This window comes from Agromyces aerolatus, from assembly GCF_031432255.1.
Taxonomy (GTDB): Bacteria; Actinomycetota; Actinomycetes; order Actinomycetales; family Microbacteriaceae; genus Agromyces.
Genome location: NZ_JAVKGQ010000006.1, coordinates 1 through 113068 on the forward strand (window position 1 = coordinate 1; position 113068 = coordinate 113068).

General features: G+C 71.1%; 108 protein-coding genes, 1 tRNA gene and 1 pseudogene. 59 read left to right on the forward strand and 51 right to left on the reverse strand.

From position 1 onward, the window contains the following. Window positions 1-614 precede the first annotated feature (614 nt). Entirely contained in the window at window positions 615-1160 is a 546-nt protein-coding gene (msrA, locus tag RH864_RS09310) for a peptide-methionine (S)-S-oxide reductase MsrA (protein ID WP_310517268.1), read from the reverse strand. Further along, complete coding sequence (msrB, locus tag RH864_RS09315) at window positions 1157-1687, reverse strand: peptide-methionine (R)-S-oxide reductase MsrB (protein ID WP_310517269.1); 531 nt, start codon at window positions 1685-1687, stop codon at window positions 1157-1159. Before msrB ends, msrA begins: the two co-directional genes overlap by 4 nt. A gap of 236 nt (window positions 1688-1923) precedes the next feature. Here msrB and RH864_RS09320 point away from each other — a divergent pair, with 236 nt between their 5' ends. The 4 genes from RH864_RS09320 to RH864_RS09335 all read left to right on the forward strand — a co-directional run bounded on the left by RH864_RS09320 (window position 1924) and on the right by RH864_RS09335 (window position 6647). Then, window positions 1924-3684 (forward strand): cation:proton antiporter, encoded by a 1761-nt coding sequence (locus RH864_RS09320; protein WP_310517270.1) that lies wholly within the window; start codon window positions 1924-1926, stop codon window positions 3682-3684. A 268-nt stretch (window positions 3685-3952) separates the two neighbouring features. Continuing rightward, a complete protein-coding gene (locus RH864_RS09325; RefSeq protein WP_310517271.1) occupies window positions 3953-4909 on the forward strand; it encodes an aggregation-promoting factor C-terminal-like domain-containing protein in 957 nt (318 codons plus the stop codon). 125 nt (window positions 4910-5034) lie between these two features. Then, window positions 5035-6117, forward strand: a complete 1083-nt coding sequence (locus tag RH864_RS09330; RefSeq protein WP_310517272.1) for a YihY/virulence factor BrkB family protein — start codon at window positions 5035-5037, stop codon at window positions 6115-6117. Further along, window positions 6114-6647, forward strand: coding sequence for a nitroreductase family deazaflavin-dependent oxidoreductase (locus RH864_RS09335; RefSeq protein ID WP_310517273.1), 534 nt, complete (start codon window positions 6114-6116; stop codon window positions 6645-6647). The genes RH864_RS09330 and RH864_RS09335 overlap by 4 nt, the downstream gene beginning before the upstream one ends. Before the next feature lie 54 nt (window positions 6648-6701). Here RH864_RS09335 and RH864_RS09340 read toward each other — a convergent pair whose 3' ends face one another. Both RH864_RS09340 and RH864_RS09345 read right to left on the reverse strand, forming a co-directional pair. Continuing rightward, on the reverse strand, window positions 6702-6881 hold the full coding sequence (locus RH864_RS09340) for a hypothetical protein (protein WP_310517274.1): 180 nt from the start codon (window positions 6879-6881) through the stop codon (window positions 6702-6704). An 86-nt stretch (window positions 6882-6967) separates the two neighbouring features. Continuing rightward, window positions 6968-7867, reverse strand: a complete 900-nt coding sequence (locus RH864_RS09345) for a LysR family transcriptional regulator (protein ID WP_310517275.1) — start codon at window positions 7865-7867, stop codon at window positions 6968-6970. Window positions 7868-7939: 72 nt separating this feature from the next. On the opposite strand from RH864_RS09345, the gene RH864_RS09350 reads away from it, so the two are divergent. The 3 genes from RH864_RS09350 to ligD all read left to right on the forward strand — a co-directional run bounded on the left by RH864_RS09350 (window position 7940) and on the right by ligD (window position 10373). Further along, entirely contained in the window at window positions 7940-8962 is a 1023-nt protein-coding gene (locus tag RH864_RS09350; protein ID WP_310517276.1) for an EamA family transporter, read from the forward strand. Then, window positions 8910-9230, forward strand: coding sequence for a DUF2277 domain-containing protein (locus tag RH864_RS09355; RefSeq protein WP_310517277.1), 321 nt, complete (start codon window positions 8910-8912; stop codon window positions 9228-9230). The genes RH864_RS09350 and RH864_RS09355 overlap by 53 nt, the downstream gene beginning before the upstream one ends. Before the next feature lie 120 nt (window positions 9231-9350). Then, window positions 9351-10373: a non-homologous end-joining DNA ligase gene (ligD, locus tag RH864_RS09360; protein ID WP_310517278.1), complete on the forward strand. Its 1023-nt coding sequence runs from the start codon at window positions 9351-9353 to the stop codon at window positions 10371-10373. A gap of 7 nt (window positions 10374-10380) precedes the next feature. Here the strand turns inward: ligD and RH864_RS09365 are convergent, their stop codons facing one another. Continuing rightward, entirely contained in the window at window positions 10381-11079 is a 699-nt protein-coding gene (locus RH864_RS09365) for a GTP pyrophosphokinase (protein WP_310517476.1), read from the reverse strand. A 150-nt stretch (window positions 11080-11229) separates the two neighbouring features. Between RH864_RS09365 and RH864_RS09370 the strand changes: the two genes are divergently transcribed. Beyond that, window positions 11230-11703 carry a VOC family protein gene (locus tag RH864_RS09370; RefSeq protein WP_310517279.1) on the forward strand — a complete coding sequence of 158 codons (474 nt, stop codon included), beginning with the start codon at window positions 11230-11232 and terminating at the stop codon, window positions 11701-11703. 6 nt (window positions 11704-11709) lie between these two features. Here RH864_RS09370 and RH864_RS09375 read toward each other — a convergent pair whose 3' ends face one another. Continuing rightward, a complete protein-coding gene (locus RH864_RS09375) occupies window positions 11710-12087 on the reverse strand; it encodes a YchJ family protein (protein WP_310517280.1) in 378 nt (125 codons plus the stop codon). Between the two features lie 336 nt (window positions 12088-12423). On the opposite strand from RH864_RS09375, the gene RH864_RS09380 reads away from it, so the two are divergent. Together RH864_RS09380 and RH864_RS09385 are read left to right on the forward strand one after the other, a co-directional pair. Next, on the forward strand, window positions 12424-13155 hold the full coding sequence (locus tag RH864_RS09380; protein WP_310517281.1) for an aggregation-promoting factor C-terminal-like domain-containing protein: 732 nt from the start codon (window positions 12424-12426) through the stop codon (window positions 13153-13155). A 118-nt stretch (window positions 13156-13273) separates the two neighbouring features. Further along, the gene (locus tag RH864_RS09385; protein WP_310517282.1) at window positions 13274-13807 is read left to right on the forward strand and encodes a hypothetical protein; all 534 of its coding nucleotides are present in this window, start codon (window positions 13274-13276) and stop codon (window positions 13805-13807) included. 25 nt (window positions 13808-13832) lie between these two features. Here the strand turns inward: RH864_RS09385 and RH864_RS09390 are convergent, their stop codons facing one another. From RH864_RS09390 to RH864_RS09415, 6 genes are all read right to left on the reverse strand, one after another. Next, window positions 13833-15293, reverse strand: a complete 1461-nt coding sequence (locus RH864_RS09390; protein ID WP_310517283.1) for a dihydrolipoamide acetyltransferase family protein — start codon at window positions 15291-15293, stop codon at window positions 13833-13835. Continuing rightward, window positions 15290-16405, reverse strand: a complete 1116-nt coding sequence (locus RH864_RS09395; protein ID WP_396129957.1) for an alpha-ketoacid dehydrogenase subunit beta — start codon at window positions 16403-16405, stop codon at window positions 15290-15292. The genes RH864_RS09390 and RH864_RS09395 overlap by 4 nt, the downstream gene beginning before the upstream one ends. 4 nt (window positions 16406-16409) lie before the next feature. Beyond that, window positions 16410-17546 (reverse strand): thiamine pyrophosphate-dependent enzyme, encoded by a 1137-nt coding sequence (locus tag RH864_RS09400; RefSeq protein WP_310517284.1) that lies wholly within the window; start codon window positions 17544-17546, stop codon window positions 16410-16412. A gap of 108 nt (window positions 17547-17654) precedes the next feature. Then, complete coding sequence (locus RH864_RS09405) at window positions 17655-18146, reverse strand: Lrp/AsnC family transcriptional regulator (RefSeq protein WP_310517285.1); 492 nt, start codon at window positions 18144-18146, stop codon at window positions 17655-17657. A 95-nt stretch (window positions 18147-18241) separates the two neighbouring features. After that, window positions 18242-19057: an oxygenase MpaB family protein gene (locus tag RH864_RS09410; protein ID WP_310517286.1), complete on the reverse strand. Its 816-nt coding sequence runs from the start codon at window positions 19055-19057 to the stop codon at window positions 18242-18244. Window positions 19058-19107: 50 nt separating this feature from the next. After that, window positions 19108-20298 (reverse strand): aggregation-promoting factor C-terminal-like domain-containing protein, encoded by a 1191-nt coding sequence (locus RH864_RS09415; RefSeq protein ID WP_310517287.1) that lies wholly within the window; start codon window positions 20296-20298, stop codon window positions 19108-19110. An 83-nt stretch (window positions 20299-20381) separates the two neighbouring features. Between RH864_RS09415 and RH864_RS09420 the strand changes: the two genes are divergently transcribed. From RH864_RS09420 to RH864_RS09440, 5 genes are all read left to right on the forward strand, one after another. Then, entirely contained in the window at window positions 20382-21563 is a 1182-nt protein-coding gene (locus RH864_RS09420; protein WP_310517288.1) for a glycoside hydrolase family 3 N-terminal domain-containing protein, read from the forward strand. A 134-nt stretch (window positions 21564-21697) separates the two neighbouring features. After that, a complete protein-coding gene (locus RH864_RS09425) occupies window positions 21698-22261 on the forward strand; it encodes a YceI family protein (RefSeq protein WP_310517289.1) in 564 nt (187 codons plus the stop codon). Between the two features lie 118 nt (window positions 22262-22379). Next, complete coding sequence (locus RH864_RS09430; protein WP_310517290.1) at window positions 22380-22781, forward strand: hypothetical protein; 402 nt, start codon at window positions 22380-22382, stop codon at window positions 22779-22781. Between the two features lie 16 nt (window positions 22782-22797). Next, on the forward strand, window positions 22798-23289 hold the full coding sequence (locus RH864_RS09435) for a hypothetical protein (RefSeq protein WP_310517291.1): 492 nt from the start codon (window positions 22798-22800) through the stop codon (window positions 23287-23289). A gap of 111 nt (window positions 23290-23400) precedes the next feature. Then, on the forward strand, window positions 23401-24999 hold the full coding sequence (locus tag RH864_RS09440; protein ID WP_310517292.1) for an ABC-F family ATP-binding cassette domain-containing protein: 1599 nt from the start codon (window positions 23401-23403) through the stop codon (window positions 24997-24999). Between the two features lie 479 nt (window positions 25000-25478). Here the strand turns inward: RH864_RS09440 and RH864_RS09445 are convergent, their stop codons facing one another. From RH864_RS09445 to RH864_RS09455, 3 genes are read right to left on the reverse strand one after another with little or no spacing between them, the layout of a single operon-like run. Then, window positions 25479-26330: an SURF1 family cytochrome oxidase biogenesis protein gene (locus RH864_RS09445; protein WP_310517293.1), complete on the reverse strand. Its 852-nt coding sequence runs from the start codon at window positions 26328-26330 to the stop codon at window positions 25479-25481. Further along, entirely contained in the window at window positions 26327-26560 is a 234-nt protein-coding gene (locus tag RH864_RS09450) for a hypothetical protein (RefSeq protein ID WP_310517294.1), read from the reverse strand. Before RH864_RS09450 ends, RH864_RS09445 begins: the two co-directional genes overlap by 4 nt. Then, window positions 26557-27063: a DUF3099 domain-containing protein gene (locus RH864_RS09455; protein ID WP_310517295.1), complete on the reverse strand. Its 507-nt coding sequence runs from the start codon at window positions 27061-27063 to the stop codon at window positions 26557-26559. Before RH864_RS09455 ends, RH864_RS09450 begins: the two co-directional genes overlap by 4 nt. Window positions 27064-27183: 120 nt before the next feature. Here RH864_RS09455 and fabG point away from each other — a divergent pair, with 120 nt between their 5' ends. From fabG to RH864_RS09470, 3 genes are all read left to right on the forward strand, one after another. Beyond that, the gene (fabG, locus tag RH864_RS09460) at window positions 27184-27894 is read left to right on the forward strand and encodes a 3-oxoacyl-ACP reductase FabG (RefSeq protein ID WP_310517296.1); all 711 of its coding nucleotides are present in this window, start codon (window positions 27184-27186) and stop codon (window positions 27892-27894) included. 234 nt (window positions 27895-28128) lie between these two features. After that, window positions 28129-28965 (forward strand): Ig domain-containing protein, encoded by an 837-nt coding sequence (locus RH864_RS09465; RefSeq protein ID WP_310517297.1) that lies wholly within the window; start codon window positions 28129-28131, stop codon window positions 28963-28965. A 63-nt stretch (window positions 28966-29028) separates the two neighbouring features. Continuing rightward, on the forward strand, window positions 29029-30405 hold the full coding sequence (locus tag RH864_RS09470) for an MFS transporter (protein ID WP_310517298.1): 1377 nt from the start codon (window positions 29029-29031) through the stop codon (window positions 30403-30405). Here the strand turns inward: RH864_RS09470 and serB are convergent. Both serB and glgC read right to left on the reverse strand, forming a co-directional pair. Beyond that, window positions 30402-31064, reverse strand: a complete 663-nt coding sequence (gene serB, locus RH864_RS09475) for a phosphoserine phosphatase SerB (protein WP_310517299.1) — start codon at window positions 31062-31064, stop codon at window positions 30402-30404. The two genes, RH864_RS09470 and serB, sit on opposite strands and share 4 nt — an antisense overlap. Further along, window positions 31061-32308 (reverse strand): glucose-1-phosphate adenylyltransferase, encoded by a 1248-nt coding sequence (glgC, locus tag RH864_RS09480; RefSeq protein ID WP_310517300.1) that lies wholly within the window; start codon window positions 32306-32308, stop codon window positions 31061-31063. Before glgC ends, serB begins: the two co-directional genes overlap by 4 nt. Before the next feature lie 118 nt (window positions 32309-32426). Between glgC and glgA the strand changes: the two genes are divergently transcribed. From glgA to RH864_RS09495, 3 genes are all read left to right on the forward strand, one after another. Then, window positions 32427-33614 (forward strand): glycogen synthase, encoded by a 1188-nt coding sequence (gene glgA / locus RH864_RS09485; protein ID WP_310517301.1) that lies wholly within the window; start codon window positions 32427-32429, stop codon window positions 33612-33614. A 75-nt stretch (window positions 33615-33689) separates the two neighbouring features. Next, a complete protein-coding gene (locus RH864_RS09490) occupies window positions 33690-34478 on the forward strand; it encodes an ABC transporter ATP-binding protein (RefSeq protein WP_310517302.1) in 789 nt (262 codons plus the stop codon). 121 nt (window positions 34479-34599) lie between these two features. Next, window positions 34600-34848, forward strand: a complete 249-nt coding sequence (locus tag RH864_RS09495; RefSeq protein WP_310517303.1) for a type B 50S ribosomal protein L31 — start codon at window positions 34600-34602, stop codon at window positions 34846-34848. A 119-nt stretch (window positions 34849-34967) separates the two neighbouring features. Here RH864_RS09495 and RH864_RS09500 read toward each other — a convergent pair whose 3' ends face one another. After that, on the reverse strand, window positions 34968-35846 hold the full coding sequence (locus RH864_RS09500) for an exonuclease domain-containing protein (RefSeq protein ID WP_310517304.1): 879 nt from the start codon (window positions 35844-35846) through the stop codon (window positions 34968-34970). A gap of 80 nt (window positions 35847-35926) precedes the next feature. Here RH864_RS09500 and RH864_RS09505 point away from each other — a divergent pair, with 80 nt between their 5' ends. Together RH864_RS09505 and RH864_RS09510 are read left to right on the forward strand one after the other, a co-directional pair. Then, window positions 35927-36847, forward strand: a complete 921-nt coding sequence (locus RH864_RS09505) for an alpha/beta fold hydrolase (RefSeq protein WP_310517305.1) — start codon at window positions 35927-35929, stop codon at window positions 36845-36847. Further along, the gene (locus RH864_RS09510) at window positions 36844-37932 is read left to right on the forward strand and encodes a glycosyltransferase family 4 protein (protein ID WP_310517306.1); all 1089 of its coding nucleotides are present in this window, start codon (window positions 36844-36846) and stop codon (window positions 37930-37932) included. Before RH864_RS09505 ends, RH864_RS09510 begins: the two co-directional genes overlap by 4 nt. A gap of 23 nt (window positions 37933-37955) precedes the next feature. Here the strand turns inward: RH864_RS09510 and RH864_RS09515 are convergent, their stop codons facing one another. Next, entirely contained in the window at window positions 37956-38795 is an 840-nt protein-coding gene (locus tag RH864_RS09515; protein WP_310517307.1) for an NAD-dependent protein deacetylase, read from the reverse strand. Between the two features lie 110 nt (window positions 38796-38905). Between RH864_RS09515 and RH864_RS09520 the strand changes: the two genes are divergently transcribed. Together RH864_RS09520 and RH864_RS09525 are read left to right on the forward strand one after the other, a co-directional pair. Next, window positions 38906-39715 (forward strand): TrmH family RNA methyltransferase, encoded by an 810-nt coding sequence (locus tag RH864_RS09520; protein ID WP_310517308.1) that lies wholly within the window; start codon window positions 38906-38908, stop codon window positions 39713-39715. 11 nt (window positions 39716-39726) lie between these two features. Beyond that, window positions 39727-41106, forward strand: coding sequence for a D-alanyl-D-alanine carboxypeptidase family protein (locus RH864_RS09525; RefSeq protein WP_310517309.1), 1380 nt, complete (start codon window positions 39727-39729; stop codon window positions 41104-41106). Here the strand turns inward: RH864_RS09525 and RH864_RS09530 are convergent. Continuing rightward, entirely contained in the window at window positions 41037-41873 is an 837-nt protein-coding gene (locus RH864_RS09530) for an SGNH/GDSL hydrolase family protein (protein WP_310517310.1), read from the reverse strand. The genes RH864_RS09525 and RH864_RS09530 overlap by 70 nt on opposite strands. A 21-nt stretch (window positions 41874-41894) precedes the next feature. Between RH864_RS09530 and RH864_RS09535 the strand changes: the two genes are divergently transcribed. The 4 genes from RH864_RS09535 to RH864_RS09550 all read left to right on the forward strand — a co-directional run bounded on the left by RH864_RS09535 (window position 41895) and on the right by RH864_RS09550 (window position 47378). Then, complete coding sequence (locus RH864_RS09535; protein ID WP_396129958.1) at window positions 41895-43739, forward strand: DEAD/DEAH box helicase; 1845 nt, start codon at window positions 41895-41897, stop codon at window positions 43737-43739. A gap of 142 nt (window positions 43740-43881) precedes the next feature. Further along, window positions 43882-45222, forward strand: coding sequence for a putative Ig domain-containing protein (locus tag RH864_RS09540; protein WP_310517312.1), 1341 nt, complete (start codon window positions 43882-43884; stop codon window positions 45220-45222). 139 nt (window positions 45223-45361) lie between these two features. Further along, window positions 45362-45838 (forward strand): Lrp/AsnC family transcriptional regulator, encoded by a 477-nt coding sequence (locus tag RH864_RS09545; protein ID WP_310517313.1) that lies wholly within the window; start codon window positions 45362-45364, stop codon window positions 45836-45838. Window positions 45839-46277: 439 nt separating this feature from the next. Continuing rightward, window positions 46278-47378 carry a VIT1/CCC1 transporter family protein gene (locus RH864_RS09550; protein WP_310517314.1) on the forward strand — a complete coding sequence of 367 codons (1101 nt, stop codon included), beginning with the start codon at window positions 46278-46280 and terminating at the stop codon, window positions 47376-47378. Between the two features lie 19 nt (window positions 47379-47397). Here the strand turns inward: RH864_RS09550 and RH864_RS09555 are convergent, their stop codons facing one another. The 5 genes from RH864_RS09555 to RH864_RS09575 all read right to left on the reverse strand — a co-directional run bounded on the left by RH864_RS09555 (window position 47398) and on the right by RH864_RS09575 (window position 54434). Next, complete coding sequence (locus RH864_RS09555; protein WP_310517315.1) at window positions 47398-48282, reverse strand: DUF3097 domain-containing protein; 885 nt, start codon at window positions 48280-48282, stop codon at window positions 47398-47400. Window positions 48283-48291: 9 nt separating this feature from the next. Further along, window positions 48292-51786, reverse strand: coding sequence for an error-prone DNA polymerase (locus RH864_RS09560; protein WP_310517316.1), 3495 nt, complete (start codon window positions 51784-51786; stop codon window positions 48292-48294). Between the two features lie 16 nt (window positions 51787-51802). Beyond that, window positions 51803-53368, reverse strand: coding sequence for a DNA polymerase Y family protein (locus RH864_RS09565; protein WP_310517317.1), 1566 nt, complete (start codon window positions 53366-53368; stop codon window positions 51803-51805). A 2-nt stretch (window positions 53369-53370) separates the two neighbouring features. Continuing rightward, entirely contained in the window at window positions 53371-54162 is a 792-nt protein-coding gene (locus RH864_RS09570; RefSeq protein ID WP_310517318.1) for a hypothetical protein, read from the reverse strand. A 188-nt stretch (window positions 54163-54350) separates the two neighbouring features. After that, window positions 54351-54434 (reverse strand) — tRNA-Leu (locus tag RH864_RS09575). A 121-nt stretch (window positions 54435-54555) separates the two neighbouring features. Between RH864_RS09575 and RH864_RS09580 the strand changes: the two genes are divergently transcribed. Continuing rightward, a complete protein-coding gene (locus RH864_RS09580; RefSeq protein ID WP_310517319.1) occupies window positions 54556-55881 on the forward strand; it encodes a M20/M25/M40 family metallo-hydrolase in 1326 nt (441 codons plus the stop codon). 76 nt (window positions 55882-55957) lie between these two features. Beyond that, window positions 55958-56776 (forward strand): undecaprenyl-diphosphate phosphatase, encoded by an 819-nt coding sequence (locus RH864_RS09585; protein ID WP_310517478.1) that lies wholly within the window; start codon window positions 55958-55960, stop codon window positions 56774-56776. A 41-nt stretch (window positions 56777-56817) separates the two neighbouring features. Here the strand turns inward: RH864_RS09585 and RH864_RS09590 are convergent, their stop codons facing one another. After that, a complete protein-coding gene (locus RH864_RS09590; RefSeq protein ID WP_310517320.1) occupies window positions 56818-57747 on the reverse strand; it encodes a proteasome assembly chaperone family protein in 930 nt (309 codons plus the stop codon). Window positions 57748-57826: 79 nt separating this feature from the next. Between RH864_RS09590 and RH864_RS09595 the strand changes: the two genes are divergently transcribed. The 9 genes from RH864_RS09595 (at window position 57827) to lnt (ending at window position 67991) form a co-directional block, all read left to right on the forward strand. Continuing rightward, window positions 57827-58546, forward strand: a complete 720-nt coding sequence (locus RH864_RS09595) for an HAD family hydrolase (protein ID WP_310517321.1) — start codon at window positions 57827-57829, stop codon at window positions 58544-58546. Then, window positions 58543-59640, forward strand: coding sequence for a tRNA (adenine-N1)-methyltransferase (locus RH864_RS09600; RefSeq protein ID WP_310517322.1), 1098 nt, complete (start codon window positions 58543-58545; stop codon window positions 59638-59640). The genes RH864_RS09595 and RH864_RS09600 overlap by 4 nt, the downstream gene beginning before the upstream one ends. Window positions 59641-59715: 75 nt before the next feature. After that, window positions 59716-60657, forward strand: a complete 942-nt coding sequence (locus RH864_RS09605; RefSeq protein ID WP_310517323.1) for an FKBP-type peptidyl-prolyl cis-trans isomerase — start codon at window positions 59716-59718, stop codon at window positions 60655-60657. A gap of 50 nt (window positions 60658-60707) precedes the next feature. After that, on the forward strand, window positions 60708-61742 hold the full coding sequence (locus tag RH864_RS09610) for a helix-turn-helix transcriptional regulator (RefSeq protein ID WP_310517324.1): 1035 nt from the start codon (window positions 60708-60710) through the stop codon (window positions 61740-61742). After that, a complete protein-coding gene (locus RH864_RS09615) occupies window positions 61742-62722 on the forward strand; it encodes a helix-turn-helix transcriptional regulator (RefSeq protein ID WP_310517325.1) in 981 nt (326 codons plus the stop codon). Before RH864_RS09610 ends, RH864_RS09615 begins: the two co-directional genes overlap by 1 nt. Window positions 62723-62788: 66 nt before the next feature. Continuing rightward, entirely contained in the window at window positions 62789-63055 is a 267-nt protein-coding gene (tatA, locus tag RH864_RS09620) for a twin-arginine translocase TatA/TatE family subunit (RefSeq protein ID WP_310517326.1), read from the forward strand. 50 nt (window positions 63056-63105) lie between these two features. Then, on the forward strand, window positions 63106-63873 hold the full coding sequence (gene tatC / locus RH864_RS09625) for a twin-arginine translocase subunit TatC (RefSeq protein WP_310517327.1): 768 nt from the start codon (window positions 63106-63108) through the stop codon (window positions 63871-63873). A gap of 43 nt (window positions 63874-63916) precedes the next feature. Beyond that, window positions 63917-66343 carry a DEAD/DEAH box helicase gene (locus RH864_RS09630; RefSeq protein ID WP_310517328.1) on the forward strand — a complete coding sequence of 809 codons (2427 nt, stop codon included), beginning with the start codon at window positions 63917-63919 and terminating at the stop codon, window positions 66341-66343. Window positions 66344-66401: 58 nt separating this feature from the next. Further along, the gene (gene lnt / locus RH864_RS09635) at window positions 66402-67991 is read left to right on the forward strand and encodes an apolipoprotein N-acyltransferase (protein ID WP_310517329.1); all 1590 of its coding nucleotides are present in this window, start codon (window positions 66402-66404) and stop codon (window positions 67989-67991) included. A gap of 50 nt (window positions 67992-68041) precedes the next feature. Here lnt and RH864_RS09640 read toward each other — a convergent pair whose 3' ends face one another. The 4 genes from RH864_RS09640 to RH864_RS09655 form a co-directional block, all read right to left on the reverse strand. Then, entirely contained in the window at window positions 68042-68404 is a 363-nt protein-coding gene (locus RH864_RS09640) for an RNA polymerase-binding protein RbpA (RefSeq protein WP_310517330.1), read from the reverse strand. Window positions 68405-68487: 83 nt separating this feature from the next. Continuing rightward, window positions 68488-69243 (reverse strand): glycerophosphodiester phosphodiesterase family protein, encoded by a 756-nt coding sequence (locus tag RH864_RS09645; RefSeq protein WP_310517331.1) that lies wholly within the window; start codon window positions 69241-69243, stop codon window positions 68488-68490. A gap of 7 nt (window positions 69244-69250) precedes the next feature. Beyond that, complete coding sequence (locus RH864_RS09650; RefSeq protein ID WP_310517332.1) at window positions 69251-70216, reverse strand: SPFH domain-containing protein; 966 nt, start codon at window positions 70214-70216, stop codon at window positions 69251-69253. Beyond that, window positions 70213-70686, reverse strand: coding sequence for an NfeD family protein (locus RH864_RS09655; RefSeq protein ID WP_310517333.1), 474 nt, complete (start codon window positions 70684-70686; stop codon window positions 70213-70215). The genes RH864_RS09650 and RH864_RS09655 overlap by 4 nt, the downstream gene beginning before the upstream one ends. Window positions 70687-70820: 134 nt before the next feature. On the opposite strand from RH864_RS09655, the gene RH864_RS09660 reads away from it, so the two are divergent. Then, window positions 70821-71594 carry an SDR family oxidoreductase gene (locus RH864_RS09660; RefSeq protein ID WP_310517334.1) on the forward strand — a complete coding sequence of 258 codons (774 nt, stop codon included), beginning with the start codon at window positions 70821-70823 and terminating at the stop codon, window positions 71592-71594. Between the two features lie 75 nt (window positions 71595-71669). Here the strand turns inward: RH864_RS09660 and RH864_RS09665 are convergent, their stop codons facing one another. Next, window positions 71670-72275, reverse strand: coding sequence for an HdeD family acid-resistance protein (locus RH864_RS09665; protein WP_310517335.1), 606 nt, complete (start codon window positions 72273-72275; stop codon window positions 71670-71672). Window positions 72276-72449: 174 nt separating this feature from the next. Between RH864_RS09665 and RH864_RS09670 the strand changes: the two genes are divergently transcribed. Next, on the forward strand, window positions 72450-72989 hold the full coding sequence (locus tag RH864_RS09670) for a hypothetical protein (RefSeq protein WP_310517336.1): 540 nt from the start codon (window positions 72450-72452) through the stop codon (window positions 72987-72989). 812 nt (window positions 72990-73801) lie between these two features. On the opposite strand, the gene RH864_RS09675 is transcribed toward RH864_RS09670, so the two are convergent. Beyond that, window positions 73802-74458, reverse strand: a complete 657-nt coding sequence (locus RH864_RS09675) for a GntR family transcriptional regulator (protein ID WP_310517337.1) — start codon at window positions 74456-74458, stop codon at window positions 73802-73804. 198 nt (window positions 74459-74656) lie between these two features. On the opposite strand from RH864_RS09675, the gene RH864_RS09680 reads away from it, so the two are divergent. Further along, complete coding sequence (locus RH864_RS09680) at window positions 74657-75196, forward strand: hypothetical protein (RefSeq protein ID WP_310517338.1); 540 nt, start codon at window positions 74657-74659, stop codon at window positions 75194-75196. Here RH864_RS09680 and RH864_RS09685 read toward each other — a convergent pair. Beyond that, window positions 75193-75867 carry a GntR family transcriptional regulator gene (locus tag RH864_RS09685; protein ID WP_310517339.1) on the reverse strand — a complete coding sequence of 225 codons (675 nt, stop codon included), beginning with the start codon at window positions 75865-75867 and terminating at the stop codon, window positions 75193-75195. The two genes, RH864_RS09680 and RH864_RS09685, sit on opposite strands and share 4 nt — an antisense overlap. Before the next feature lie 84 nt (window positions 75868-75951). Then, entirely contained in the window at window positions 75952-76905 is a 954-nt protein-coding gene (locus tag RH864_RS09690; RefSeq protein ID WP_310517340.1) for a hypothetical protein, read from the reverse strand. Window positions 76906-77153: 248 nt separating this feature from the next. Between RH864_RS09690 and RH864_RS09695 the strand changes: the two genes are divergently transcribed. Both RH864_RS09695 and RH864_RS09700 read left to right on the forward strand, forming a co-directional pair. Then, complete coding sequence (locus RH864_RS09695; RefSeq protein ID WP_310517341.1) at window positions 77154-78545, forward strand: MFS transporter; 1392 nt, start codon at window positions 77154-77156, stop codon at window positions 78543-78545. 234 nt (window positions 78546-78779) lie between these two features. Beyond that, entirely contained in the window at window positions 78780-79103 is a 324-nt protein-coding gene (locus tag RH864_RS09700) for a helix-turn-helix domain-containing protein (RefSeq protein WP_310517342.1), read from the forward strand. A 45-nt stretch (window positions 79104-79148) separates the two neighbouring features. Here the strand turns inward: RH864_RS09700 and RH864_RS09705 are convergent, their stop codons facing one another. Next, window positions 79149-79877, reverse strand: coding sequence for a formylglycine-generating enzyme family protein (locus tag RH864_RS09705; protein ID WP_396129961.1), 729 nt, complete (start codon window positions 79875-79877; stop codon window positions 79149-79151). A 138-nt stretch (window positions 79878-80015) separates the two neighbouring features. After that, window positions 80016-82007: a S1 family peptidase gene (locus RH864_RS09710; RefSeq protein WP_310517344.1), complete on the reverse strand. Its 1992-nt coding sequence runs from the start codon at window positions 82005-82007 to the stop codon at window positions 80016-80018. A gap of 206 nt (window positions 82008-82213) precedes the next feature. On the opposite strand from RH864_RS09710, the gene RH864_RS09715 reads away from it, so the two are divergent. Then, window positions 82214-82630: an META domain-containing protein gene (locus RH864_RS09715; RefSeq protein ID WP_310517345.1), complete on the forward strand. Its 417-nt coding sequence runs from the start codon at window positions 82214-82216 to the stop codon at window positions 82628-82630. Window positions 82631-82699: 69 nt separating this feature from the next. Here the strand turns inward: RH864_RS09715 and RH864_RS09720 are convergent, their stop codons facing one another. Continuing rightward, entirely contained in the window at window positions 82700-83041 is a 342-nt protein-coding gene (locus RH864_RS09720; protein ID WP_310517346.1) for a hypothetical protein, read from the reverse strand. Window positions 83042-83169: 128 nt separating this feature from the next. Between RH864_RS09720 and RH864_RS09725 the strand changes: the two genes are divergently transcribed. Then, window positions 83170-83943 carry an SDR family NAD(P)-dependent oxidoreductase gene (locus RH864_RS09725; RefSeq protein ID WP_310517347.1) on the forward strand — a complete coding sequence of 258 codons (774 nt, stop codon included), beginning with the start codon at window positions 83170-83172 and terminating at the stop codon, window positions 83941-83943. Window positions 83944-83965: 22 nt separating this feature from the next. On the opposite strand, the gene dhaM is transcribed toward RH864_RS09725, so the two are convergent. From dhaM to dhaK, 3 genes are read right to left on the reverse strand one after another with little or no spacing between them, the layout of a single operon-like run. Beyond that, window positions 83966-84679, reverse strand: a complete 714-nt coding sequence (dhaM, locus tag RH864_RS09730; RefSeq protein ID WP_310517348.1) for a dihydroxyacetone kinase phosphoryl donor subunit DhaM — start codon at window positions 84677-84679, stop codon at window positions 83966-83968. After that, complete coding sequence (gene dhaL / locus RH864_RS09735; protein ID WP_310517349.1) at window positions 84672-85328, reverse strand: dihydroxyacetone kinase subunit DhaL; 657 nt, start codon at window positions 85326-85328, stop codon at window positions 84672-84674. The genes dhaM and dhaL overlap by 8 nt, the downstream gene beginning before the upstream one ends. After that, window positions 85328-86329: a dihydroxyacetone kinase subunit DhaK gene (gene dhaK, locus RH864_RS09740; RefSeq protein ID WP_310517350.1), complete on the reverse strand. Its 1002-nt coding sequence runs from the start codon at window positions 86327-86329 to the stop codon at window positions 85328-85330. The genes dhaL and dhaK overlap by 1 nt, the downstream gene beginning before the upstream one ends. Before the next feature lie 267 nt (window positions 86330-86596). Here dhaK and RH864_RS09745 point away from each other — a divergent pair, with 267 nt between their 5' ends. Both RH864_RS09745 and glpK read left to right on the forward strand, forming a co-directional pair. Continuing rightward, window positions 86597-87355, forward strand: a complete 759-nt coding sequence (locus RH864_RS09745) for an MIP/aquaporin family protein (protein WP_310517479.1) — start codon at window positions 86597-86599, stop codon at window positions 87353-87355. 126 nt (window positions 87356-87481) lie between these two features. Continuing rightward, window positions 87482-88996 (forward strand): glycerol kinase GlpK, encoded by a 1515-nt coding sequence (gene glpK / locus RH864_RS09750; RefSeq protein WP_310517351.1) that lies wholly within the window; start codon window positions 87482-87484, stop codon window positions 88994-88996. Window positions 88997-89144: 148 nt separating this feature from the next. Here the strand turns inward: glpK and trpD are convergent, their stop codons facing one another. Further along, entirely contained in the window at window positions 89145-90197 is a 1053-nt protein-coding gene (trpD, locus tag RH864_RS09755) for an anthranilate phosphoribosyltransferase (RefSeq protein ID WP_310517352.1), read from the reverse strand. 141 nt (window positions 90198-90338) lie between these two features. Here trpD and ctaE point away from each other — a divergent pair, with 141 nt between their 5' ends. The 6 genes and pseudogenes from ctaE to RH864_RS09780 all read left to right on the forward strand — a co-directional run bounded on the left by ctaE (window position 90339) and on the right by RH864_RS09780 (window position 95698). Beyond that, window positions 90339-90974, forward strand: a complete 636-nt coding sequence (gene ctaE / locus RH864_RS09760) for an aa3-type cytochrome oxidase subunit III (RefSeq protein ID WP_310517353.1) — start codon at window positions 90339-90341, stop codon at window positions 90972-90974. A gap of 48 nt (window positions 90975-91022) precedes the next feature. Further along, window positions 91023-91814, forward strand: coding sequence for a cytochrome bc1 complex diheme cytochrome c subunit (gene qcrC, locus RH864_RS09765; RefSeq protein ID WP_310517354.1), 792 nt, complete (start codon window positions 91023-91025; stop codon window positions 91812-91814). 37 nt (window positions 91815-91851) lie between these two features. Next, window positions 91852-92925 carry a cytochrome bc1 complex Rieske iron-sulfur subunit gene (gene qcrA, locus RH864_RS09770; RefSeq protein ID WP_310517355.1) on the forward strand — a complete coding sequence of 358 codons (1074 nt, stop codon included), beginning with the start codon at window positions 91852-91854 and terminating at the stop codon, window positions 92923-92925. Further along, window positions 92922-94553, forward strand: coding sequence for a cytochrome bc1 complex cytochrome b subunit (qcrB, locus tag RH864_RS09775; protein ID WP_310517356.1), 1632 nt, complete (start codon window positions 92922-92924; stop codon window positions 94551-94553). Before qcrA ends, qcrB begins: the two co-directional genes overlap by 4 nt. A 53-nt stretch (window positions 94554-94606) precedes the next feature. After that, window positions 94607-94705: pseudogene (locus tag RH864_RS19210) on the forward strand (putative RNA methyltransferase); the annotation flags it as partial. A gap of 258 nt (window positions 94706-94963) precedes the next feature. After that, window positions 94964-95698: a class I SAM-dependent methyltransferase gene (locus tag RH864_RS09780; RefSeq protein ID WP_310517357.1), complete on the forward strand. Its 735-nt coding sequence runs from the start codon at window positions 94964-94966 to the stop codon at window positions 95696-95698. Window positions 95699-95940: 242 nt separating this feature from the next. Here the strand turns inward: RH864_RS09780 and RH864_RS09785 are convergent, their stop codons facing one another. The 5 genes from RH864_RS09785 to RH864_RS09805 form a co-directional block, all read right to left on the reverse strand. Further along, a complete protein-coding gene (locus RH864_RS09785; protein WP_310517358.1) occupies window positions 95941-96366 on the reverse strand; it encodes a cytochrome c oxidase subunit 4 in 426 nt (141 codons plus the stop codon). Continuing rightward, the gene (ctaD, locus tag RH864_RS09790) at window positions 96367-98103 is read right to left on the reverse strand and encodes an aa3-type cytochrome oxidase subunit I (protein ID WP_310517359.1); all 1737 of its coding nucleotides are present in this window, start codon (window positions 98101-98103) and stop codon (window positions 96367-96369) included. After that, a complete protein-coding gene (ctaC, locus tag RH864_RS09795; RefSeq protein WP_310517360.1) occupies window positions 98100-99002 on the reverse strand; it encodes an aa3-type cytochrome oxidase subunit II in 903 nt (300 codons plus the stop codon). The genes ctaD and ctaC overlap by 4 nt, the downstream gene beginning before the upstream one ends. Before the next feature lie 201 nt (window positions 99003-99203). Continuing rightward, window positions 99204-99554 (reverse strand): HesB/IscA family protein, encoded by a 351-nt coding sequence (locus tag RH864_RS09800; RefSeq protein ID WP_310517361.1) that lies wholly within the window; start codon window positions 99552-99554, stop codon window positions 99204-99206. Window positions 99555-99656: 102 nt separating this feature from the next. Next, window positions 99657-101081, reverse strand: a complete 1425-nt coding sequence (locus tag RH864_RS09805; RefSeq protein ID WP_310517362.1) for a dipeptidase — start codon at window positions 101079-101081, stop codon at window positions 99657-99659. Window positions 101082-101118: 37 nt separating this feature from the next. Here RH864_RS09805 and RH864_RS09810 point away from each other — a divergent pair, with 37 nt between their 5' ends. Continuing rightward, window positions 101119-101718 carry a DUF3043 domain-containing protein gene (locus tag RH864_RS09810; RefSeq protein ID WP_310517363.1) on the forward strand — a complete coding sequence of 200 codons (600 nt, stop codon included), beginning with the start codon at window positions 101119-101121 and terminating at the stop codon, window positions 101716-101718. Between the two features lie 31 nt (window positions 101719-101749). Here the strand turns inward: RH864_RS09810 and RH864_RS09815 are convergent, their stop codons facing one another. Next, window positions 101750-102895, reverse strand: a complete 1146-nt coding sequence (locus tag RH864_RS09815) for an alkaline phosphatase family protein (RefSeq protein ID WP_310517364.1) — start codon at window positions 102893-102895, stop codon at window positions 101750-101752. 67 nt (window positions 102896-102962) lie between these two features. On the opposite strand from RH864_RS09815, the gene RH864_RS09820 reads away from it, so the two are divergent. After that, complete coding sequence (locus tag RH864_RS09820) at window positions 102963-105437, forward strand: DNA gyrase/topoisomerase IV subunit A (protein ID WP_310517365.1); 2475 nt, start codon at window positions 102963-102965, stop codon at window positions 105435-105437. A gap of 239 nt (window positions 105438-105676) precedes the next feature. Further along, window positions 105677-107011: an FAD-binding oxidoreductase gene (locus RH864_RS09825; RefSeq protein WP_310517366.1), complete on the forward strand. Its 1335-nt coding sequence runs from the start codon at window positions 105677-105679 to the stop codon at window positions 107009-107011. Between the two features lie 9 nt (window positions 107012-107020). Here RH864_RS09825 and RH864_RS09830 read toward each other — a convergent pair whose 3' ends face one another. Beyond that, window positions 107021-109099, reverse strand: a complete 2079-nt coding sequence (locus RH864_RS09830) for a DNA gyrase/topoisomerase IV subunit B (RefSeq protein WP_310517367.1) — start codon at window positions 109097-109099, stop codon at window positions 107021-107023. Window positions 109100-109248: 149 nt separating this feature from the next. Between RH864_RS09830 and RH864_RS09835 the strand changes: the two genes are divergently transcribed. Further along, entirely contained in the window at window positions 109249-109482 is a 234-nt protein-coding gene (locus RH864_RS09835; RefSeq protein WP_310517368.1) for a DUF7455 domain-containing protein, read from the forward strand. Window positions 109483-109552: 70 nt separating this feature from the next. Here RH864_RS09835 and RH864_RS09840 read toward each other — a convergent pair whose 3' ends face one another. The 3 genes from RH864_RS09840 to RH864_RS09850 are packed head-to-tail and all read right to left on the reverse strand — an operon-like array spanning window position 109553 to window position 112867. Further along, window positions 109553-110302, reverse strand: coding sequence for a type 1 glutamine amidotransferase (locus RH864_RS09840; RefSeq protein WP_310517369.1), 750 nt, complete (start codon window positions 110300-110302; stop codon window positions 109553-109555). Next, window positions 110299-111558 carry a MurT ligase domain-containing protein gene (locus RH864_RS09845; RefSeq protein ID WP_310517370.1) on the reverse strand — a complete coding sequence of 420 codons (1260 nt, stop codon included), beginning with the start codon at window positions 111556-111558 and terminating at the stop codon, window positions 110299-110301. The genes RH864_RS09840 and RH864_RS09845 overlap by 4 nt, the downstream gene beginning before the upstream one ends. A gap of 7 nt (window positions 111559-111565) precedes the next feature. After that, the gene (locus RH864_RS09850) at window positions 111566-112867 is read right to left on the reverse strand and encodes an RNA polymerase sigma factor (protein WP_396129959.1); all 1302 of its coding nucleotides are present in this window, start codon (window positions 112865-112867) and stop codon (window positions 111566-111568) included. Between the last annotated feature and the right edge of the window lie 201 nt (window positions 112868-113068).

Here is a 113068-nt window from a genome sequence, read left to right on the forward strand (position 1 = left end):
CACACCAACGGCCCACACACCTGGTTCACCCCACCCCCACACATCGACCCCACCCAAACCCCACGCCTCGGCGGCCGAACCCGATTCGACCCCACCCCACCACCCAGAACCACACACACCCCACACCCACCACACGCCGAACCCGCGGTACCGGCCGCATGAGCACAGCACGCCCACGGAATGCACACGCAAGAAACCACGCATGGACGCACTCGCCCATGGCGAGCATGGGAGTGCGCGGCGACGGTACACCCCGCGCTACGCCAGCGCCGGGACGACGGCCAGGATCGACGCGGGCGCCCAGGGGCATGCGCGGCAACGGCGCACCGCGCGAGGCCTGTGCCGACGTCAGGGCCCGCGCCTGACGAATGTGCGAGTGCGCGTTGACGGTGCACCGCGCGCAGAGCCGGTGCCGGCGTCAGGACCCACGCAGGCGCGCGGGGGGCATGCGCGGCGACGTCGCGCCGCGCGCGAGACACGTGCCGGCATCAGGATCCGGCACAGCGAGAGATCGGCGCGCGGAGGGGTTCGCGCCGTACGCGAAGGCCGTCGCCGGCACGATGATGCCGACGACGGCCGGTGGGTGCGCGAGCGTGCTCGCGACGTCGGGTGGGCTACCGGGTCACGGGCTGGTCGCGCTTCGGCAGCGTCCAGCCCGGGCGCACGAAGTGGCACGTGTAGCCCCACGGCATGCGCTCGAGGTAGTCCTGGTGCTCGGGCTCGGCCTCCCAGAACGGGCCGGCGGGCTCGATCGTCGTGACCACGTCGCCCGGCCAGATGCCGGACGCCTCGACGTCGGCGATCGTGTCGCGCGCGACCGCCTCCTGCTCGGGCGTCGTCGGGAAGATCGCCGACCGGTAGCTGGTGCCGACGTCATTGCCCTGACGGTTCAGCGTGGTCGGGTCGTGGATCTGGAAGAAGAACTCGAGCAGCTCCCGGTAGCTCGTCTTCGCGGGGTCGTAGACGATCTCGATCGCCTCCGCGTGGCCCGGGTGGTTGCGGTAGGTCGCATACTCGTTCTGCCCGCCCGTGTAGCCGACACGGGTGTCGACGACCCCGGTCCGCTTCCGGATGAGATCCTCCATGCCCCAGAAACATCCGCCCGCGAGAACCGCGGTCTCGGTACCCGGAATGCTGGTGACGGCGCCTGGTGCGGTCATGATGCGTGCTCCTCGTCGGTGGAGGCGGTGGGGTGGTCGATGCTGGCACTGGTGCTGGCGCCGGCGGTGTCGCCGGCGGGAGTGCGCCCGAATCGCGCGAGGTACTCGCCGTACCCCTCCGCCTCGAGGCGGTCGACGGGCACGAAGCGCAACGCCGCGGAGTTGATGCAGTACCGCAGCCCGCCCTCATCGGTGGGGCCGTCATCGAAGACATGTCCCAGGTGGCTGTCGGCGCCGGTCGAGCGGACCTCGACGCGCTTCATGAAGAACGTCCGGTCGACGTGCTCGCTCACGGTCGCGTCGTCGATCGGCTTGGTGAAGCTCGGCCACCCCGAGCGGCTGTCGTACTTCTCCGTCGAGCTGAACAGCGGCTGTCCGGAGACGACGTCGACGTAGATGCCGGGCTCTTTGTTGTCCCAGTACTGGTTGCGGAAGGCGGGCTCGGTCGCGTCATCCTGCGTGACCTTGCGCTGCAGGGGCGTGAGACGCGCGAGCGACTCGGGAGTCTTTCGGTACTCGTGTGACACGGTTCCTCCATCTCGACGCCGCCGGCTGCGGCGTCATAGGAAAGAACAGGTGGGGCGGGCGAACTGTTCCGCGAACCGTCGGGTGAAGCTGTCGATTCGCTGTGAGCGCGTCGTGTGCGGCACGAACCCCTCGTGCGACAGACTTGAGCGGGCCCGACACACGGGCACGTCGACACGACGCACCGGGGTGCTCACGCACCGAGATGCGATGCCACCGAACATGACAGGGGAGACGCGTGGAGCTGCTCATCGTCGGCGTGCTGGGTCTGCTGGGCATCGCCGCCGCGACGGCGATCGGGCCCAGGCTCCGGGTCGCCGCCCCCCTCCTGCTCGTGGTCGTCGGCGTGCTCGTGAGCTTCCTGCCGTTCGTGCCCGACGTCCAGATCGATCCCGAATGGATCCTCGCCGGGGTCCTCCCGCCGTTGCTCTACTCGGCGTCGGTGGCCATGCCGTCCATGGAGTTCCGCCGCGAGTTCAGCGCGATCGGCGGGTTCTCCGTCGTGCTGGTCGTACTCAGCGCCGTCGTCCTCGGCGTCGTCTTCGCCGCCCTCATCCCCGGGCTCGGTCTCGCGGGCGGGATCGCGCTCGGCGCGATCGTGAGCCCGACCGACGCGGTCGCCACCTCGATCGTGAAACGCCTCGGCGTGTCCCCACGCATCGTCACGGTCCTCGAGGGCGAGAGCCTGCTGAACGACGCCACCGCGCTCGTGCTGCTCAGATCCGCGATCGCCGCATCCGCCGCGTCGGTGACGTTCTGGGACGTCGCGGGCGACTTCCTCTTCGCGGTCGCCGTGGCGCTCGTGTTCGGCTACGTGGTCGGCAAGGTCAACCTCTGGGTCCGGTCGAAGGTGACCGACGCGACGGTGAACACCGTCATCTCGATCGCGGTGCCGTTCGTCGCGAGCGTGCCGGCCGACGCACTCGGCGCGTCCGGCCTCGTGGCCGCGGTGGTCGCCGGGCTGGTCACCGGGCGCGGTGCGATCAGGAACCTCACCCCGCAGCACCGGCAATCCGACGTGCAGACCTGGCGGACCATCGAGCTCATCCTCGAGGGTGGGGTGTTCCTGCTCATGGGACTCGAGATGTCCGCACTCCTGCACGAGCTCACCAACGAGCAGCTGGGCATCCACCACGGCATCGGCCTCGCACTCGTCGCGCTGCCGGCCATCCTGCTCGTCCGCGCGGCGTACGTGTTCCCGACGCTCGCGATCTTCGCCGCCCGCACCCGCCGCGCGGCCGCGCTCAGACCGAAGCTCACGGCCGCGCAGCAGCGCCTCGACGATCACGACCTCGCCGAGCTCGCCGAGGACGTGGCCGATCGCGAGGCCGAACGCCATCAGCGCTCCCGCCGGCACGTGCCGAGCGACGCCCGCATCGCTCGGCTGCGCACCCGGCTCCGCCGGAAGGTCGCCGATCTCGACTACTTCCTCGCCGTCCCCCTCGGCTGGCGCGAGGGGACCGTCATCGTGTGGGCCGGCATGCGCGGTGCCGTCACGCTCGCCGCGGCACAGACCCTGCCCGAGGACACGCCCGTGCGCTCGCTGCTCGTCATCACGGCCTTCTTCGTCGCGGCCTTCTCTCTGATCGGTCAGGGCGGTACCCTGCCCTGGCTCGTCCGCGTGGTGAAGCCGGCCGGCGTCGACCACCAGGCGATGGCCGGCGAACGTGCGGAGATCCGGCAGCTCCTGCGCACCGTGGCGGAGGACGTCCTGCGCCGACGTCGCGGCGCGGCCGATCCGGCATCGCCTGCCGAGAGCGCCCCCGTCTCCGACCTCGTCGCGCGCGTCGAGCGCGAGGCATCCGCACCGGCCCGCCGGCCGTCCGAGGAGGAGTTCCGGCAGCTCAGGCTCGAGATCATCGCGGCGCAGCGCGACGCCCTGCTCGAGGCGCGCGACGACGGGATCTTCAGCTCGGAGGTGCTCGGCCGCATGCTCGAGACGCTCGATGCCGATCAGATCAGCATGGAGCTGAGGAACGACGGCGGCGGCGCGTCGTGAGCGCCGTGCACTCCCCGACAGTTGCCACAGAATGTATGCGAGCACATCAATTTTGATGAGATTCCCAGGTCCCGCGGAGGACTCGTGGAGCAGACGGCGGCAGACTGGCGGCTTCGTGTCGCCATCGGCAGCATGATCGCAAGGCGCCCCCGCCGAGCGTGACCCTGATTTCAGGCTCTGTACCCCGGAGCCTGTCGATCCCTGAAGACGAACGTCGAGACCCCGCCCGCTGCCCGGCACCTCGCCGGGCACGGGCCATGTGAACCGTATGCAGAACCAGACTCCTTCCTCTGACACCAACTCCACATCACTCATCACCGTCGACTCGGCCACGGCCGACCTCGAGACGCGATCCGGTCGCCGGGCCGCACGGCGCGCCGAACGCAACGCGCAGCCGAGACGCAGGACGCCCTTCCTGGTCGCGGGCGCCGTCATCGCCGTCGGCGCCCTGACGGGCACCGGCTTCGCCGTGCAGTCGGCGGTGGGCGCGCAGAACGAGCGCATCGCTCACACCAGCGCCCTCGTCGCCGCGGCGAACCCGGACGTCGAGCAGGCTGCGAGCCACAGCACGGTCCTCGATGCGCGGGCCGCCAAGGTCGCCGAGGACACCCTCTCGGTCGCCAATGACACGATCGCCGCGGCCAGCGGCAAGACCGACGCCGCCGTGCTGTCGTCGTCGGTCGCGTCGCTCGGCGAGTACAAGCGACTCGACGCCGGACAGGTGTTCACGCTCGCCAAGGAGACCTCGGCGCACCCGGAGGCCGTAAGGGCCCAGATCGCCGTGTTCGCCCGCGTCCCCGCGGAGCAGCCCGCCGCCGCCGAGGCGGCGGCGCGCGCTGCCGCCGAGGCCGAGGCCGCCGCGAAGGCGGCTGCCGAGCGCGCCGCGGCGACCCCGTCGACGCCGTCGGCGCCGGCCAACCCGAGCGGCGCGCAGGCGATCGCGCGGGACCTGATGGCGGCCCAGTACGGCTGGGGCGAGGACCAGTTCGGATGCCTCGTCTCGCTGTGGAACAAGGAATCCGGCTGGAACCACACCGCCCAGAACTCCAGCAGCGGTGCGTACGGCATCCCGCAGGCCCTGCCCGGCAGCAAGATGTCCAGCGCGGGCGCCGACTGGCAGACCAACCCGGCGACCCAGATCACCTGGGGTCTCGGCTACATCGCGGGCCGCTACGGCACGCCGTGCGGTGCCTGGAGCACGTCGCAGAGCCAGGGCTGGTACTGACCGGCCGAACGGCCTGACCGAACGGCCTGACCGAACGGCCTGACCGAATGGGCCGGAGCATGCGCGGAGCGCGCGGGGTGTGTCAAGCACCCGTGCGCTCCGCGCTCGGTCGTTAACCTGGTGCGATGGCAGAGGATGCGCCGAATCTCGAGACGAGCCGCCCGTCGACCTCGGCGTCGACGTCGACGACCCGACCGGCCAAGCCGGGCCTGATGGATCGCGTGAAGCGCATCGTCGCGTGGGTGCTCAGCACCAAGCCGGCTCGCGCGTTCCTGCTGTACCAGGAGCGCCACGGCGCCATGCTCGCCGACAGCGTCACGTATCGAACGCTGTTCTCGGTGTTCGCCGGCGTCTTCCTCGGCTTCGCGGTCGCCGGGCTCTGGCTCGCGGGCAACCGCGACGCGATGGACGCCCTGGTCCAGACGGTCGACACGGCGATCCCCGGCCTGATCGGCGAGGACGCGCTGATCGACCCGGCAGATCTGGTGCAGCCGCTCACGTTCAGCATCGCGGGCATCATCGCGATCGTCGGTCTCGTGGGCACCGCGATCGGCGCCGTCGCCTCGCTGAGCACGGCGTACCGCGAGCTCGCGGGGCTTCCGAACCCCGACACGTTCTTCCTCTGGGTGCTGCTGCGCAATCTCGCGATCGCCATCGGGTTCGGCCTGCTGCTCGGGGCGGCGGCGGCCGTGACCTTCGCCGGGACGAGCGCGCTCGGCGCGGTGTTCGACTGGCTCGGGATCGGACAGCGAAGCCCGCTCGCGGACATCGGCACCCGGGCCGTCGCGATCCTCGTCACGTTCGCGATCGACACGATCGCCGTCGCCGGCCTGTTCCGGCTGCTCTCGGGGCTGAAGCCGTCGGCGCGTGCACTCTGGGTCGGCGCCGTGCTCGGCGGCATCGGGCTCACGGTGCTGCAGGTGCTCTCGGGGCTCTTCATCGGCGGCGCCTCGAGCAACCCGCTGCTGGCGTCGGTCGGGTCGATCGTGGCGCTCCTGATCTGGTTCAACTTCTCGGCGCAGGTCATCCTCATCGCGGGCGCCTACACGATCACGAGCGTCGACGAGGCGCAGGACCGGGTCGCTGAGCGCTACGGCGCGCGGTCGATGGCGCTCCGCCGGCTGAAGCGCGCCGAACGCCGGGCACAGGATGCCGCGCAGGAGGTCCAGGCGGCGAAGGCCGCCGTCGACGCGGAGGCGGGCCGGTGAACGTGGCGGTCGACACCGTCCGGCGCGTCATCGCACCGCTCACCCGGACGCGCGTCTTCCGCCGGCTCGGTCCGGTGCTCCTTCCGCCGGTCGAACGCGCGCTCGCCCGGCTCTCGCACGGCCGGGTCCAGCTCAGCGCGCTCCTCGTGCCCTCGCTCGTGCTGCACACCGTGGGGGCCCGCTCGGGCGAGCCGCGGGACACCGCCCTGATGTACACGCCGGACGGCGAGGGCCGGGCCATCGTCGCCGGGACGAGCTTCGCCCAGGCGAGGCATCCGGCCTGGACCTACAACCTGATCGCCCACCCGGACGCCGCGATCACGGTCCGCGGCCGCCGGCTCGCGGTGCACGCGACGCGCATCCCCGACGACGCGCGCGACGCCGCGTGGGCGCGGATCGAACGTCAATGGCCCGGATACCGGGGCTACGAGCGCGACTCCGGGCGGACGGTCCGGCTCTTCCTCCTGCAGCCGGTGCGTCGCACGACGGACACCCGCGGCTCCCTCCCGGGTTCCGACACGCGGCGCTGACTCGGCGGCGCGTCTCGGCCCGGGGGAGAGCCGCGGGTGCGGCCGATGCTCACGTCAGTTGGGGACCGAACCCCCGGGTTCCTCCTCGCCGAGATCCACGACCTCGACGATCTCGACGTCGTCGCCCTCTTCGAGCGCCTCCTCGACGTCTTCGTACTCCTCGGTCGGCAGCTCCGCGTCGAGCGGCAGTTCGGAGTCGGTGTACTCGCCCTCAGGGCGCAGCGGGTCGCTCATGAGTCCTCCCATCGGTGCGGACCGGCGTCCGACGGTCCTGCGCGCGACGCTACTCGCCCGCGGGCGCCGCTCCAAGGGGTTGACGCTCATCCGCCGTACGCGGCACCGACGGCCTCGAGCGCGTCGACGACCGTGCGCACGGTCGCGCTCTCGGCCATCGTGTGCCGGAAGGCCACGCGCACCTCGCGGACCTGGCTGTGGTCCGCGAGCGGACGCGCGACGGCGCCCTCCGGCAGCGGGGGTCGACCGAGTCGCGGGACGAGTGCGATCGCGGCGCCCACCGCCGCGAGCTCGACGAGCGACGAGAAGTCGGGGTCCTCGGCGACGATGCGCGGCAGCGCTCCGAGGTCGGCGAAGATCCGCAGCAGCGCCTCATGACAGATCGCCCCGCGCGGCGTGCTCGCCCACGCCTCGTCGACCAGGGCGGCGCGCGCGATCGTCTCATGGGCGGCGAGCGGATGCGTCGCCGGGAGCACGATGTCGGCCTCGTCCCAGCAGAGGTGGCGGGTCACGACGTGGGACGGCGCGACGAGCGGGACCGAGTTCCAGTTGTGCACGACGGCCAGATCGACCCGGCCGTCCGCGACGAGGTCCATGGCCTCGAACGGGTCGACGCTCGTGATCGTGAGCGGCACGCCGAGCCGGCCGTCGCCGTCGCCGATGAGTGGGGCCAGGAGCCCTCTGGTCGCGGTCGAGAACGAGGCGATCCGCAACGGCGCGACCGCGCGCGACGCGGTCGCCATCGTCGTCAGACGTTCGAATCCGTCGAGCAGGGCCTCGCCATCGGCGACGAGCATGCGCCCCCGCTCGGTGAGCAGCACGCCTCGCCCGCGGCGCTCGAGCAGCGGCGCGCCGAGGTCGCGCTCGAGCTTCTTGACCTGCTGCGAGACGGCCGAGGCCGTGTACCCGAGCCGTTCGGCCGCCGCGACCACCGAACCGCCACGCTCGACGGCCACGAGCGCGCGGAGGCCCTGCAGGTCGATCATGAAGGAATCGTACGTGGTCATCGGAATGAATCGGTGCTGGTGCTGCACGTTCTGACGGTCCAAGCTGATCGCATGGCCCCGAAACACGTCGTCCTCGCGGTGTTCGTCGCGGTGATCTGGGGCGTGAACTTCCTCGCGATCGATCTCGGTCTCCGCGACACGCCGCCGCTCGTGCTCGTCGCGCTGCGGTTCGCGCTCGTCGCGGTGCCGCTGATCTTCTTCGTCCGGAAGCCGACGGCGCCGTGGCGCACTATCGTCGGCGTCGGCCTGTTCGTGAGCGCGGGCCAGTTCGGGCTGCTGTTCACGGCGATGCACCTCGGACTGCCCGCCGGGCTGGCTGCGGTCGTGCTGCAGTGCCAGATGATCTTCACGATCGTCGTCGCGGCGATCGCGCTGCGCGAACGGCCCACCGGGCGCCAGCTCGCCGGCGCGGCGGTCGGCTTCGCCGGACTCGGCGTCGTCGCGCTCGGACGACTCGAGGGCGCCGCGGGCGGGGCGGGCACCGCGGCCCTGCTTCCGCTGCTCATCTGCGTGGCGGCGGGGCTCAGCTGGGGCATCGGCAACGTCGTCGCGCGCTCGGCCGGGCCGGCCAACGGCTTCGGCATGGTGGTCTGGTCCGCGGCCGTCGTGCCCGTGCCGATGCTCGCGCTCAGCCTGCTGCTCGACGGTCCGGCGGTGGTCGGCGAGGCGCTCACGACCATCGGCTGGCCGACCGTGCTGAGTCTCGCGTACACGGTCGTGCTCGCGTCGCTGGTCGGCTACACCATCTGGTACTCGCTGCTCGGCCGGTACCCCGCGGGTCTCGTCGCACCGTTCGCGCTGCTCGCGCCGCCCGTCGGCCTCGTCTCGGCGGCGATCGTGCTCGGCGAGCGGCCGAACCCGCTCGAGCTCGCGGGCAGCGTGCTGCTCGTGGGCGGCGTTGCGCTCGGGCAGCTGACGCGCCGGGCACGAGCCACCCGTCCGGCGCGAGACACCCGTCCGGCCCGAGGCATCCGTCCTGGGAGCGTGGCCGACTCGCCCGGCGAGACGTTATCCTCGCCGCATGTGCCGGAACATCCACGTCCTCCACAACTTCGAGCCGGCGGCGACCGATGACGAGGTGCACGCCGCCGCGCTGCAGTTCGTCCGCAAGGTGAGCGGCTCGACGAAACCCTCGAAGGCGAACGCCGAGGCCTTCGATCGCGCGGTCGCCGAGATCGCGCACATCACGAGGCACCTGCTCGACGACCTCGTGACCACCGCCCCGCCGAGGGATCGCGAGGCCGAGGCCACGAAGGCGCGCGCCCGGTCGGCCAAGCGCTACGAGGCGCAGCGGCTCGGCGAGGCGCAGCTCGCGGCGCGCGAGGCGGCCGTCAGCGCCTGAACAGCGGGAAACCTCGCCGCGTGAGCAACGGGGGAGCGCGCCGCCCGGGCGACGCGCAACCGCGCCGGCGGGCATCGACGACCCGCCTGCGTGTCGCCGGGCTGCGGTAACGTCGCGGACATGCCAGCATCGGCCACCACCCTCACCGTCCCGGGCCCGCACGGCGACCGCAGCGTCCGCATCTCGAGTCCGTCGCGCGAGATCTGGCCCGAGCCGGGGATCACGAAGCTCGAGCTCGCCGAGTACCTGGTGGCCGTCGGCGAGGCCTTCGTCGCCGCGAACGGCGACCGGCCGGTGTCGCTGCAGCGGTTCCCCGAGGGTATCGAGGGCGAGCAGTTCTACTCGAAGAACCCGCCGAAGGGCGCGCCCGACTGGGTACGCGCCGTCCCGGTGACGTATCCGAGCGGGCGCTCGCACCCCCAGCTGGTGATCGACGAGCCGGCGGCCGCCGTCTGGGCTGCGCAGATGAACACCGTGGTCTTCCACCCGTGGGCGTCGCGGGCCGAGACCTCCGACTTCCCCGACCAGCTGCGCATCGATCTCGACCCGCAGCCGGGCACGGGGTTCGCCGAGGCCGTCGAGCCCGCGCTCGCGCTGCGCGAGATCCTCGCGGAGGCCGGGCTCACGGCGTTCGTGAAGACCTCGGGCAACCGGGGCATCCACGTGTTCGCGCCCATCGAGCCGGGGCACGAGTTCCTCGACGTGCGGCACGCGGTCATCGCCGCGGCGCGCGAGCTCGAGCGGCGCATGCCCGAGCGCGTGACAACCGCCTGGTGGAAGGAGGAGCGCGGCGAGCGGCTCTTTGTCGACTACAACCAGGCGAACCGCGACCGCACGATGGCCGGGGCGTACAGCCCCCGCGCGCTCCCGTGGGCGTCGGTGTCGTGCCCGCTGGAGTGGTCTGAGCTCGAGTCCGCCGACCCGCGCGAGCTCACGATCCGCACGGTGCCCGCGCGGCTCGCGGAGCGCGGCGATCCGTGGGCCGGCATGCACGACGATCCGGGGCGCATCGACGTGCTGCTCGAGTGGTGGCAGCGCGACCTCGCGGACGGGCTCGGTGAGGTGCCGTTCCCGCCCGACTTCCCGAAGATGCCCGGCGAGCCGATGCGGGTGCAGCCGAGCCGCGCGAAGCGCCGCGACTGACGCCCGGTCAGGCGAGCCGGGTCGCCGGGTACGGCTTGGGCATGCCGTGCACCTCGCGGTGCAGCGACTCCATGCGGCCGTCGAGCTCGGCGGCCGTGCGCGCCGCATCGGTGAGCCCGTCGAGCAGCTCTTGCGGCACCTGACGGTCGTACTTGTAGTAGATCTTGTGCTCGAGGCTCGCCCAGAAGTCCATCGCGATCGTGCGGATCTGCACCTCGACCGTGACCGGGTGCGCCCCGGTCGACAGGAACACCGGCACCTCGACGATGGCGTGCAGGCTCTGGTAGCCGTTGGGCTTGGGGTGGGCGATGTAGTCCTTCACGGTCAGCACCCTGAGGTCGGGCTGCGCCGTCAGCAGCTCGAAGATGCGGTACGCGTCGGAGACGAAGCTGCAGGTCACGCGGACCCCGGCGATGTCGGTGATGGTCTCGCTGATCGCGTCGAAGCTCGGCGCCACGCCCTTGCGCTCCATCTTCGCGATGACGCTCTCGAGGCTCTTCAGCCGGCTCGAGATGTGCTCGATGGGGTTGTAGTCGTGTGCCTGGTTGAACTCCTCGCGCAGGATCGTCAGCTTCGTGATGATCTCGTCCATGCCGAACTTGTAGCGCATCATGAACCGCTCGGTGTCGTCGCGCAGCGCCCGCATCTCGCTGAGCGCCTCCTCGTCGAGCGTGTCGAGGGTCTGCTGAGCCCGAGCGGTCAGCATCGGCGCCGACACGCTACGCCGTGCCGGGGCGGGGGTGTCATCGAGGGGGGTCACGTCTCTCACGCTAGGACGCCAACCTCCGGATCCGCTCTGATGCCTCGGTCGCGCGCCTCGGTCGCGCGCGGCCCGCAGGCATGGCATCATCCGACCATGACGGATGCCTCTCCCACCCCCGTGCTCCAGCTCCGCGTCGTCGTCGAGACCGACGACTTCGATGCCGCGGTCGCGTTCTATCGCGACGCCCTCGGCATGCCCGAGCTCCTCGCGTTCGCCGACGGCGACGACGACGACCGGGTCGCGATCCTCGACGCGGGTCGCGCGACGCTCGAGCTCGCGAGTCCGGGGCACAAGCGTGCGATCGACGCGATCGAGGCCGGCGGGCGCGAGAGCCCCAGGATCCGGCTGGCCTTCGAGGTCACCGACGCGACCGGGGCGACCCGACGGCTCGAGGGCGTCGGCGCACGCGTCGTCGCGGAGCCGGTTGAGACGCCGTGGCGTTCGCTGAACTCGCGACTGGACGCGCCGGGCGACCTGCAGATCACGCTGTTCGAGGAGCTGCTCGACAGTCACGAGCGCGCCGCGCTCGACGGCTTCGAGACGGATGCCACGCGCCGTGACGCGTAGCGGGTCTCACATGGCTTCGAGATAGCGCCACTCGCCGCGGTCGCGGCGGAACCGGCTGCGCTCGGCGAGGAGCCCGGGACCGTCGGCGTCGCGATAGCGCGCGACGAACTCGACGACGCCCTCGTCGTCGGCTTCGCCGCCGGCCACGGTGTCCGCGATGTGCAGCGAGCGCCAGTGCGTCTCCGGATCGAGGGCCAGCGATCCGGGCCGGGTCGACGGATGCCACGTCGCGAGCAGATACCCGGCTTCGCCCAGAGCGAACGCCGTGTAGCGCGATCGCATCAGGCGTACCGCGGTCGGTGCGCTCGTGCGTCCGCCCACGAGCGGTCCGCAGCAGGCGTCGAAGGCCGTTCCGCTGCGGCAGGGGCACGGCGCTTCGGTCATCCCACGAGTATGGCCCGAGACGGGCGCGGCTCAGTCCGCGTATGCATGCGCAGTCATGGATTGCCCAGGAAAGGCGGAGGTCCCGCCCAGGGCCGCCGTGCAGACTACCGGCTTTGTGTGCGCGTGTTCGGCGCGCGCCTCCCCGAGACCCCTACCCCCGACTCACGAAACCCAATGCGCAACGAGACCTCCACGCACGAAACCGCACCCGTTCCGTCCTCTACCTCCACCACCACCGCACGCACCCCGGCTTCCGTCGGCGCCGAGCCCGCCCAGTCGGCGCTCCCGACGCGCCGGAGCCTCCGGAAGCGCCGGTCCCGGCGCGCGGGGCTCGTCGTGGGCGGCGCCATCGCCGCGGCCGGCCTCCTCGCCGGTACGGGGTTCACGCTGACCTCGGCGCTCGACAGCCAGCAGCGCGTCGACGCGACCGCCGCCGTGACCGAGGCGACCGGCTTGCACCGAGACCAGCTCGCCGCCTACTCGGTGGTCGCGCAGGCGAAGGCGATCAGCGCCGCCCAGGACACCATCGCGACGGCTGAGGCGACCCTCGCGGCCGCCGACGGCAAGGTCGACGCCTCCGGGCTGCACGCCTCGGTCGCGTCGCTCGGCGACTACGAGACGTTGCCGCTCGACACGGTCGTCTCGCTCACCCGGGAGACCAAGACCCAGGTGCAGCAGACCGCTGCGGCGGCGGCCGAGTTCGACCGGGCCCAGGAGGAGCGGGCGCGCGCCGACGCCGAGGCGCTCGCCCAGGCCAACACGCCCGCGGGCGCCAAGGCCTTCGCGCGAGACCTCGCCGCCTCGCAGTACGGCTGGGGCGAGTCCCAGTACAGCTGCCTCGTGAACCTCTGGCAGAAGGAGTCGGGCTGGAACTACCAGGCGATGAACAGCTCGAGCGGTGCCACCGGGATCCCGCAGTCGCTGCCCGGCTCGAAGATGGCCACCGCCGGGGCCGACTGGCAGACGAGCGCAGCGACGCAGATCCGCTGGGGACTCGACTACATCTCCCGCGGGTACGGCACGCCCTGCGCGGCCTGGGGTCACTCGCAGTCCGTCAACTGGTACTGAGCCGGCGCGGCCGGGTCCGCTCGGCGGCAGTCCGGGGCGCGCCGACGGGTCGCCTTGACCACCCCCCGAACGCGGCACACAATGGGGTGTCCGAGCCACGGAACCAGGGAGGGTGACCATGTCAGACCCACAGGTCCGGTCGAACGCCGCGAACGACGACGCCACGGTGGTGTTCGAGACGCTTTCGGAGCAGCCGGCCGCCGACGCGCCGGCCGACGCCGCCCCGCCCATCGCGCACGCGGCCGCGCCCCGGCGTTCCGGCTCACGGGTCGAGTGGAGCCGTGATCTGCGGTTCATGCTCGTCGTGCTCGCGGCGATCGTCGTGCTCTTCCTCGCCTTCGCGCTCCTCATAGCCTTCAGCCCGACCGGCGCCGCGATCAGTGCGCTCGCGGTGATCGCGGCTCCCATCGCGACCATGGTCGCCGCGTACTACGGCATCAGCCTCGCGCTGCGCCAGGTGCGCGACGCGCACCAGGCCGCCGAGTCCGCCGATGCGCGGGCACGCGCGGCCGAGGCGTCGTCGCGCGAGTCCGATGCGTGGGCGGCTCAGATGGAGTCCGGCCTCCGCGTGGCGGTCTCCAAGCTCAGAGGGCTCGGTCAGGACACGCGCGACGTCGAACGCGCCGCGGGCACGCCTGACGAGTTCTTCTGACCCGACCGGTGCTCGCCGCCGCACCTCACAGATCCGCGAGCAGTGAGACGGGCCGTTCGATGCACGCGGCCACGAACGTCAGGAACGCCGCGGCCTCGGCCCCGTCGCACACGCGATGGTCGAACGAGAGCGTGAGCTCGGTCACCGTGCGCACCGCGAGCGCACCGTCGACGACCCACGGCCGCTCGATCAGCCGGCCGATGCCGAGCATCGCGGCCTCGGGGTGGTTCAGGATCGCCGCCGAGCCGTCGACGCCGAGCGCGCCGTAGTTGTTCAGCGTGAACGTGCCCCCGCGCAACGCATCTGGCGGGAATGCGCCCGTCGACGCCTGCTCAGCCCGCGCCGCGATCGCATCGCGCAGTTCGCGCAGCGTCGCGACGTGCACGCCGTGCACGACCGGCACCAGAAGGCCGCGCGCGGTCTGCGTCGCGATCCCGAGGTTCACGTGGTCGTGCAGCACGAGCTCGCGGTGCTCGGCGTCATAGCTCCCGTTGAGGCGCGGGTGGCGGGCGAGGCCGGCCAGCGCGAACCGCGCGACGAGCGCGGTCACGCCGAAACGCTCACCCGTCGCCCGCTCGAGCTCTCGACGCGCCGCGAGCAGGCCCGTCGCGTCGACGTCGAGCCAGACGGTCGCGTCCGGGATCTCGCGACGTGATCGTTCGAACTGTGCGGCTGCGGCGAGCGCGTGCCGGTCGAGCGGCACGCGGTGCACGCCGTGCGCATCGGGTGCGGGGCTGGCCTCATCACGTGCGGGTCCGTCCGGGACGCGGGGGCTCGCACCTCCCGCGTCGGGCGAGACGCCCGCCCCCACGCCCTCCCGCGCGCCTTCGCGCTCGGCGATCGCGTGCTCGACGTCGCGCCGCATCACGAGGTGGTCCGGACCGCTGCCCAGCAGCCGGCTCGCGTCGAACCCGTGCTCGCGCGCGAGCCGCCGGACGATGGGCGAGAGTACGGGGGAGCGGCGCGCCGCATCGAGCAGCACGGCGGGCCTCTCTGGGTCGGACGCCGGGTCGCTCGATCCGGCCGGTGCGCCGCCGCGCCGCCCGAATCGCCCCGACGCGGGAGCCCGACGCGCGGCCACGGCCGCCGGGCGCGTGCCGTAGCCGATGAGCACGGCCCCCGACTCCTCGTCGGAACCGGTCGGCCCCGAGGCATCCGCCCCGCCCGGGACATGCGCCCTGCCCGGGGCATCCGCCCTGCCCGGGACATCCGGAATCGTCGCCTCGCCCGGCGCGCCGGGCGACCGGGCCGGCTCGGCGAGCGTGAGCAGCACGTCGCCCGTGTGCAGCACCTGCCCGACCTCACCGCCGATCGCCTCGACGACACCCGCGAACGGCGACGGCAGCTGCACGACCGATTTCGCCGATTCGAGCTCGACCACGGGCTGATCGATCGCGACCCGGTCACCCGGCGCGACGAGCCAGCTCACGACCTCCGCCTCGGTGAGGCCCTCGCCGAGATCCGGCATGGTGAACGACCGGCTCATCGTTCATCCCACTCCCCGGCCTCGTCCCACTCCCAGGTCGCGAGTGCGGCGAGCACCCGGTCCGCGGTCGGCAGGAAGTGCTCCTCGAGCATGGGCGGCGGGTAGGGCAGGTCGAATCCGGTCACCCGGAGCACGGGCGCCGCGAGCCAGTGGAAGTTGCGTTCGGTCACGCGCGCGGCGACCTCGGCACCGTAGCCCCCGAACTGGGCGGCCTCATGGATCACGGCGGCGCGCGACGTCTTCCTGACCGAGGTCGCGACCGTCTCGTCGTCGAAGGGCGACAGGCTGCGCAGGTCGAGCACCTCGATCGACAGCCCCTCCGCCCGGCCGGCGTCGGCCGCCTCGAGCGCGGTGCGCACGGTGGGTCCGTAGGCGAGGAGCGTGACGTCGGCGCCCTCGCGCACGACGGCCGCGCGGCGCATGGGCGCGGTGCGGACCGGAAGCGACAGGTCGGCCTTCGCCCAGTACCGGCTCTTGGGCTCCATGAAGATCACGGGGTCGTCGCACTCGATCGACTCGCGCAGCATCGAGTACGCGTCGGCCGGGTTCGACGGCATGACGACGGTCAGGCCGGGTGTGGCCGCCCAGTACGCCTCGGAGGAGTCCGAGTGGTGTTCGACGCCGCCGATCGCGCCCGCGCACGGGATGCGGATGACCAGGGGCAGGCCCACCCGGCCCTGCGTGCGATTGCGCATCTTCGCCACGTGCGAGACGACCTGCTCGAACGCCGGGTACGCGAACGCGTCGAACTGCATCTCGACGACCGGCCGCAGGCCGTTCATGGCCATGCCGACCGCGGTCCCGACGATGCCGGCCTCGGCGAGCGGGGCGTCCCACACGCGCGTCGGCCCGAACTCGGACTCCAGCCCGTCGGTCACCCGGAACACGCCGCCCAGCGCGCCGACGTCCTCGCCGTAGACGACCACGCGGTCGTCCTCGGCCAGGGCGTCGTGCAGCGCCCGGTTCAGCGCGCCCGCCATCGTGAGCGAGGCGACGGATGTCTCGCCGGCGGCCGAGGTACCGGCCGCGGGAGGTGTGTGGTCAGCGGGAGGTGTCTCTTCAGCGGGAGGTGTCTCGTCAGCGGTGGGCTGGCCGGGCGTCTCGGTGCGCATGCGATCACCTCGCCTCGCGCGTCTCGGGTGCCGTCTGGTGCGCGGCGGCGAGCTCGGCCGCCAGCGCGGCCCGCTGCGCGACGAGTGCGGGGCGCGGCTCGGCGTAGACGTGGTCGAAGAGCGTGAGCGGATCGAGCCGGGGCGCCTCGGCGAGCGCGTCGCGCGTCGTCTCGGCGAGCGCCTCGGCGGCGTCGGCGATCTCGGCCGCGAGCGACTCGGTGAGGACCGCCTCGGAGAGCAGATACTTCTCGAGCCGCTCGATCGGGTCGCGCCTGGCCCAATGCTCGACCTCGCGCGCCGCACGATACCTCGTCGGGTCGTCGGAGTTCGTGTGCGGCTCGATGCGGTACGTCAGCCCCTCGATCAGGGTCGGACCGCCCCCGCCGCGCGCAAGCTCGACCGCGGCCTCGGTGACCGCGTACATCGCGGCGACGTCGTTGCCGTCGACGTGATGCCCCGGCATGCCGTAGCCGACCGCCTTGTCGGCGAGCGTCGCGGCGTGGCTCTGCTTCGCCACGGGCGTGCTGATCGCGAACTGGTTATTCTGCACGACGAAGACGGTCGGCGTCTGCCAGACGGCCGCGAAGTTGAAGGCCTCGTGCGCGTCGCCCTCGCTCGTCGCGCCCTCGCCGAGGAACACGAGCGACACGATCGGCTCGCCCTTCAGCCGGGCCGCGTGCGCGAACCCGACGGCGTGCAGGGCCTGCGTCGCGAGCGGCGTCGCCTGGATGGACGTGCGATACCGGTACTGGTCGAACCCGTTGTGCCAGTCGCCGCGGAACGAGGTGAGCAGCGCCCCGGGTTCGATGCCGCGCATGAGCACCGCGATGCTGTCGCGATAGGTCGGGAAGAGCCAGTCCACGTCGGTGAGCGCTGACACCGCGCCGATCTCGCACGCCTCCTGGCCGTGCGCCGACGGATACGTCGCGAGCCGTCCCTGCTTCGTGAGCGCGGTCACCTGGGCGTCGAACCGGCGCGCGAGCACCATGCGCCGGTAGAGCTCGAGCAGCGTGTCGTGACCGGGAAGGCCGAACCCGCCGGTGTCACGCGCGGCGGCCGCGTGACCGGCGTGGTCGAGCAGCCGGATCGGGGTCCTCGTCGGAAGGGTCCGGCGATCATGGCGCTCGACATCGAGGCTCATGCACTCATGGTGGAACACCGGCGGGCTGCGGGGGAGCGTCAGTGCGGAAGCGTGAACGAACGGCTCGCGCGCGTGCCGGCGCGGGCCGGGCGTCCGGCGCGCAGGGGCTCAGCTGCGCCAGATGTCCAGGGTCTGGGCGGGCGGATGGCCGGGCAGCTCCGAGAGGATGAGGTGCGACCGGGTCGACACGACGCCGGGCAGATCGTGGATGTCCCGGAGGATCGCCTGCCCGAGCTGCTCGTGGTCCGGCGCGCTCACCGTGAGGATGAGGTCGATGTCGCCCGACACCGCCTGCACCTTCTCGACGAACGGCAGCGTCGCGAGGCGCTGCGCGATCTCCTCCCAGGGCACGTCCCCGATGCGCACGACCACGAGCGCCGAGATCGTGAGGCCGATCGCCTTCCGGTCGATCTGCGCGCCGAAGCCCGTGATCACGCCGCGCTGCTGCAGGTGCAACAGGCGGTTGTGCGCGGCCGTGCGGGAGATGTGCACGCGCTCGGCCAGCGTCCGCACCGAGAGCCGGCCGTCGCGGCTCAGCTCGGCCACGATCCGGCGGTCGATCGGATCCAGCGGTTCCCCCCGGTGCGGATGGTCGGTCATCGTCGTCCTCGCATTCCGGTCCCAGCGTAGCGGCTCGCCTCCTGGGACGCGCCCGCTTGACGCGCGGGCGGGGGCCGCGCATCACGCGGTGCGGCTCACCCGATCTGGTCGAGACGCCGCGACATGCGGCTGAGCGACCGCCGCATCGGAACAGCCCGGATCGGCGCGGGCACGACCACGCGCGCGGCGGCGAGCGCGTCGAGCCAGGCGTTCGCGATGCGCTCGGTCCGCGCGGTCCAACGGAACCCGTACGCCGAGCGCAGCGAATCGGGCAGCAACGCCGCGGTCACGAGCCTGAGCACGGGCTGCCCGGCGCGCAGCCAGAGCGGCACGGAACGGCTCGTGAGCAGCGCACGTGCGACGTCGCGCGCGTCGCCGCCGACGGCGAGCGTCGCGACCCGGTCGTGCCACCAGGCATCGAAGCCCGCCCGCGACTCGGGCCAGCCTGCGGCGCCGCCCTGCAGCGCGGAGGCCAGGCGGCCGTACCTGGCCACGAACCCGTCGGCCAGGACCGGGTCGAGCGGTCCGCCGAGGCGTTCCTCGAGGCGAAGGCCGACCGCGGTCAAGGTCGAGGCGACGTATCGCTGCAGGTCCCGGTCGAACGCGCTGTACGCGGGTCCGGATGCCTCGGCGGGACCACGTACCGGCCGGTGCCGCCCGTTCACGTCGGCCACGGTCGCCGCGAGCAGGCGTTCGTCGCCCGAGGCCACCGCGTAGACGTAGTCGAGCGTGCCGAACAGCCGTCGCATGGGGTCCTCGCGGAAGGCGCTGTGCCGTGCGACCCCGCGCGCGATGCGCGGGTCGGCCAGCTGCAGCAGGATCGCCGCGCCGCCGCCCGCGAGGATGAGCGCGTCCGCGGCATGGCGGGTGAACGCCGCGTCGATGAGCGCGTCCGCGTCGAGGGTGGGCATCACACCGTTCTACCCGATGACACGCCGAGCTCCCCGGTGACCGGCTGGGCTCAGTACCAGTTGACGCGTTCCGAGTGCGCCCACGCCCCGCACGGTGCGCCGTAGCGGCCGGAGATGTACGACAGTCCCCACTCGATCTGCGTCGCCGCGTTCGTGCGCCAGTCGGTGCCGGCCGCGGCCATCTTGCTCCCGGGGAGCGACTGCGGGATCCCGTAGGCGCCGCTCGACCGGTTGTAGGCGTCGGCGCGCCAGTTCGACTCGCGTTCCCAGAGCCACACGAGGCACTGGTACTCGCCCTCGCCCCACCCGTACCGGGCGACCGCGGATCGGGCGTACGCCTTCGCGCCCACAGGATCGACGATCACGCCCGCGGGCGGGGGAGCGGTGCCGGTGTCGCCGCCGGGGGTGCCGGCCGCTTCGCGGGCCACGCGCTCGCGTTCGGCCGCTTCCGCGGCCGCCTGCTCGGCACCGCGCACCTGCCGCTCGAGGTCGACCGAGCGATCGCGCAGGCTCGCGAGCTGCGCGTAGAGCGTGTCCAGCGAGGACTGCTGCGCCGTGAGCTCGCGCTCGGCGGCCTCGTGCGCGGCCCTCGCGGCCCCGGCCTTCGCCTCGGCCTCGCCGGCGAGCCGGTCGCGCTCCGAGGCGGCGAGGTCCGCCTGCTCACGAAGCGACTGCGCGTCGGCACGTGCGACCTCGGCGCGCTGCGCCTCGGCCGTGTAGAGATCGGTGAGCCGCGAGACCCGGCTGAGGTTCGTGAGCAGGTCGTCGCCGCCGGGCTGACCTTGCGCGAAGAACAGCTGCAGCGTGGTGTCGGCGCCGCCCGTACGCGCGAGCAACGCCGCCGAGTAGCCGAAGCGCTGGGCCGAGACCTGCGCGTGTGCGGCCGCGGTGTCCGCGTCGGTGCCCAGCCGGCCGGCGCGTTCGGCCGCCGTGGCGCTCGCGGCCTCGGCCGTGGCCGCGTCCGACGCCGCGCTGACCGCCGCGTCACCGAGACGGCCGGTCTCGACCTCGAGGCCGCCGATGAGCGTGTCGATGCGTGCGGCCTCGGCCTCGCGCGACGCGACGTCCTGTTTGGCGGCGTTGACGTCGTCCCAGGTGGGCAGGTCGTTGGCCGACGCCGGTGCGGCGGGTCCGAGCACCGCGATCGGCAGCAGCGTGGCCGCCGCGAGCGCACCGATCACCGGGGCGGCGGGACGCGACGAAACCCAGCGGGCACGGCGCATCCGTCGTCGTACGACCACCGGCGATCTCCTTCCCGAGCGCCGCGAGTCTACCCAGGGAGCACCCGGCTGCCGGGCGGACACGCAGCGTACACTCGACCCTCGTGCGACTGCGGCGGATCATCGGAGCCGTGGCGGTGGTGGCGGCGCTCACGTTCTCGGGCTGCGCCGGTTCGCCCCGCGACGGCGGTGCGGCGAACCCGCGACCGGCCGAGCCCTCGCCCACGGCGAGTGCGACGCCGACTCCCACGCCGCCCGCCGACCCGGTCGCCGACTGGGTCGCCGAGCGCATGGCCGGACTGAGTCTCGAGCAGAAGGCCGCGGCCCTCTTGATGCTGCACGCGCCGGGTGTCGATCCGGCGCCGCTCCGGAGCCTCGCCGAGCAGGGCATCTCGGGGCTCATCCTGATGGGCGACAACATCCCGGGCACGCCGGCCGAGCTGCGCGCGCTCACCGACGCCGTCCAGCCGGACCCCGAGGCACGAGTGCTGATCGGCATCGACGAGGAGGGCGGCGACGTGCAGCGGCTGCCCTGGGACGATGCCGCGGGGGCGTACGCGCTGCAGCAGCAGCCGCCCGAGGCGACGCGCGCCGCATTCGCGCGACGCGGCGAGCTGCTCGCCCAGGCCGGCGTCGACGTGAACTTCGGGATCGTCGCGGATGTCACGGCCGATCCCGGGTCGTTCATCAGCGGCCGCGTGCTCGGCACCGATCCGGTCGGCGCGGCCGAGCGCGTCGCCGCCGCGGTCGCGGGGGAGGGCGACCAGGCACGCTCGACGCTCAAGCACTTCCCCGGGCACGGTGCCGCGCCGGGCGACTCCCACACGTCGGTGCCGTCGGCCCCGCTGACCCTCGACGAATGGCGCGCGGGCGCCGCACTGCCGTTCGCCGCGGGCGTCGACGCCGGTGCCGACCTCGTCATGACGGGGCATCTCGTCTATCCGGCGGTCGATCCGGCGCCCGCGTCGCTGTCGCCTGCGTGGCATCGGATTCTCCGCGACGAGCTCGGCTTCGAGGGCGTGACGGTCTCCGACGACCTGCTCATGCTGCAGCACAACGGGCTGCCCGAGTACGCCGACCCGAACGAGAACGCGATCCGGGCGATCGCGGCGGGCACCGATCTTCTGCTCTACGTGCTGCCGGCCGATCCGTCCGAGTTCGGGATCTCGGTCGCGGGGCTGACCGGTGCGATCGCCGAGGCGGTGCGCGCGGGCCGCATCCCCGAGGCGCGGCTCGATGACGCCGTCGAACGTGTGCTCACGCTCCGCCGGCTCGAGACGGTCTGACGCGCGTTCGTCTCGACCCGTGGTTTCGTCGTCGAAACATTTCGCCATGCGAGGGAATACCTCCGCGCGTTACATGCGTTTGCATCTTCGTGGCCGTCCGGCCGCGAGATCCAAGCAACTGGAGAGACCAGAGCATGACCACCACCGCCTCGACCATCGACATCCCCGGCTACCGCGTCGGCACCTGGACCATCGACGCCGCGCACAGCGAGGTCGGGTTCCAGATCCGCCACCTCATGATCAGCAAGGTCAAGGGCAAGTTCGAGCGCTTCGACGCCACGTTCGTCACCGCGGAGAACCCGCTCGACTCGACCGTCACGGCCTCGGCCGAGGTCGCCTCGATCAACACCAACGAGCCCAACCGTGACGGCCACCTGCGCACCGGCGACTTCTTCGAGGCCGAGACGTACCCGACGATCGACTTCGTCTCGACCGGCATCCGGGTCGAGGACGGCGACTTCAAGGTCGACGGCGACCTCACGATCCGCGGCATCACGAAGCCCGTCACGTTCGACTTCGAGTTCGGCGGCTTCGGCGGCGACCCCTATGGCAACTACAAGGGCGGCGCGACCGCGAAGACCGTCATCAACCGCGAGGACTTCGGCCTCAACTACAACGCCGCCCTCGAGACCGGCGGCGTGCTCCTCGGCGACAAGGTCACCATCACGCTCGAACTGCAGGCCGCGCTCCAGCAGTAACGCACGCGTCCGGCATCGAACGGATGCCTCGGGCGGGGCGGTCGCGCATGGCGCGGCCGCCCCGTCGGCTTTCGTGGAAGCCCTGTGCGGATCGTGAGCGTATTGATATATTTGCTCCATGATTCACGCAGCAGTGGCGACGGCACTGACCGCCGCATTCCTCTCGGCCGGCCCGGTGCCCACGCCGGACGGCGCGACCGAGCCGCAGGTGCACGAGGCCGCCGTCGTGCAGGTCAACTCCGAGGTGAAATCGCTCCCGCACTTCTGGTCGTCGACCTCGTTCCCGGAGCTGCGGTGCCCGGCGGACCGGCCCTATCTCGAGGATCGCATCTACTACCACCGGGTGACGATCCCGAAGGGCATGGAGGTCCGCGCGTTCGGCGGCCCCGAGGTCGACGTCGCGACGCTCACCGTGTTCGATCGCGCGAGCGCGCGCCCCGTCGGCGTCGTGGCCACGACGGCGACGAGCTACGCCTGGGCGCCCCGCTCGGTGCAGATCGTCCTGCATTGCACGGCGTGAGCACGAGGTGGCCATCATGATCGATCTCGTCCTCGCCGCCGCCCTGACCGCGACCGCGTTCGCTCCGGGCCTCGCGTCCGGCGATGCGCCCGCGGAACGCGTGCAGACGACGGAAGTGGCCGTCGAGCCCGAGGTGGCGGTGCCGACGCCGGTGCCGGTCCGAGCGGCCGCCGAGGAGCCCGGCATCGAATCGACGGAGGTCCTCGTCGTCTCGCCGGTGCTCTCCCTGCCCCATTTCTGGGCTTCCGCGAGCATTCCCGACCTCGATTGCCCGAGCGGCATGCAACTGCGCCTCACGGGCTACCACGACGGCAGCGGGCTCCGCGTCCCATGGGGCGTGGAGGTCCGTTTCATCGGCGGCTGGGGGCCCGACGTCGCCACGCTCACCAAGGGCGAGAACCTTCCCAGCGGCTTCCGCCCGACCGGGATCAGGGCCGGGACCACGACGAACTGGGCGAGCGGGCCGCGCTGGATCCAGGTCGTGCTGCACTGCATGCCGTACAGCTGAGCGCTGCGGTCCGTCGTCGCGAAGTCTGCGCGGTAGACTGGTGGGCTGTGCCCTCGGACCGTTCCGTAGGGCACGGCACCCCACCAGCCTGAGTCCTCCGGAGGATCCACCGTGCTCGCCGTCCACGACCTCGAGATCCGTGTGGGCGCGCGCCTCCTCATGGAGCATGTGAACTTCCGCGTCTCACCCGGCGACAAGATCGGCCTCGTGGGCCGCAATGGCGCGGGCAAGACCACGCTCACCAAAACGCTCGCCGGGGAGACGCTGCCCACCGGCGGTCGCATCGACCGCTCGGGCGAGATCGGGTACCTGCCGCAGGACCCGCGCTCGGGCGACCCCGAGATGCTCGCGCGCACCCGCATCCTCGACGCGCGCGGGCTCGGCTCGCTCGTGCTCGGCATGCACGAGGCGTCGCAGCTCATGGGCTCCGACGAGGCATCCGTCGCCGAGAAGGCGATGAAGCGCTACGGCAACCTGACCGACCGCTTCACCGCGCTGGGCGGCTACGCCGCCGAGGCCGAGGCGGCCTCGATCGCGTCGAACCTGAACCTGCCCGACCGCATCCTCGACCAGCCGCTCAAGACGCTGTCGGGCGGTCAGCGCCGCCGCATCGAGCTCGCGCGCATCCTCTTCTCCGATGCCGAGACGATGATCCTCGACGAGCCGACGAACCACCTCGACGCTGACTCGGTGGTCTGGCTGCGCGAGTTCCTCAAGGCGTACAAGGGCGGCGTCATCGTGATCAGCCACGACGTCGAGCTCGTGGGCGAGGTCGTGAACCGCGTGTTCTACCTCGACGCGAACCGTTCGATCATCGACATCTACAACATGGGCTGGAAGCACTACCAGCGTCAGCGCGCCGCCGACGAGGAGCGCCGCAAGAAGGAGCGAGCGAACGCCGAGAAGAAGGCCGGCGCACTCCAGCTGCAGGCCGCGAGGTTCGGCGCCAAGGCGTCGAAGGCCGCCGCCGCGCATCAGATGGTCGCGCGTGCCGAGAAGCTCCTCGCCGGACTCGAAGAGGTGCGCGCGGTCGACCGCGTGGCGAAGCTCCGCTTCCCGACGCCCGCGCCCTGCGGGCGCACCCCGATCACCGCGAGCGATCTGTCGAAGAGCTACGGCTCGCTCGAGATCTTCACGGCCGTCGACCTCGCGATCGACCGCGGCTCGAAGGTCGTCATCATCGGCCTGAACGGTGCTGGAAAGACCACGCTGCTGCGCATCCTCGCGGGCGTCGACGCACCCGACACGGGCGTCGTCGACGCCGGGCACGGGCTGCGCGTCGGCTACTACGCGCAGGAGCACGAGACCATCGACGTGGCCCGGTCGGTGCTCGAGAACATGGTGAGCTCGTCGCCGAACCTGACCGAGACCGAGGCGCGCAAGGTGCTCGGCTCGTTCCTGTTCACGGGCGACGACGTGCACAAGCCCGCGGGCGTGCTGTCCGGCGGCGAGAAGACGCGGCTCGCACTGGCCATGATCGTGGTGTCCGGTGCGAACGTGCTGCTGCTCGACGAGCCGACGAACAACCTCGACCCCGCGAGCCGCGCCGAGATCCTCGACGCGCTCGCGCACTACGAGGGCTCGGTCGTGCTCGTGAGCCACGACCCGGGCGCCGTCGAGGCGCTGAACCCCGAGCGCGTGCTCATCATGCCCGACGGCACCGAAGACCACTGGAGCGCCGAGTACCAGGAGCTCATCGAGCTCGCCTAGCCGCCGCGCCACCTCGCGCCCGCCGCGCCACTTCGCGCCCGCCGCGCCACTTCGCGCCCGCCGCGCCACCTCGTGCGCGCCGCGCCGCCGGCGACCGTTCGCGCCTCGCTCGACCGTCCTGCCTGGCGCAGTAAGTCGGGAGTGGCGCGGCAGCGATCCTCAGCGGCGGAGGAGTTGCCGTCCCGCGCCATTTCGTGCGCGCCGCGCCACTTCGTGCGTGCCGTGGCACTTCGTGCGCGCCGCGCCGCCGGCGACCGTTCGCGCCATGCTCGACCGTCGTGCCTGGCGCGGTACGTCGGAAGTGGCGCGGCAGCGGCCGTCAGCGGCGATCGACGCGACGTGCCGCGCCACTTCGTGCGCGCCGCGCCACTTCGTGCGTGCCGTGGCACTTCGTGCGCTCCGCGCCGCCGGCGACCGTTCGCGCCACGGTCGACCGTCGTGCCTGGCGCAGGAGGGCGGGCGTGGCGCGGCAGCGACCGTCAGCGGCGGTCGAGTTGGCGTTCGTCGAGGATGGCATCCTCGATGTCGGCGTCGGTGCGCTCCTTCGGCACGCGCTTGGGCTTGGCTGCGCGGGCGCGCTCCTCGGGCGAGGCGGATGCCTCGGCCAGCGCCTTGCGCTCCTGGTTCGCCGCCCAGGCGAGACCGATGAACGCCATCAACGCGAACACGTACCACTGCAGCGCATACGACAGATGCGGACCCTCATCGCGCACGGGTCGCGCCGCGGCCATGGGCGGCTCGCGTGCGTCGGTCGCGTCCTGCACCTGCACCCCGTACGCGCCCGTGTGGCTCGGCTCGCCGACCCGCTCGGCGAGCTCGTCGAGGTCGATGGTCGCCAGCTCACGCCCTGACGCGGTACGGCCGGCGATCGTGCCCTCGCCGGCCTTCAGCCGCGCGGTGACCTCGACCTGGCCGGACGGCGGCGCGGCGTACTCGCTCGGCCGCCCATCCGGGGCCTGTGCGATCCAGCCCCGGTCCACGAAGAAGACCGTGCCGTCGTCGAGCCGGAACGGCGTCACGACCTCGAAGCCCGAGGTGCCCTGGAACGGCCGGTTCCGGATCACGACCTCGTCGTCCGCGAGAAACTCGCCCGTCAGGGCGACGACCCGCCAGCGCGCGTCGGGATCGAAGGCCGCGGGATCGGGCAGCGCCTCGGCGACCGGAATCGGGTCGGCGTCGTAGTTCGCGTCGATGCGCGCGACCTCGGTGAGCGCCTCAGCGCGCCGGTTCAACTGCCAGCTGCCGAGCGCGCTGCAGGCGATCGCGAACACGATGACGAGCGCGAGATAGCCCGCCCATCTGCGGGAGCGGAGGAATGACCACCGGCTCATGCGCCGACCTCACCTTCGACGCGGAACGGCTGGACGGTGAGCGGAAAGGACCGCGACTCGAGGAACCCGCGGAGGAACCCGACGTGCTCATCGCACGCGAGCCAGGTCTTGCGGCGATGCTCGTCATGGATGCGCGGGTTCCGCCAGTCGATGCGCCACGTCGCGGGCTCGCGGCACGCGGCGCGCGAGCAGGTGTCCGCCTCGGGGGCGGTTCCGGGCAATGCGATCATCGCTCACCCTCGCGAGTGTCGCCGGGCGCCCGGTCGGCATCGCCGCCGTCGGCGTCGCTGCCGTCGGCATCGCTGCTCTCGGCCTCGGTGCCGGCCTGATCGGACGAGGCATCCGCTCGCCCTGTGCTGCCGGCCGCAGCATCCGTGGCCCCGTCCACGGGTGCGTCCGCAGGAGCGCCCGCACCCGTGTCGGCCGCGGGGCCGACCGAGTCGGGCCGCGCGACCGGGACGATCGAGCCGGGGCGTTCGACGACGCCCTGCTCGCCGCCGCCGACGTTCGCGAGCACGACCGCGATGTACGGCAGGAAGATCGCGCCGGCCGCGCACACCGCCAGCCACCAGCCCTGCACGAACAGCATGAGCACGATGCAGAGCACGCGGATCGACATCGCGATCGTGTACTTGATCATGCGCGCCCGTCGATCCGCATCAGGTGACGGCGGCAGCGTCGTGATGGTGTGCTGCTTCATCGTGGTCGCCGCGGACTGAACGGCGCTCCTCACCCTCAAGCCTACGCTCGCAGCGCGGGATCGGCGCCGTGGATGGCTGCGACTACACTGGGACGGGCTTCACGGCAGCGCGGGGCCCACGCCCGACGATCCCGAGAGAGTGGAGCCCGCCCGATGACGACGAGCCGGACCGTCTTGGTCACCGGAGGCAACCGGGGCATCGGCGCCGCGATCGCACAGGAGTTCCTGGCTCAGGGTCACCGGGTCGCGGTGACCGCACGCTCCGGCGAAGGGCCCGAGGGCTCGTTCACGGTCCGTGCCGACGTGACCGACTCCGGATCGGTCGACCGGGCGTTCTCCGAGATCGAGGCCGAGCTGGGCCCGGTCGAGGTGGTCGTCGCCAACGCCGGCATCACGCGGGACACGCTCCTGCTGCGCATGAGCGAGGACGAGTTCACCTCGGTCGTCGACACGAACCTCACCGGTGCGTTCCGTGTCGTCAAGCGCGCGTCGAAGGGCATGCTCAAGGCGCGGTTCGGGCGCGTGGTGCTCATCTCGAGCGTCGTGGGCCTGTACGGCGCCGCGGGTCAGGTCAACTACTCGGCCTCGAAGGCCGGGCTCGTCGGCATGGCGCGCTCGCTCACGCGCGAGCTCGGGGCCCGGGGGATCACCGCCAACGTGGTCGCGCCAGGCTTCATCCGCACCGACATGACCGACGAGCTGAGCGACGCGCTCCAGGACCAGTACCGCTCGGCGATCCCCGCGAACCGTTTCGCCGAGGCCGCCGAGGTCGCCAAGGTCGTCGCGTGGCTCGCGGGCGACGACGCCGCCTACATCTCGGGCGCCGTGATCCCCGTCGACGGCGGCCTCGGCATGGGGCACTGACCGGGCCGTCGAGCGATACTCCCGTCGCGACTCGGAGCGCGCTGCTGAGGAAACTCGGTGTAGTATATTGCAATGCACCACTCTCGATCTCGCGTGTTTCCGATGAGCATCGTCCTCACGACGCTCGCCGTGGCGCTGGGTGCCTTCGCCGTGCCGGCACACGCAGCGCCGGTCCAAGAGACGACGGCCGCAGTCGGCGCCGTCCCGGCCGGCGAGTTCGTCGGAACCCCGCCGGTGGCGCAGATCGGTGTTCCGTACGACTTCCAGGTCACGTTCACCGGCCGAGCCAACTCGATCCTGGCGTCGTGGCTGCCCGCAGGATTGACCATGGATGCGAAGGGCCGCATCTCCGGGCGTCCGAGCGTGCCGACCCCCGAAACGCGGATCGTCAAGGTCGCGGCATTCGATCTGGACGCCATGGTCCTGGTCGAGCAGTACCTTCCGATCCGCATCGACCCCTTGCCGCATGAGCTCGCGCCCGGAGTACTGGGGGAGCCGCCGCACCTGACCTGGGGCACGTCGTACGCGCATCGATTCGCGCTCGCCGGGCCGGGAACCACGGTCCGCGTCACCTCCGGTTCCCTCCCTCCCGGCCTCACGCTCACCGCCGCCGGTTCTCTCGTCGGAACCCTGACCAACCCGATCGCAGCGAGCTACTCGTTCGAGGTCGAGGCGGCGAACGAGTATGCGACGGCTCCGCCGCGGCGCTTCACCGTGGTCGTGCCCACAAGCCACAACTACAGCGAGATCGGGGTCAGCACGACGCAGATCACGTACTACATGAAGCACTATGAGACCAAGCAAGGCATCGACATCTGGTGCCCTGCTGCACAGCCGGATCTGATCGACCAGGTGATCTCGACCGGGCGGATCGTTCCGTACGGCGTCCAGATCATCGACCGGGTGACGATGGACGGAAACGCGATCTGGCTCTCAGCCGCCGCCCAAGAGAAAGACGGCTTCCAGGCCGGAATCAAGGGGCTGCACATGTACAACCACACGTTCGTTTCAGGACGCTTGACCGTGACATTGCACTGCACGAACAACACCGGCGAAGCCAGGCGGTATTGATCCTCGCGCCACGAGGAGATCCCGCCGATGATCGGGCGTACGGTTGAGCGCAGCGAAGGCATCATGACGCGCCAAGGCACCACGGGTTCGGTCGGCATGCGACGGGTCGTCGCCGCATCCGCGATCGGGAACGGCCTGGAGTGGTACGACTACGCGGCGTACGGGCTGCTGGCCACGACGCTCGCGAAGGTGTTCTTCCCCGAAGAGCTGCCCTCGGCGGCGCTGCTCTCGACCCTCGCGGTGTTCGGCGTCGCGTTCGTCGCGCGTCCGATCTCCGCGTTCGTGTTCGGCCGCGTCGCCGACCAGCGCGGCCGCCGGCCCGTGCTCGTCATGACCGTGCTGCTCATGTCCGCGGCGACGCTCGCGATCGCCGCGCTGCCCTCCTATGACGCGATCGGCCTGGCGGCACCCGTGCTGCTGCTCGTCGCGCGGCTTCTGCAGGGGGTCGCGGTCGGGGCCGAATGGGGCTCGGCTGCGGCATTCCTCAGCGAGTGCACGCCCGCGGCCACGCGCGGCAGGCTGACGAGCTTCCTCGGCGCGACCGCAGCGCTCGGCCCGCTCGTGGCGTCGGTGCTGATCGGCTCGATCGCGGCGTGGACGAACGACGGTTTCCTGCTCGAGTGGGGGTGGCGGATCCCGTTCCTGCTCGGCGGGGTCATCGGGCTGATCGGGCTCGGCCTCCGGCTCAGCGTGCCCGAGAGCCCCGTGTTCGAGCACGGTCGCGACACGCCAGCCGGTCGGGCGCCAAGCGGTCCGAGCCGGGGCACGCTCACGACGCGTGCCCTCATCCTGGCAGCGCTGACCGCGTACTGGGCGGTGATCTACTACGTCGTGCTGACCTACGTCCCGACGTTCGTCCAGGCGCACGGGCGGCTCGATGAGAGCGCGGCGCTGTTCGCCACGTCGGCCGGGCTCGTCGTGCTCGTGCTCGCCATCCCCGTGGCGGGGCGGCTGTCAGACCGCTGGCCGAGGCGACGACTCGCCATCGTCTCGGGCGCGGTGTCCGCCGTCGTCACCGTGCCGCTCGCGATGCTGCTCCCCGGCGCCTCGTTCTGGGGCGTGGTCGGAGGCGTGCTGCTGTGGAACGTGAGCCTGGCGATCAACGGCGCGATCGCGCCGGCGCTTGCGTCGGGCCTGTTCCCGCCGCGCGTGCGCACGACCTGGATCGCCACGACGTATGCGGCGTCGGTCGCGGTGTTCGGCGGCACGACGCCCTACATCTCCGAGTGGCTCGTCCAGGTCACGGGCGATCCGCACGCGTTCGCCTGGTGGCTCGTGCTCTTCTCGCTCGTGGGCGTCGCGGCCGGTCTGCTGGTGCCGCGGCGCGAGTCCGGCGACGAACTCGCCGGCGCAGGCGCCGACCCGCCGCGCAACCGCGAGCCGCGCAAGCGCGAGCCCCGCAGACGCGAGCCGCGCAAGCGCGAGCCCCGCAGACGCTAACCCCGCAGCCCGGCGAGCGCGAGCACGGGCGAGAGATCGGGCTGGTCGATCGCGACATCGGCCTGCACGCGCACGATGGGCTTGGCGCAGAACGCCACGCCGAGCCCCGCGATGCCGAGCATGCGCAGGTCGTTGGCGCCGTCGCCGACGGCGACGGTCCGCTCGAGCGGGATGCCGCTCTCCGACGCCCACTCGGCGAGCGCGGCGGCCTTCGCGTCCGCGTCGACGATGGGCCCGTCGACCTCGCCCGTGAACCGGCCGTCGGCGACCCTGAGCCGGTTGGCCCGGCAGAAGTCGAGCCCGAGACGCGCGGCGAGCGGATCGAGCAGCTCGTGGAAGCCGCCGGACACGACGCCGATGCGGCCGCCGGCGGCGTGCACACCGGCGATCAGCGTCTCGACGCCGGGCGTCGGCGTCATCCGTTCACGCACCCGGGGGAGCACCGACGCCTCGACGCCCGCGAGCGTCGCGACCCGCTCGCGGAGGCTCGCGGCGAAGTCGAGCTCGCCGCGCATGGCGCGCTCGGTGACGGCCGCCACGTGCGCGAGCGATCCCGCCTCCTCGGCGAGCAGCTCGATCGCCTCTTCGCGGATGAGCGTCGAATCGGCGTCCAGCACGACGAGCGGGCCGCGCGCGCGGCCCGCGGTACCGGCGCTCACGCGTGAGCCTGCACGCGTGAGCCCTTGCCCACGACGGTGATGCCGGAGTCGGTGACGATGAACCCGCGAGCGAGGTCCTCGGCGCGGTCGACGCCGATGCGGGCGCCCTCCTCGACGACGACCTCCTTGTCGAGGATCGCGCGGCGGACCGTGGCGCCGGCGTCGATCCGGGCACGGTCGAAGAGGATCGAGTCGGCGACGTGCGCGCCCGACCCCACCACGGCCCACGGTCCGAGCACGCTGCGCTCGACGTGCGCGCCGGAGATCACCGAGCCGAGGGAGACGATCGAGTCGATGACAGTTCCGAGCGAGCCGCGCGCGTCGCGCGTGAACTTCGCGGGCGGGGAGTTCAGCTGCTGGCTGAAGATCGGCCACGAGCGGTTGTAGAGGTTGAAGACCGGCAGCACCGAGATCAGGTCCTGGTGTGCTTCGAAGAACGAGTCGATGGTTCCCACGTCGCGCCAGTAGTACCGGTCGCGGTCGGTCGACCCCGGGACCTCGTTGCGCTTCAGGTCGTACACGCCGGCCGTGCCCTGCTCGACGAACCACGGGATGATGTCGCCGCCCATGTCGTGGCTCGAGCTCGTGCGCTCCCCGTCGCGGAGGACCGCGTCGATGAGCGCGTCGGCGTCGAACACGTAGTTGCCCATTGAGGCGAACACCTCGCGCGGCGAGTCGGGCAGGCCCTCGGGCTCGGCCGGCTTCTCGAGGAATCGCTGGATGCGGTCGGGCCGGGCGCCGTCGACCTCGATGACGCCGAACTGGTTCGCGAGCGCGATGGGCTGGCGGATCGCGGCGACCGTCGCCGACGCGCCGGACTCGACGTGCGCGTCGATCATCTGGCTGAAGTCCATGCGGTACACGTGGTCGGCGCCGACGACGACGATCAGGTCGGGCTGCTCGTCGTAGATGAGGTTGAGGCTCTGCAGGATGGCGTCGGCCGACCCGGAGAACCAGCGTTTGCCGAGGCGCTGCTGCGCGGGGACGGAGGCGACATAGGCGTTGAGCAGCCCGGACAGTCGCCAGGTCTGCGACACGTGCCGGTCGAGCGAGTGCGACTTGTACTGGGTGAGCACGACGATCTGGCGCAGGCCCGAGTTGACGAGGTTCGAGAGGGCGAAGTCGATGAGCCGGTATTGGCCGGCGAACGGCACCGCGGGCTTGGCGCGGTCCTCGGTGAGGGGCATGAGACGCTTGCCCTCGCCACCGGCGAGGACGATGCCGAAGACCTTGCGCGCAACCATGTGCCAACTGTATCCAGCAGGATCGTTCCCATGTGCGGCTTGCCGAGATGCGGCGCAACGCCTATGGGGCCGGCGCAAGCCCCGCGGCGCGCGAGGCGCGCTGCGCTACGTTGACTGCATGCGCGTCGACGTCCTCACCCGTGAGTATCCACCCGAGGTCTATGGCGGAGCCGGGGTGCACGTCGCCGAGCTGGTGCGCGCCCTCCGGCGCGAGATCGAGGTCGCGGTGCGCTGCTTCGGCGCGCCGCGCACCGAGCCCGGGACGTTCGCGTACGCGACGCCCACGGGACTCGAGCATGCGAACGCCGCGATCGCGACGCTCGGCACCGATCTCGAGATGGCGGCGGATGCCTCGGGCGCCGACCTCGTCCACTCGCACACGTGGTACGCGAACTTCGCCGGGTTCACGGCGAAGCGCCTGCACGGCGTCCCGCACGTCGTCACGGCGCATAGCCTCGAGCCGTTGCGGCCGTGGAAGGCCGAGCAGCTGGGCGGCGGCTACCGGGTCTCGTCGTGGGCCGAGCGCGCCGCATTCGAGGACGCCGACGCCGTGATCGCCGTGAGCGACGGCATGCGGCGGGACATCCTGCGCGCCTACCCCACGATCGACCCGGCCCGCGTCGAAGTGGTCTACAACGGCATCGATCTCGCCGAATGGACGCCCGTCGACGACCCGGCCGCGGTGCGCGCGCTCGGCGTCGACCCCGACCGGCCGTCGGTCGTGTTCGTCGGACGGATCACGCGTCAGAAGGGGTTGCCGTATCTCTTGCGCGCCGCGCGCCGGCTCCCGGCCGGCGTGCAGCTCGTGCTGTGCGCGGGTGCGCCCGACACGCCCGAGATCATGGCCGAGGTGACGGCGCTCGTCGACGAGCTGCGCCGTGAGCGCGAGGGCGTCGTCTGGATCGACCGCCATCTGCCGCGCGGCGAGCTCACCGCGCTGCTCACCGCCGCGACCACGTTCGTGTGCCCGTCGGTCTACGAGCCGCTCGGCATCGTCAACCTCGAGGCGATGGCCTGCGGGGCCGCAGTGGTGGGCACCGCGACCGGCGGCATTCCCGAGGTGGTCGACGACGGCGTCACCGGCGTGCTCGTGCCCATCGCACAGGCCGACGACGGCACGGGCACGCCGCTCGACCCCGATCGGTTCGTCGCCGACCTCGCCGACGCGCTCACGCGCGTCGTGAGCGACCCCGAGCGCGCGGCCGCGATGGGGGCCGCCGGGCGGCGGCGGGCGGAGGCGCAGTTCGCGTGGGACGCGATCGCGGCGCGCACGCTCGAGGTCTACCGGGGCGTCCTCGCGAGGTGACCGTTCGGCGGGTGCGCTCCCGTTCCACCCGGGCGGTGCGTCGCGGCGCTCCCGGCGTCCCATAGCATTGAACGTATGGCGAGCACGGTTCTGCAGTTCCGCGATGTGTCGGTGGTCCGAGATGGCAACACGATCCTCGATGGGGTGAACTGGACCGTCGACTCCGATCAACGCTGGGTCATCCTCGGGCCGAACGGCGCGGGCAAGACCACGCTGCTGCAGATCGCCGCGGCCGCCATGCACCCCACGAAGGGCACGGCCGAGGTGCTCCAGGAGGCGCTCGGGAAGGTCGACGTCTTCGAGCTGCGCCCCATGATCGGGTTCGCATCCACCGCGATGGCGCGCCGCATCCCGCCCAACGAGACCGTCGTGGACAGCGTGCTGACGGCCGCGTACTCGGTGACGGGCCGCTGGAACGAGGAGTACGAAGAGGTCGATCTCCGGCGTGCACGACGCGTGCTCGGCGAGTGGGGCCTCGAGGCGTTCGCCGACCGGCGGTTCGGCAGTCTCTCCGACGGCGAGCAGAAGCGCGTGCAGATCGCCCGATCGGTCATGACCGATCCCGAGCTCCTGCTCCTCGACGAGCCCGCCGCGAGCCTCGACCTCGGCGCGCGCGAGGAGCTCGTCGGGCTCCTCGGCGGCTACGCCTCCTCGAGCTCGTCGCCCGCGATCGTCATGGTCACGCACCACGTCGAGGAGATCCCGCAGGGCTTCACGCACGCGCTGCTGCTCGACCACGGCCGCATCGTCTCGGCCGGCCCCCTGGCCGAGGCGCTGACCGCCGAGACGCTCACGGAGACGTTCGGCATGCCGATCGAGCTCACCGAGGCGAACGGCCGGTTCGCGGCGCGCGCGGCGGCCTGAATCGGTACACCGCGCGTTCTCTGCTAGACTCGCTAGCTGGCCCGAGCGCCAACAGCTTTCCTGCGCCGCACGCACGCCGCGCAGGGCGCACCTCCCGCACCGATCGATCAAGGAAGTCCTCATGAAGACCGACATCCACCCCGAGTACAACGCCGTCGTCTTCCGCGACCTCGCCTCGGGCGCCACGTTCCTCACGCGTTCGACCGTGACGAGCGACAAGACCATCGACCTCGACGGCGTCACCTACCCGGTCATCGACGTTGAGATCTCGAGCGAGTCGCACCCGTTCTACACGGGCAAGCAGCGCATCATGGACTCCGCCGGCCGCGTCGAGAAGTTCAACCAGCGCTTCAAGAACTTCGGCAAGTAAGCGCGCACCGCGCGTTGCTGCCGCACGAAGGGCGGACGACCTCGGTCGTCCGCCCTTCGTCGTGCTCGTACGCTCAGCGCACGCCGTGGACAGCGGGCCGGCTCAGCGGAGGGGCCGCCTCAGCGCACGGGCCAGCGGCCGGACGTGGTGAACTCGGGCTCGCCGTTGCTGCGCCGCCACGCCTGGTAGCTCTCGGCCTGGTCGCGGCACCAGTCGATCTGACGCAGGTGCAGCTCGGCCGCGGCGGCCACGGCGACCTCGGGGAACCGGCGGACGATGGCCTGCGCGACGCGGCCCGCGGCGATGGCGTCGGCCCCAGCGTCGTGGGCGTCGAGCAGTTCCACGCCGTAGTGCGCGCACGCCGCGGTGAGCGTGCGCTTGCCGCGCCGGTACTTGTCGACCGCTTTGTCGATCACGAGCGGGTCGATGACGGGCCCGGGGCCGGGCAACGGGTCGTGCCCGTACCGTTCGGCCTCGCGTGCGAGCACCGAGAGGTCGTAGCTCGCGTTGTACGCGACGATCGGCAGTCCGCGGCACGCCGCATCGTGCAGCGCCGCGATGATCTCGGCCACGGCCTGCGCGGCCGGCGCGCCTTCGGCGCGAGCACGCTCGGTCGTCACGCCGTGGATGAGCGATGCGGCGGTCGGGATCTCGACCCCGGGATCGACGAGCCACTCGCGCCGCTCGAGCACCTCGCCCGACGGCCCGATCACGCCGACGTGCGCCGTGACGATGCGGCACGTGTCGATGTCGATGCCCGTCGTCTCGAGGTCGAACACCGCGAGCCGGTCGGCCCAGTGCGCGGCCGCGGCGCGCGCATCGCCGGTCGGTGCGTCGGTGAGTGCGAACGGCCGGTCGTCCACGATCGGCGCCCGGGCGGGCGGCGAGGCCGTGTCGATGGCCGGCGCATCGATGGCCGCCGCATCGAGGAGCCGCGGCTCTGCACGGGCGGGCTCGGGCCAGTCGTCGTCGGACCAGAGGGCGATGGGCTCCTGCATGCCCGCCACTGTATGAGGGGCCACCGTCACGGGCCGGGGCGGCACGCCGGAAACGAGGAGGGCGCCACCGTAGACTGGCCGTGATGACCCGCTCGCCGTACGCCGCCGATCTCGCGCGCATCCCCGTGCGCACGCACCGGACCGAGGTGCTCGGCACCGAGACCGGATGGTGGGAGTACGGCGACCTGGCCGATGCGAACGCACCCGTGCTCGTGTTCGTGCACGGCTTCCGCGGCGACCATCACGGGCTCGAACCCGTGGTCGCGAACCTCCCCGGCTTCCGGATCGTGTCACCCGACCTGCCGGGCTTCGGCGAGTCGGCGCCGCTCGCGGGCCGCCCGCACGACATCGACGGCTACGTCGCCTGGCTGACCGCATTCCTGCACGCCGTGGGCATCACCGGCCGGTACACCCTGCTCGGCCACTCGTTCGGCTCGATCGTGACGTCCGCCGCGGTGGCTGCGGGCCTCCGGCCCGACCGGCTGATCCTCGTGAACCCGATCGGCGCGCCCGCGCTCGAGGGCCCGCGCGGGCTCATGACGCGGCTCGCAGTCTTCTACTACTGGGCGAGCGCGAAGCTTCCGGCCCGTGCCGGGTTCGCGTTGCTCAAGAACCGGGCGATCGTGCGCGTCATGAGCATCACGATGGCGAAGACCCGCGACCCGGAGCTCCGGCGCTTCATCCACGATCAGCACGACCGGTACTTCTCGGCGTTCGCCGACCGCGACACGCTGCTCGAGGCGTTCCGCGCCTCGGTGAGCCACGACGTCGGCGAGTACGTCGCCGGCATCCCGGTGCCGACCCTGCTCATCGCCGCCGACCGCGACGACATCACGCCGATCGAGGCGGAGCGGGCACTTGCGCGACGCTTCCCCGATGCGCGCCTGGCCGAGATCGACGGCGTCGGGCACCTCATCCACTACGAGAAGCCCGCTCCGGCGGCCGAGCACATCCGTGGGTTCGCCAGCATGGAGTCACCCGGCACGGAGGCGGCTCGATGAGGCTGGTCGTCGACTGCCGGTACACGCGCATCGGGCAGCACGACGGCATCAGCCGGTTCACGGCCGGCATCGTGCGCGAGCTCGCGGCGAGGCATCCGCTCACCATGCTCATCAGCGACCGCCGCCAGCTCGAGCTGCTGCCCGACCTGCCGTGGCAGCTCGCGACCTCCCCGACCGGGGTCGGCGAGCCCTTCGTCGCCCGGCAGGTGCGCAAGCTCCGGCCCGACGTGGTGTTCTCGCCGATGCAGACCATGGGGTCGTGGGGTCGCGACTACGCGCTGGTGCTGACGCTGCACGACCTCATCTACTACGAGAACCGCACCCCGCCGCGCGACCTGCCTGCGCCCGTGCGCGCGCTGTGGCGGCTGTACCACCTCGCCTGGTGGCCGCAGCGCCTGCTGCTGAACCGCGCCGACTCGGTCGTCACGGTGTCCGAGACCACGGCCGCGCTCATCCGCGAGCACCGGCTCACGAAGCGACCGGTCACGGTGGTCCCGAACGCGGCCGACGAGCTGCCCGTGCCGCCGCTCCCGCGCGAGCGGCCGTCGCGCAACCGGCTCGTGTACATGGGCTCGTACATGCCGTACAAGAACGTCGACACGCTCGTGCGCGCCGCAGGTCTGCTGCCCGACCACGAGCTGCATCTGCTCAGCCGGATCAGCCCGGCTGAGCGCGCGCGGCTCACGCGGCTCGCTCCCGAGGCGCGGCTCGTCTTCCACGACGGCGTGACGGATGCCGCCTACGCGGACCTGCTCGCCGGGGCGACGGCGCTCGTGCACGCGAGCCGCGCCGAGGGGTTCGGCATCCCCCTGGTCGAGGCGATGCGCGTGGGCACGCCGGTCGTCGTCAACGACACGCCCATCTTTCGGGAGATCGGCGGCGATGCCGCGGTGTACTTCGACGGCGACGACGCGTCGTCGCTCGCCGAAGCGCTCGGCCGGCTCGAGGAGCCGGGGGAGTGGCAGCGCCGCTCGGCCGCGGCCCTCGAGCGCGCGAGCGGCTACACGTGGGCGGCGTCGGCCGAGCGCCTGCTCGAGCTGCTGCGCGAGACCTCAGAGGCACGGCGCGCCCGACGCGCCCGGTAGGCGGGCGTTCCCGGCGATTCAGGTCAGGCCAGGGCCGCCGCCATGGCGGTGAGCGTCTCGGTCGTGCCGGCGTCGAGCTTGACCGCCGCACGCCCGTCGCCCTTCGTGACGCCGCGGTTGATCACGATGATCGGCAGGTTTCGCCGCCGAGCCTGCTCGATCAACCGGATCCCGGAGTTCACGACGAGCGACGAACCGGCGACCAGCAGCACGTCGGCACCCGCGACGATCGATCTCGCGGCCTCGAACGTCTCACCCGGCACGAACTCGCCGAAGAACACGACGTCGGGCTTGAGGATGCCGCCGCAGACCGTGCAGTCCGGGATGCGCATGGCGTCGATGTCGTCGACCTCGGCGTCGCCGTCGGGCGCGAGCCGCACGGCCCGCTCGGGGTCGAGGCCCGGGTTCAGCGCCTCGAGCCGGTCGGCGATCGCCTGGCGCGCGTAGTACTGGCCGCAGGCGAGGCACACGACCCGGTCCATGGTGCCGTGCAGCTCGACGACGTGGGCGCTGCCGGCTCGGCGGTGCAGGCCGTCGACGTTCTGGGTGACGAGGCCCGTCACCGCGCCGGCAGCCTCGAGGCCCGCGAGCGCGCGATGGCCGGCGTTGGGTCGTGCGCTGCCGAAGTGCCGCCAGCCGAGATGACTGCCGGCCCAGTAGCGCTTCCGAGCGTGCTCGGAGGCGAGGAAGGTCTGGAACGTCATGGGCGAGCGGCGCGGCGCGCCCTCGCCGCGGTAGTCGGGGATGCCCGAGTCCGTGCTCACACCCGCGCCCGTCAGCACCGCGACCCGCGCGCCGCGCATGAGCGCGATCGCCTCGTCGAGCTGTTCGCTCGCGAGCGCGTCCGCGACGAGGTTCGTCATGGCTGGTCCTTCCGCCGCATGCGCTGACCTGGCGGCATGCTCACGAGTGTAAACGTCGCCGTGTTCCGGAATTGTTTCCGCGCCTGGCAGGCTGGTCCAGGAGGACTCCCATGCACATCGAACGAGTGGCCGACGCGGCATCCGACGACGTCGCCGACTACGCGGCGCTGACGGATGTCGCGCTGCGGAGCGCGACCGAGACGGAACGCGGGCTGTACATCGCCGAATCGGCCAAGGTGATCTCGCGCGCCATCCGCGCCGGCCATCGGCCGCGCTCGGTGCTCATGGAGGAGAAGTGGCTCGCGGGCCTCGAGCCCGTGCTCGCGCCGTTCGACATCCCCGTGCACCTCGCCACTCCCGACCAGCTCGAGGGGATCACGGGGTACCGGGTGCACCGGGGCGCGCTCGCGGCGTTCGAGCGGCCGGCGCTGCCCGATCCGGCGACCCTGCTCGCCGATGCGCGGCGCGTCGTGGTGCTCGAGGACCTCGTGGACCACACCAACGTGGGCGCGATCTTCCGGGCCTGCGCGGCGCTCGGCGTGGACGCCGTCCTCGTCACGCCGCGATGCGCCGATCCGCTGTACCGGCGGAGCGTCAGGGTCTCGATGGGCACCGTGTTCCAGGTGCCGTGGACGCGGGTGACGTCGTGGCCCGACGACGTGTCGCTGCTCACGACCGCCGGGTTCGAGGTCGCCGCGCTCGCGCTCAGCGACGAGGCCGTCCCGCTCGACGTGTTCTCGTCGCGCCTTCCCGACCGGCTCGCACTCGTGTTCGGCGCCGAGGGCGACGGACTCTCACGACGCACGCTCGCGGCGGCCGACCACGTCGTGATGATCCCGATGGCGGGCGGCGTGGACTCGCTGAACGTGGCGGCCGCGACCGCGGTGGCGCTGTGGGCGACCCGTCCACCGGCCGTCTAGGCTCGATGCCGATGTCGCACCACCTCGCTCCAGCGCCCGCCGCACCCGGATCGTCCCCGGGCGACGGCCGTCCGCCGGCCGATCCCGGGCTCGCGCGGCGGCGGATGTATCGCCGCCGCCGCTTCGTCGTGTTCGGCACGCTCGCCGTCATGCTCGCCCTGCTCATCGCGGGCGTCTCCTACGTCGCGAACGCGCTCGGGGCGCCGCTGCCGGCGGTCGCGGCGTCGTCGACCGCCCCTGCGCCGCTCGTTCAGCCGGCCCAGCAGCTCGCGCTGCCCGGCTTCGGCGAGTACGCGGTCGGCGCGGTGGGGTTCGAGGGCACGCTCGCCGCGAGCGAGGCGCAGGCGTCCATGCCGATCGCGAGCATCGCCAAGGTCGTGACGGCGCTCGTCGTGCTCGAGGCCAACCCGGTCCCGGCCGGCGAGGGCGGCCCGGCAATCGCGTACACCGACGCCGACGTCGGCATCTACTGGGACATGGTCGCGCAGAACGGGTCGGTCGCCCCGGTCGCCGCGGGCACCACGCTCACCCTCACGCAGAGCCTCGAGGCGATGCTGCTGCCGTCGGGCAACAACTACGCGATCTCGATCGCGAACTGGGCGTTCGGCTCGGAGGCCGCATACGTCGAGGCCGCGAACGCCTGGCTCGCCGAGCACGGGTTCACCGAGACCACGATCGCCGACGCGAGCGGCCTGTCGCTCGCGAACGTCGGCACGCCGGGCGACCTGGTGCGCCTCGGCCAGCTCGCACTGGACGAGCCGACCCTCGAGGGCATCGTCGCGCAGCAGGCCGTCGACCTGCCCGGGGTCGGCCGGGTCGAGAACTCGAACAAGCTGCTCGGCACCCACGGGGTCGACGGCATCAAGACCGGGACGACCGACGATGCCGCGAACCTGCTCTTCTCAGCCGACTACGCCGTGGGGTCGTCGACGGTGACCGTCGTGGGGGTGATGCTCGGGGCCGACACGCACGCGCAGCTCCGTGAGGCGATCGCTGCGCTCCTCGACAGCGTCGCGCCCGGCTTCCACGAGGTCTCCGTGCTCGAGGCCGGCACCGAGCTCGCGAGCTACTCGACGGTCTGGGGCGACGCCGCGTCCGCGCGGACCACCGAAGGAGCATCCGTCGTGGTCTGGAACGACACGCCCGTGAACGTGACCGTGACCGCCGAACCGATCACGACCGCCGAGGCGGGCACCCGGGTCGGCGTCGCGACCGTGAGCGCGGGTGCGCAGACGATCGAGGTGCCGCTCGAGCTCGACGCGACGATCGACGATCCGGGCGCCTGGTGGCGCCTCACGAACCCCGGCGGGCTCTCGGCGACTCAGCCCGCTGCGGGGGAGCCGCTCACCCCGTCGGCCGCATCGGCGGCGTCGGCGGCCATCGCACGATAGGGCCCGGCGGCCGGCCGCTTCGCGCTGATCGTGTCGCCGGACGACTGGTGCCGGATGCGCCGGAGCACCCACGGGACGAGATACTCCCGGGCCCACGCGAGATCCTCCTCGCGCGCCTGCCGCCACGTCGAGGCGGGCAACGGCTCGGGTTTCATGGGCTCGAGGTCGTTCTCGACGTTGAGCGCGTCGAGCACCATGCGCGCGACGGTGTGATGGCCGAGCGCGTTCAGGTGCAGACGGTCGGGCGCCCAGAACCGCTGATCCTGGATCTCGGTGAGCGCCCACTGGTCGGCGACGATGCAGTCGAACTTCGCGGCGATCGCGCGGAGGTTCTCGTTGTAGATCGCGACCTTGCCCCTGATGCCCCGGAACACCGGCGAGAAGCCCACGTCGACGCCCGTGAAGATCACGATCGTCGCGCGGTCGCGGGCGAGCCGCTCGATCGCGTACTCGAAGCGCGCCGCGATCTCGTCGGGGTCGGTCCCGGGCCGGATGACGTCGTTGCCGCCCGCCGAGATGGTGATGAGGTCGGGTCGCAGCTCGAGCGCGGGCTCGAGCTGCTCGTCGATGATCTGCTGGATGAGCTTGCCCCGGACGGCGAGGTTCGCGTAGGCGAAGTCGTCGCTCGACTGCGAGAGCACCTCGGCGACCCGGTCGGCCCAGCCACGATGACCGCCGGGCACGGAGCCTTCAGGATCGCCGATGCCCTCGGTGAACGAGTCGCCGAGGGCGACGTAGCGCGACCAGGGGTGCGGTTCGGTGACCATGCATCCCATTCTGCACATCCGATGCGTGCGACGTCGGAGGCGTCGACTACAGTGCTGGCAGTGAGCAGTGCGAACCCGATCCCGTCCGGCCAGTTGCCGGGAACGTCGGCCGCCGAGCATCTCTCGCCCGCGTTCCCGGATCGTGCGCCCTGGGGCACCGCCAACAAGCTGCGCGCGTGGCAGGCCGAGGCGCTCGAGCAGTACCTCGAGACCATGCCGCGAGACTTCCTCGCGGCCGCGACCCCCGGCGCCGGCAAGACCACGTTCGCGCTGCGCATCGCCGCCGAGCTGCGGCATCGCCGCATCGTCGACCGCATCACGGTCGTCGCCCCCACCGATCACCTGAAGAAGCAGTGGGCCGATGCGGCCGCGCGGGCCGGGATCCGGCTCGACCCGGGCTTCCGCAATGCGCACGGGCGCTCCGCGCGCCACTATCACGGCGTCGCCGTGACCTACGCGCAGGTCGCGATGCGGCCGGCGCTGCACCGCGAGCTCACGCTCTCCGGCCGCACGCTCGTCATCCTCGACGAGGTGCACCACGGCGGCGACACGCTGTCCTGGGGTGACGCGATCCGCGAGGCGTTCGAGCACGCCGAGAAGCGTCTGTCGCTCACGGGCACGCCGTTCCGCAGCGACACCGCGCCCATCCCGTTCGTGCACTACGAGCCCGACGCGCAGGGCATCCGCGTCTCGAGCACCGACTACAACTACGGCTACGGCCGGGCCCTCGCCGACGGCGTCGTCCGGCCGGTGCTGTTCATGGTCTATGCCGGGCACATGCGCTGGCGCACCAAGGCCGGCGACGAGATGGAGGCCCGGCTCGGCGAGGACAACACCAAGGACGTCACCAGCTCGGCCTGGCGTACGGCGCTCGAGCCGAGCGGGGAGTGGATCCCCGCGGTGCTGCAGGCCGCGAACCGGCGGCTGACCGAGGTCCGGCAGTCGATCCCCGACGCGGGCGGGCTCGTGCTCGCGACGGACCAGACCGTCGCCCGGGCCTACGCCGAGATCCTCGAGGGGCTCTGCGGCGAGAAGGTCACGGTCGTGCTCTCCGACGACAGCGAGGCGAGCGGCCGCATCGAGGAGTTCTCGGCCGGCACCAGCCGGTGGATGGTCGCGGTGCGCATGGTGTCGGAGGGCGTCGACGTGCCGCGGCTCGCGGTCGGCGTGTACGCCACGAGCTCGGCGACGCCGCTGTTCTTCGCGCAGGCCATCGGCCGCTTCGTGCGCGCGCGGCGGCGCGGTGAGACCGCGTCGGTGTTCCTGCCGAACGTGCCCGTGCTCATGGCCCTCGCGGGCGAGCTCGAGCGCGAGCGCGACCACGCGCTCGACCGTCGCAGCGACGGCGATGAGGACCCGGGACTCGAGGACGGGCTGCTCGAAGAGGCGAACCGCAGCGAGAAGGCCTCTGACGAGGCCGGCGAGTTCACCTGGCAGGCGGTCGGGTCGGATGCCTCGTTCGACCGCGTGCTCTACGACGGGAGCGAGTTCGGCACACTCGCCGAACCGGGCAGCGATGAGGAGCTCGACTTCATCGGGCTGCCCGGGCTGCTCGAGCCCGAGCAGGTGAGCGAGCTCCTGCGGCACCGGCAGGCCAGGCAGGCGCGACGGGCGAACGAGCGGCGCAAGCACGCGGTCGACGAACCCGAGCAGGCCGAGCCGGTCGCGCTGTACCGCACGCTGAAAGAGCAGCGTTCGCTGCTCAACAGCCTCGTGGGGCTCTGGGCGCGGCAGACCGGCGAACCCCATTCGCAGGTGCATGGCGAGCTGCGGCGCATCTGCGGCGGGCCGCCGGTCGCGCAGGCGACGGTGACGCAGCTGCAGGCGCGCATTGAGTTCCTCCGGCGCAAGCTCGGGAGCCGGTGAACGCGACCCGCCGCGCTTCGGGCGCCCGGAAATCGAGGCATGCTCGGTATTTCGGATTCCCTGGTTCTCTCATATACTGCCATCTTGTGGGGTTCGCGCCTGAGCCCCGCGTCGAGGGTGGTCAGGCAACAGGGAGACCGTCATGCAGGTTCGACGTGGAATACGATTCCTCCTCGGTGCGGTGCTCGCCGGAACGGCGATGGCTGGTTTCGGCGTGTCGGCTGCGGGGCCGGCGCTCGCGCTCGAGCAGAGTGTGCTCGAGAACCCGGCCACGGACGCGCCGAGCTGTTTCAGCGGACAGACCATCGGGCAGCAGATCACCCCGTCGGCCGAGATCGACGGCTGGTATCTCACCGAGTACGGGTTCACGATCCAGAGCGCTGCGGCCGTCGACGCACAGCTGGTCGTGAAGCTGTGGGGAACCGACGGCCGAAGCGTCGTCATCCACACCGAACCGGCCCACTTCCCAGCCGCACCGGAGCCGACACTCGTCACCCTGCCGCTGGCCACCGATGTGGGCGTCACGTCCGGGCAGATGCTCTCGCTCGAGTTCGCGTTCGATGGCGAATGTCCGGTGCGCTTCGCGCCGGGCGGCGAGTACGACGGCGGGTCGCTGCTGCTCGCGGGCAGCCCGGTCGCGTCGGCCTCCATGGCGTTCCGGCTCACCTTCTCTGACGAAAGCGCGAACGGCCTCGCGCCCTATCGGGCGCCGACGCTCGCAGGCAGCCCGCCGAGCGGAACGGTCGGCGCCGCCTACACGTACTCCCTCGAGGTCGGCGGAAGCCTGAACCCCGTCGTCTCGGTCCAGCTGGGCCATGTGCCCACCGGACTGATGCTCAGCGAGGGGGGCCTCCTCTCCGGGACGCCCACTGAGGCGAACTCCTTCCTCGCCGTCCTGCAGGCCAGCGACGGCCTGAACACGGCGCTCCTCGAGGTCGCCATCGACATCGAGGCCGCCCCGCCGCCCGGCGAGGAGCCCGGGCCGTACGTGCCGCCGGGGCTGTCCGGAGACCCGAGCACGGCGCCCGCGACGCTCGGTGTGGCGTACAGCTACCAGCTCACGCTCGTGGGCAGCAGCGACCCGCGCATCGAGGTTCAGGACTTCACCGTGCCCGGTCTGCAGATGGATGGCACCGGCCTCATCTCGGGGACGCCGACCCAGGCCGGGCGGTTCGTCGACACGGTCCACGTGACCGATGGCACGGAGACGAACGCCCGCGACGTGATCGTCGTCGTCAACGCGCCGCCGGCATCCCCGCCGGAGGCGACCCCGCCGGTCGTCGCGCCCGGTGCGCCCGCCCCGCCGCAGCCCGCCGTGGTTCGCGTGCCGGCCTCCGCCGTCGTGCGAACCATGCCGGCGACCGGAGCCGATCCGGGTGCCGCGATCGTGGTGGCGGCGACGGCGCTGCTTCTCGGCGGCGCGCTCGCGGGCGCCTCGGCGCTCGGCCGCCCGCGCGGCGCGACGCGACGTCGCCCGGGCTGAGTGATCACGTCCTGAGGGCGACTCGGTCGGGGCAGCGGCCGGCGAGACCGCACGGCGCCGTACGGGTGTTTTGCGCCGATGAGTGCGCGGATGCGAGGATTCGACGTGTCCGATGCCCTGACGTGGGAGGCGAACACCCGTGGCGCAGCAACCCGAGCTCGATCGCGTGGACCGCGCGCTGCTCACGGCGCTCTCGTCGAACGCGCGCGCGTCGGGTGCGGCTCTCGCTGCCGAGATCGGCGTCGCCGAGTCGACCGTGTCGCTTCGACTGCGACGCCTGCAGAGTCTCGGCACCATCCGCGGGTATCAGCTCGACGTCGACCTCGCCTCGGTCGGGGTCTCGCTGCAGGCGCTGATCGCGGTGCGGCTGGTCAAGCACGACCGCTCCGAGATCGACGCCTTCCGGCAGGTCGTGCCGCACCTGCCCGGCGTCCTCGGCGTGTTCCACATGGCGGGCGCCGACGACTACCTGCTGCACGTGGCCGCGCGCGACGCGGTCGAGCTGCGCGAGTTCGTGCTCACGCATCTCACGGGGCATCCGGCGGTCGCCCACACCGAGACGAACCTGATCTTCGAGTACGCCACGGGCGACGGCTGGCACCAGCTCATCGGCTGACCCCGCCTCGGCCCCGTCCTCGCCGCGTCACCCCGCCGCCCGCGCCACCGCACCCCCTACCGCGCCAACTCACGCCGACCGCGCCACCCCGCGCCGCCCCGCCAACTCACGCCGACTGCGCCACCTCACGCCAGCCGCGCCCCGGCCGACATGCAGCGCCAGGTCGGACGGTCGGCGCCGGCGCGATCGGTCGGGAGAGGCGCGACTGCGCCCGCCACCTCACGCGACACCGGTTTCGGCGCCGCGAAATGCTGCGGGTGACCGCCGACCCGCCGCGTCGTCCCGGGGTTCGGGTCTCCGAAATGCTGCCAATGCCGCGCAACCGCGGCTCCGGCCCCGGTCCCGCGGCTATCGTGTCGCAAGGCCGTTCGCGGCCGGCACGTGACGGGGCGGGCGTCACGGTGCGATCGGTGCGCCCGCCGGACTGAGAGAGGGCATCATGACCGACCGTGCGGCGACCCCCACGCCGACGAACGCCGACCGCGCACGATGGCGACGGTATCTCGCCGATGAGCGCGCCGAGGGCGCCGTCTACCGCGAGCTCGCCGGGCGCAAGGACGGCGAGGAGCGCGAGATCCTGCTGGCCCTCGCCGCCGCCGAAGGACGGCACGAGGCGCACTGGCTCGCACTGCTCGGCGGTGACGATTCGCGGCTCCCGCGCGCCGACCTCCGCACCCGGGCGCTCGCGACCCTGGCACGCCGGTTCGGCTCGATCTTCGTGCTCGCACTCGCGCAACGCGCCGAGTCCCGCTCGCCATACGCCACCGACCCGTATGCCACGCCCGCGATGGCCGCGGACGAGCGGATCCACGGCGAGGTCGTGCGCGGGCTCGCCGCTCGCGGCCGCCGTCGGCTCGCCGGCACGTTCCGCGCGGCCGTGTTCGGCGCGAACGACGGCCTGGTCTCGAACCTCGCACTCGTGCTCGGCATCGGCGCCACGGGCGTCTCCGCGCCGGTCGTGCTCTTCACCGGGCTCGCGGGCCTGCTCGCGGGCGCGCTCTCCATGGGCGCAGGGGAGTACGTCTCGGTGCGTTCGCAACGCGAGCTGCTCGAGGCATCCGCCCCCGACCCGGTCGCGCGCGAGTCGCTCTCCGACCTCGATCTCGACGCCAACGAGCTCGCGCTCGTCTACCGCGCCAGGGGCATGGGGGAGGACGAGGCGGTCGAGCAGGCCGCACTCGTGCTCGCGCGCGTGCAGGCCGCAGGCGCTGCGCCGGTCTCGACCGACGCGATCCCCGCGCTCGCGCACGACGACGAGGCGGTCGGCACCGGCATGTCCGCGGCGATCTCGAGCTTCCTGTTCTTCGCCTCGGGTGCGCTCATCCCGGTGCTGCCGTGGATCTTCGGCATGAGCGGCTTCGGCGCCATCGTCCTGGCGACGAGCCTCGTGAGCGTCGCCCTGCTGCTCACCGGCGCGACGGTCGGGGTGCTCTCGGGCGCCTCACCGCTCAAGCGCGCGCTGCGGCAACTCGCGATCGGCCTCGGCGCCGCCGCCGTCACCTACGTGCTCGGCCTCGCCTTCGGCACCACGATCGGCTGATGTCGCGTCGGGCGGCAGGCTAGCCGGCGGGCGCCGTCACGAAGTCGATGAGCTCCTCGACGCGGCCGAGCAGCGCCGGCTCGAGATCGCCGTAGCCGCGCACGCGGCCGAGGATGTGCTGCCAGGCGCGGGCGATGTCGGCCTGCTCGGCGTGCGGCCAGCCGAACGCCTCGCACACGCCGTGCTTCCACTCCGTACCGCGGGGGATCACCGGCCAGGCCTCCTTGCCGAGGCGCGCCGGCTTCACGCCCTGCCAGACGTCGATGAACGGATGCCCCACGACGAGCACGTGCGCCCCGTGCGGCCCGCGCGCGACCCGGTCGGCCATGCGCTGCTCCTTCGAGCCCGGCACGAGGTGGTCGACGAGCACGCCCGCGCGCCGACCGCGACCGGGCCGGAACTCGTCGAGCATCTCGGGTAGCTTGTCGACGCCCTCGAGGTACTCGACGACCACTCCCTCGACGCGCAGGTCGGCACCCCAGATCTTCTCGACGAGCTCGGCGTCGTGCCGGCCCTCGACGAAGATGCGGCTCGGCAGCGCGACCTTCGCGGGCCCGGCATCGGCCACGAACGACCCCGACGCGGTCCGCAACCGCCCGGCGGGCGCCGCGGCGCGCGCAGGCCGCACCAGCTTCACGGCCGCACCGTCGATGAGGAAACCATGCCCGAGCGGGAAGAGGCGCCGCTTGCCGAACCGGTCCTCGAGCACGACATTGCCCTGCTCGAGCCCCACGACCGCCCCGCAGTAGCCGTCGGCGGCGAGCTCGACCACCAGGTCTCGCGAGGCCTCCACCTCGGGGATCACCTTCCGCCCGCGCGCCCGCCAATCGCCCGCGAGCACGTCGCTGCCGTATCGGTCGGGGCCGGCGTCGAACTGGGGACGGGAGTCGAATGGTGCGGGCACCGGTCGAGGCTAACGGAAGTCACGCGACCGGTGCGGCGCCGACACGGTGAGCGACTCGAACCGGTCGGCGACGACGTTCACGACGCCGTCCCTGCTGCGTTCGAGCACACCGCGCACGATCATGGCGGGCGCCTCGCGCGCGACCCGGCGGTACCGGTTCCACACGCCGACGCTCGCGATGATGTTCACGGTGCCCGACTCGTCCTCGACGTTCAGGAACGTGATGCCCGACGCGGTCGCGGGCCGCTGCCGGTGCGTGACCACGCCGCCGACCTCGATGCGCCGCCCCGACTCGGTCTCGCGCAGCCGGTCGACGCGGATCACGCCGCGCGCGTCGAGCCGGTCGCGGATGTGCCGGATCGGGTGGTCGTCGGGTGAGATGCCCGTCGCCCACAGGTCGTACACGACCTGCTCGGTGTCGGTGAGCAGGGGCAGCAGCGGCGGCTGCACGACCACGACCGAACCGGGCAGGTACTCGGGCCGGTCCTGTGCGGCCTCGCCCGCGAGCCACAGCGCACGCCGCCGGTCGAGCCCGAACGACGCGAACGCGCCCGCGGCCGAGAGCGCCTCGAGCTCGGCCGTCTCGAGCCCGACCCGGCGCGCGACGTCGGGCATGTCGCGGAACGGCCCGCCGCGGTCGCGTTCGGCGACGATCCGTTCGGCGAGCGCGGTGCCGATCGAGCTCACATCGGCCAGCCCGAGCCGCACCGCGTATGCGCCGTCGCGCCGGTGCTCGGCCGACCGGTCGGGCGCGTCGCGCTCGAAGTCCGGCACCGCGGGCTGCACGCGGTCGGTGCAGCCCGCGAAGCCGGTCGGCCCGGGCAGGCGGCTTCGATACGCGGATGCCTCGCCCGAGGCATCCGCTCGCGACGCGTCGACCGGCTCGAGCCCGGCGTCCACGCCCGAGAGCTGGATGTCGGGCCGGCGCACCTCGACGCCGTGCCGGCGCGCATCGGCCGTGAGGGTCTGCGGCGAGTAGAACCCCATGGGCTGCGCGCGCAGCAGCGCCGCGAGGAACGCCGCGGGGTAGTGCAGCTTGAGCCACGAGCTCGCATAGACGAGCAGCCCGAAGCTCAGCGAGTGGCTCTCGGCGAAGCCGAAGTTCGCGAACGCCTGGATCTTGGCGTAGATCGTGTCGGCGGTCTCGTCGTCGATGCCGTTCTCGGCCATGCCCGCGTAGAGCCGTTCCTTGAGCGACTCGATGCGCTCGACGCCGCGCTTCGAGCCCATGGCCCGGCGCAGCAGGTCGGCGTCGGCCGCGCTGCAGTTGCCCACGGCGACCGCCATCTGCATGAGCTGCTCCTGGAACAGTGGCACGCCGAGCGTGCGCTCGAGCACGGGCACGAGCTTCGGGTGCAGGTAGGTCACGGGCTCCTCGCCCGTGCGCCTCCGGATGTACGGGTGCACCGCCCCGCCCTGCACCGGACCGGGCCTGATGAGCGCGATCTCCACCACGAGGTCGTAGAACCGGCGCGGCTTCAGCCGGGGGAGCGTGCCCATCTGGGCCCGGCTCTCGACCTGGAACACGCCGATCGAGTCGGCGCGGCAGAGCATGTCGTAGACCGCGGCCTCCTCCTTCGGGATGGTCGCGAGCTCCCACTCCTCGCCGGTCGTGTCGCGGATGAGATCGAACGTGTACTGCATCGCCGCGAGCATGCCGAGCCCGAGCAGGTCGAACTTCACGAGGCCCATCCACGCGCAGTCGTCCTTGTCCCACTGCAGCACCGTGCGGTTCTCCATGCGGGCGTGCTCGATGGGCACGACCTCGCCCACGGGGCGGTCGGTGAGCACCATGCCACCCGAGTGGATGCCGAGGTGGCGAGGGAACGTGAGCACCTGCTCGGCCAGCTCGATCACCGCGTCGGGGATGTCGTGGTCGTCGGTCTCGACGACCGACCCCCAGCGCTCGACCTGGCGCGACCACGCGTCCTGCTGCCCGGTCGAGTAGCCGAGCGCCTTCGCCATGTCGCGCACCGCGACCTTGGGCCGGTAGCTGATGACGTTCGCGACCTGCGCGGCGTTCTGCCGGCCGTACTTCGCGTAGACGTACTGGATGATCTCCTCACGCCGGTCGGAGTCGAAGTCGACGTCGATGTCGGGCTCCTCGTCGCGGAGCGCCGACAGGAACCGCTCGAACGGCAGGCGATAGTAGATCGAGTCGACCGCGGTGATGCGCAGCACGTAGCACACCGCCGAGTTCGCGGCGGATCCCCGGCCCTGGCAGAGGATGCCGCGGCTGCGCGCCTCGCGCACGAGGTCGTACACGATGAGGAAGTACCCGGGGAAGTCCTTCTGCTCGATCACGTCGAGCTCCTGCTGCAGGCGCTCGCGCACGTCGTCGGGCACGCCCGGGTAGAGCTCGTCGGCGCCCCGCCAGACGAGCTCGCGCAGCCAGCTCATGGGCGTGTGCCCCTCGGGCACCTGCTGGCGGGGGAGCCGCGGCCTGGCGCTGCGCAGCGTGAACCCGAGCTGCTCGGCGATCGTCACGGTGTGCGCGACCGCACCCGGGTACCGGGCGAATCGCTCGGCCATCTCGGCGCCCGAGCGCAGGTGCAGGCCATCGGTCGCGGGAAGCCAGCCGTCGAGCTCGTCGAGGCTGCGCCTCGCGCGAACGGCCGCGAGGGCCTGCGCGAGCCGGTGCTCTGGAGGTGTGGCGTAGTGCACGGCGTTCGTCGCGATGCAGCGCAGCCCGGCACGCTCGGCGAGCGCGGCGAGCTCGTCGTTGGCGGGCTGATCGCCGGGGTGTCCGTGATCGAAGAGCTCCACGACCACCTGGTCGTGCCCGAACAGCGCGACGAGCCGGTCGAGCTCGCGCCACGCGGCATCCGGCCCGCCCGTCGCGAGCGCGCGACGCACCGTGCCCTTGCGGCAGCCGGTCGGGACCACCCACTCGCCGCCGGCGCGCGCCGCGAGGTCCTCGAGGTCGTACACCGGGCGGCCCTTCTCTCCGCCCGCGAGCTGACCCGCGGTGATCGCGGCGGCCAGCCGGTGATACCCCTCCTCGCGGCGAGCGAGCACGAGCACATGGTCGCCCTCGGGGTCGGCCGCGCCCATCTGCGGGGCGCTGAGCCCGAGCGAGAGCTCGGCGCCGAACACGGTCGACAGATCGGGGAACGCCTCGGCGGCCTCGGCGAACCGCACGATGCCGTAGAACCCGTCGTGGTCGGTGATCGCGAGCCCCGAGAGGCCGAGCCGGTGCGCCTCCTCGACGAGCTGCTCGGGCGTCGAGGCGCCGTCGAGGAAGCTGAACGCCGAGTGCGCGTGCAGCTCGGCATACGGCACGACCGGGCCGGCCTGCGTCTCGAGCCCGGCACTCGGCGGCCGGTACGGATGCCGTTTGCGACTCCACGCCGGGCTGTCGCCGCCGTCGGCGACGAGGCCGGCGTTGCCGGCGCTTCCGGGGATCAGGCTGGCGCCCCCGCCGCCGCGGCCGTCGGGCCGGCGCCGGTCGGAGAGCCGGCGCTCGAGCTCGGACCACGGGATCTCGGGATTGTTCCAGCCCATCAGCGGGTCCAGACCATCAGTCGTACCTCGCCTCGGCGAACCAGCCGTCGTCGTCGTGCACGAGCAGCCACGCACAGCCGTCGGCGTCGACGATCTGGAACCGGTGCACGCGGCGCGCGCGTTCGGCGTCCCACCAGCGCTCGACCACGGGCCACGGACCGGCCCAGGCGCGCACGGGCCTGGGTGCGTCGGGCCTGGGCGCGCCGGCCCTGGGCGCGCCGGTCGCCGCGGCGCCCGCTGCGAAGGCGGCCGGCTGCGTGGGCAGGTTGCCGCGGGCGTCGATCGAGACGGATGCCCCGGTGTCGTCGACGAGCGTGACGGGCGGCCGCTCGCGGAAGACGCTCGCGGGCGCGAGGGCGGGCAGGCTGCCCGGCCAGGGCGCCGCGGCGGGCGCGGGCGCGGGGTCGCCCCAGGGCACGAGCACCTGCCGGTCGGCGAGCAGGCGGCCGCCGACCACGGCGGGCGTGGCGACGGCCTCATGGCCGAGCATGCTCTGCACCCTGGTGAGCCCGTGGTGCACGCGCTCGTCGGGACCGCCGCCCCAGAGCCCGTCCTCGTGGTTGCCGGTGGAGTCCACGCGCTCGGGCACGACCCGCACGCGCACGATGGGCGAGGCGAGGCCCGCCTCGGCGCTCCCGGCGCCCTGGAGCTGCCAGCGGATGCGGTCGATCACGTCGGCCGCCGTGAACCACCGCGGGTGCAGCCACTCGCGGCTCGAGTGCCCGCCGCGCTCATCGTCGAGGTCGACCCGGATCGCGGTGCACACCAGCCGGGTCGCGCGCATGCGGTCGATGAACGCGTCGGCCCGCACCCGGAACGCGAACGCGAGCTGGTCGATGCGGTCGAGCGGCGGCTCGAACTCCTGCTCGACCGCGAAGTCGGGCGGCGGCGTGCGCGGGTCGACGCGCGTCGCCTCCCGGCCCGCGGCGAGGTCGTGGGCGAACGCGCCAGCCGCGCCGAACCTCCGGCGCACGTCGGCGACGGGCAGCGCGGCGAACTCGCCGAGCGTGCGCACGCCGAGCCGGCTCAGCAGGGTCGCGGTCCGCGGGTCGACGACGAGCCGCACGGGCAGCGGCGCCAGAAACGCGGCGGATGCCTCGGGCGGCACGATCCCGATCGCGGAGTCGCGCGTGCCTCTGGCCGCCTGCTCGGCCGCGAACGGCCCGTCGGAGACGCCGACCCTGGCGTGCGGCACACCGGCCGACGCCGCGGTCTCGAGGAGGGCACGGGCTGCCGCCTCCTCGCCGCCGTAGTAGCGCACCGGGCCGCGCGCACGCATCGCGATCGTGCCGGGACGGATGAGCTGCACGCCGGGCACGGCCTCTTCGACGAGCCGGACGACGGGCTCGAACGCGCGGGCGTCGAGCGCGGCGTCGTACGGCAGCACGATGAGCGCGGGCGAGCGCAGCTGCGCCTCGCGGAGCTTCAGCCCCCGGGCGACGCCGTCGCGGCGGGCGGCCGCCGAGCAGGCGAAGACCGCGCCGCCGTCGGCGAGCGCCACCGCGGCCTCCGCGGCGAGGTCATGCTCGCGGACCGCGGCGAACACGGGCCAGTCGGGGCACCAGAGCACGATCGTACGCATGCTCACCCCGCCCGGCGGAAGTCGACGTGCGTGACCTCGCCGGTGCGTGCGGGCTCCAGCGAGGCGGGCTCCAGCGAGGCGGGCTCCAGCGAGGCGGGCTCCGGCGAGGCGGGGCCGGATGCCGCAGGCCGCTCGGGGGCGATCGCGACCCCGAGCGACCGGTCCGGCAGACGCAGCCGGGTGGACACCGGCCGGCCGAGGCCCGCTCGGCCTGCCGCGCGCACGACCACCTCGCGCTGGGCGAGCGCGCCGTGGCCGGGTTCGAGCCCGTGCCATTCGCTCTCGGCCACCTCGAGCACCGAGTCGGCGCCCGGCCATTCGCCGGTGGTGATGAGCACGCCGCCACGCTGCCGGAGCCGCGCGGTGAAGCGGGACGTCTCGGCGGGGGAGAGGCGTCCGACGGGCTGGACCGCCACCACCGGGATCACATCGGCGAGCGCGGCCGTGACCGTGAGCCACTGCCGGCCGGGATCCGGGACGAGCACGAGCCGTTCGAGGGCGATCCCGGATCGGGCGGCCGCTTCGACGCCGAAGTCGGGCAGGCCGACGACCGCGGTCCACCGGCCGGCTGCCGAGGGCCCGGCGAGCAGCGACATGAGCAGGCTCGTCGAGCCGGCGGCCTGCACCACCGTGCCCTCACGCAGGCTTCCGCCGGGCAGCACTGCGGCGAGCGCGGGATGGGTCGGCACGGCCTTGGAGTCGAGCCTGCGCGCTTCCATGCCGCGGATGCGCGACTGCAGCTCGCCGACCCGGTCGAATCGGGTCGCGAGCGTCTCCGCAGATGCCAGGCTCACACATCTATCTTCGAAGATACGTTCGAATACGGCAACCCGGATGGGGACACATTGCCGGTCGAGTAGCGAGCGACGAAGGAGCACGCGTATCGAGACCGAACCGGGTCTCGATACGCTTCGCACCTCGACCGGCGAGGCTGAGAACACGAAAGGCCGGGTCGCAACCGACCCGGCCTTTCGACAACGCGTGCGCGAGGGGGGACTTGAACCCCCACGCCCGTTAGGGCACTAGCACCTCAAGCTAGCGCGTCTGCCATTTCCGCCACCCGCGCGTTGTCTCGGCCCGTGATCGCTCAGCGGGCCGTAGAAGACATTAGCACGGTTTTCGAGGGCCATTTCACCAGCGCGGACGCCCGCCCTGCTGCCGTGCACACGCACGATAGCGTGGAGCGCATGGCCGAGGCATCCGTCACCGAGACCCCCGCGACCGAGCTCTCCGAGACCGCGATCATCGCGCGCGATCTCATCCGTCTCGACACCGCGAACTTCGGAGAAGGGCGTTCGAACGGCGAGCGCGAGGCCGCCGAGTACGTCGAGGCGAGGCTTCGCGCGCTGGGGCTCGCGCCCCAGCTCTTCGAGTCGGCCCCTGGCCGTGCCTCCGTGGTCGCACGCGTCCCGGGTCGCGACCCGGGCAAGCCCGCACTCGTGCTGCACGGGCACCTCGACGTCGTGCCGGCCGACCCGCGCAACTGGAGTGTCGACCCGTTCGGCGGCGAGATCAAGGACGGCATGCTCTGGGGTCGCGGCGCCGTCGACATGAAGGACATGGACGCCATGATCCTGACCGCGCTCGGCGAGGTGCTCGAGGGGGGCGGACAGCCCGAACGCGACCTCGTCGTGGCCTTCTTCGCCGATGAGGAGGCGGGCGGCCAGTTCGGCGCGAGCTGGCTCGTCGACACGCACCCCGACCTCTTCGCGGGCGCGGGCGAGGCGATCAGCGAGGTCGGCGGCTACTCGATCACCGTCGGCGGAAAGCGGGCCTACCTGCTCCAGACGGGGGAGAAGTCCCTGCTCTGGATCAGGCTCGTGGCGCACGGCGTCGCGGCGCACGGCTCGCGGCTCATCCGCGAGAACGCCATCACGAGGCTCGGCGCGGCCATCGCGCGCCTCGGGTCGCGCGAGTGGCCCGTGCGGCTCACCGACACGACCGAGGAACTGCTCGGCGAGATCGCGCGCGTGCTCGGCGTAGACCCCACCGAGACGGCACCCGACGAGCTCGCGCTCGCGGCCGGCTCCGCGTCGGGGTTCATCACCGCGACGCTGCGCACGACGACGAACCCGACCGGGCTCACCGCGGGGTACAAGCACAACGTGATCCCCGACCGCGCCGAGGCGCTCGTCGACATCCGCACGCTGCCCGGCGAGGAGGACGCCGTGCTCGCCGAGGTGCAGCGCATCGTCGGCGACGACATCGACATCGAGATCGTGCACCGCGACGTCGGGCTCGAGTCGCCGACGTCGGGGCCCCTCGTCGACGCGGTGCGCCGGTCGCTGCACGCGCACGACCCGGGAGCGCCCGTGTTCCCGTACCTGCTCTCGGGCGGCACCGACAACAAGTCGCTCAGCCGGCTCGGCATTCGGGGGTACGGGTTCGCGCCGCTCCGTCTGCCCGGCGACCTCGACTTCCCGGCGATGTTCCACGGTGTCGACGAGCGGGTGCCGCTCGACGCGCTAACCTTCGGTAGTCGGGTCCTTCGGGACCTGCTTCTCGACTACTGAACCAGCAGACCGGAGCAGGTCTCGTTCCGTGCAACTCGTCCCCGCGCCGCCCGCGGGGCGCAAGGGGGATCCTTTCGTGCTCGAAGCGCTCATCCTCGGACTCGTCCAGGGCCTGACCGAGTTCCTGCCGATCTCCTCGAGCGCGCACCTGCGCATCCTCGGCGAGTTCCTGCCCGGTGCGCAGGACCCGGGCGCGGCGTTCACGGCGATCACCCAGATCGGCACCGAGGCGGCCGTCGTCGTGTTCTTCTGGCGCGACATCGTGCGGATCGTCTCGCGGTGGTTCCGATCGCTCACGGGCCGCGTGCCGCGGAACGACCCGGACGCGCGCATGGGCTGGCTGATCATCGTCGGGTCGGTGCCGATCGTCGCGCTCGGGCTGCTGTTCCAGGACGAGATCGAGACCACGTTCAGGTCGCTGTGGATCGTCGCGACCATGCTGATCGTGTTCGGCATCATCCTCGGACTCGCCGACTGGGCCGGCAGCAAGGTCCGCAAGCTCGATCAGCTGACCGTCGGCCACGGCGTCGTCTTCGGGTTCGCGCAGGCGCTCGCCCTCATCCCCGGCGTCTCCCGCTCGGGCGGCACGATCACGGCGGGGCTGCTGATGGGCTACGAACGGCCGGCAGCGGCACGCTACGCGTTCCTGCTCGCGATCCCCGCGGTGTTCGGGTCGGGCTTCTACCAGGTGTTCAAGAGCATCGGCGAGCCGTCGGTGTACGGGCCGGTCGAGACGGCGGCGGCCACGCTCGTCGCGTTCGTGGTCGGCCTGCTCGTGATCGCGTTCTTCATGAACTACATCTCGAAGCGCAGCTTCCTGCCGTTCGTGATCTACCGCATCGCGCTCGGCGGGCTCATCATGTGGCTGCTCGCGGCGGGCGTGATCCAGGCCTGAACCGGCCGGGGCCCCAGCCCCAGCCCCAGCCTGGGGCGGCCCTAGCTGTCGCGCGGACGCCAGGGTTCGTCGCCGCCGCGACCGTCGGCCCGCCCGTCCGCGCGACCGTCGCCGCGACGGCGCAGATACTTCTCGAACTCGAGCGCGATGGCGTCGCCACTGGCCTCAGGAGCGTCGACGGCGTCTCTGGCCTGCTCGAGCTGAGCGACGTAACCGGCCATGTCCTCGTCCTCGGACGCGAGCGCGTCGACGCCGGCCTCCCAGGCCTTCGCGTCGGCCTCGAGCGTGCCACGCGGCACCGAGAGTCCGGTGAGCTCCTCGAACCGGTCGAGCAGCGCGATCACCGCCTTCGGCGACGGCGCATTGTGCACGTAGTGCGGGACCGACACCCACAGTGACATGGTCGGGATGCCGACCCGCTCGGCATGATCCGCCAGCACGGTGAGCACGCCGACCGGACCTTCGTAGGCCGGCCGGTCGACGCCGACCGCGTCGCGGACGTCGGCGTTCTCACTCGAGGAGAACACCATGAGCGGGCGCGTATGCGGCGCATCGGCGAGCATCGCGCCGAGGAACATGATGCCCTCGACGTCGGCCGCGAGGGCCGCGTCGATCAGCTCGGCCGCGAACGCCCGCCAGCTGCGCGCGGGCTCGGCGCCGATCAGCACGTGCACCCCCTCGCTGTACGGGCCCGTCACCGACTCGGGATGCTGGGGGAGTTCGCCGCTCGGCCCGAGCAGTGCGGCGCCGGGCCACTCGAGGTGCCGCGTGCCGTCCTCCCCGTTGACGATCGTCGGCCGGTTGAACTGATAGTCGTAATAGAGCTCCGGGTCGACCGCGGCGACCTCGATCAGATCGAGTCGCTCCGCGATGAGCCGTGCCGTGGTCGATGCCGCCTCACCTGCGTCGTTCCATCCTTCAAAAGCGACGACGAGGAGCCGGCGATTGCCGAATCCGATGGGATGATGCACGAGTGGTCGTCCCGCTTCCCACCTCGGTGCCTCCGAGGTCACACCACCACAATAGGCGCTGCCCGTAGACTGGTGAGTTGTGACTTCGCACCTGCCCGCTGCCGTCCTCTGGGACATGGACGGCACGCTCGTCGACACCGAACCGTATTGGATGACCGCCGAGATCGAGCTCTTCGACTCGTTCGGGCTGACCTGGACCCATGACGAGGCCCTGCAGGTCGTCGGACTAGGGCTCTGGGAGTCGGCGGCGCTGTTCCGCCGGCACGGCGTCGACCTCGAACCCGACGACATCGTGCAGCGGCTGACGGACCGGGTGCGTCAGCTGGTGGCCGAGCAGGGCGTGCCGTGGCGGCCCGGGGCCAGAGAGCTGCTGCGAGCGCTCCGCGAGGACGAGGTGCCGGCCGCCCTGGTGACCATGTCGGTCCGCCGCATGGCAGAAGACATCGCGAACGCGATCCCGTTCGACGCGTTCGACCTCATCGTCCCCGGCGACGAGGTGTCCGAGCCGAAGCCGCACCCCGAGCCGTACCTCACGGCCGCCGGCCTCCTCGGCGTCGACATCGTCGAGTGCGTGGCGTTCGAAGACTCGCGTGCCGGCGTCACCTCGGCCGCGGCATCGGGCGCCGTGACGATCGGGCTGCCGAACCTGCAGGACCTGTCGGGCACCGCGGCCGACGTGCTCTGGGAGAGCCTCGAGGGCCGGACGTCAGCCGACGTCGCGAACGCGGTCGCGCTCGTGCGCGGCGGCGGCGGTCGCAACGCCCGGCGGGCGGCGGATGCCTCGGAGGAGATCTCATGACCGGACGGCACAGCACCGGCGCGATCGGCGCCGGCGCGATCGGCGCCGGCGGACGCGGCGAACGCAGCGGGCCCTTCCGCGCGGGCGACCGTGTGCAGCTGACCGGGCCGAAGGGCCGGCTGCACACGATCACGCTGGAACCGGGCAAGCTGTTCCACTCGCACAAGGGCGGCATCTCGCACGACGACCTGATCGGCCTGCCCGACGGCTCGGTCGTGCGCAACCAGGTCGGCGTCGAATACCTCGCACTGCGCCCGCTCCTGAGCGACTTCGTCATGTCGATGCCGCGGGGCGCGGCGATCGTCTACCCGAAGGACGCCGCGCAGATCCTCGCGCACGCCGACATCTTCCCCGGCGCCACGGTCGTCGAGGCCGGCGTCGGCTCGGGTGCGCTCTCGCTCTGGCTGCTGCGCGCGATCGGGCCCGAGGGCCGCCTGCTGTCGTTCGAGCGGCGAGACGAGTTCGCCGACGTCGCGCGCGGCAACATCGAGACGTTCCACGGTGCGGTGCCCGAGAACTGGTCGATCACGCTGGGAGATCTGGCCGAGGTGCTGCCAGACACCGCTGACGAGGCATCCGTCGACCGGGTGGTGCTCGACATGCTCGCGCCCTGGGAGGTGCTCGACGCCGTCACCGAGGCGCTCAAGCCGGGCGGGGTCGTGCTCTGCTACGTCGCGACCGTCACCCAGCTCTCACGGGTCGCCGAGGCGATCCGGGCGACGGGCGCCTACACCGAGCCTGCCGCGAACGAGACCATGGTGCGCGGATGGCACGTGCAGGGACTCGCCGTCCGCCCCGATCACCGCATGATCGCGCACACCGGGTTCCTGATCACCGCGCGCCGGCTCGCGCCGGACACGGTGCTGCCCGAGCTGAAGCGGCGCCCCTCGAAGACCGAGTTCAGCGACGAGGACGTCGAGGCGTGGACGCCGGGCGCACTCGGCGAGCGGGCCGTGAGCGCGAAAAGCCTCCGCAAGCGTGTGCGCGCCGCGGCGACCGCCGCATCACTCGCGCGCGAGACCGGATCCGGCGACGCCGGCGGTCTCGAAGCGGGCGCACCCGACCCCGACGAGGCACCGGGCGAAGCCCGGTAGGCTTTCATCGCCCGTTCGACCCCTCCCGGGAACCTCCCGGCCGAAGGGGAGCACCCACCGAAGAATCGAGGATCAGTGCGTTCGTCTCTCGCGCTCATCGCCGCCGCCGGCGTCGTCGCCATCGCTCTGTCCGGCTGCGCCGCGGCCACGCAGCCCGCGACGACCTCGGGCGACTCGTCGTCGGCCGTGCGGGTCAGCGGCGAGTTCGGGGCGAAGCCGCGCGTGGACTTCCCGGTGCCGCTCGAGCCCGCCGAGACCCAGTGCACCGAGACCATCGAGGGCGAAGGCGACCACCTGCACGAGGGCCAGGTCGCCCGGGTCGGCCTGTCGATCTTCAGCGGCGCGAGCGGCGACGTCGTCGAGCAGCAGGGGTACACCGACGAGGACCGCATCTACCTGCACTACGGCGCGGGCAACCCGCCCGCGTTCAACGCGGCGCTCGGCTGCGCGCGCGACGGCTCGCGCGTGACGGTCGTCGCGCCCGCCGCGGACGCGTTCGGCGAGCAGGGCAACCCCGCGGCCGGCATCGCGCCGGGCGAGAGCGTGGTGATCGTGCTCGACGTCACCGAGACCTTCCCGAGCCGCGCCGACGGCGCGCCTCGCCTCTCGCGCGACGGGTTCCCGGCGGTCGTGCTCGGGCCGGGCGGCCAGCCCGGCATCACGGTGCCGAGCGGCGCCCCGCCGGCGTCGACCGAGGTCGAGGTGCTGCTCGAGGGCGACGGCGAGGTCGTCGAGAGCGGCGATCAGGTGCTCGTGCAGTACACCGCGGTGAACTGGGACGGCGGCGAGGTCGTCGACTCCTCGTGGCAGAAGGGCACCCCGGCGATCTTCCAGGTCGCGGACGGTGAGGGATCCCAGGTCGTGCCCGGGTTCGCGCAGGCCGTGATCGGCCAGAAGGTCGGATCGCAGGTCGGGGTCATCATCGCTCCCGAGGACGGCTACGGCGAGCAGGGCTCGGCGACCATCCCGGCGAACGCGACGCTCTTCTTCGTGATCGACATCCTGGGCGTGCTCTGACCGGCGCCGACCGGGCCGAGGCGGCGTCGCCGCGCACTATGATCGCTGCTGTGGACGGGGATGGGACGGTGCGTCGTGCGCCGCAGGTGGCTGCGGTCGACCGCCAGTTCAGCCTGGTGCTCGCGCTCCTCGCGACCGAATCCGGGCTGATCAAGAGCGAGATCCTGTCCACCGTGCGCGGCTATGCCGAGAAGTACGTCGACCACGGTCCGAACGCCAACCTCGAGCGTCAGTTCGAGCGCGACAAGGACGCCATCCGCGATCGCGGGATCCCGCTCGAGACGATCGAGTCACCCGACCGGCCGGGCGACAACCAATCGCTGCGTTACCGCATCCCGAAGGGCCGGTACGAGCTGCCCGACTCGGTGCGGTTCACCCCCGACGAGGTCGGGCTGCTGGGGCTCGCGGCCGAGGTCTGGCGTGAGGCGTCGCTCTCCGACGACTCCCAGCGCGCGCTGACCAAGCTGCGGGCGCTCGGCATCGAGCCGCGCGAACCCGTCATCGGCTACGCACCCCGGCTGCGCGTCCGCGACGCCGCGTTCGAGCCGCTCAGGCGCGCCCTCGACCGGCGCCAGACGGTGCGCTTCAGGTACTTCAAACCGGGTTCGGCCGAGCCGCGACTGCGCACGGTCGACCCGCTCGCGGTCGTCCTCCACGAGGGCCGCTGGCATCTGCACGGCTACGACCACGGGGTGGATGCTCCGCGCACCTTCCTGCTCTCGCGCATCACGGGCCCGGTCGAGGCCGTGCCGGGTGCGACGTTCGACGCCGCAGAGCCCGGCGTGCAGATCCGGATCCTCGCCGAGCTCGAGGCGCTCAGGCAGGCCAACTCCGCGGACCTCGCGGTCAGCTCCGGCAGTGACGCCGAGGTCAGGCTCGGCCGGCGTGCCGTCGAGCGCGACGACGACGCCGGGGTCATCCGCCTGCACTTCACCGACCCGTCCGTCTTCGCCGACGAGCTCGCGAGCTACGGACCCGAGGTCCGCGTGCTCGCACCGGCGACGCTCGCCGCCGCGGTGCGGGAGCGCCTTCGGCTCGTGCTCGAGGCGCACCGGGACGAGCGCGAGCCCGGGGGAGCCGTCTGATGGCGCAGCCGAAGGGGCCGAAGGCGCCCGACCAGCTCGTCTTCCTGCTGTCGCTCGTGCCGTACCTGCTCGAGCAGCGCGTGGTCGACGTCGCGACCGCCGCGCAGCATTTCGGCGTGGCCGAGCGCGAGCTCCGCGACGCGGTGCGTCTCATCGCGACGTCGGGGCTGCCGGGGGCGACGGGCACGTACCAGGCGAACGACCTGTTCGACATCGACTGGGATGCGTTCGACGACGATGACGTCATCGTGATCGTGCACCATGTCGCGATCGACGACGCGCCTCGGCTCTCGGCACGCGAGGCCGCGGCCCTCATCGCGGGACTGCAGTACCTCTCGGCGCTGCCCGAGAACTCCGGCAGCACGCAGCTGCCTGCGCTGCTCGAAAAGCTCACGGCCGGCGCGTCGTCCGAGCCGACCCGGCTCGCCGTCGCCGAGACCGCGGCCGACGAGACGCTCGCGGAGGCACGACGGGCGGTCACCGAGGGGCGACAGCTCGAGTTCGACTACCGGAACGCGCTCGGCGAACGCGGCCGCCGGACCGTCGACCCGCTCCGCATCGCGTCGCTGGGTGCCGATTGGTACCTGCAGGCGTACTGCCACACGCGCGAGGACGTCAGGAACTTCCGCATCGACCGCATGAGCGCGCTGCGCGTGACGGAGCTGCCGGTAGGCGACCACTCCGACCGCGAGTTCTCCGAGGCGCTGTTCCACGGATCCGACACCGATCTCGACGTCGTCGTCGACATCGTGCCCGACGCGCTCCCGCTGATCGCCGACTACCTCGCGGACTCGAGCGCCGAAGACGTCGATGGCCGATCGCGGGTGACGCTCAGGCTCGCGCACTACCACGGGCTCAAGCGGCTCGTGGCCGGGCTTCCCGGCCTCGTGACCGTCGTCGCCCCGGCCGAGGCGCGCGCGGTGGTCGCCGAGTGGGCCGCCGCCGGGCTTGCGGCTTCCGCCGAGGCATCCGGCGCCTGATCACGGAACTCAGGACGTGAGCCGGTAGACTGTCCCGAACGACTTTCCCGAGCATTGGACGAACCCATGTGGCAAGGCTTCACCGGTTGGCACGCGCTGATCATCCTCGTGGTCATCCTGCTGCTGTTCGGTGCGCCGAAGCTGCCCGCGCTCGCGCGGAGTCTCGGCCAGTCGATGAAGATCCTGAAGAGCGAGGTCCGCTCCGACAAGGGTGACGACGACGGCGAAGACGGCCCGGGCACCACGGGCCGCGCGAACTCGACCGAGGACCCGGGGCAGGGACCGCGGAAGCCGAAGCCCGCCGACGGCACCGAGCCCGGCTCCACCACCTGACCCCAGTGACCACCGTGAAAGGTCGCGGTGCCCGCAACCGAGAGCGGCGGATGTCGCTGGCTGCGCACCTCATCGAACTGCGGCGGCGGCTGTTCGTGTCGGCCGCAGCAGTCATCGTGGGCATGGTAATCGGCTGGATCCTCACCGACTGGTTCGTCTGGGACGCCATCCAAGAGCCCGTGCAGCGCGTGGCCGAGGCCCGGGCCGCCGAGGGCGTCGACATCGAGACCGCGCTCACGTTCCCCACCATCGCGAGCGCGTTCGACCTGCGCCTGCAGATCGCGTTCACACTCGGCATCGTGGTCTCCGCGCCGGTCTGGCTCTACCAGATCTTCGCGTTCCTCGTCCCCGGGCTGAACACGCGCGAACGGCGCTTCACGCTCGGCTTCTTCGCCTCGGCCGTCCCGCTGTTCTTCGCCGGCTGCGCGGCTGGCTGGTTCGTGCTGCCGAACATCGTGAAGCTGCTCACGAGCTTCGTGCCCGACGGCTCGATGTCACTGCTCACGGCGCGCGAGTACATCGACTTCGTCTTGAAGCTCGTGCTCGCGATCGGCATCGCGTTCGTCGTGCCCGCGTTCATCGTGCTCCTGAACTTCGCGGGCGTGCTGAGCGCCGCGGCCATCATCAAGGCGTGGCGCATCGCGATCCTTGTGATCGTGCTGTTCACGGCGCTCGCGACCCCGTCCGCCGACGTCGTGTCGATGTTCCTGCTCGCGATCCCGATGATCGGGCTGTACTTCGCGGCGTGGTTCATCGCCCGCCTGCACGATCGGCGCGTCGAGCGGCGGCAGCGCGAGGAGTTCGGCAGCGCGGTGTAGCCGCAGGTCCGGTCGCGGCGCTCCCGCTGTCTAGGCTTGGGGCATGAGCCTTTCCCCGGCCGAACGGTACGCGCGTTCCAGGCAGCAGCGGCGACAGCCCCGGCTGGGGGAGTTCGCGGCGGAGCAGCGGTTCGACCTCGACCCGTTCCAGCTCGCCGCGTGCGCCGCGCTCGACGACGACCGCAGCGTCCTCGTCGCGGCGCCGACGGGCGCAGGCAAGACCGTCGTCGCCGAGTTCGCGGTGTACCTCGCGATGCAGGGCGAGCGCGACAAGGTGTTCTACACGACGCCGATCAAGGCCCTCTCGAACCAGAAGTACCAGGAGTTCTCCGACCGCTGGGGCGCCGACCAGGTCGGTCTGCTCACGGGCGACACCAACGTGAACTCCTCGGCGCGCATCGTGGTCATGACCACCGAGGTGCTGCGCAACATGCTCTACGCCGACTCGCCGCTCCTCGACCGCCTGGCGTACGTCGTCATGGACGAGGTGCACTATCTCGCCGACCGGTTCCGGGGCGCGGTCTGGGAGGAGGTCATCATCCATCTGCCCGAACGCGTGCGGCTGGTCTCCCTGAGCGCGACCGTGTCGAACGCCGAGGAGTTCGGAGACTGGCTGCAGGCCGTACGCGGTGACACCGACGTGATCGTCTCCGAGGAGCGGCCGGTTCCGCTCGAGCAGCACGTGCTCGTCAGGCAGAAGCTCGTCGACCTGTTCGACTCGAGCGGCCAGGCGGCGACCAACCGGGTGAACCCCGAGCTGCAGCAGCTGGCCCGAGCCGGCGGCCGCTCGATCGGCGCGAGGTCGCAGCGCGGCCGCCGCGGCAGCGATCGCGGCCGGTTCCATCAGCCCGGGCACGCGAGCCGGCTCGACCGCCCGGACGTCGTGGCGATGCTGCAGTCCAAGCATCTGCTGCCCGCGATCGTGTTCATCTTCTCGAGGGCGGGCTGCGACCAGGCGGTCCGGCAGGTCCTCCGCAGTGGCATCCGCCTCACCGACGCGGCCGAGCGCGAGGAGATCCGCCAGATCGTCGAGGCCCGCGCGCGGCTGCTCCGCGACGAGGACCTGGCCGTGCTCGGGTACTGGGAGTGGCTCGAGGGACTCGAGCGCGGCGTCGCCGCCCACCACGCGGGCATGCTCCCGGCGTTCAAGGAGATCGTCGAGGAGCTGTTCCAGGAGAAGCTGCTCAAGGTCGTGTTCGCGACCGAGACGCTCGCGCTCGGCGTGAACATGCCGGCACGCTCGGTCGTGCTCGAGAAGCTCGAGAAGTTCAACGGCGAGGCACGGGTCCCGATCACGCCGGGGGAGTACACGCAACTGACCGGCCGCGCCGGCCGGCGCGGCATCGACGTCGAAGGGCACTCGGTCATCCAGTGGGTCGACGGTCTGGACCCCGAGGCCGTCGCCTCGCTCGCGTCCCGGCGCAGCTACCCCCTCAACTCGAGCTTCAAGCCGACGTACAACATGGCCGTGAACCTCGTCGACCAGTTCGGCCGCGAGCGGACGCGGCAGATCCTAGAGCTCTCGTTCGCGCAGTTCCAAGCCGACCGTGCGGTCGTCGACCTCGCGCGCACCCTGCGCAAGCAGGAGGAGTCGATGCGCGGCTACGAGCAGGCCATGCAGTGCCACCTCGGGGACTTCGGCGAGTACGCGGCGTTCCGTCGACGCATCGCCGAGCTCGAGCGCCAGGCCGCGAAGGGCAACCCGACGCACGCGCACCGCGAGAAGATCCAGCGCGAGATCGCGTCGGTGCGCAAGTCCATGCGGGCGCACCCGTGCCACGGGTGCGCCGAGCGCGAGGCGCACGCCCGGTGGGCCGAACGATGGGGCCGGCTGAAGCGCGAGCACGACCAGCTGCAGTCGCAGATCCGCAGTCGGACCGGTCAGGTCGCCAAGCGCTTCGACCGGGTGAGCGACGTGCTGCTGCAGCTCGGCTACCTTCAGCGCGGCGAGAACGGCGAGCTCGTCTCCACGTCGGCCGGCCGCATCCTGAAGCGGATCTACGGCGAACGTGACCTGCTCGTGGCCGAGTGCCTGCGGCGCGGGCTCTGGGACGGACTCGACACCGCCGGCATCGCCGCCATGGCGGCCGCACTCGTGTACGAGCCGCGACGCGACGATCGCGGCGTGGAGTTCCAGCTCCCGAAGGGCGCGTTCCGCAACGCACTCGACCGCACGGGCGACGTGTGGGCCGTGCTCGACGACCTCGAGCGTGACCACCGGCTCGCGGGCAGCGAACCGCCCTCGCCCGCGCTGTCGCAGGCGATGTGGATGTGGGCGCGCGGCGCGAGCCTCGGCACCGTGCTCGAGTCGATCGAGCTCGCCGCCGGCGACTTCGTGCGCCTCACGAAACAGGTCATCGACCTGCTCGACCAGATCTCGATCGTCGCCGACGCCGAGCTCGGCGCGACCGCACGCGCCGCCATCGACGCGGTCCGCCGCGGCGTCGTCGCCGATGGCGCTCCGGCCTGACCCGGTACGCGGTCGCCCACGGCCGGATGTCTCACCTCGCTCGCCTAGGCTGATCACCATGCCCGATCGCCCGCGCCCGCTATTGCCGTGGTGGGCCGCGATCCCGGTCGCTGCTGCCGCAGGCCTCGTCTACGACCTCGGCTTCCCCGAGGCGGGCATCTGGCCGTTGGCGTTCGCGGGCATCGCGCTCACGCTGCTGACACTCATCGGCCGCTCGACGGGCGGCGCACTGCTCGTCGGCTACGTGTTCGGCGCGACGTTCTACCTGCTGCACGTCGACTGGACGAGCCGCTACCTCGGCCCGGTGCCGTGGCTCGCGCTCGCACTGCTCGAGGCCGCGTTCGTCGCGCTGGGGGCACTGGCGATCACGCTCGCCTATCGCTGGGTGCCCCGCGCCTGGCTTGGGAGATGGGTGCGGCTCGCCGCGCTCCCGGCCATCGTCGCGGGGCTCTGGGTCGCGCGTGAGGTGTCGATCGGCACCGTGCCGTACGGCGGATTCCCCTGGGGCCGCGCCGCGCACAGCCAGGCGCTCAGCCCGTTCGCTGAGGTCGTGTCCTGGGCGGGGCAGCTCGGACTCAGCGCGGTCATGGTCTTCATCGTCGCGGCGGCGATCGAATGGGTCCGGCTCGCCGCCTGGCGCGACCTGCGCACCCTGCTCCCCGCGGTGCTGGTCACCGTGATCGCGATCGCACTGCCCGCCTGGCCGACCACGGCATCCGGCGAGTTGCGCGTCGGGAGCGTGCAGGGCAACGGGCCGGCCGGCTACTTCGACGCGCGTCAGCGCGGTGACATCCTCGCCAGCCAGCTCGACGCCACCACGCCCATCCTCGACGAGCCCGGCATCGACGTGCTGGTCTGGCCCGAGGGCTCGGTCGACATCGACCCGACCCGTGACCGCGCGACCGCAGGCGTCCTCGACCGGCTCTTCGAGGCCATCGACGGTCCCGTGATCGTCAACACCGTGACGACCGAGGCCGGGGCCACCGAGGACGAGGAGCCGCGCTTCTACAACACCTCGCTGAACTGGCGCGCTGGCGAGGGCGCCGTGCAGGAGTACTCCAAACGGCACCCGGTGCCGTTCGGCGAGTACATCCCCGACCGCGAGTTCTACATGTTCTTCGCGCCGGACCTGATCTCGCTCGTGCAGCGCGGCTACTCGCCGGGCACGCAGCCGCCCGTGTTCGACGTGGCCGGCACGCTCGCCGGGCTCGCGATCTGCTTCGACGTGATCTACGACGAGGTCATCTGGGAGGGCGCACGCGACGGCGCCGAGCTCTATGTGCTGCAGACGAACAACGCCGACTTCCGCGGCACCGACGAGAACCTGCAGCAGCTCGCGATCGCGCGCCTCCGCGCGATCGAGACGGGCCGGTCGGTCGTCAACATCTCGACGGTCGGCACGAGCCAGGTGATGACCGCGGACGGCCGGACCATCGACTCGCTTCCCGCGGACGAGCCGGGGGCGATGGTGACGGATGTCCCGCTGCGCACCGGTCTCACCCCGGCCGTCGTGCTCGGGCCATGGGTGCCGGGCGCGATCACCGCGCTCGCGCTTGCGGCGCTCGTCGCCGCCGGACTCATGGCACGGCGGCGACGAGCTTCAGCCGGTCCCGCGAGCGCCCCGGACATGCAGGACGCCGGCCCGTGAGGGACGAGCCGGCGTCTGCCTGAGGGGGCGCAGGTGAACGGGTGCGGGGGTCAGGCGCTCTTCTGCTGACCGCGACGTGCGCGAAGCCACTGGAGCCGCTCTTCGAGCAGCTCCTCCAGCTCGGCACGAGTACGGCGCTCGAGCAGCATGTCCCAGTGGGTGCGGGCGACCTTCTCACCCGACCGGTCGATCTCGACCGGCTTGGAGTCGACGAGCAGCGTTGCGGTGTGACCGCAGAACCGGCACTCCCAGCTGTCGGGGAGCTCGGCCTCGGTCGAGAACGTCATCACCGTGTCGCGGCTGCAGTGCTCGCAGCGGTACGTGTACTCCGCGCGGTCGGCGAACACCACCCCATCTTCGCTCTGAAGGCTCTGCGAACCGATACGCATGCCCCGAAGGCTCCGGTCTGCCATGGCGTCTCCTCTCGATCGTCTACAGGTATAAACGACCAAGCTGGGCATTCCCTTTCCGGGCCCTGGACTTTTCCGGGGGATTCTCAGATTCGCCCGCGTGCGACGGGCACCGCGAGGTCGCTGCGGTCGGTCACGACGCCGTCGACGCCGAGCTCGAACAGGCGTCGCATCTCCGCGGCGTCGTTCACGGTCCACACGTGGATCTCCGCGCCGACCGCGTGCACCGCGCGCACGAGCCGCCTGGTGATGAGGCCGACGCGGCCAGCACGCTGCGGGGCCTGCAGCGCGCGCGAGCCCGCCAGCGCGGAGCGCATCGCACCCGCGCCGCCGACGGCCGCGGCGACCAGCGCACGCGTGACCCCTGAGCGGCCGGGGGAGGTCGCCACCCCGGGCAACGCCCGCGACAGCTCGCGGCCTCGAGCGTCCGAGAAGCTCGCGAGCAGCACCCGGTCGATGGCACCCGTGCGCCGGACGGCCGCGGCCGTCGCCCCCACGGCCGCATCGACTTTCACGTCGATGTTGAACGGCATCGCACGAAATGCGTCGAGCGCCTCGTCGAGCGCGACGAAGCCGGCACCCCCGCCGAGTTCGATCCGCCGGAGCGTCGTCAGCTCCAGGTCGGCGATCGCCCGGACCCGGCCGTCATCGTCGCGGAAGGTGGCGTCGTGCGCGAGCACGGCCGCGCCGTCCTTCGTCAGACGGACATCGGTCTCGAGGACGTCGGCCCCGACCGCGTGCGCGGCCTCGAACGCCGGCAGCGTGTTCTCCGGCGCGTGCAGGGCCAGGCCGCGGTGTGCGAGGACGCGCGGGGTCGGCGCTTCGAAATAGCCCGAGGCCACAGGCCGATCAGGCCGTGCCCGCGGGGCGGCCGGGATCGGCCGAGCCACCGCTTCCGCCGGGCGTGCCCGGAGCCCCAGGCGTACCCGCCACACCGGGGGTGAAGGCGCGGCCGATGCCCTTGAGCGCCTCGGTCAGCTCGCTCGGGACGATCCAGAGCTTGTTCGCCTGTCCCTGCGCGAGCTCAGGCAGCATCTGCAGGTACTGGTAGGCCAGCAGCTTCGGGTCGGCGTCGCCCTGGTGGATCGCGCTGAACACCGTCTGGATCGCCTCGGCCTCACCCTGCGCGCGCAGCACCTGCGCCTTCGCATCACCCTCGGCGCGCAGGATCTCGGCCTGCCGGAGGCCTTCCGCCTCGAGGATGGCGGACTGCTTCGTGCCCTCGGCGGTGAGGATCGCCGCACGACGGTCACGCTCGGCGCGCATCTGCTTCTCCATCGAGTCCTGGATGGAGACGGGCGGGTCGATCGCCTTGAGCTCCACGCGTCCGACGCGGATGCCCCACTTGCCCGTCGCCTCGTCGAGCACGATGCGGAGCTGACCGTTGATGTTGTCCCGGCTCGTGAGCGCCTCTTCGAGGTTCAGGCCACCGACGACGTTTCGCAGGGTCGTGGTCGTCAGCTGCTCGACCGCACCGAGATAGTTGGCGATCTCGTACGTCGCGGCACGCGCATCGGTCACCTGGAAGTAGACCACGGTGTCGATCGAGACCACGAGGTTGTCCTCGGTGATCACGGGCTGCGGCGGGAAGGAGACCACCTGCTCGCGCATGTCGACGAGGGGCCTGAGCCGGTCGATGAACGGCACCAGGATGTTCAGGCCCGGCGTGAGCGTCTTGTGGTACCGGCCGAGCCGCTCGACGACGCCGGAGTAGGCCTGGGGGATGATCCGGATCGCCTTCGCCAGCACGACGATGACGAAGATGACGAGCGCAAGGAGCACGACCGCCAGGATGATGGTAGGGACGTCGATCACTGGGGAGTGCTCCTCTCAACCGGCACGACGACCGCCGTCGCACCGTCGATGCCCGTGACGAGGATCTTCTCGCCCACCGAGACATCCGTCTGGTCGGTGATGGGGGAGAGCCGTGCCGTCCAGACGTCGCCGTTCTGCAGTCGGACCTGCCCGCCCACGCTCGTGATCGTGCGCAGCACGAGACCGTCGGCGCCGATGAGGGCGTCGATGTTGCTCAGTGCCGGGTCGCCACCGCGCCGCAACCGTTTCAGCAGCGGCGGTCTCAGCACGAGGATCAGGGCCACCGCGACGATCGCCGCGATGACGAACTGCAGGTACCAGGGGATGCCGAACAGGCCGGACGCGAGCCCCGCGACGCTGCCGAGGGCGAGCATGAGGAAGGTCATCTCGAGGGTGAAGACCTCGATCGTCGCGAAGACGAGGATCAGCACCAACCAGGCGATCCAGGCGTACTGGGTGAGTACATCCACAATCCGTCTCCTTCGCACCGCTCCCTTCGAACCTACCAGGGCGCCTCGGCGCCGGGGCAGGCCAGCGCGGTTGATAGGGTCGGGTCTGGCCGCTCGAGCGGCCGGCCGCATCCGACGTGAACGAGGAGCTCCACGTGTCCAACCCCCTCGCCCCTGGCTCGCTCGCGGGCCGTGTCGCCCTCGTGACCGGCTCGTCCCGTGGCATCGGCGCCGACACCGCGCGCTATCTCGCCGAGGCCGGCGCCGCGGTCGTCATCAACTACCGGAGCAAGGCGCCGCGCGCGGAGAAGATCGTCGCCGAGATCGCGGCGAACGGCGGGCGCGCCATCGCGGTCGGCGCCGACCTGACCGACCCGGCGTCCGTCGCAGCCATGTTCGAACGCACGACGGCCGAGCTCGGCCGAATCGACCTGCTCGTGCTGAATGCCTCAGGCGGCATGGAGACGGGGCTCGGCGAGGACTACGCCATGCGCTTGAACCGCGACGCGCAGGTCAACGTCGTCGAGGGCGCGGTCCCGCACCTCGCCGAGGGCGCACGCATCGTGTTCGTCACGAGCCATCAGGCGCACTTCATCCGGACGACGCCGACCATGCCCGAGTACGAGCCGGTCGCGCTCTCGAAGCGCGCCGGCGAGGACGCCCTTCGCGAGAGGCTCCCGCAGCTGAACGAGGCGGGCATCGAGTTCGTGGTGGTCTCCGGCGACATGATCGAGGGCACGATCACCGCGACCCTCCTCGAACGTGCGAACCCCGGCGCCATCCAGGCCAGGAAGGAAGACGCGGGCCGCCTCTACAACGTGTCCGAGTTCGCCGCCGAGGTCGCCTCCGCCGCGGTCGAGCCCGTTCCGGCCGACCACACGCGCTACGTCGGCGACGTCACCGGGTTCCGTCCGGTCTCGCTCGACTGATCCGGGAGACCGCGCCGACACCTCGAGGCCGGCCGGGCGTGTCGCCCGGCCGGCCTCGTCGTCAGCGGTGTGCGGCTACGCGCGCGACACGTGTCGGCCGAACGTGAACGCGCGGATGATCTGCAGGACGCCGAGCACGATCAACGCGATGCCGGCGACCCAGAACAGCACGACCGCGCCCCAGAACGGCGAGAACAGCAGGACGACACCGGCGATCAGGCTGAGCACGCCGAAGAAGATCGCCCAGCCGCGCGAGCCCGCGTCGCCCGACTGCACGAGCGCGACCACGCCCTCGACGATCCAGAGGATCCCGACGAACACGCCGAGGAAGATGCCGAGGATGACGGCGGACTCGCTCGGGTTCGCGAGCGTGACGATCCCGCCCGCGATGAACAGCAGGCCGAGGATGATGTCGAGCGCGCGCGTGCCGCCCGAGATGCCCTTCGAGAAGATGCCGAGCCCGAGGTACGCGATGCCGGCGATCAGGAAGTAGATGCCGAGCAGGAAGGCCAGCGCGACCGCCGAGTCCTTCGGCCAGAACGTGATGAGCACGCCGACGATCAACGAGACCGCACCTGAGATGCCGAGCGTGGCCCGCACGGTGTTGATCGCGGACTTCGGCAGGCCCGACGCGTCGAGCGAGAAAGAGGCGAAGACCGATCCGGACTGCGGAGAGGACATGAGCGTGGGTTCCCTTCGGAATGACGAGGTCCGTCTCGCTCAGGCTAGGGCCGCCTGAAGCCTGGATGTCGAATGTGAACCAGCGAGTCGCGAGACCGTTCGCGCCGCCGTGAGGTAACGCGACCGGGGGAGCGGCCTGGCGTCGCCCCGCCTGCGCCCCCTACGATGACCGCCATGCGGATCGCAGAGCTCAGGAGAGCGATCGGTGCCCTGGCGCTCACGACGCTCCTCGCGCTGACCGCGTGCACGGCCCCCAGCGCCGCGCCGAGGCCCGGCCCGACACCGGCTGCGGAGTCCTTCCACCCAGGCGACGTCCCCGACCCGTCCGGCGCGGTGCGCTTCCCGCCCGCGCAGCGCGGGGACTGCCCGGTCGATCCGGCTGCGCCCGGGCTCGTCACGCTCGTCGTCACGTCGGACGACGACGCGACGCCGATCGAGGTCACGTATCCGGTGTTCCGTGCCGACGGAACGCAGCAGGTGCGCCGGATGACCCAGCCCGGCCCGGTCATCACGGTGCTGCAGGCCGACTGCACCGACGGTGTCGTCGACGGGCCGTGGCGGTTCGTCGCCGAGGCCGAGACGGGCGCACTCGCGTGCGCGCTCTTCTTCGGCGGCCGACTTGTCGCGAGCGACAGCGCCTCGGCCGAGGGCGTCGCAGCCGAGGGTGCGGGGGCGGGGGTTCGGACGGACTGCACGGGGCATCCCGGGATGTGAGCGCGCGGCCCGTCGGGCGCATCGACAATCGTTACGATCATCGTGATCCGAACCTGATACAAGCCATCGACGACCTTGAACACGCCCTGCCGGCGAAGCAGCTGCGACTCCCGCCACAACGCTGGGTTCACCGTGTCAGGGGCGGCCTCGTCATCGGCGATGTACGCGGTCAGCGACCCGTCACGGACCAGGTGGCCGTCCGCGCTGTACATCTTCTCGGGCAGTTCAGTGAGCAACCCTGGTCCGGCGTCGGTGAAGTCGTCGCGGTCGTCCATCGCGTAGCGGCCGACCGCGGAAGCGTTGATGTCGGCGGTGTGGGAACTGACCTGCTTCGGTTCGGTCATGCGCGCGTCCTTCTCAGCGCTGCATGACGTGGGCGCTGCTGGACCCTCGGAAGTCGCGGCGGTATCTCTATCACCGATAATGCACATTATGTCGGATCGCTCGGATGCGTGTCGCAGAATCGGCTCGCGCAGGGACATCCCCCGTGTTCGAACACCGAGGCCGCCTGTGCTCCCATGCGTTTCTTCTCGATGATCGCGAGTGCACGCTCTTCTTGAGCATCATCTCGACGACGGCGATGCATCGGGCGCTCTGCACCAGTGGCGACGAACACCGAGAATGCGCCGAGGTTCCTCCGCACTTGCCCCCTGCGAAGGAACCTCGGCTTCGCCCCGCGAGCGGGGCGAGGTGTTCATTTTGATCCCGCGAGACCCTGAAGGATGTCTCGCGTGAATATATTACCATTCTTTCTGGCAGGGCGTCAACTTCGTGGAGGAACACTCGGGCGTCGCGACCGATTCAAGGCGGATTTACCTCGCGAGGGGACTCGTCCGTGGGTGATTGATCCAGCTGGCGAGCGCATGCCGGGCGTGGTGCACTCCCCCGCCGGCCAGTGCGTGCACGATCCCCGATTGCAGCTCGCCGTGAGCTTGCGGGGTGTGAGCGAGGCTCGGTTCGGCCAGGCGAAGTCGGTACGCGGCCGCCGTCGCGCCGAGCCGCATGCTGTAGCTCGGACTCGCTTCGCGCAACGCATTGAAGAACGCGAAGTGCTCGACGACGGCATCCTTCCCAGCCCGAACGAGTCGGAGGAACGCCTCACGGATCGCGTGCAGCACCTCGAGCAGCCCCTCCGGGACGGCAGCATGCAAGGCCGAGACGAGCGCATGATGCAGCGAAGCCCAATCGCGCGCCTCTCGCGCGGCGGCCTCGGGCGAGAACGAGCGGAGACGCGTGTACCGCGCCGGTGCGACATCCAGCAGGCCGAGTCCGTCGAGTCGTTGAATAGCTTCCCGCACCGGAGTGCGAGAGACGCCCAGCGCGAGCGCCCACTCGCGATCATGGACTGCCGCGCCGGCCGCGAGCGCCCCAGCCACGATCGCGTCGAGCATGGCGTGATAGACCTGGTCGGCCACGCTCGCCGGCACCAGGCCGGGGCTGATCTGACCCCTGAAGTTGTTGATACTCACGCACGCTCCCTGGATTGTCAGCGGGCATCCGAACCCACCGTCAAGGATGGCAGTATATTGCGCGAACTCCCCCGGCGAGGCGAGGCGTGTCGTGAACACTTCGCGGCGGCGCGGATCTTCACGACGTCGCGGACGAATCCGAGTGCCGCCTCGCCCACCATGCACATGCGAGCCATCGAATCGTAGTATACTGGTGCGATGCGAAAGATTTCCAGTGTTCCTGCAGCCCTTGTCCCGCTGGCCGCAGCCGGCGCCGTGCTCATGCTCTTCAGCGGGTGCACGTCCGAACCGCCGATCGAGCCCCCTGGGCGCGCGAGCGTCGGCGAAGCGACGAAGTGCCCCGGCGAGTTCCTGCACTCGCTGGCCAATCAGCGAACTGCCGCCGGGGCCGGCGTCGAGGTCGTCGAAGACGACACTTCGGCCGCATTCGACGAGTTCGATGCCGACGGGCGGGCGTGCATCGCGAAGCTGTCGGGCAACCGGACGTTGCCGTCCGGCGCCCCGGAGCCCGATGAGTTCGTCGCGCTGTACGAAGGCGAACGCGCGGAGTCCATCACGGCCCAGCTCGAGTCGCTCGGCTTCGCTGCCTCCGAACGCGGGATCTGGCGTCGAGACGGAGAGCTCTTGAGCATCCGTACCGAGCCGGCGCCGCGCCTCGGCATCGAAGGTGATGCGACCTTCACGCTGGTGTCCGTGATGGACTCTGAAGAGCTCGCGGATATCCGCGTGCCGCGCTAGCTTCGGCCGTTGGCGCCCGGAATCAAGATCGTCCGGAGGTGGTCGAGCGCCTTGTGCGCCGCCTTGAGATCGGCGTTCGAGAGCGCGTCGAGCAGCAGCTCCTGTCCCTTGGCCAGCGTCTCGATGTCGACCCAATCCGGCAGGGTGACGCTGCCGAGCCGGATGACGTGCTGGACCGACTCGATCGTGCGGTACAGCGGCTGGTTCGACGTGAGGTTCGTCAGCGACGTGAAGAACTCGAAGTTCTCGAGTGCCACCTTGCGCGCGTCGGCGGACTTCACCGCATTGCGGAAGGCCGTCGCGTGCTGCTTCATCTGACGCAGGACCTTCGCCGGAACCTTCGCGTCGATCTCATCGATGAGCACGCGCATCAGGCCGCCCCACACGATGGTGTAGTCCCGGACGGTCTCGGGCGAGATCACGGCGACTCGCGTGAACCGATTCGGCTCCGCCTCGACGACGCCCAGGGTTCGCAACTTCTGGAGCGCTTCGCGCACGGGCGTTCGGGAGATGCCGAGCTCTCGAGCCAAGGCGACGTCGTTGATCCGCTCCCCCGGCTCGAACCTGCCCGCGTGGATGGCGGCGAGGAGTTCGTTGTACAGATTCTCACCCACCGTCTGGCGGGAGGTCGAAATGCTGATCTCACGTGCGACAGCTGCTGCAGTATCCATACGGACAAATATAGCGGTCGTCAGTACGTCGGATGCCGATTCGGCGCGTCATTCGCCCCGATTGAGGCAATCTTCCTCACATTGTTACTCATATTCTGGTCGTTCGGCCCCATCGGGCGACTCCCCCGTGTGCATCTTGTGCGTGTGGAAGGGCGCCTCGAACTCACGGTCGGCCCGGTCAGCCGGGCCGGCCGCATCGCGCAGGTGCAGCGGCCCGAGCGACTCCCTGCCGAAGAGCTCGACCTTCGCGGTCGCGACCGATCGCCCGAGCTGATTGATCGAGAACATGTTCACCTCCCGCTCAGGATCCCAGGCGAGGTTCAGGTCGACTCCGGTGCGGGCGTCGGCCTCATCCTCGAAACTCATCTCGATGACCTGCACCTGCCCCTCGGGCGATCGCAGCCGAGTGACCGTGAGCACCGCGTCGGCGAGGGCGAGCGCGGGCACATGCGGAGCATCCGGCGAATTGAACCGGGCGTTCCTCCCATCCCACCGGATCGCCCAGCCCTCGCCGGCATCGGTCACCCGCGGGCGCGACGACGGGACGATCGAGCCGTGCGCGAACGCGCCGTCCCGGCTGTCGTCCCCACCAGCCCAGGTCTTCCGAGACGGCGTCGAGAGCCAGCCCCGCAGTCGCCCGTCCGCCAGGGGCCTCCCACGCTCGATCAGCTTCCACCGCCAGGTCACGCGCTGATGCTCCGCGCTCGGCGCGTCCGTGACGGCCTCGACGAGGAGTTCGCACCACATCGCTCCGAGCGCTGGGATCGCCGGCGGGAGTCCATGCCACTCCAGCACGAACGATTCGAGCACGAAGCACCGCGCGACCCCGGTTCCGCCCGCGCCGTGCGCCCCCAGAGCCGAGCCGAGCCGGTACACCTCGAACACGACCATCGTGGAGAGCTCGATGCCGCCGGGACGCACCTGCCCGAGCGCTCCCGGCACGCACACGTCCGCGCGCAACGCGTCGGCGCCGACCGTCTCCCAATCGGCCAGGAGGAGGTCGCCTTCGAACTTCTCGCAGTCCGAACTCCGCTTCATCACGTCAGCTCCCAACGGGTCTCGGTGCATCACGTCCGCGGCCGACGGCGAGCGAGCGCGCAGCTCGGACCGGATCGGCATCGAGATATTAATACGTCGGCAATCGTACTTCGTGTCCGGGGCATGCGCGCCCGATCTATCGCGCTGCATACACCCCAGGGCCAAGCGACGGCCGAGCGCTCGACGCGACCGCGACCTCCTGCCACAATGACTCCGAACCTGACATGTCCTCAGGAACTGTTCCGCACATGAGTCACCGCGACGACCTCACCGGCAGCCCCGATCCGAACGGAGCACGTGCCTCGACGGGAGCTGCCGCATCCCCTCCCCCGGTCGAGCCGGTCCCGGTCCGTCACATCATCGCGTGGGGGCTGTGGGACTGGGGATCCGCCGCGTTCAATGCGGTGGTCACGACATTCGTGTTCACGATCTACCTCACCGGACCCGCGTTCGGCCCGGAACGCACAGTCGAGCCCGAACTCGGTTGGGCGCTCGCCCTTGCGGGACTCGCGATCGCCCTGTTCGCGCCGATCTCCGGTCAACGCGCCGATGTCACCGGCCATCGCAAGCTCTGGCTGGCCGTCAACACCGGGCTCGTCGTCACGCTCATGCTGACCATGTTCCTCGTGCAGCCCGAGCCCGCCTTCCTCCCCCTCGGCATCGTGCTCGTCGCCGTCGGCAGCGTCTGTTTCGAGTTCGCCAGCGTCAACTACAACGCCATGCTCACCCAGGTCTCGACCCCCGCCACGGTCGGGAAGGTGTCCGGGCTCGGATGGGGCATGGGCTACGTGGGCGGGATCGTGTTGCTGGTCCTGCTCTACTTCGGACTCATCCAGCCAGCGGTCGGACTCTTCGGCGTCACCGACGAGCACGGACTCGATGTCCGGGTCGCCATGCTCATCGCCGGCGTCTGGTTCGGGATCTTCGCGATCCCGGTCCTCGTGGCCGTGCCCGGGAACGCGGCCGCCACGCCGCGGCGCGATCGCCGTCGCACCGGTATCCTCGCCTCCTACGCCAAACTCGGGCGCGACATCGCGCGCCTCTGGCGCACACAGCCCGACACGGTCCGGTTCCTGGTGGCCAGCGCCGTGTACCGCGACGGGCTCGCGAGCGCATTCACGTTCGGCGGAATCCTCGCATCGACGGTCTTCGGCTTCACCCCCGGCGAGGTCATCGTGTTCGCGGTGGTCTCGAACATCGTCGCGGGCGCCTCGACGATCGCGGTCGGCATCCTCGACGATCGTCTCGGCGCGAGACTCGTCATTCTCGTCGCGCTCGCGGGCCTGATCGTCAGCGGGCTCACGATGTTCCTGTTTCACGGGGGCGGGAAGCCGGCCTTCTGGCTCACGGGTCTCGCGATCAGTCTCTTCGTGGGTCCGGCGCAGTCGGCGAGCCGGAGCTTCTTCGCCCCGCTCATCCCCGAGGGGCATGAAGGCGAACTCTTCGGCCTGTATGCGACGACGGGACGCGCCGTCAGCTTCCTTGCGCCGGCGGCCTTCGCGATCGCGGTGACGATCGGCGGCGCGCCGTACTTCGGCATCATCGGGATCGTGCTCGTCGTGGCCATCGGATTCGGGCTGATGCTCAGGGTGGGGCGCACGCGTTCACGCGCCAGACGGACGCCATCCACATGCGAGTGACGTCGCGCCGACCACGGGGATGAATCGGCTAGCATGCTCGGCATGAATACTACTGTCCACGCACCGGTCCGTGATGTCCTGACCGCAGCGCCGGTGCCACGACCTCCAGGCCCGAGTGGGCCGGGCCCGACACGGAATGGCGCGGATGAGTTCTGGGCGGGACTTCCGGCGACACTCACGACGTCCGCGCTCGCACGGATCCTCCGAATCAACGAGGACACGACGCTCCGGCGCTTGGCCGACGGGCGGCTCCCCGGGTACCGGCTCACCATCTCGTCCTGGCTGGTCTTCCGAGACGAACTGCGTGCACACCTCAACGCGTCGAGCAACCGCGTTCCGCGGGACACGTCGACGCCCGACGTGCTCGCGGACTTCGATGAGGTCCTCGGCTATCGAGATCTCATGCTCCTGCTCGGCAAGAGCAAGCCGACCGTCTACGCGTGGCTGCAGGCCGGCACCATCCCGGGCTACTTCCTCGATGGCCGGTGGATCATCTACCGCCATGAGCTCCGCGTCGCGCTCGATGCGGTGCGCAACGGGCCGCGCGAGACCTCCTGATCCGACCCTGACGCCGCCGGCCGGCGACCGACGGTGCCGACCCGACTACCGGCGCGGGGTCCATCCGAACTGGAGGGGCCCGGCGAAGGCGGCGCGCTCCGCGTCCGCCTCGGCCGACCATCCCTGTGCCTGACCGATCGTGTCGAATGCGCCCCGCGCCACCCGGAATCCCACGTCCTCATGATGCATGCGCGGCGCACCTCCCCGACGTGTCGATGCCCGCGCACTCCAGGCGTCATCGGCGAAGCCACCACCCCGGAAGACACGGTACGAGTCGTATCGTGCCGGGTCGAGGTAGTCCCAGCACCACTCCCAGACATTGCCGATCATGTCGAACACGCCGTTGAGGTTCGGCAGCTTGAGGCCGACCGCCTGGGGGCCCGTCACACCGTCAGCACTGGTCCAGGCGATCTCGGCGAGTGGTCCGTAGTGCGGGCCCGTCGAGCCCGCGCGGCACGCGAACTCCCATTCCGCCTCGGTCGGCAGCCGATAGCCGTCGGCATCGAGGTGCCAGCTGACCTCCTCACCGTCATAGGCGTATGCGGGCTCGAGACCTTCCCACTCCGAAGCCGCGTTGCAGAACCTGACCGCTCGCAGCCAGCTGACCGCGGTCGCGGGCCGACGTGAATGGCCCGCGCCCTCCCCCAGCAACTCGGCCAGTTGTTCCTGTGTCACCGCGAACACGCCGATCTCGAACGGCGCGAGCTCGACGACGCGTCGTTCCTTGCGGCGGGCGTCGTGCAGCGTGACGGATCCGGCCGCGATCGTCGTCATCTCGATGTCCGTCACCCGAGCAGTCTTCCAGAGCCGGGTGCACTCGCGCGCGCGCAGCCGCGCTCGCGAAGCGACCGCAACAGAACGGGGGTGCGCCGGCCTCATCGGCCGACGCACCCCCGTCAATGCTGACGTGACTCAGCCGCGCTGGCCGAGCGCCCCGCGACGACGTGCCACGATGAGCGCACCCGCGCCCAGAAGCAGCACGAGGAGCGCGGCCGCCACCGGCAGGACCGGCGACACACCCGTCGAGGCGAGCGACGAACCAGGCGTGCCGGCAGGGGCCGCCGCGGCCGTGATGGTCACGGTCGTGGAGGCGGCCGCACCGGTCGCGCCGTTGATCGTCTGCGTCGCGGTGATCGCGGTCTCGCCGACCGCGAGCGGCGACGTGAGCTCGAAGGACCAGGCGCCGTTCTCGACGACGACCCAGCCGGCGGACGTGCCGCCGACGAAGACCTCGAGCGTCGCACCGTCGATGCCGGTGCCCGTCACGGTCTTGGGGGCGGCGTCCTGAGCCCAGCTTCCGCCGTTCTCGGGTGCGGTGATGACCGGAGCGACCGGCGCGACGGCGAAGTCCGACTGCGCGACGGGCGAGGGCTCCTCGTCGCCGGCCCGGAACTGCACCGCGGTGACCGAGTACACGCCGTAGCCGAGCTCGGCGTCGACGCTCCAGGTGCCCGAGGCGGACACGTCGGCCGTGCCCTCGACCGCGCCCGAGAGCTCGACGGTGGCGCCGGGCTCACCCGTGCCGGTGATCTCGGTGAGCTCGGTCTCGACGCTCGTGCCGTTCGCGGGCGAGGTGAAGACCGGCGCCGCGAGCGGCGCGAGCTGCACGTCGAAGGCGAACGACGTGACGGCGGAGCTGTCGAAGCCGCGCGTGGCGACCACGTCATACGAGACCGGGCCGACCTCGCCGGGTGCGGCGAACGCCCAGTTCCCGGCCGCGTCGATCGCAACCTCGAACGGCTCACCCGAGTCGGGTGTCACCTCGAGCACCGTGTCCGCGGGGCCGGTGCCGGTGATGGTTCCGCCCGTGTAGACCTCGCCGCCGTCGGCGGGACCGGTCAGGATCGGAGCGTCGAGGTAGAGCGCGACCGTGTAGCCGTCGGTGTACGACAGACTGTTCTGCAGGTCCGCGGCGAAGGTGTACTCGACACCGGTCTGGCTCGTGCCGCCACCCGAGAGGATGCCGACCGCGCGGTCGCCCTGGATGATGGCGCCGCCCGAGTCACCGTGGTCCGAGGTGAGCACGTTCATGAAGCCGTAGACGTAGCGGTTGCTGACCTCGGCCCACGCGTTCACGACCTCGACCGTGCCGGAGGTGAACCCGGTGGTGCGACCGCTCTTGGAGACCTCAGCGCCGACGGCGGCCTGACCCACCGAGCGCACGGGGATGGTCGAGGCCGCGAGGTCCTCGCTCTCCGCGGTCGTCCAGTCGGTGACCTCGGGCAGGAGGTCGAGGCCGGGGTTCGCGACGTCCCACACCGAGATGTCGATGCTGCTGTAGTCGTCCTCGGCGCCGGCACTGTTGCCGGGCCCGCCGTACTGGGAGAAGGCGAGGTCGGCGAGCAGGCCGATGACCTCGACGTCCTCGTTGTCGACCGCGCCGCCGCCGGCGGGGTCGCCGGTCGGGAGCGTCCGTCCGCTGAGCGAATTCTCGCCGTCGGCGGTGCAGTGGCCAGCGGAGATGATCGCGGGGTCGCCTTCGGGGCTCCAGCCGGTGAAGCCGACCGAGCACAGCCCGCCGCTCGTCGCCTCGGGGTCAGCGACCGCGAGGTACCCGGCGCCGCCGACGACCTCGTTCTCGGCGTACGCGGTGAGCGGTGCGTCGAGGTACTTGACCACGACGTTGTCGAGCGACTGCACGCGCGCGCGGATCTGCTCGTCCTCGATCTCCTCGATGGGCGCGGTGGTGTAGATCACCACGTTGCCGTCGGCGTCTTCTCCGACGACCTGCACCTCGTCAGCGCCGAGCGCGTCCTTCGCGAACGCCTCGAACGCGACTCCGTCGAGCGGTGCGCTCGTTCCGTCTTCCGCGACCGCCGAGGTCGCGAACACACTCGTCATTCCCACCGCGACCATGGCGCCGACCGTGAGGTAGGCGAGCGGCTTTCTCATTCGTTTCGTCATGTACTCCGGGTTCCTTGTCCGAAGGCTGAGGAATCCCGTTGCGCGTTCCATGACTGGAACCGGTCCCCCCAAACCGGGACGAGCCTATCCACTTTGTGAATGATCTGAAAGTTCATGTCACAAAATCGCGAGATGTTCACGTCGCGAGCCCGCGGCTCGCCCCGCCGCGGCTTGCAGCGATCGCCCGCTCCTGATCGGATGGTGGAATGCGTACGTCCCGACTCCTGGCCCTCGGCACACTCGCCGCCGCGGTGGCGACCACTCTGCTCGCCGGCTGTGCGAGCGTCGGCTCGGGCGACGCCTCGCCGGCCGAGCCGCACTCGTCGCCCCCGCCGAACGCGCAGCCAGCCGACCCCATCGGCACCTGGACCAGCGACGACGGCAACGCCTGGCTCACCTTCGAGGCCGCGGAGTTCACCGGCGACGAGGGATGCAACGCCGTGAAGGGCACCTACCTGCTCGACGGTGACGCCATCGTGTTCACGCCCGGACTCATGACGAGGATGGCGTGTCCCGGTGTGACCCTCTCGTTCCGCACGCTCACGAGCGCGGTCATCGACGACGACCGGATGACCGTCTACGACGCCGAGGGCACCGAGCTCGTCGTCCTGACCCGCAGCTGAATCGCGGTCGAGCACCAGGGCGCGGGCGCCTCGGGCGAACCACGGACGCCCGCCCCGGGCATGCCCGGCCTACGCCTCCTCGCGCTGCTGCCGGTCGCGGTAACGCTCGAGCCGTCGCCCCTCCGCGGGCATGCCGAGCTCGTTGTACGGCCCCTCGACGTCGCGCTCGGGCAGCCGCTCGCTCGTCGGGCAGATGAGGATCACATTGCCCGAGTGCTGGGCGAACCCGTGCTCGAACATCGGATGGCCGCACACGGGGCACGGCGCATCGTCGGCGGGCGGCTGCGGCGGGCCCTCGCCCGACGGCCCAGGTGCCGACTCGAAGACCGGCGTCAGCGCCCGGTCGACCCGGTCGAAGAAGTGGGTGAACGCGTTGCCGTCGTTTCGGCGGCTCGCTTCGTCGCGTGCCATGGGCCGGATGCTACGCCCGAGACGGCCGCCCCGCCACCATCCGGACCCGGCCGGGCTGGCACGGTCGGCTCGATCATTGGCAGCCGGCCCTCCGGTTCGAGCAGCGGGCGCTCCGTAGGCTGTGACGCATGACGGACGCCCCGCACGCAGCCGAGACCCGCCAGACGACCCTCATCACCGGAGGCAGCCGAGGCATCGGCGCCGCGATCGCCGAACGGCTCGCGGCCGCCGGCCACGATCTCGTCCTCACCTTCCGGAACCGCCGGGGCGAGGCCGAAGCGGTCGCCGAGGAGTGCCGCGCGCTCGGCGCCCGCGTCGAGCTGCTGCAGGTCGACCTCGCCGACCTCGAACAGACGGCGCGGGTCGTGCCCGACGCCATCGGCCTCCTCGGCGGGCTGACCGGGCTCGTGAACAACGCCGGCATCACCGGCCGGATCAGCGGGTTCCTCGAGATCCCGATCGAGGAGTCCGAGCTGGTGTTCCGGGTGAACGTACTCGCGCCCATCGTGCTCACGCGCGCCGCGATCGAGCACATGTCGACCGATCGCGGCGGCATCGGAGGCTCGATCGTGAACATCTCGTCGAGCGCAGCGTCGACCGGCGCGCCCGACACCTATGTGCCGTACGCCATGAGCAAGGGCGCGATCAACGTGCTCACGCTTGGGACCGCGCGCGAGTTCGCGAGCGCAGGGGTCCGCGTGAACACCGTGACGCCCGGGACGACCTTCACGGAGATCCACGCGGCCGCGGGACGGCCCAACGCGCCCGAGGAACGCGCCTCTCGGATCCCGATGCAGCGCGCGGGGTACCCGCACGAGATCGCCGGTGCCGTCGCCTACCTGTTCTCGGCCGAGGCCTCGTACACGACCGGCGCCGACATCAGGGTCGCGGGCGGACACTGACGGCGCGTCGGCGCCGGCGCCGTCACGACTCGCCGAATCCCGACTCCGCGAGGCCGGCGATGGCCTCGACGGCGTGCTCACCGGCCGGGTCTTCGGTGGCGACCTCGATCTCGGCGCCCTGGTTCAGCCCGAGTGCCATGATCGCCAGCAGGCTCCGCGCATCGACCCCGTTGACGGTCACGCGCTGCGGGAACTTGGACGCGAGCTTGACGAGCTCGGCCGCGGGCCGCGCGTGCAGCCCGTCGGCGTTGACGAGCGTGACGGTGCGCCTGAGGGCCGGCTCGCCGCCCTCGCGAACGGATGCCTCGCCGGCGACCCCTGCCCCGCCATCCCGTGCCGTCGCGCCAGCCGCCGTCGACGCCGCGCGCGCCACCTCGCCGAGCGAGCCGCCCGCCTCGGCGGCGACCGCCGCGGCCACGCCGCCCTCGACGAGCGGCGCATCGACGAGCCGTACCCGGGCGCGCTGTGCGTCGTCGAGGAACTCGAGCGCGGTCTCGGCGGTGAGGATCGCGGACCCCAGGTCGCACAGCACGATCGCACCCGCGCCGGTGTCGGCCTCGGCGATCGCCGCACTCACCCGGTCGAAGCTCGTGCCGATCCGGCCGTCGTCGGTCCCGCCGGCCGCGGCGAGCACGACCGTGGGCGCCATCTGGCGCGCTAGATCGACGAGGCCGTTCGCGATCGACTCGGAGTGCGAGACGAAGACCACTCCGACGCGCCCGCCCGCCTCAGCCATCGAGCGCCCCGGCTGCGTCGGCCGCGGTGCGGAGGAGGTACGCGGTCGACTGCGCGCCCGGGTCCCGATGCCCCGCCGAACGCTCGCCCAGGTAACTCGCCCTTCCCTTGCGCGCCACGAGCGGCTCGGTGGCGGCCGCACCGGCTGCGGCAGCCTCCGCCGCTGCCGCGAGCACCTCGGCGGCTGACGATCCGGCGGCTGCCGAGGCATCCGCCGCGTCGACCGCGGGTGACCACGCATCGACCATCGTCTTGTCGCCCGGCTCAGCCTTCCCGCGCGCGACGATCCCGTCGCGCGCGGCCGTGAGCAGACGCGCGACGGCCGCGCCGTCGAGCTCGGCCTCGCCCGCGACCGCCGTCGAGGCGCGGAGGTAGGCCGTGCCGTACAGGGGTCCGGCGGCGCCGCCGACGGTCGAGATGAGCGTGGTCGCGACGAGCTTCAGCACGTCGGCCGGTGTGGCGTCGTCGGCCACGCCGTCGAGCTTCGCGAGCACGGCGCTGAACCCGCGATCCATGTTCTCGCCGTGGTCGCCGTCGCCGATCTCCCGATCGAGGGTGATCAGCTCGACGCGGTGCTCGTCGATGACGGACGCACTGCGGCGCACCCATTCGAGCGCCCACGCCGTGCCGAGCGTGTCGCCTCCCGCCATCAGCGGCCCCACCGCAGGGCCGGCGTCTGCACGGGAGCGTCCCAGAGCTCGGTCAGCTCGTCGTCGAGCTTGAGCAGTGTGAGCGAGAACCCCTGCATCTCGAGCGAGGTGATGTAGTTCCCGACCAGTGAGCGGCCGACCTCGATGCCGAGCTCGCCGAGGCGTTCCGCGGCACGACGGTAGGCGATGTACAGCTCGATCTGCGGCGTGCCGCCCATGCCGTTGACGAACAGCAGCACGCGATCTCCCGACGTGAACGGCAGATCCTCGACGACGGGTGCGAGCATCCGGTCGACCAGCGCGTCGGCCGGCTCGAGCTTGATCCGCTCGCGTCCGGGCTCGCCGTGGATGCCGATGCCGACCTCGACCTCGTCGTCGGCGAGCGTGAAGCTCGGCTCACCGGCATGCGGGACCGTGCACGGCGTGAGCGCGAGCCCCATCGATCGCGCGTTCGCGTTGACCCGCTCCGCGATCGAGGCGACCTGATCGAGCGTGTCCCCGCGCTGGGCTGCGGCACCGGCGATCTTCTCGACGAGCACCGTCCCGGCCACGCCGCGACGCCCCGCGGTGTAGAGCGAGTCCTTGACCGCGACGTCGTCGTTCGTGACGACGGCGCGCACCTCGATGCCGTCGGCCGCGGCCAGATCGGCGGCCGTCTCGAAGTTGAGCACGTCGCCCGTGTAGTTCTTCACGATGTGCAGCACGCCCGCTCCCCCGTCGACGGCCTTCGTCGCCGCGAGGATGGGGTCGGGTGTCGGCGACGTGAAGACGGCGCCGGGCACCGCCGCGTCGAGCATGCCGTAGCCGACGAACCCGGCGTGCAGCGGTTCGTGCCCGCTGCCGCCGCCGCTGACCAGGCCGACCTTGCCGGTCACCGGAGCGTCCGCCCGCACGACGAAGATGGGGTCGGTCTCGACTCGCACGAGGTCGGCGTGGGCGATGGCGAAGCCGGCGACCGACTCGTCCACCACGCGCTTCGGATCGTTGATGAGCTTCTTCACGGGGCATCCCTTCGCTCGGCTGCCCGCGGAGCCGCGCGTCGTTGCCCGGCCTCGGGTCAGCATCCACCGCCAACCTACGCCCGACCCGCCGTCCGGGGTAAGGGCCCCGGCGGAACTCGCCGGATTCAGGAAACGGAGCCGCAGTACCAGCTGAGGCGGAGTTCCGCGTGGCTGTTCCCAGGGGATGCTCAGCTGAGTATGGTGGGCCATATCTCGCTGTGGTGGGAGACCCCATGGCTCAATGGAGAGGATGGAACCCTCGTGGAATTGAACCTCGGCCTCATTTTCCTATCGGAGCTGGTCGGCACCGCGATGCTGGTGCTGCTCGGTTGCGGCGTGGTCGCCAACGTCGCGCTCATTCGCAACAAAGGGTTCGGCGGCGGGTTCTTGATGGTGAACTTCGGCTGGGGCCTCGCGGTCTTCGCCGGTGTGATCGTGTCGTACGCGTCGGGGGCGCACATCAACCCGGCGGTGACGCTCGGCCTCGCCGTCAATCTGCTCGGGAAGGGCGAGACCGACTTCCAGCCCGGGATCCCGATCGACTTCCTGTCGATCATCACCTACATCGGCGCACAGCTGATCGGCGCGATCCTCGGTGCGGTCATCGCCTGGCTCGCCTACAAGCAGCACTTCGACGAGGAGCCCGAGCCCGCCAACAAGCTCGGCGTCTTCTCGACCGGTCCCGCGATCCGCTCCTACGGCTGGAACCTCGTCACCGAGATCATCGGCACGTTCGTGCTGGTGTTCGTCATCCTCGGATTCAGCTACGGCGGGACTCCCGCCGAGCTCGGCGCCCTGCCCGTGGCCCTGCTGGTCGTCGGTATCGGTGCCTCCCTCGGTGGCCCGACCGGCTACGCGATCAACCCGGCACGTGACCTCGGCCCGCGCATCGCGCACGCGATCCTGCCGATCAAGGGCAAGGGCGGGAGCGACTGGTCGTACTCGTGGGTTCCGATCGTCGGCCCGATCATCGGCGGTCTGATCGCCGGATGGGCGGCGCTCGTACTGCTGCCGGTACTGGCGTGAACGAGAGGGCGGGGCTTCGAAAGCCCCGCCCTTCGTCGTTCAGGCAAGCCCCCTAGGTTGGAAACAGCACACTCCGGCGCCGAGCCGTTCGTGGACGGCCCGCGTCGACCCGATTGAGAGGAAGTCATGGCCGACTACATCCTGGCGATCGACCAGGGCACCACCAGCACGCGCGCGATCATCTTCGACAAGAAGGGATCGATCATCGCGAGCGGTCAGCTCGAACACGAGCAGATCTTCCCGAAGGCCGGGTGGGTCGAGCACGATCCGCTCGAGATCTGGAACAACACGAGGCAGGTGATCGGCGAGGCGCTCGGCAAGGCCGACCTGACCCGGCACGACATCGCGGCGGTGGGCATCACCAACCAGCGTGAGACCGCCGTGGTGTGGGACAAGAACACCGGCCAGCCGGTCTACAACGCGATCGTCTGGCAGGACACGCGCACCCAGCCCACCGTCGACCGGCTCGCGGCCGACGGCGGCGTCGAGCGGTTCAAGCAGATCGTCGGCCTGCCGCTCGCGACCTACTTCTCGGGCACGAAGATCGTCTGGATCCTCGAGAACGTCGACGGCGCTCGCGAGAAGGCCGAGGCCGGCGACCTGCTGTTCGGCACGACCGACAGCTGGGTGCTCTGGAACCTCACGGGCGGCACCGATGGCGGCGTGCACGCGACCGACGTCACGAACGCGAGCCGCACGCTCTTCATGGACCTCGAGACGCTCTCCTGGCGCGACGACATCCTCGACGTGTTCGGCGTGCCCCGCTCGATGATGCCCGAGATCAGGTCGTCCTCCGAGGTCTACGGCACGGTCGAGCCGTCGAGCCTGCTGCGTGAGGTGCCGGTCGCCGGCATCCTCGGCGACCAGCAGGCCGCGACGTTCGGCCAGGCGGCGTTCGACGAGGGCGAGTCGAAGAACACCTACGGCACGGGCAACTTCCTCATCTTCAACACCGACACCGAGATCATCCACTCGAAGAACGGCCTGCTGACGACGCTCGGCTACAAGCTGGGCGACGCTCCGGCGCACTATGCGCTCGAGGGGTCGATCGCGGTCACGGGCTCGCTCATCCAGTGGTTGCGCGACAACCTCGGGCTGATCTCGAGCGCACCCGAGGTCGAGGAGCTCGCCAAGTCCGTCGAGGACAACGGCGGCGCGTACTTCGTCCCGGCGTTCTCCGGCCTGTTCGCGCCCTACTGGCGGCCCGACGCGCGCGGCGCGCTCGTCGGTCTCACCCGCTACGTGAACAAGGGCCACATCGCGCGGGCCGCGCTCGAGGCCACGGCGTTCCAGACGCGTGAGGTGCTCGACGCCGTGAACGCCGACTCGGGTGTCGAGCTCACCGAGCTCAAGGTCGACGGCGGCATGATCGCGAACAACACGCTCATGCAGTTCCAGGCCGACATCCTCGGTGTGCCGGTGGTCCGCCCCGTCGTCGCCGAGACGACCGCGCTCGGCGCGGCCTACGCGGCCGGCCTCGCGACGGGGTTCTGGGCCAACCTCGACGACCTCCGCGCCAACTGGCAGGAGGACCGCCGCTGGGAGCCGCAGATGGACGAGGCCGAACGCGACCGGCAGATCCGGCTCTGGAAGAAGGCCGTCACGAAGACCTTCGACTGGGTCGACGAGGACGTCAGCTGACCGGCTGAGTCTCAGATCAGCGGATGCCTCGTGCCGACCTCGGCACGAGGCATCCGCCGTTCGTTGGTCGAGTGAGCTACGCGCCAGGGAGCGTATCGAGACCCCGCAACCGGTCTCGATGCGCTTCGCTACTCGACCAGCGAGGACGTCAGGCGCGCGTCGCGGCCACCCACTCGTCGAGCTTGCGCGCCGCAGCCCCCGAGTCGATCGCCTCGGCCGCGACCGCGAGCTGCTCGCGGAAGCGGTCGAGGATGGCGCGCTGGAACTGCGACGGGTCCTTCGCGAGGTCGAACGCGACGAGCCCGGCCGCGGCGTTCAGCAGGACGATGTCGCGCACGGCGCCCTCGGCGCCCGAGAGCACCCGGTGCACGATCGCGGCGTTGTGCGCAGCGTCGCCGCCCTGGAGGTCTTCGATGCTCGCGCGGCTGATGCCGAGGTCGCGCGGGTCGAGGTCGTGCTCCTTGACGGTGCCGCCGGACACCTCCCAGATGTGGCTGTGACCGGTCGTGGTGAGCTCGTCGAGGCCGTCGTCGCCGCGGAACACGAGCGCCGTCGCCCCGCGCGTCTGGAACACGCCCACCATGAGCGGCACGCGGTCGAGATGGGCGACCCCGACCGCGGAGGCCTCGGGGCGCGCCGGGTTGCAGAGCGGCCCGAGGAAGTTGAAGACGGTGGGCACGCCGAGCTCGGCGCGCACCGGGCCGGCGTTGGCGAATCCGGGGTGGAACGCCGCCGCGAAGGCGAAGCTGATGCCCGTCCGTTCGAACACCTCGGCGACCCGTTCGGGCGGGAGCGTGAGGTCGACGCCGAGCGCGCGCAGCACATCGGAGGAACCCGACGACGAGCTCGCGGCCTTGTTGCCGTGCTTCAAGACCGGGACCCCGGAGGCCGCGGCCACGACCGACGCCATCGTCGACACGTTCACCGTGCCGAAGCGATCGCCGCCGGTACCGACGATGTCGAGCGCCATGGGGTCGACCGGCAGCGGCACCGCGTGCTCGAGGATCGCGTCGCGGAACCCGACGATCTCGTCGACCGTCTCCCCTTTGAGCCGGAGCGCGACCAGGAACGCGGCCAGTTGGGCCTGCGTCGCACGCCCCGTCATGACCTCCTCCATGCCCCACGCGGCATCCGACACGCTGAGGTTCTCGCCGTTCATGAGCGACGTCAGAATGGCGGGCCAGGTGGGTTGCGAGGTCATGCGATCGATCCTAACCGCCGTATTCACGGTGGATTCCCGGCCCCGCCACAGGCCACTCGCGGCTTGTCCCGAATGTCAAGACCGACACAGGTTGCGGCCATGACGAAAACTCACCCGCCGAATCGGCCATAATGGGTGATTGTGACGAGCACCTCATTGACTTCTCAGGCGAGCGCGCCGCTGATCAAGCGTCCGAATACCGTCGCGGTCGGCACGATCGTCTGGCTGGGCAGCGAGGTGATGTTCTTCGCGGGCCTGTTCGCGATCTACTTCACGCTGCGTGCGACCTCCCCCGAGCTGTGGGACTTCGAGGCGGGCCGCCTGAACTTCCCGTTCGCGCTCGTGAACACGCTCATCCTCGTGGCCTCGAGCTTCACCTGTCAGTTCGGCGTGTTCGCCGCCGAGCGGATGCAGCCGTACATGACCGGCAAGTGGTGGCAGGTCGGCAAGTGGGGCATGGTCGAGTGGTTCTTCCTGACCTTCGCCATGGGCTCGGTCTTCGTCGCCGGCCAGATCTGGGAGTACGCGCAGCTCGTCCACGAGGGCATCGCGATCGACTCGAACGCCTACGGCTCGGCGTTCTACCTCACGACCGGCTTCCACGGTCTGCACGTCACAGGCGGTCTCATCGCCTTCCTCCTCGTCATCGGCCGTGTCTTCGCGGTCAAGCGATTCGGTCACCGCGAGGCGACGAGCGCGATCGTGGTGTCGTACTACTGGCACTTCGTCGACGTCGTCTGGATCGGTCTCTTCCTCGTCATCTACGTCCTCAGATAGCCGCGTCAGGAGCTTTCCCCCAGCATGCCCGTGAACAGGAAGAGACCCATGAACCGCCAGAAGCGCTCCGGACGCCGGCACCCGCTCGCCACCGTCGCCCTGCTCGCGCTCGGCCTCGTCTTCACCGGCGGTGCCTACGCGGCGCTCAGCTCGGGCACCGTCGCCCAGGCCGAGGCCGACCCGACGTCGCAGCAGACGATCGAGGAAGGCAAGAAGCTCTTCCAGGCCAACTGCGCCACCTGCCACGGCCTCGACGCCGAGGGCACCGGCACCGGTCCCAGCCTCATCGGCGTGGGCGCCGCCGCGGTCGATTTCCAGGTCGGCACGGGCCGCATGCCCATGCAGATGCAGGGCCCGCAGGCGCTGCAGAAGCCCGTCCAGTTCACCGACACGCAGGTCAAGCAGCTCGCGTACTATGTCGCCTCGCTCGGCCCCGGCCCCGACATCCCCGCCGACCACCTCGTCAACGGCGGCGGTGACGCTGCGAACGGCGCCGAGCTGTTCCGGATCAACTGCGCGATGTGCCACAACGTGGCGGGCGCCGGTGGCGCGCTCACCGAGGGCAAGTTCGCCCCGCCGCTGGCGGGCGTCGAGGGCGTGCACGTCTACGAGGCCATGGTGACCGGCCCGCAGAACATGCCGGTGTTCAACGACCTGAACATCTCGCCCGAAGACAAGCGGGACATCATCACCTACCTGAAGTACATGGATGACAACGGCTCGCCCGGCGGCTTCCAGCTCGGCTCGCTCGGCCCGGTCGCGGAGGGTTTGTTCATCTGGATCTTCGGCCTCGGCGCGGTCGTGGCCATCACCGTGTGGATCACGGCGAAGTCCAACTAGCGCACTCGGCATCGAAGAAGTTTCACGAAGGAGAACCATGGCCCACGACGACACCAGCGGCACGGACCTCGTCGCCGCGGACTCGTCACACGCGGCACACCCCACCGCGTCGCCGGGTACCGCGGTCATCGCCACGGACGCGTTCGAGAACCCCGGGTTCCCGCCGCACCGCCCGCGCGTCACCGATGAGAACCCGAAGCGTGAGAAGCGCGCACAGCGCACGGTCTACACGCTCTTCTACCTGTCGATCCTCGGCAGCGTCTGGGCCATCGCCGCGTACATGCTCTTCCCGATGGAGGGCAACGACGTCGGCGCGGTCCGCCTGAACAACATGTTCTTCGGGCTCGGCGCGACGCTCGCGCTGCTCGGCATCGGCTTCGGCGTCGTGCACTGGGGCAAGGCCGTCATGACCGACGTCGAGCTCGTCGACGAGCGCCACCCGATCGGCGGCTCCGCCGAGACGCAGGCCGCGGCCGTCAAGGTCTTCCAGGACGCCGATCGCGAGTCGGGCTTCACGCGCCGCTCGGTGATCCGCAACAGCCTCATCGGCGCGCTCATCGCGTTCCCTCTGCCCGCCGTCGTGCTCTTCCGCGGCTTCGCCCCGCAAGACGAGCTCCCGGTCGAGCTGCTCAGCCACACGATGTGGCAGAAGGGTACGCGCCTCGCGCTCGACCCGTCGGGCGCGCCCATCAAGGCGTCCGACGTCACGATCGGCAGCGCGTTCCACGTCATCCCCGAGGGCCTCCAGGACATGGGCCACGGCCGGCTCGAAGAGAAGGCCAAGGCAGCCGTGCTGCTCATGCGCCTCAACCCGACCGAGCTCAACGAGCTGCCCGAGCGCGCCGACTGGTCCTACAACGGCATCGTCGCCTACTCGAAGATCTGCACGCACGTCGGTTGCCCGGTCGCGCTCTACGAGCAGCACACGCACCACCTGCTCTGCCCGTGCCACCAGTCGCAGTTCGACGTCGCGAACCACTGCGAGGTCATCTTCGGCCCGGCCGCACGGCCGCTCCCGCAGCTGCCGATCACGGTCGACGACGAGGGGTACCTCGTCGCGCAGAGCGACTTCACCGAACCCGTCGGCCCGAGCTTCTGGGAGCGCAGTTGAGCACCGCAACCACCAACACGCCGCAGAAGCGGTCGTTCACGGCGTCAGCTTCCGTCTACGTCAACGAACGCACCAGCATCGCGGGCTTCGTCAAGGAGCTGGGCCGCAAGGCCTTCCCCGACCACTGGTCGTTCCTGCTCGGCGAGGTCGCCCTCTTCAGCTTCATCGTGGTGCTCATCACGGGCACGTTCCTGACGTTCTTCTTCCAGGCGTCGATGGCCGAGGTGCACTACGAGGGCTCGTACGTGCCGCTGAAGGGCGTCGCGATGTCGGTCGCGATGTCCTCGACGCTCGACATCTCGTTCGACATCCGGGGCGGGCTCTTCGTCCGCCAGATGCACCACTGGGCGGCGCTGCTGTTCGTCGCGGCGATCGGCCTGCACATGCTGCGCATCTTCTTCACGGGTGCGTTCCGGAAGCCCCGCGAGTTCAACTGGGTGATCGGCTTCGTGCTCTTCATCCTCGCGATGGCCGAGGGCTTCACGGGCTACTCGCTCCCCGACGACCTGCTCTCGGGCAACGGCCTCCGCATCATCGACGGCATGATCAAGGGCATCCCGCTTATCGGGACCTGGACCTCGTTCCTGCTGTTCGGCGACGAGTTCCCGGGCACCGCGATCGTCGGGCGTCTCTATACGCTGCATATCCTGTTGCTGCCGCTGATCATCCTCGCGTTGATCGCGCTGCACCTGGTGTTCGTCGTCGTGCACAAGCACACGCAGTACGCGGGCCCGGGCAAGTCGGCGCAGAACGCGGTCGGCCCGCCCATCCTCCCGGTGTACGCGGCCAAGGCCGGCGGCTTCTTCTTCATCATCTTCGGGGTGATCGCGCTCATCGCGTCGCTGTTCACGATCAACCCGATCTGGAACTACGGTCCGTACGACCCATCCCCCGTGTCCGCGGGAACCCAGCCCGACTGGTACATCGGCTTCGCCGACGGTGCGCTGCGTCTCGTGCCGCCGCACTGGGAGTTCGTCTGGCTCGACCGCACGTGGTCGTTCAACATCATCGTGCCGCTCGTCGTGCTCGGCGGGTTCATCGTGACGGTGCTGATCTACCCGTTCATCGAGGCGTGGATCACGGGCGACAAGCGCGAGCACCACATCGCGGACCGTCCGCGCAACGCCCCGACCCGCACCGCGATCGGCGCCGCGGGTGTCACGTTCTACGCGGTCCTGTGGGCGGCGGCGAGCTCGGACCTCATCGCGACCCACTTCATGTTGACCATGGAGGGCGTGATCCATGCGCTCCAGGCCATGCTCATCTTCGGGCCGATCATCGCCTACTTCATCACGAAGCGCGTCTGTATCGCGCTGCAGAAGAAGGACCGCGAGATCGTGCTGCACGGCTACGAGTCCGGCCGCATCGTGAAGCTGCCGGGCGGCGAGTTCATCGAGGTGCACCAGCCGCTCGACGAGTACGACCGCTGGCGCCTCGTGAGCTACGAGAGCTACGCACCGCTCATGATCCGCCCGAACGCTCGCGGCAAGATCAGCGCCGGCCAGCACGTGCGCGCGGCACTCTCGCGCTGGTTCTTCGAGGACCGCATCGCTCCGGTCTCCCGCGGCGAGCTCGAGGCCTCGCACCACGACGCACACCACGGCGAGGTCGAGGGCACGAAGCACTGACCGGACCAACCGAAGCTCGGGCACCGCGAGCCTCGTCGATCGATTCGACCTGGCTGCGGTGCCCGAACTGTCTCCAGAATCTCGAGCAGGTCGCCGAGCGCACGTTCGGCTGCGCGAACGGTCACCGGTTCGACCAGGCGAGGCACGGCTACCTGACGCTCCTCGACCCGAGAGCACCAAAGACGATCGGCGACGACCGCGCGATGCTCGACGCGCGCGCACGACTCCTCGCCACCGGTGCGTACGCACCGATCGCCCGCGCGGTGGCCGATGCCGTGGAGAATGCAATCGACGGTCCCGAACGGGCTGACGGCGCGGCGGCCGCGCCAGGAGGCGGCAGGCCCGCGGGAACGGCGCACACCCATGACGGCCCGCCGCACACCCGAGCGGGACACACGCATGATGGCCAGTTGCACGCCCGACCGGCGCACGCGCACGACGGCCGGGTGCGCGGCAAGCCGAGGCACACGGGTCCCGACGAGGACCGGCCCGACCGAGTCGGGCACTCCCCCGCGGTCCGGCGCGGCCCGACGTTCTCCGTGGCCGACCTCGGGTGCGGAACCGGCTATTACGCCGAATCCCTCGTGGAGCGGGTTCCGGTCGCACGCCTCCTCGCGGCCGACCGCTCGCCCGACGCCGTACGTGCGACGCTGCGCGCGCTGACCGACCGGGTGCCGACGACAGGGATCGTGCTCGACCTCTGGCGCCCCCTCCCGCTGCGCGACGCCTCGGCCGACGTGCTGCTCGACGTCTTCGCCCCACGCAACCCACGGGAGTATGCCCGCGTGCTCAGGCCGGGCGGCGCACTCATCGTCGTCGTTCCTACCGCCGCTCACCTCCTCGGGCTTCGCGAGTCCGCCGGCATGCTCGACATCCCCGGCGGCAAGGACGTACTCGTCACCGAACAGTTCGCCGCAGTGGGCCTCCAGGTCGCGTCTGCTGCGCGCGTCGAGTACGTCATCGAATCGGATGCCTCGACGCGCACGCTCATCGCGGGAATGGGGCCTGCCGCGCATCACCACCAGCCGGACGGCGAGGGCTCCCCCGCGGCACGCGCCGGCACCGAGGCATCCGTCACCGGCACTCGCGCCGACTCGACGCCGGTGACGGTCTCGGTCGACGTACTCACCTTCCAGAAGCCCTGATCCTCCCGCGCCACGTCCGACCTCCCGCGCCACCCCTGCGCTCCCGCGCCACCTCTGCGCTCCCGCGCCACCTCTGCGCTCCCGCGCCACCTCTGCGCTCCCGCGCTAGGCATGACGTATCGCGCCACGCACGACGGTCGCAGCTGGCGGCCGTCACAGCGGGCGCGATCCAGGGCACCGCGCACAGCCGACATGCGAAGAGGGGGCCCGGCGCGATGCGCCGGGCCCCCTCGCGACGTGCGTCAGCGGGCGAAGTTGCCGCGGTAGTACTCGTAGACCCAGCCGACGAGCGCGATGAGCGTGATCGGTACCGCGATGAACGCGATCCAGACGCCCACGGCGAGGCCGAGGAAGCCGAGCGCCGCACCGGCCGCGAGGGCGATCGGCCACCAGCTCCAGGGGCTGAAGAAGCCGAGCTCGGGGTCGCCGTCATCGATGTTGGCGTCGAGCCGGTCCTCGGGCAGCTGCCCGCCCTGCGCCTTGTGCACGCGTCCGAGGTAGAACGCGATGAAGGCGGAGAGCACACCGGCCAACGTGATCGCGACCGTGCCGACCCACTCGATGAGGTGGTCGTCGACGCCCTCGAGGTAGCTCCAGATCGTGTAGATGATCGCGGCGAGGAAGAAGAAGACCGCGAGCAGCCAGAACAGGACGACATTGGCGCGCATCTACTTGACTTCCTTCGTTGCAGCGTCGTAGGTGGGTGCGTCGGGCGCGTCCTTGGCCGGACCGATGCCGACCGGGATGCCGGCCTCGGGGTGGTTGAGGTCGAACGCCGGGGACTCCGAGCGGATGCGCGGGATCGACGTGAAGTTGTGCCGCGGCGGCGGGCAGCTGGTCGCCCACTCGAGCGAGCGGCCGTAGCCCCACGGGTCGTTCACGGTGACCTTCGGAGCGCGCCGGGCCGTGAGGTAGACGTTCAGGAAGAACGGGATCAGCGAGATGGCGAGGATGCCCGCGCCGATCGTCGAGACCTGGTTCATCCACGTGATGTTGTCCTCCGGCAGGTACGAGTAGTACCGGCGAGGCATGGCCACGACGCCCAGCCAGTGCTGGATCAGGAACGTCGTGTGGAAGCCGATGAACAGCAGCCAGAAGTGCCACTTGCCGAGCGTCTCGTTCAGCATCTTGCCGGTCCACTTCGGCCACCAGAAGTAGAAGCCGGCGAACATGGCGAACACGACCGTGCCGAACACCACGTAGTGGAAGTGCGCGACGACGAAGTACGTGTCGGAGACGTGGAAGTCGAGCGGCGGGGAGGCGAGGATGACGCCCGTGAGGCCACCGAAGACGAACGTGATGAGGAAGCCGAGCGACCAGAGCAGCGGCGTCTCGAACGTGATCGAGCCGCGCCACATCGTGCCGATCCAGTTGAAGATCTTCACACCCGTTGGAACCGCGATCAGCATCGTCATCAGCGCGAAGAACGGCAGCAGCACCGAGCCCGTGACGTACATGTGGTGCGCCCACACCGTGACCGAGAGCGCCGCGATGGCGATGGTCGCGTAGATGAGCGTCTTGTACCCGAAGATCGGTTTGCGGCTGAAGACCGGGAAGATCTCGGAGACGATGCCGAAGAACGGCAGCGCGATGATGTACACCTCTGGATGGCCGAAGAACCAGAACAGGTGCTGCCACAGGATGACCCCGCCGTTGGCTGGATCATAGACATGCGCCCCGAAGATGCGGTCGGCACCGGCCGCGAGGATCGCGGCGGCGAGCACCGGGAAGGCCATCAGCACGAGGATGGAGGTGACGAGCGTGTTCCACGTGAAGATCGGCATCCGGAACATGGTCATGCCGGGCGCACGCATCGTGATGATCGTCGTGATGAAGTTCACGGCGCCGAGGATCGTTCCGAAACCGGAGAGACCGAGGCCGAGCATCCAGAGGTTTCCACCTATCCCTGGTGAGAACGTCGTCGATGCCAGTGGTTGATAGGCGAACCAGCCGAACGACGCGGCGCCCTGCGGGGTGAGGAAGCCGGCGACCGCCATCAGCGAGCCGAAGTTGAACAGCCAGTACGCGAACGCGTTCAGCCGCGGGAACGCCACGTCGGGCGCGCCGATCTGCAGCGGCATGAGCACGTTCGCGAAGCCCGCGAACAGCGGCGTCGCGAACATGAGCAGCATGATCGTGCCGTGCATCGTGAAGAGCTGGTTGTACTGCTCACGCGTCTGCACGATCTCGAGCCCGGGCTCGAACAGCTGGGCGCGGATGATCAGCGCCATCACGCCGCCGATGCAGAAGTAGATGAACGACGTGATCAGGTACATGTACCCGATGACCTTGTGGTCGGTCGAGGTCACCCATCTGACGAGGATGTTGCCCTTACGCTCGACCTTCGAACCGCCGAGGGGCGGCGGAGCGGCCTGGGGACGAGCCGGTGCGGTCGTGGTGCTCATTCGCCTTCGTGCTCCTCTTTCAGCTCGGGCGCGCCCTTGCCGGGCAAGTTCTGGTTGCGGTCGTACTCGCTGGACAGCTGGCCTTCGTTGCCGGCGTCGCGCAGCGAGTCGATGTACGCGTCGTACTCGGACTGGGAGACGACCTCGACGTTGAAGAGCATGAGCGAGTGATACTCACCGCAGAGCTCGGCGCACTTGCCGGCGTAGGTGCCTTCGCGCTCGGTCGTGAGCGACATGTAGTTGGTCTTGCCGGGGAACATGTCCTTCTTGTAGAGGAAGTCCACGACCCAGAACGAGTGGATCACGTCGCGCGACTCGAGCTCGATCTCGATGTTCGCGTTCACCGGCAGGTAGAGCGTGGGGAGCTCGGACTGCACGAGCGAGCCCTTGGGCCCCTCCTCGTCGAGCTGGCCCTGGATACCCGCCGAGTACACGTCTTCGTTGACGTAGTTGAAGTCCCAGGCCCACTGCTTCGCGATGACCTCGACCTTGACGTCGATGTCCTCCTCGGCGAAGCGCTGCTCGATCGCGGCCTGGTCGCGCGCGGTGAACGCGAAGAACCCGAGCACGAGGATGAGCGGCACGATCGTGTAGAAGACCTCGATCGGCATGTTGTACCGCAGCTGCACGGGCAGACCGGTCTGGCCGCGACGACGCCGGTACGCGATGACCGCCCAGATCGTGAGGCCCCAGGTGATCACGCCGACGACGAGCAGCACGATCCACGACGTGACCCACAGGCCCGAGATGCGCTCGGTGTGGTTCGTGACCGGCGGCTGGCCCTCCTCGAATCCCGGCAGGAACCCGTTCAGCTGGGCCTGCGTGCAGCCCGCGAGAACGAGGCTTAGTGTCGCTGCGATCGGGACAGCAGCCCATCGGAGACGGCGATTGTGGCGCACCGGTGACCTTTCGGGAGACTCGAAGGCGCTTCACAGTGAAGCGCGGTGATCGTTGCCTAGCCTACTCCGACTCGGACCCCCGGGTGCGCACGATGCGGCGGCGTGGGCGGCATTTCGACCCAGAATCCGCCGCGATCTGGGCAAACGCAGAACGGGGAGGTCGCGTGAGCGACCTCCCCGTTCTGGAGAGCCGAGGGGGACTCAGTGGAACGAGTCACCACACGCGCAGCTGCCCTGCGCGTTGGGGTTGTCGATCGTGAAGCCCTGCTTCTGGATGGTGTCCTCGAAGTCGATCGACGATCCGTCGAGGTAGGGCACGCTCATCTTGTCGACGACGACCTCGACCCCGTCGAAGTCGACGACCGCGTCGCCGTCGAGCAGACGCTCGTCGAAGTACAGCTGGTAGATGAGACCCGAGCACCCGCCCGGTTGCACGGCGACGCGCAGGCGAAGGTCGTCGCGGCCCTCCTGGGAGAGCAGGCTGCGAACCTTGTCGGCGGCCGGCTCGGAGAGCAGCACGCCGTGGGCGTTCTCGGTGATGGTCTGGCTCATCTCACTCCTCGGATTGCCGGGCCGGACGGTGGTCGTGCTTCATCATACGCGCGCCGCGCCGTGAGCCGGCTGTACGGCGACCGGATGCCTCGGGCGCGACGTTCACCCGGAGGCGCGCGCGTTCAGGCGTTCGAGGAAGATCGCCTCGGCGAGCACCGCCCGCTGGAAGACGCCGAGGTGGAGCGACTCGTTCGGGCTGTGCGCCCGCGAGTCGGGATCCTCCACCCCGGTCACGAGGACCTGCGCGTCCGGGAACTCGTGCACGAGCTCGGCGATGAACGGGATGGACCCGCCGACGCCGATGTCGACCGGCGGGACGCCCCACGCGGCCGCCATCGCGCTGCGCAGCTCCGCGATCGCCCAGCCGCTCGGGTCCACCAGGAACGGCTGCCCGGTGTCCACGTCTTCGAACGCGAGCTGCGCGCCGAACGGCGCACGCGACTCCAGGTGCTCCTTGATCGCCAGATACGCCTCCCCCGCGTCCTGGCCGGGCGCGATGCGGGCGCTCACCCGCACCCGCACCGAAGGCACGAGGGTGTTCGACGCGTTCGCGACGTCGGGCGCGTCGATCCCGGTGATCGTGATCGACGGCTCGGACCAGATGCGCGAGAGGATCGCACCCCGGCCGATCGGCGACACGCCCGGGAGCAGCCCGGTCTCGGTACGCAGCTGCGCCTCGTCGTACTCGGGCACCTCGAGCCCGGCGCCGCGAAGGCCGGCCACGGCGACCGCGCCGTCCGCGTCCCAGCAGGTGTCGAGGAGGCGCACGGCGGCCATCATGGCGTCGGGGACCGCGCCGCCGAACATGCCGGAGTGCGACGCGTGCGCGAGCGTCGAGATCCGGAGGTTGAACGCCACCGCTCCGCGCAGCGCGACGGTGATCGCGGGCGTCGAGACATCCCAGTTGGTGGAGTCGGCGACGATGATCGCGTCGGCCGCGAGCACCTCGCGCTGCTCCCGGAGGAACGTGGCGAACGACCGCGAGAGGTACTCCTCTTCCCCCTCGATGAACACCGAGAGCCCGAGATCGAGGTCTCCGACGACCTCGCTGAGCGCCCGGATCGCGCCGACGTGCGCCATGACACCGGCCTTGTCGTCGGCGGCACCGCGACCGTGCAGCCGGTCGCCGCGCTGGGTCGGCTCGAACGGCGGAGTCTCCCAGTCCTCGTCCAGGCCGGGCGGTTGCACGTCGTGGTGCGCGTAGAGGAGGACCGTCGGACGGCCGTTCCGCGGAGCGCGGTGCGCGATCACGGCCGGCTGCCCCAGCTCGTCGCCGCCCTCGATCGCGGCACGGGCGACCTCGACCGTGTCGAAGACGCCCGTGGCGCGCAACAGCTCGGCGACGGCGTCGGCGCTCGCCGCGACCTGCGCCGGGTCGAACGCCGGCCAAGACACCGACGGGATGCGCACGAGACGGGCCAGGTCGGCGATCGTCGCGGGAAACCCCGACTCGACCGCCGCCCGCAGCGTCTCGGTGTGATCGGGCGCGGACGAAGCATCCGCTCGGGCGGAGGTGGGCTGGGTCATGCCGGTAATCTTAAGGTCTACCGATTCGAGGAATCCCGTGGCCAAGCACCCTGAGAACCAGACCCAGTCCCCCGCCCCCGGCGAGCCCGAGACGATCGAGGCGACCCAGGCCAGGCTCAAGCAGACCGGCAAGGGCGCCCCCACGCCGACCCGCGCGGAGCGCGAGGCCGCCAACAAGCGCCCGCTCGTCCCGAACGACCGCAGAGAGGCGGCCAAGCAGGCGAAGGCGAAGCAGGCCGAGCACCGCGAGAAGGTGCGCATCGGCATGGCGATGGGCGACGACAAGTACCTGCCGGCGCGTGACCGCGGCCCGCAGAAGCGCTTCGTGCGCGACTACGTCGACGCGCGGTTCAGCATCGGCGAGGTGCTGATCCCGGTCATGTTCCTGGTCATCATCCTCACGCTCGTGCCGAGTTACGAGGTGCAGTCGATCGGCATCCTGGCGCTGTGGGCGTTCTTCCTCGTCGCCGTCATCGACGTCGTCATCCTCGGTGCGCTCGTCACGAAGAAGGTGCGCGCGAAGTTCGGTGCGGACCGCGCCGAGAAGGTGCGCTGGTACTCGGCGATGCGCGCGCTGCAGCTCCGCCCGCTCCGGCTGCCGAAGCCGCAGGTCAAGTACGGCCAGTGGCCGTCCTGATCGGCGCTCCGGCCGGTCGCGCTCCGGCCGATCACGCCGCGTAGGCGCCGAACCTGAGGAGCGGCACGCGCGACTCCTCGTCGGTCGCCGAGCCGTGCTGGCCGATCATGCGCTCGGCCTTGCGGTCCGGCTCACGCGTGTCGTAATAGGCGACGCCGGATCGCGCCGCGACGAGCAGATCGGCGATCCGGGGACGCACGGCCTCGTCGACCTCGCCGAACAGCCCGGCGTCGATCGCCTCGTCGCGCGTGAGCACCCAGGCTCGCGACCCTTCGGCCTCGCGCCAGCGCTCGACGAGCGCCGCGCGCTCTGCGTCGGTCGCACCGGGCTCGAAGAAGAGCCCGAGGCAGCGCGGCTCCCCCGCGACATGGCGGACGCCGTCGACGAGCTCTGGCCGGGCGTCGATGTGCACGTGCCGCTGCTCCGGCACGTCGAGCACGCCGTGATCGGCGGTGACGAGCAGGCCGGCGCCCCGAGGCATCCGACTCGTGAACGCCGCGATCGCGGCGTCGACCTGCTCGAGCGCGCCGATCCACTGGGCCGACTCCCAGCCGTGCGCATGCGAGATCTGGTCGAGCTCGGGTACGTAGAGGTAGACGAGCGCGCCGTCGACCTGGTCCACGAGCTGGCGCGCAAGGTCGAAGCGCCCCTCGATCGTGGCGGACGGGCGGTACTCCGCGCCACGGAGCACCGCGCGCGTGTACCCGGAGTCGGCATAGCGCGGCGCGCCGACGATGTAGGGGTGCAGGCCCGCCGCCAGGGCGGACTCGAACAGCGGCTCACGGCGTTGCCAGTCCTGCGGCAGCCCGCCGTGGTCCCACGCGTTCAGCTGGTTCTCGAGCCGCCCGGTCTCGGGCACGAGCGTGCGATAGGCGACGATGCCGTGCCGGCCGGGTGCGGTTCCGGTCGCGAAGGTCGCGATCGCCGCGGCCGTGGTCGACGGGAACACCGTGCGGATCACGTCGCGCTTGCCGAACGCGGCGGCCATCGTGCGGGCGTGCCCGCGGCGCGCGGCGAGGTTGGCCGCGCCGAGGCCGTCGACGAGCACGATGACCGCGGACCTCGCCGCGGCGAGGCCGAGTGCGCCGCGACCACCGGTGAGGCTCGCCATCGCGCTCGGCATGACCTCGGCAAGCCGCCGGGCTCCGTCGGCGGGCGCCGGTAGCATTGCTGGCATCGCGCCAGTCTCGCACAGGCGGCGCAGCCGGCCCCGCGCGTCGCGCGACGAACCCCAGAGAAGACGGATGACCCCAGCGAGCCCAGAGCCCACCGAGCCGAAAATCGCGGAACGCATCGAAGACGTCGACGTCTCGGCAGAGATGCAGGGCTCATTCCTCGAGTACGCCTACTCCGTCATCTACTCCCGCGCGCTCCCCGACGCGCGCGACGGGCTGAAGCCGGTGCAGCGGCGCATCCTGTACGGCATGACCGAGATGGGCCTGCGCCCCGACCGAGGTCACGTGAAGTCGTCGCGCGTGGTCGGCGAGGTCATGGGCAAGTACCACCCGCACGGCGACTCGGCCATCTACGACGCCCTCGTGCGACTCGCGCAGCCGTTCACGCTGCGCGTCCCGCTCGTCGACGGGCACGGCAACTTCGGCTCGCTCGACGACGGCCCCGCCGCGTCCAGGTACACCGAGGCACGCCTCGCAGCGCCCGCGATCGCGATGGCCGACGGGCTCGACGAAGACGTCGTCGACTTCGTGCCCAACTACGACAACGCGTTCATGCAGCCGTCGGTCATGCCGTCGGCATTCCCCAACCTGCTGGTGAACGGCGCGAGCGGCATCGCGGTCGGCATGGCGACGAACATGGCGCCGCACAACCTGCTCGAGGTCGCGCACGCGGCGCGGCACCTCATCCAGCACCCCGAGGCGACGCTCGACGAGCTCATGGAGTTCGTGCCGGGGCCCGACTTCCCCTCGGGCGGCACCATCGTCGGGCTCGACGGCGTGCGCGACGCGTACGCAACGGGCCGCGGCTCGTTCAAGACGCGCGCGAAGGTCTCGGTCGAGCAGCTGACCGCGCGCAAGACCGGCCTCGTCGTCACCGAGCTGCCCTACCTCGTCGGCCCCGAGAAGGTCATCGAGAAGATCAAGGACGGCGTCAACGCCAAGAAGATCACCGGCATCTCCGACGTCGCCGATCTGACCGACCGCAAGCGCGGCATGCGCCTCGTGATCGGCATCAAGACCGGGTTCAACCCGCAGGCCGTGCTCGAGCAGCTCTACCGGCTGACCCCGCTCGAAGACGGCTTCGCCATCAACAACGTCGCGCTCGTCGACGGCCAGCCGCAGACGCTCGGCCTGCGCGAGCTGCTGCAGGTCTACATCGACCACCGGGTGAAGGTCGTCACGCGGCGTTCCGAGTTCCGTCTCGCGCGGCGCCGTGAGCGGCTGCACCTCGTCGAGGGCCTGCTCATCGCGATCCTCGACATCGACGAGGTCATCCAGGTCATCCGCACGAGCGATGACACCGAGCAGGCGCGCACCAGGCTCATGGAGGTCTTCGACCTCAGCCAGCTGCAGTCCGAGTACATCCTCGAGCTTCGGCTGCGCCGGCTCACGAAGTTCTCGCGCCTCGAGCTCGAGACCGAGCGCGACGAGCTGCTCGCCGACATCGCGCGTCTCGAAGAGCTGCTCGCGAGCCCGCTGCGGATCCGTTCGCTCGTCTCCGACGAGCTCGAGGAGGTCGCCGAGCGGTTCGGCACACCGCGCCGCACGCTGCTCACCGAGGGGCGCGCGCTTCCGGCGCGATCCAGCTCGCGCGCGGCGTCGGCCGCGTCGCTCGAACATGCGGATGTCGCGTGCCGGGTGCTGCTCGGCGCCACCGGCCGTATCGCCCGCGTCGACCAGGCCGAGGGCGCCGATGAGCTCGTCGTCACCGTGCCCACGCGGCGCACGAAGCACGACGCACTGCGCTCGAGCCTCGACACCACGAGCCGCAGCGAGATCGGTGCGGTCACCAGCCGCGGCCGGCTCATCAGGTTCTCCCCGCTCGACCTGCCGGCGCTGCCGGCGAACGCACCGCAGCTCGCCGCGGGCGTGCGCGTCGCGGAGTACCTGGGTCTCACCGACCGGTCCGAGAAGGTGCTCGCCGTGGTGTCGCTCACGAGCGATCAGCCGATCGTGCTCGGCACCGCGCAGGGCGTCGTGAAGCGCGTCGCGCCCGGCGGCTACCCGAACCGGCCCGACTTCGAGGTCATCGCGCTCAAGCCCGGCGACGAGGTCGTCGGAGCGGCGCAGGGCGGCGAGGACGACGAGCTCGTGTTCATCGCCGCGGACTCGCAGCTGCTGCACTTCCCCGCGTCGGCGGTTCGCCCGCAGGGCACGTCGGCCGGCGGCATGGCCGGCATCAAGCTCGCCGCTGACACCCGGGTCGTGGCGTTCTCGGCGATCCCGAGGGCCGAGCTCGACGAGGCGGTCGTCGTCACGATCGCGGCGACGACGGACACCTTGCTCGGTGCGGATCCCGGATCGGCGAAGGTCTCCGCGCTCTCGGAGTTCCCCGGCAAGGGCCGGGCGACCGGCGGCGTTCGGGCCCAGCGCTTCCTGCGCGGACAAGACGGGCTCGCCGTCGCGTGGGCCGGCCCCGGCCCGGCGCATGCGCTCGGCGCCGACGGCTCGGTGCGTCCACTCCCCGAGACCCTCGCGAAGCGGGACGCCTCGGGCACCCCGATCGACGCGCCGGTCGCGTTCGTCGGCCGCCGCATCGGCTGAGCACCGGCGGCGGCGGAGCGCCCGCTGACCTGACTCGGCACTGTCGAAAGGTGTGTTGGAAGTCGGAAAGTGGGTCGGAACTCGCCCCCGCGTATTCTCCAACCCACCGTTCGACTTCCGCCACACTTTCGGCGGCGCCCGCGACAGTGCTTGACGCTTCCACGCTGCGGTGGCATCTTCAGCCCTGAGCGTGGCAGCGTGAGCGTGTCGAGCCGTGACTGCCGTCGTCGGAGGTGCGCATGACGGGCGGGAGACTGCAGAGCAGACTCGACGGGCTGGTGCTCGAGCCCGGTGACGAGGGGTATGACGAGGCGCGGTCCGTCTGGAACGCGATGATCGATCGCCGGCCGCGGTACGTCGTGCGGTGCGCGAGCGCGGCCGACGTCGCCGCGGCCGTGCGGTACGCCACCGAGCACGAGATGGCGATCGGCGTGCGGTGCGGCGGCCATGCGATCACCGGCCATGCCGTGCCCGCGGACGGGCTCATGATCGACTTGCGGCCGTTGGGCGGGGTGACCGTCGATCCGCTCGCGCGCCAGGCACGCGTACAGGGCGGGGCGCTGCTCGGCGCACTCGATCGCGCGACACAAGCGCACGGACTCGCGACCACCGCAGGCAACGTGTCGCACACGGGGGTCGGGGGCCTCACGCTCGGCGGCGGCATGGGCTGGCTCGCGCGCCGGCTGGGTCTCGCGTGCGACAACGTGGTCTCGTTCGAGCTCGTCACCGCCGCGGGCGAGGTCTTGCGCGTCGACCGAACGCATCACCCCGACCTGTTCTGGGGTCTCCGCGGCGGCGGCGGGAACTTCGGCGTGGTCACCGAGTTCGAGTTCGTGCTGCACCCCGAGCCCGGACACGCGCTGTCGGTCGAGTTCCGGCTCCCGGTGTCGTCGGCGTCCGATGCGATGCGGTCGTGGCGCGATCTCGGGGTCGACGCCGATCGGCGGGCGACCTGGAACGCCACGATCTCCGGCTCGCTGGTGTCGCTCGGGTTCGTGTGGGTCGGCGAGCCCGCGGCGGGCGCCGAGCTCGCGGACCGCCTGCACGCGGGACTCGATACCGACGCCGTCCTGCTCCAGCGGATCGTCGTGCCGCTCAGCTACCTCGAGCTCCAGACCAGGGAGGACGATGTCGAGGGCCACGCCCTGCGCCGGTACTGGAAGGGGCACTACCTCAGCGAGCTGGACGACGCCGCGATCGACGCCATCCTCGCGCGAGACGGCGACGACGTGCCGGACGTGAGCCTGCAGGCGTACGGCGGGGCCATCGCGGACGTCCCGGCCGACGAGACCGCGTTCGCGCGACGCAACACCGCGTACGAGTTCATCGCGGCGACGCGCTGGCACGACCCGGCCGAGGACGACCGTCGTATCGCGGGCGCTCGCCGGTACGCGGGCGCCGTCGAACCCTACGCCGAAGGCGCGTACGTCAACGCCCTGAGTGACGACGGGGCCCTCGGGATCCGACGCGCGTACCCCGCTCACCATCTCGCCCGGCTCCGCGAGCTCAAGCGGCAGTACGACCCGGCGAACGTGTTCCACCTGAATCAGAACATCGCTCCGGCCGACGTCTGACGGCGCCGGCTACGCGTCGATGCGGTCGCGGCTGAGCCCGCTGGCGCTGTCGACGATGAACTCCTTGCGAGGGGCCACCTCGTTGCCCATGAGGAGCTCGAAGATGCGTCCCGCCTGTTCGGCGTCCGCCACGCCGACCCGGCGCAGGGTGCGGTGCTGGCGGTCCATCGTCGTCTCCGCGAGCTGGTCGGCGTCCATCTCGCCGAGGCCCTTGTACCGCTGGATCGGGTCCTGGTACTTCCTGCCGCGACGCTTCACATCGGCGAGCACACCCTGCAGCTCGGCCTCGGAGTAGGTGTAGATGGTCTCGTTCGGCTTGGATCCGGGGTTGAGCACGACGACGCGGTGCAGCGGCGGGACGGCCGCGAACACCCGGCCCTCCTCGATCATCGGTCGCATGTAGCGGAAGAACAGCGTGAGCAGCAGCGTGCGGATGTGCGCGCCGTCGACGTCGGCGTCGCTCATGATGATGACCTTGCCGTACCTGGCCTGGGAGATGTCGAACGTCCGCCCCGACCCGGCACCGATGGTCTGGATGATGGCGGCGCACTCGGCGTTGCCGAGCATGTCGGATACCGAGGCCTTCTGGACGTTGAGGATCTTGCCCCGGATGGGCAGCAGCGCCTGGTGTTCGCTGTCGCGCGCGAGCTTGGCCGTGCCGAGCGCCGAGTCGCCCTCGACGATGAACAGCTCGCTGTGCGCGACATCCGTCGACCGGCAATCGGCGAGCTTGGCCGGAAGCGACGACGACTCGAGCGCGTTCTTGCGACGCTGCGTCTCTTTGTGGGTGCGCGCGGAGATGCGCGCCTTCATCTCGGACACGACCTTCTCGAGCAGGAGCGCGGTCTGCGCCTTGTCTTCGCGTTTGGTCGAGGCGAACCGCTCGCCGAGCGTCTTCGTCACGACCGACGAGACGATCGAACGCACCGCGGGCGTGCCGAGGACCTCTTTGGTCTGGCCCTCGAACTGCGGCTCGGCGAGACGCACCGTGAGCACGGCCGTGAGGCCGGCGAGCACGTCGTCCTTGTCGAGCTTGTCGTTGCCGACCTTGAGCCGGCGCGCGTTCTGCTCGACCTGGGCCCGAAGGAACTTCAGCAGCCCCTGCTCGAAACCCGACTGGTGCGTGCCGCCCTTCGGCGTGGCGATGATGTTCACGAAGCTGCGCATGACGGTCTCGTAGCCGGTGCCCCAGCGCAGCGCGATGTCGACGTGGACCTGCCGTTCGACCTCCGTCGGGACCATCGCTCCCGAGGAGTTCAGCACGGGCACCGTCTCGGTGAACCGGCCGTCGCCCGAGAGCCGCCAGGTGCCCGTGACGGGCGCGTCGGCCGCGAGGTGCTCGACGAACTCGGAGATGCCGCCGTCGAACTGGAAGCGATGCTCTTCGGGCTCCTCGCCGCGCTCGTCGATCACGCTGATGGCGAGGCCCGGCACGAGGAACGCCGTCTGACGTGCTCGCGCGAGCAGCTCCTCGACCTGGAACGCGGCACCCTTGGTGAAGATCTGCGGGTCGGCCCAATAGCGGATGCGGGTGCCCGTGACCCCCTTAACGACCTTGCCGGCCACGCGGAGCTCGCTCGCCTCCTCGAAGGCGTTGAACGGGGACGCCGGGCTCGGCGACCCGCCGTCGGCGAAGCGGCCCGGCTCGCCCCGGTGGAACGACATCGCCCAGGTCTTGCCGCCGCGGTCGACCTCGACGTCGAGCCGTTCGGACAGCGCGTTCACGACCGAGGCTCCGACCCCGTGCAGGCCGCCCGACGCCGAGTAGGACCCCGAACCGAACTTGCCGCCCGCGTGCAACTTCGTGAAGACGACCTCGACGCCCGTGAGGCCGGTCTTGGGTTCGACGTCGACCGGGATGCCGCGCGCGTGGTCGCGCACCTCGACGCTGCCGTCGGCGTGCAGGATCACCTCGATCGCGGTGCCGTGCCCCGCGAGCGCCTCGTCGACGGAGTTGTCGATGATCTCCCACAGGCAGTGCATGAGCCCGCGCGAGTCGGTGGAACCGATGTACATGCCGGGGCGTTTGCGCACGGCCTCGAGGCCCTCGAGCACGGAGAGATGGCGGGCGGAATAATCGGAGCTCACGGCGTGTGAGTCTACTTCCCGCCGCCCACACCGCCCGTCCGCCACTACGCGCTGAGCGAAATGCCCGTCAACCGGTCCGGCCAGCGCGGGTGCACGTGTTTTCATGGATGCACGGAAACATGACGCGAAGGTGAGCTGGAGGAGGAGCCATGACGCAGTACACCGAGACGACCGGTGCGGTCGAAGCCGAGGCCCCGTACGAGCTCACGGCGCTCGACCGTTGCGACGCCTGCGGCGCGCAGGCGTACATCAAGGTCGAGATGCAGAACGGCGAGCTGCTGTTCTGCGCCCACCACGGGCGCAAGCACCAGGAGAAGCTCTCCGAGGTCGCACAGAGCTGGCACGACGAGAGCTCCCGCCTCCTCGTCGACACCCGCGACTGACGACCGGTCCCCCGACCTCACGAACGCCCCGCTCCGCGGGGCGTTCGTCGTCTGCGCCCTTGGCTGTCAGTCAGGCCGGCAGCGCCACGCCCGCAGCGCGGAGCTGGGCGCGGCGCGCCTCTTCGGCGTAGGCGTCGACGGCCGCGGTGCGCTCGCCCGGCTCGTACGCGACTCCGGCGCGGGTCGCCATCTCGGTCGCGATCGCGTCGGCCATGGCCGGGTTCTTCGCCAGGACCGGGCCGTGCAGGTGGGTGCCGAGCACCCAGCCCATGACCACGCCCTCCTGGCCGGCGTCGCGGCCGTTGCCGATGCCCGAGACGATCCGCCCGAGCGGTGACGCCTCGGCCTGCACGTAGTCGCGTGCGTGGTTCTCGAAGCCGACGAGGTGCCCGAACCGCGGCGACCGCACGACCAGGTCGCCGGTCGCGCGCGTGGCGCGCGGCACCGCGCGGCCCGGCAGCACCCCGAGTCCCTCGACGGTGCGGCCGTCAGCGGACTCCACGCCCCAGCTCAGCAGCTCCCAGCCGGTGCCGACCGACAGGATCGGCACCCCCTCGGTGCCCCATCGACGGAGCTCGTCATGCATGGTGAGCAGTCGCTCGCGCGCCGGTTCGAGCGTCGAGTCGTTGCCCGATCCGACGATCACGGCGTCGACCTGCTCGGGCAGCTCACTGCGATCTTCGACCGCGACGACCTGGGCCTCGTGCCCCGCCCACTGCAGCCGCCTGGCGAGCACCGCAGCGTTCTGCGCGTCGCCGTTGGTGTCGAGCAGGGACGGCACGAGCGTCACGATCGTGAAGGCCGAGGCGCGGTCGGTCATTGGTCGGCCCCCGTGAGTCCGAGATGGGCGCGCGTGCGGCGCATGGCGTCGGCCGTGAAGACGATCGTCTTCACGCCGCGCTGCGGCGCGGGCGCCGCGAGGAAGTCGTCGACGGCGCGCGCGAGGTCAGGTTCGACCCGATCGACCTCGACGCCGTCGTAGGCGAGCATGAGCGCCGCCTCGTGCGCCTTGGACCCGCTCACGATCGACACGCGGTCGAGCGCCGAGGCATCCGTGGGCCAGAAATAGGACGGGTCGCGCACGTCCGATCCGATCGCGAAGAGGATCTGCTCGGTGCCGCGCTCGATGCCGTCGACGTTGAGCTGATAGCTTGCCGGATTCTGCACGAGCACGAACTCGACCTCATGGCCGCGCACGGTGACGCGCTCGCCGCGGCCGAACACTGCGGGGATCGTGCTCAGGGCGGTCGCGGCGAGCTCGGAGTCGAACCGCGCGCCGAGCACGGCGCGCGCCGTCGCGTAGGCGGCGGCCGCGTCGACCGCGTAGTGGGTGCCGCGCGCGGGCAGGTCGACGGCGACGGATGCCCCGGCGTCGGCGAGTCTCGCACGGCGCCCCTCGACGTGCTCGACCACGACGCCGCTGCCCGGCGCCAGCCGTGAGCCGGCGGTCTCGGAGTAGCCGAGGCCGCGGGGCGAGGCATCCAGCACGTCTTGCGCGACGCCGTACCGGTGCACCGCGACGCCGGGCGCGAGGCGACCGGCCAGGCGCTCGAGCGCCGCGTCGTCGGCGTTGACCACGACGGCCTCACTCGCGCGTGCCGCGATCTTGCCGAGCATGTTCTCGACCATCTCGGAGTCGTGGAACCGGTCGATCTGATCGACCATGACGTTGGTGAGCGCGACGATGCGCGCGTCGACGCCGCGCATGACGACGGCGCCGTGCCCCTCGTCCATCTCGAGCACGGCCACGTCGCCCGGCACCCGTCCTCGCCAGTCGGCGCGCTCGAGCAGCGCCGAGGTCAGGCCCTGGCTGATGTTCGCGGTCGACGGGTTCGTGAACACGTCGTCGCCGTGCGCGCGCAGGATCGCGACGAGCATCTTCGTCGTCGTCGACTTGCCGCTCGACCCGGACACCACCACGAGTCCCTCCGGGAACCCGGACAGGGTGCGGGTGAGGTAGCCCGGCGCGATGCGGTTGACGACGAGGCCGGGCACGGCCGATCCCCCGCCCGGCTTGCGCAGCCGGGCGAGGAAGCGGACGAACCGGCCGACGAGGATCGCCGGCCCATAACGCACGGGCGGCCTACTCGAGGTAGTCGCGCAGCGACTGCGAGCGGGACGGGTGGCGGAGCTTCGCCATCGTCTTCGACTCGATCTGGCGGATCCGCTCGCGCGTCACGCCGAACGTGTCGCCGATCTGGTCGAGCGTCTTCGGCATGCCGTCGCCGAGCCCGAAGCGCATGCGGATGACGCCCGCCTCGCGCTCGCTCAGCGAGTCGAGCAGCGACTCGAGCTGCTTCTGCAGCATCGTGAAGCCGACCGCGTCGGCCGGGACGACGGCCTCGGTGTCCTCGATCAGGTCACCGAACTCGCTGTCGCCGTCCTCACCGAGCGGCGTGTGCAGCGAGATCGGCTCGCGACCGTATTTCTGCACCTCGATGACCTTCTCGGGGGTCATGTCGAGCTCGCGGCTCAGCTCCTCGGGCGTGGGCTCACGGCCGAGGTCCTGCAGCATCTGCCGCTGCACGCGGGCGAGCTTGTTGATGACCTCGACCATGTGCACGGGGATGCGGATCGTGCGGGCCTGGTCGGCCATCGCACGTGTGATCGCCTGCCGGATCCACCACGTGGCGTAGGTGGAGAACTTGAAGCCCTTGGTGTAGTCGAACTTCTCGACCGCACGGATGAGACCGAGGTTGCCCTCCTGGATCAGGTCGAGGAACTGCATGCCGCGGCCCGTGTAGCGCTTCGCGAGCGAGACCACGAGGCGCAGGTTCGCGCCGAGCAGGTGGCTCTTGGCGCGCTGGCCGTCCTTCGCGACCCACTGCAGCTCACGACCGAGCTGGGTGCGCTTCTCGGTGTCGCTCATGTGCGACAGCTTCTCTTCGGCGAACAGGCCGGCCTCGATGCGCATCGCGAGCTCGACCTCTTCGGCCGCGTTCAGCAGCGCGACCTTGCCGATCTGCTTGAGGTAGTCCTTGACCGGGTCGGCGGTCGCGCCGGTGATGGTCGCGGAGTAGACGGGGACCTCGTCCTCGTCGTCGGCCGCACGCAGCACGAGCGCGCCGGTCGGGTGCGGCTCGACCGGGATGGGAGCGGCCTCCTCGTCGCCCTCGTGCTCGTCGGTCTGGGCCTCGGTGGTCGTCTCGTCGCCCGTGGTCAGCGCCTCGTCGGGCTCGACCTCGTCGCCGTCCTCGTCTTCGGCGTCGGACTTCGCCTTGGCCTTCGTCTTCGCCTTCGTGGCCGTCTTCGCCGTCGCGGTGCGCGGGGTCTTCGACGCCGTCGTCCCCGCCTTCCCGGCGGTTCCCGCCTTCTTCGAAACGGCCTTCACCGTCTCGGCTGCCTCGGCCTCAGCCTTCGCCGCCGTTGCGGACTTCGTTGCCATGTTCGACCTCTCTTCACCATCGCGCGGTCGCTGCGCCCGGGCATTGGACGCACAGCATGCGGACCCGGTGTTTTCGGACACTATGAGGACCCATGTCAAGTCCACCGGGATATCGCGGTCGGGAAACCACGCGGTACGGACGAGAACGGGTCCTCAGTTTTCATTATACCAGCGCACGCCCCTTCGGTTGTGCGGGCCCGG

What these genes read in the sequence shown, in the direction of transcription:
- qcrC (WP_310517354.1), top strand. Translation starts at nt 91,023, where the DNA reads ATGAACCGCCAGAAGCGCTCCGGACGCCGGCACCCGCTCGCCACCGTC.
- RH864_RS09695 (WP_310517341.1), top strand. Translation starts at nt 77,154, where the DNA reads ATGAGTCACCGCGACGACCTCACCGGCAGCCCCGATCCGAACGGAGCA.
- qcrA (WP_310517355.1), top strand. Translation starts at nt 91,852, where the DNA reads ATGGCCCACGACGACACCAGCGGCACGGACCTCGTCGCCGCGGACTCG.
- RH864_RS09400 (WP_310517284.1), bottom strand. Translation starts at nt 17,546, where the DNA reads ATGAGCCTCGATGTCGAGCGCCATGATCGCCGGACCCTTCCGACGAGG.
- RH864_RS09500 (WP_310517304.1), bottom strand. Translation starts at nt 35,846, where the DNA reads ATGCAGGAGCCCATCGCCCTCTGGTCCGACGACGACTGGCCCGAGCCC.
- tatA (WP_310517326.1), top strand. Translation starts at nt 62,789, where the DNA reads ATGTGGCAAGGCTTCACCGGTTGGCACGCGCTGATCATCCTCGTGGTC.
- RH864_RS09450 (WP_310517294.1), bottom strand. Translation starts at nt 26,560, where the DNA reads ATGATCGCATTGCCCGGAACCGCCCCCGAGGCGGACACCTGCTCGCGC.
- RH864_RS09850 (WP_396129959.1), bottom strand. Translation starts at nt 112,867, where the DNA reads ATGGCAACGAAGTCCGCAACGGCGGCGAAGGCTGAGGCCGAGGCAGCC.
- RH864_RS09345 (WP_310517275.1), bottom strand. Translation starts at nt 7,867, where the DNA reads ATGATCGACCTGCAGGGCCTCCGCGCGCTCGTGGCCGTCGAGCGTGGC.
- RH864_RS09600 (WP_310517322.1), top strand. Translation starts at nt 58,543, where the DNA reads ATGACCGGACGGCACAGCACCGGCGCGATCGGCGCCGGCGCGATCGGC.
- glgA (WP_310517301.1), top strand. Translation starts at nt 32,427, where the DNA reads ATGCGCGTCGACGTCCTCACCCGTGAGTATCCACCCGAGGTCTATGGC.
- dhaL (WP_310517349.1), bottom strand. Translation starts at nt 85,328, where the DNA reads ATGGCGGGAGGCGACACGCTCGGCACGGCGTGGGCGCTCGAATGGGTG.
- glpK (WP_310517351.1), top strand. Translation starts at nt 87,482, where the DNA reads ATGGCCGACTACATCCTGGCGATCGACCAGGGCACCACCAGCACGCGC.
- RH864_RS09435 (WP_310517291.1), top strand. Translation starts at nt 22,798, where the DNA reads ATGATCGATCTCGTCCTCGCCGCCGCCCTGACCGCGACCGCGTTCGCT.
- RH864_RS09815 (WP_310517364.1), bottom strand. Translation starts at nt 102,895, where the DNA reads ATGCCAGCAATGCTACCGGCGCCCGCCGACGGAGCCCGGCGGCTTGCC.
- RH864_RS09665 (WP_310517335.1), bottom strand. Translation starts at nt 72,275, where the DNA reads ATGTCCTCTCCGCAGTCCGGATCGGTCTTCGCCTCTTTCTCGCTCGAC.
- RH864_RS09705 (WP_396129961.1), bottom strand. Translation starts at nt 79,877, where the DNA reads ATGACGACGATCGCGGCCGGATCCGTCACGCTGCACGACGCCCGCCGC.
- lnt (WP_310517329.1), top strand. Translation starts at nt 66,402, where the DNA reads ATGCCCGATCGCCCGCGCCCGCTATTGCCGTGGTGGGCCGCGATCCCG.
- RH864_RS09785 (WP_310517358.1), bottom strand. Translation starts at nt 96,366, where the DNA reads ATGCGCGCCAATGTCGTCCTGTTCTGGCTGCTCGCGGTCTTCTTCTTC.
- RH864_RS09350 (WP_310517276.1), top strand. Translation starts at nt 7,940, where the DNA reads ATGGCCCCGAAACACGTCGTCCTCGCGGTGTTCGTCGCGGTGATCTGG.
- RH864_RS09490 (WP_310517302.1), top strand. Translation starts at nt 33,690, where the DNA reads ATGGCGAGCACGGTTCTGCAGTTCCGCGATGTGTCGGTGGTCCGAGAT.
- RH864_RS09835 (WP_310517368.1), top strand. Translation starts at nt 109,249, where the DNA reads ATGACGCAGTACACCGAGACGACCGGTGCGGTCGAAGCCGAGGCCCCG.
- trpD (WP_310517352.1), bottom strand. Translation starts at nt 90,197, where the DNA reads ATGACCTCGCAACCCACCTGGCCCGCCATTCTGACGTCGCTCATGAAC.
- RH864_RS09470 (WP_310517298.1), top strand. Translation starts at nt 29,029, where the DNA reads ATGACGCGCCAAGGCACCACGGGTTCGGTCGGCATGCGACGGGTCGTC.
- RH864_RS09565 (WP_310517317.1), bottom strand. Translation starts at nt 53,368, where the DNA reads ATGCGTACGATCGTGCTCTGGTGCCCCGACTGGCCCGTGTTCGCCGCG.
- RH864_RS09340 (WP_310517274.1), bottom strand. Translation starts at nt 6,881, where the DNA reads ATGAGCGACCCGCTGCGCCCTGAGGGCGAGTACACCGACTCCGAACTG.
- RH864_RS09515 (WP_310517307.1), bottom strand. Translation starts at nt 38,795, where the DNA reads ATGACGAACCTCGTCGCGGACGCGCTCGCGAGCGAACAGCTCGACGAG.
- RH864_RS09840 (WP_310517369.1), bottom strand. Translation starts at nt 110,302, where the DNA reads ATGACCGACCGCGCCTCGGCCTTCACGATCGTGACGCTCGTGCCGTCC.
- fabG (WP_310517296.1), top strand. Translation starts at nt 27,184, where the DNA reads ATGACGACGAGCCGGACCGTCTTGGTCACCGGAGGCAACCGGGGCATC.
- RH864_RS09385 (WP_310517282.1), top strand. Translation starts at nt 13,274, where the DNA reads ATGTCAGACCCACAGGTCCGGTCGAACGCCGCGAACGACGACGCCACG.
- RH864_RS09375 (WP_310517280.1), bottom strand. Translation starts at nt 12,087, where the DNA reads ATGACCGAAGCGCCGTGCCCCTGCCGCAGCGGAACGGCCTTCGACGCC.
- RH864_RS09365 (WP_310517476.1), bottom strand. Translation starts at nt 11,079, where the DNA reads ATGCTGACCGCTCGGGCTCAGCAGACCCTCGACACGCTCGACGAGGAG.
- ctaD (WP_310517359.1), bottom strand. Translation starts at nt 98,103, where the DNA reads ATGAGCACCACGACCGCACCGGCTCGTCCCCAGGCCGCTCCGCCGCCC.
- RH864_RS09395 (WP_396129957.1), bottom strand. Translation starts at nt 16,405, where the DNA reads ATGCGCACCGAGACGCCCGGCCAGCCCACCGCTGACGAGACACCTCCC.
- RH864_RS09330 (WP_310517272.1), top strand. Translation starts at nt 5,035, where the DNA reads ATGGCAGAGGATGCGCCGAATCTCGAGACGAGCCGCCCGTCGACCTCG.
- RH864_RS09425 (WP_310517289.1), top strand. Translation starts at nt 21,698, where the DNA reads ATGACCACCACCGCCTCGACCATCGACATCCCCGGCTACCGCGTCGGC.
- ligD (WP_310517278.1), top strand. Translation starts at nt 9,351, where the DNA reads ATGCCAGCATCGGCCACCACCCTCACCGTCCCGGGCCCGCACGGCGAC.
- RH864_RS09825 (WP_310517366.1), top strand. Translation starts at nt 105,677, where the DNA reads ATGACGGGCGGGAGACTGCAGAGCAGACTCGACGGGCTGGTGCTCGAG.
- RH864_RS09445 (WP_310517293.1), bottom strand. Translation starts at nt 26,330, where the DNA reads ATGAGCCGGTGGTCATTCCTCCGCTCCCGCAGATGGGCGGGCTATCTC.
- RH864_RS09390 (WP_310517283.1), bottom strand. Translation starts at nt 15,293, where the DNA reads ATGAGCCGGTCGTTCACCATGCCGGATCTCGGCGAGGGCCTCACCGAG.
- RH864_RS09355 (WP_310517277.1), top strand. Translation starts at nt 8,910, where the DNA reads ATGTGCCGGAACATCCACGTCCTCCACAACTTCGAGCCGGCGGCGACC.
- RH864_RS09510 (WP_310517306.1), top strand. Translation starts at nt 36,844, where the DNA reads ATGAGGCTGGTCGTCGACTGCCGGTACACGCGCATCGGGCAGCACGAC.
- RH864_RS09725 (WP_310517347.1), top strand. Translation starts at nt 83,170, where the DNA reads ATGACGGACGCCCCGCACGCAGCCGAGACCCGCCAGACGACCCTCATC.
- RH864_RS09325 (WP_310517271.1), top strand. Translation starts at nt 3,953, where the DNA reads ATGCAGAACCAGACTCCTTCCTCTGACACCAACTCCACATCACTCATC.
- glgC (WP_310517300.1), bottom strand. Translation starts at nt 32,308, where the DNA reads ATGGTTGCGCGCAAGGTCTTCGGCATCGTCCTCGCCGGTGGCGAGGGC.
- RH864_RS09715 (WP_310517345.1), top strand. Translation starts at nt 82,214, where the DNA reads ATGCGTACGTCCCGACTCCTGGCCCTCGGCACACTCGCCGCCGCGGTG.
- RH864_RS09410 (WP_310517286.1), bottom strand. Translation starts at nt 19,057, where the DNA reads ATGCCCACCCTCGACGCGGACGCGCTCATCGACGCGGCGTTCACCCGC.
- RH864_RS09530 (WP_310517310.1), bottom strand. Translation starts at nt 41,873, where the DNA reads ATGGTCACCGAACCGCACCCCTGGTCGCGCTACGTCGCCCTCGGCGAC.
- RH864_RS09685 (WP_310517339.1), bottom strand. Translation starts at nt 75,867, where the DNA reads ATGGATACTGCAGCAGCTGTCGCACGTGAGATCAGCATTTCGACCTCC.
- RH864_RS09615 (WP_310517325.1), top strand. Translation starts at nt 61,742, where the DNA reads ATGGCGCAGCCGAAGGGGCCGAAGGCGCCCGACCAGCTCGTCTTCCTG.
- RH864_RS09525 (WP_310517309.1), top strand. Translation starts at nt 39,727, where the DNA reads ATGTCGCACCACCTCGCTCCAGCGCCCGCCGCACCCGGATCGTCCCCG.
- RH864_RS09800 (WP_310517361.1), bottom strand. Translation starts at nt 99,554, where the DNA reads ATGAGCCAGACCATCACCGAGAACGCCCACGGCGTGCTGCTCTCCGAG.
- tatC (WP_310517327.1), top strand. Translation starts at nt 63,106, where the DNA reads ATGTCGCTGGCTGCGCACCTCATCGAACTGCGGCGGCGGCTGTTCGTG.
- RH864_RS09495 (WP_310517303.1), top strand. Translation starts at nt 34,600, where the DNA reads ATGAAGACCGACATCCACCCCGAGTACAACGCCGTCGTCTTCCGCGAC.
- RH864_RS09540 (WP_310517312.1), top strand. Translation starts at nt 43,882, where the DNA reads ATGCAGGTTCGACGTGGAATACGATTCCTCCTCGGTGCGGTGCTCGCC.
- RH864_RS09670 (WP_310517336.1), top strand. Translation starts at nt 72,450, where the DNA reads ATGCGGATCGCAGAGCTCAGGAGAGCGATCGGTGCCCTGGCGCTCACG.
- RH864_RS09550 (WP_310517314.1), top strand. Translation starts at nt 46,278, where the DNA reads ATGACCGACCGTGCGGCGACCCCCACGCCGACGAACGCCGACCGCGCA.
- RH864_RS09520 (WP_310517308.1), top strand. Translation starts at nt 38,906, where the DNA reads ATGCACATCGAACGAGTGGCCGACGCGGCATCCGACGACGTCGCCGAC.
- RH864_RS09405 (WP_310517285.1), bottom strand. Translation starts at nt 18,146, where the DNA reads ATGACCGACCATCCGCACCGGGGGGAACCGCTGGATCCGATCGACCGC.
- RH864_RS09430 (WP_310517290.1), top strand. Translation starts at nt 22,380, where the DNA reads ATGATTCACGCAGCAGTGGCGACGGCACTGACCGCCGCATTCCTCTCG.
- RH864_RS09560 (WP_310517316.1), bottom strand. Translation starts at nt 51,786, where the DNA reads ATGGGCTGGAACAATCCCGAGATCCCGTGGTCCGAGCTCGAGCGCCGG.
- RH864_RS09710 (WP_310517344.1), bottom strand. Translation starts at nt 82,007, where the DNA reads ATGACGAAACGAATGAGAAAGCCGCTCGCCTACCTCACGGTCGGCGCC.
- msrA (WP_310517268.1), bottom strand. Translation starts at nt 1,160, where the DNA reads ATGACCGCACCAGGCGCCGTCACCAGCATTCCGGGTACCGAGACCGCG.
- RH864_RS09640 (WP_310517330.1), bottom strand. Translation starts at nt 68,404, where the DNA reads ATGGCAGACCGGAGCCTTCGGGGCATGCGTATCGGTTCGCAGAGCCTT.
- RH864_RS09690 (WP_310517340.1), bottom strand. Translation starts at nt 76,905, where the DNA reads ATGAAGCGGAGTTCGGACTGCGAGAAGTTCGAAGGCGACCTCCTCCTG.
- RH864_RS09820 (WP_310517365.1), top strand. Translation starts at nt 102,963, where the DNA reads ATGACCCCAGCGAGCCCAGAGCCCACCGAGCCGAAAATCGCGGAACGC.
- RH864_RS09535 (WP_396129958.1), top strand. Translation starts at nt 41,895, where the DNA reads ATGCGTGCGACGTCGGAGGCGTCGACTACAGTGCTGGCAGTGAGCAGT.
- RH864_RS09580 (WP_310517319.1), top strand. Translation starts at nt 54,556, where the DNA reads ATGGCCGAGGCATCCGTCACCGAGACCCCCGCGACCGAGCTCTCCGAG.
- RH864_RS09680 (WP_310517338.1), top strand. Translation starts at nt 74,657, where the DNA reads ATGCGAAAGATTTCCAGTGTTCCTGCAGCCCTTGTCCCGCTGGCCGCA.
- RH864_RS09630 (WP_310517328.1), top strand. Translation starts at nt 63,917, where the DNA reads ATGAGCCTTTCCCCGGCCGAACGGTACGCGCGTTCCAGGCAGCAGCGG.
- RH864_RS09370 (WP_310517279.1), top strand. Translation starts at nt 11,230, where the DNA reads ATGACGGATGCCTCTCCCACCCCCGTGCTCCAGCTCCGCGTCGTCGTC.
- RH864_RS09720 (WP_310517346.1), bottom strand. Translation starts at nt 83,041, where the DNA reads ATGGCACGCGACGAAGCGAGCCGCCGAAACGACGGCAACGCGTTCACC.
- dhaM (WP_310517348.1), bottom strand. Translation starts at nt 84,679, where the DNA reads ATGGCTGAGGCGGGCGGGCGCGTCGGAGTGGTCTTCGTCTCGCACTCC.
- RH864_RS09805 (WP_310517362.1), bottom strand. Translation starts at nt 101,081, where the DNA reads ATGACCCAGCCCACCTCCGCCCGAGCGGATGCTTCGTCCGCGCCCGAT.